This window comes from Vibrio antiquarius (assembly GCF_000024825.1).
Lineage (GTDB): Bacteria > Pseudomonadota > Gammaproteobacteria > Enterobacterales > Vibrionaceae > Vibrio > Vibrio diabolicus.
In genome coordinates, this window is sequence record NC_013457.1 from 1,499,459 (window position 1) to 1,614,801 (window position 115,343).

The following is a 115,343-nucleotide window of genomic DNA, read 5'->3' on the forward strand; positions in this document are numbered from 1 at the left end:
ACTTTCTGATTCATCTCGAATCGTAATCGTTTTTTTGCCTGATGTGATCAACGGGGTTAAGAATTCAAAAAAGGTAATCTTGGTTGGGTGGGATGACATGATGTACTCGTTAGTCTGATTATTTGGCGTAATTATATACCCAAATAACCTTGAGGTGCTTATTTCAAGAGAACGAGCGAGTGCGCAGGACGCGAATCAACTTGGCACTAAAGTAACCCGAGATAATGCCTATCCAGTTGGTACTGAGATCATCAAAACTAAATGAGCGACTTGGAATAAAAAGTTGGCTTATTTCTTCCATTGAAACGATAGCCAACAGCAGTAGCAAAAGGCGAATGCCAAAGACGTCGGCTTTACTTGAACTTACTAAAGAGGGGAAGGTGAAGACCGATAAAAAGCCGATCAATAAACTGAAAGTAAAGTGAAGCGTACTCGATCCACCTAAGTAGGTTTCCATTTGCAGGTAAGTGGCATGGTGTAAGTCAGAGCTTTTCCACAAAGAGAGTGAAGCCGTAAGCGTCAGAACGAAAACAAAACTTATCCGTGTCAGTATTGAAACCATAATTAACCTATTGGAAAGAAGCCTAAGTAACGTTTTACAAAGTACAACGCTGCTAGATTCTGAATTGCCATGCCAATTGCCATCGCCCATGCTGCACCAATAACACCGAACGTTTGGCAAAGCGCAATGAGCAAGCAGATAGAGATTGTGCCGGAGGAAATTGTAATGTATTTCATGGTTCTTTCGTGACCGCTCATGAGTAATAAAAATCCTACAGAGCCAGTCGCAACATTGACTAACTGCCCTAAAGACAGGACGACTAACAGTGGCGCAGCAGCAAGAAACTCTTCACCAAAAAACCGCATCACAAACTCTGGGAATAGAGTGCAAATAATCACGGGAACAATCGCTAAACCAACGTTGGCTCGGCAAGCTAAACGGCTCAGGCTTTGCAGTTTGATCATTTGGCGTTCTTTGTAGAGAGAGGCAAACATAGGGGCGACCATAAAGTTAATGGTAATCAGCACAAAGCCAATCAGTAGTGATGTACGTTGAGCTGCAGCTAATAGACCGAGTTCCGCTGTTGAGATAAAAAAGCCCGCAATGACAAGGCTTCCCCATTGAAGAACGTTCGTGAAGATACTGCCAATCCAGACTTGCTTGGCAGAAGCGACCATTTTTTTGTTTGGTACGAAAGCCGATGTCTGATACTGACCTGAACCTAGCCAATTAACACTGGATATTACCGCGACGCTCATACTCGCCAGAAGCAGTGCGGTCATCAGATTGTTGATATTTTGCTGACCGATATAGTCCAAGCCAAAGACAAAAAAGACCATCAACATACTCACGCCAAGCTGTAAAGCAAACAGTGATGACACGACCTTTCTACATGCTTGAAGCACACGACTGTTGGTCTGTGCAAGCACCAAAAACGGTATGCAGAACAAGCCTAAAGTAATCGCATGCATTGGCGATTGGGTCTGGTTTAGCTGTTCAGGAAACAGATTAAATCCTACCAACAAAACGGCAATGGCTAGCAAGCAAAACGCCATACTTCGATAAAGTGCCGTTTTATAGTTGTGGCTTTGTTGAAGTGTCTCTTTGTTATTAAAGGCGATCGCATTGTAGCGAACTAATGAGACATCAAAACCTAGCTGAGAAACGATCGCGAGTAGTGAGACTAGGTTGAATAAAAAGAAAAATTGACCGGACGTCGAAGGGTCACTGGTCTTCGATACAATCAGTGTCAGTAAAAAAGCAAATAGCGCACTCAACACACGCGTGATTGCGGTTTTCAATCCAGTAGATAGCAAGCTTTTTTTACCGCTGGGCATCAACAGTAATTTTTGTTGAACAGTGTGAAACATAGGGGCATTTAACCGTAAATATTATTGAGTGCGAGGCGCTGCTTTTCTTCACTGAAGGCGTCGTTTAACGCTGTTGTATATTGGCAAAAATCGATTTCATCATAATGATTGACACAGTGCGCGATCTGCTTGGCCATTTCTTCAGGTGTTAGCGCTAAAAATGGGTAGTTGAGATCTTTGGTCGCGCCGATAGTTCGAATCACCATAGGAAGATGTAATTTGGCTGCTTCTAGAATAGTTAACGGCATCCCTTCCCATGCTGCAGTATGTAAGTAAAGGTCTGAACCCTTGAGCTTTTTAACCACCTCATCACGAGGTAACATGCCAGTCACATCCACATTTTCTGTACGCAATTTTTGTTCGAGTGTGTTGTCACCGCCTCCTATCCAAGTGATATCTAATGGGCGGTTAAGCGCATGTCGATTAAGATGTTGCAATGTGTCGATGAGAAATTGCGGATCCTTTTGGGGCGCGACACGACCAAGCACAACAAGTCGCAGCGCTTCTTGTCTGTTTCGTAATAAACGCTCTTCACTTTGATAGGACACGTAGTTGTTGAGCAGTTCAGCACGTTTCGCGCCAATGCTAATCGCCAAGTCACATTCTCGTTGGCTACAGCCTGCCACCACATCAATTTTGTTTAGTTTTACTTTCTCTAGCGCTCTATAGAGCTGGCGTGCGAATTCGGAGATATCTTCACGTTCGAAAGCATAACAGTGCGGAGTGTAAACCAAGAGCGCCTTGCCAAGTTTTAGAAATCGCCCGAGAAATCCCGCTTTACTCGAGTGCAAATGCACAACGTCAGGCGCAAGTGATGCAATCATGTGGTTTGCATCACGAACAAATTGAAGTAAGCCGCCTTCCACCCATTTGGTCTGTGTGAAAATATGATGGTTGCTTTCATTGGTTAAGTCGTTTTCTCGAGCTCTGGCTAGCAAGAAATGTTGATAGGGCTCATCTCGAGAGGAGTGAGCATAACTATAGAGGGCGGTTTGAACGCCACCTCCGAAGGCTTCTGTAATATGGAGCACTTTTTTCATGATGATTTTGTTCCTGCTGTCTGCATCCATTTATGCTTGAAAGCATCACGTTCTTGTTCTGAATAAACGTGGCGATATAAGGGAAGATCGTACATATAGAACAGCTTTGAAAAGTCGTAGTGATGCTTAAAGTGCTGGTGGATATTGGAGTACCACTTGTTTTTCGCTTCATTGCTGTTTTTCAGCACGAAGTCTTGCAGCCCGAGAAACTCGCCAATTTCTTTATCGAGAGAGCTGAGCTTTTCGCATTTGATTAGCATGACGTTGGCTTGCTCGTTCTTGAATGTGAAGAAAGGTTGAGTGTTGTCCAATTCTTGACGCATCACATCGATATTGAAGTTACGTTTTAACTCGTTGTCGAACCAGTCCGCAAAATAGTTGAGATTGATATAGTTATCGAAACAATGTTCGAGGTGCTGATACGTGACTGCCATATCTCGGTGAATTGCATCATTCTTTTTGCCTTCGATAAATTGCAAATGGAGGTCTTGAAAGAAACGAGAAAAGACTGTTGCGATTGGATCGCGGACCAGTGTGACGATTTTGATCTGTTCGCGTTTTTGTAAGATACGTTTTCGTTGCTTGAGTACTAAGCGGTAGAGCGCACGGTTTTTGAAATCGAAAAATTTACTCACGTCTTTTTTATTGTGATACATGTGAAATTCTTCGTGATCATCAAAGGTGTGGATGTGATAGCTCGGGATATTTCTTTCTCCCAGCGTGTGCTCAATTGACGATGAGCCAACTTTGCCCATTTGGTAAACTAAAACAAAATTGTCAGCTTGGAGTTCTCGGTTCTTTTCAAATTGTCGAGAGATTGAATACTTCATCTATCCTATCCTTGATTATTCAAATTCATGGTGATGGTTTACCGGAAAAGTATGAGTAATGGTGTTGACCTTTGACTCGCGGCTCATGCTTATCATGACGGGTAATAAGAGTATTAAAATGATGGTGGTATTTACCGCAACGAAGAACACCATGATGAGGGCGTATATCGCGAGTAAGAGGCTTTTTCTGTTGTCATTGAGACTACGGAAGCAAAAGCGAATAAACAGAAAATAACCACCAAACAATAGGGCGATACCGAGCAACCCGTATTCAATTGCGGTATCTAACACAAAGTTGTGGGTGTAGATCGCCAGTTCATCATAGTTAAAGTAACTGATCATAAAGTTGGGCAGCATCTTCGCGCCGACACCTAAAACAGGGTGCTGAAGTAAAATGTCTAACCCATTGGCAAGTAAGAGTTTTCTATGAAGATTCGATACCCAGCGGGCTTCACTTTGGTTAGCAAATAAGACGTCTTCTTGGGTTATTTCCAATGTGTCCGCTAGCGTTTCAAACCCAACGTAGAGTGTGGTTGTGACGGCAGTAAACACAATGAAGCTTAAGGCTAATAAAATCGTCCACGTGTACGTTTCATTAAGCGATTTTCTCATCAGTTTTTTTACGAGCAGCTGGTCAAAGACGAAAAGCAGACAAAAACCAAGTAGTGCTTTTCTTTCTTGCGACAACACCAGTAATACCAAAGCGACGAGCATCAAAAGGTGGAAAGCGCGAATTTTATCCCGATAAAGGTACAGTAGTGAGCAAAGTACACCGAACCCGTATTTACTTACCCCGAGTAACTTAAACCCGCTTTGATAGCCTTGAGCAAAGTGCCATAAGGCAACGAGCGTACAGATGAAAAACAGCAGATAAGTGAAATAAACCATTACCCATTCATCATCAAACACGCCATAGGCGTACATTAGGCTAAGCAAGCAGAGAATCGCCAGCCATTGCACGGTTTCTATAACTAGCGGCATTAGGGGGACGCGATTTAGCAGGCCATTTAAGAACACATACCCAGTGAACAATACGAGGAACCCCATGCAGGGATGCATGAGTTTTTCAGCTTTTCCTTCCAATACCACTAACGCTGTAAAACCAATGGACAAAAGACTTACGATGTCTGATGGTGCTAGTGCTATTCCTCCAGCACGAAACTTCATAGGAATAAAGAACAATGCTAATAGGCATGCTGCAAACCATGAGGCTCGGTGGCTCGATGGCGCGGAGCTATTTGTTGGTGCAAAGCTGCTGGTAGATTCCATAGTAACCTTCACGAAATTTATCGATGGTGTAGAGAGAGGCCCTATTGACTGAGTATTGACTTGCAGCGTCATACCGCTCAACACTTTCACACAGCTGGAGCACTTTCTGGCTCAGCTCATTTGAGTTACCAACCTGAAATAAATATTCGGCACGTCCGGTGACGTCATCCAAACCGGGTACGTCCGATGATAATACGGGTAAGCCTGCTGCCATGGCCTCAACCGCCGCCAAGCCAAAGCCTTCGACATGCGATGATTGCACGTAAATGTCCATGTCGTTCAAAAACGCTGGAACATCAGAAACTACCCCATGAAAGTGAACACGTTGCGTGACGTTGAGCTTTGTTGCCAATGCTTGCAGTGGCGATTTTTTTTCGCCATCTCCAGCAAGATGGAGCTCGTATCGTCTTGGTAAATGGACAAGTGCTTGGATAAGCGTTTCATGATCTTTATGTTGGTGAAGTCGGCCCACCATGCCAATCTTGATGACTGGTTTGTCGATCAGGTGGCTGGCGCACTTCGGCATCATAGGAAACCTTTTTAAATCAACGCCATTGTGCACCACGTGATATTTATGTTGGTAGCGAGGCATGAACTTCACCAGTTCATCTTGTACTTTTTCACTAATACTGACCGTCAAGTCGTGGCCCCAATACAAGACATATTCCATGAACTTAAACAACGGATAGTCACGTCGACGGTTGTAAGAGCAGTGCTCAGTCTGGATTCGTTTTTTACCTACCGCCAATAGCGCTAGATAAATGGAAGGGTAGAGGTGCCCGTGAACGACATGCGGCCAACGCAGCAAACAGTATTTCTCACTCAATGACAAAGTGCGCCAGTTAAAACACTCTATCCCTTGGGCGGATAGCGTTGGTAAGTAATCATTTTCATCACACAAGACCAAAATTTTGATTTCGTATTCAGGCTTATGTTCTAAAACAAGGTCGACTAAGAACTTCTGAGCACCGCCGTTCTGAGAAAGATCATTAATAATATGTAGAATCTTGGTTTTCATGATTAATTGGTCAGATATTGCTGTTTAAGGTCGGTGATTTCTGCATTTGAGAAAAAGTGCTTCGTCAATTTAGAATTCAGCATTTCTTCAACGTACTCGGGTGTAGGTTGAAATTGCGTTTTGAATTCTTTCATTAGTGGCGAGTACCATTTGTTGTCTGACTGATTTTCATAAACAACATCCACGGGGTAACCTAAAAAGCCTTCAACTGCGGAGTTAGCCTGCTTTAGCTTGTCACTTCGAATGACCAACAGTGAAAAGTTATTGTTATGGTATGTCTGATAGCCTACTTCGTGATTAAAAGGTTCGTTAAACACATCAATCCCTGTTAGTTGTTTGATCTCGTTGTCAAACCACTGCAGCGCATATTGATGATTCATGTGCTTATCAAATGCCTCTTGGAGTAATTGCGGTCGTTCGGTACGTATTGCGCTGTCATCTTTTAGATATTTGTCCGCCATCCAAAACGGAAGTGCTTGAAAGAACATTGAAACATTTCGTCCGATCGGTTCACGCACCAGCGAGATAATTCGAACTTTTTTCTTGCGCTTTAACATACGGCTCATCGCTATGCGCTTGAGTCGTCGCTTTAACGCATTGATCTGAGGTTTATGCAATTGCGCTCTCACAGGGGATATCTGTTTTTGCGCATCGACAGTCATAAGATCGTGCAAGTGAATCGAGTTAGGAATGGAATGTTCTAATGCACTCGAACCTACTTTGCCCATTTGATAGATCAATACCGGTTGTTCTTGGCTTTTCAACGTTTGGTACCAAGATGCGTTTGAGTTAGTAGGCGTATTTCTGGACATAAAGCGTTTCTCCTTCCTTAGTCTTGGCTTGTGTGATTAAGACGCCAAGAGATGGAACTGAGTGTTGTATTTGTTTAGATAACGCAAGGTTAACCAGTGATGATTTTGTCGATTCTGAGCGAATGACGGTAATCAGACCATTGGCATACTGACCAAGAATAAGTGCATCACTCACTGACAGTAGGGGCGGTGTATCGATAATGATCCGGTCATACTTATTTTGAAAATGTTCGAGCAACTTTTTAAAGCGTTCAGAAGCTAGCAGTTCCTGTGGGTTTGGCGGAATTAGGCCTGCCGGTAATACATCTAAGTTGGCTTCTTCTATATGTGTAACACAATCTTTGATTGGCGTATCCATAGTCAGGATATGCGTTAAGCCTGGGCTTGATTCAGCAATACCAAACCGTTTTGCGATGGAAGGTCGGCGTAAATCGCAGTCGATGATCAATACCTTTTCCATTTTTGAAAACGACACCGCCATATTGATACTGGTCGATGTTTTTCCTTCTTCTGGAATGGCAGAAGTAAAGGGCAATATCTTTTGCTTCGTGTTGGTTAGTCTGAGCAGAAGCGAGGTTCTGACGGAGCGGCAAGCTTCACTAAATAGCTTTTCTTCATCATCTAAATACGCGGTATAACTGACGCCGTTTTTACGCAAATTGCGTTTTTTGACCATCGGAATCACGCCTAAACACGTAACACCAAGTTTTTCCTGCACATCGGCTGTGCTTCGGATAACTTCTCGCATCGTTTCTAAGATGATGACCAGCGCACAAGCAATGGCAAAGCCAAAAAAGGTGGCAATCAGTACCAGTTTGATTCGTTGTGGTGCCACCGGGAATAGAGGAATGATGGCTTTGTCAGTAAAACGTGCAGTGACATTTTTGTAGTCGCTGGTGGCGTTGGTCTCTTTCTCACGATTTAAGAACGCTTCATAGAGTGCCTTATTGGATTCAACCTCCCGTTTTAACTGTTCGTAACGCGCTTTTTGTGACCCTAACGATTGGAAGTCGGACTTTTTGTTATCGAGTTCTGCTCGAAGCATGTCCTCTTGCGCCTTTGCAGCAAGAAGGTCTTGTTGCTTGCTGAAGGAAATGTCACGAATGAGTTGCTGGGTTCTTGATTGAATTTCAGCGAGCTGCGCTTTCGCCTGAATCATTCGGTCATGCTTGGGGCCGTAGCGCTGTGCCAGCTCAGAGAGATTTTTGGCTGCCTGAGCTTCCGATAATTTTAGGTCGCGGATCTGCGCTTGATTAGCGAATTCATCAATTGACAGCAAGCTGTCTAAACTTTGTGAGGATTTACGTTTTAACAGTTGGATTAACGTCTGCGCTTCAATGCGCTTATTGACAGCGACATTTAGCTTGCGAGTGAGTTCTTCTAGCTCATTTGCGTAAATTTCATCAATACCGTTTATATCGATCAATCCTTCTTTTAACAAGAATTCTTGCAGCGCTTGCTCAGAGTTACGTAATCGCTCCTCCAATTTTTGTGAGTTATTTGTCAACCAAGTGGCCGCATTTTGTGTAACGACCAATTTGGCTTCAAAATTTGCGTCAATGTAGGCTTGGCCGACCGCGTTGGCGATTGTTGTAGCAAGCTTAGGATCGGTAGAACGAAAGCGAATTCTGACTAATTGGGTGTTACGTACCGGCTCAATATCGAGTTTACTTCTGAAAGCTTGAAGCGCTTGATAATAGGACTCTGAAAACTGGGCGGTTTCTTTTGGGCTTGGAGCCACATTCAGTAGGTCTTGGACAAAAGGGATCGACTTTATTTGGTCGATCTTTTGATTTAATCCACCTGAGCGTGTGAACTCCGGTTGTTGAGTTAGGTTCAGCTCTCTAATGACCTTATCTGCAATATGATTCGATTTTAAAATAGCGATTTGCGTTTGAAAGTACTCTTTTTTTGTTGTGTCGACACCATATACTTCCTCGATTGAAAGGGCACTTTTTTGCTCTTCTTGGATGAGTAGCGTTGCTGTAGCTTGGTATATCGATGCTTTGGAGTAGATATACCAAGTACAAGTTAATGAAAACAGAAGCGTGAAAGCTGCGATGCTTAGCCAATTCTTTTTAATCGCTTTAAAGTGATGACCAAAACGAATCAGTTCTACTTTGTTCATCTGGAGATTATTTGGATGAGTCCCGTTCATTTGATTCCCTGTCACTTAAAAGAAGCTCTGGTCAATAAATACAATGTCACCAGGTTCAACGTTACGGTGCATACTGACACCCTCTATCGTTTGACCCGTTTTATGTTTGGTGAGGTTAATGCCTTTGCGTGAGGCTCGGTCGGTCAAGCCACCCGCTAAAGCGATGGCCTTCTCTATGGTTAACCCTGGACGGTACTCAAATCCACCTGGTTTCCTGACTTCGCCATTAACGTAAAACAGACGAAAGTTATTGATAGTGACCATCACTTTTGGGTTGATGAGATAATCGCCTTTTAAGCCCGTTTCTATTTCGTACTTGAGTTGTTTCGGTGTTTTTTTGATTGCTTTGATTCGGCCAAGGTAGGGGTAATCAAAATAGCCATCTGACGTTATTAGAATATTTTTAATCGTAAGATCTTCTTCACCATAGACCTGCACGGAAATGGTATCGCCAGTATCGAGTAAGTAATCTTCCTCGTTTGAGTCAGCGTTGACCAAAGTGCTAAATAGCAACAACGCTACACTCATGAATGTGATGAATGCCTTCATTAATAATCCTTTTTACAGAGAAAACTGTGCGCTTAAAGTCCAAATGTTCTGTTCGAAGCTATAACCTGGTCGGTTAGAGGTTTTATCTTGGTATTGCCAGTCGGCTTGCAGCTGTATCCAGCGTTTAATTTGATAATCGATACCAAAAGATAGGGTGTAGCGATCGTCGTTTCTGGTGATCCCCGTATAGTCATCTTGTTGATAAATAGCACCTAAGCGAGTTGCAAGGTAACTATTCCAATCGTGCTTGAGGTTCAGTCGATAACGAGTTTGTAGGTTGTAATCGCCATCTTGATCTGGGTTAACTGCCGCTTGAGTGGTTTTCACGCTGACTAGAGTTTGTTCTTGAGGCAGCCATTCAAAGCCGATATCCCAACTAAAGCCTTTAAATGTCTCTCGTTGAGCGCTGTCAAAATCTTTGATTTGATAACCGAGTCGAGCGATGCCTTTGGTTTTTCCTGTGACTTCCCATTCGGCACCTGTGTAATAGAAACTGGTGACGTTATCTTTGGAAGGAAGAGCAGAATTTCGGTGCTGATAGTCGGTTACTATTTGTTTTGTCCCAACCAACCAATAGGTTCTTGGCGTCGCCCTTAAATAGAATTCCAAGTGTGCATTGGGAGCTCGAAAATCGTTGTATTTCGTTTTGGCGTTTGGGCGCCCAGGTAATCCGTCACGGTAGTTTTGATAGGTTTTATCACTGTAGCCTAAACCGAATTCGAGTCTGCCTTTTGCACCGTTAGAGCCAAAGACATAATTGGTTTTGATATCGTTACGGTTGAACTCAATTGGTGAGTCGATTGCGCTACCATTACCTTCGGTAATGTCTTCCCCTCTAATTTCATGCTGGGCGCGAAAACGATAATCAACCACTAAACGATGACGATGATTGAACTCAAAAAAGTTGGAAAACTGAAAGGTATGATCGTCGAAGTCGTTGCGGTCATCGGATGAAAAACCTGCTTTCAACTTGTACAAAATATCTGCGCGATAGCGATTCCTTTCTATACGTGCTAATAAGCTTGGCTCTATACCCCAAATATTGACCGATTCTACATTGCCGGATTCCTCCGCTTTGTTGATGTTGTCATCGCCCTCGTAGAAAGTTCTTACGAGGGGAATAAACTCAATGCCAGACTCGGTTTGGTAAGCCATCGGTTCTGCGAGTAAGCCAGTTGAAAACAGACTCAATGCTATTGCCATTGTCAGTTTCTTCATAATCTCAACCTTAGTAAGCGTTAGCACCAGTGAACCCTTTGAAAACGGTCATGAAGATGATTTTGATGTCCATCCAAACCGACCAGTGGTGGATGTAATCCAAATCAAACTCGACTCTCTTTTCCATTTTTTCTAAGGTGTCTGTTTCGCCGCGATAGCCATTAATTTGCGCCCAGCCAGTAATGCCTGGTTTTACTTTGTGACGTAGCATGTAGCGGTCAACAATCTGGCGATACTCTTCATTGTGCGCCACGGCGTGAGGGCGTGGACCAACAATAGACATGGTCCCTTGCAGTACATTGATAAATTGAGGCAGTTCGTCCAAAGAGGTGCGACGCAGAAAACCACCAAAAGGCGTAATGCGTGGGTCGTTCTTTGTCGCCTGTTTCACGTGAGGGCCTTGATCCATAGTGGTCATTGAACGGAATTTCCATACTTCAATCTTGCGTCCATCGAGGCCGTAACGATGCTGTTTAAAAATGACCGGACCTTTAGAGGTCAGCTTAATGCCAATCGCAATGGTGAGCAGGACTGGAGATATCAAGGCTAAAATAATGCTCGAAAACAAGATGTCTTCAAACCGTTTTACCCAGGAAGAAATTCCAGCAAATGGCGTATCAAATACGCTGAGCGTTTGAACTTGGCCGATTTGCGCCCAACGAGAATGCAAAAGGTTATAGGTAAAGAAGTCAGGAATCAGATACGTATTTGCGGTGGTGTCTGAGAATTGGTTAAGAAGCGATGCAATACGTTCTTTTGCGTGCATTGGCATTGCGATATAGACGTAATCCACTTCCCCTTTCTTGGCTCGCTCAAGAGCGTGGTCAACTGCCCCTTTAATAGAGTAAGCAGAATTTGGCAATCTGTCGGAAGAACGCTCATCGTAAAAGCCATCAAAAAGTACACCGTGTTCAGTGTGGTTTTGAATTTCGTTAGCAAGGGTAATGCCGTGAGGAGTTTGGCCGATGATTATTGCAGTACGAGTGTTGAATCCTTTTTTTCTTAAATAGGCTAATCCGGTACGGAATGTCACTCGCCATGCCAAAAGTAGAGCGGGCGTAATCGCAAACCACAATGCCAGAATAGTGTTATCAAATAAGTCATAGACTTCCGAAAAATACAGAACAATAAAGATAAGCGCGGAAGTTACTGCCCAGGCCACACAGACAATAATCATCTGCTCTTTAAACGAACTGGTTCGCCAAGAGCGGTACAGATTGCCGCTTTCTGCCATAAATAGAAAGGAGATGCCTCCAACAAAAGCCAGTATGACGTAATCTTTCCCCATCGCAGTATTCATGTCTTTGAACACTAAAAGCAGCATAAAAGAGACGATGACAGCAAGATCTGAGATGCGATATAAAAAAGCGAACTCCATCTCGTGAGAGCGGATAAGTCCTTTTTGTTTCATGACTCAGTTTCCCTTCTTACACGCTACCGCCCTTGGGTGTCTCCCCCAATTGCCGTGTCGTGAGCGTTATTAGTAGTTGGTGAACAGAGCATTCTGTTGAATGCTTCTGAGTTTTTTGTCACGTGTAATTTCGTTGATAAGTGTAAAAATTTGCGTTGTTGAGGTAAGTGGAAATAAGAATGAAATTTAGACCTTTGGCTAAGTTTGGCGGGTTAGGAAAAAGCTGGTACTTACTCATGAGGGATGAGGAAAAGTATTAAAAATGAAGTATCAGTACAAAGACAATGGTTTATGTAAAGGTAGAAGAAACGGGTGATCTTATGGTTAACGATTAATGATTTAGTATCGAATTACTTATATTTATTAGGATAAAAAAATCCCTCTAAAGTGAGAGGGATTTATTGTGAATCAGGACGAAAGAATTATTCGACTTCTACGCCGTTTTCTTTGTATAGGCGGCGGCATGCACGACCATCACTGTGGAACAGGTGACAACGGTGTGCTGGAATACCAATCTCGATTTTATCGCCGGTATCGACTGCGAGCGTGTCAGGCTGACGGAAAATAACGTCCGCGTCCGCACCTTCTAGGTTTAGGTATACTTGAGTTTCGTTACCTAGCTTCTCAACAATCATCACTTCACCGTGAATGCTTGCATCAGCTTCAGAAGCGGATAATAGGTGCTCAGGGCGAATGCCTAAAGACATGCGGTCGCCACGGTTAACCGTCGTGCCATCCACTGGAATCCAGAAAGATACGCCATTAGATAGTTGAACTTTGACGCGCTCTGCTTCTACTTCATCAATGAATACGCTCATGAAGTTCATTTTCGGAGAACCGATAAAGCCTGCTACAAAGCGGTTTTGTGGGTAATGGTAAAGCTCAAGCGGCTTACCAACTTGCGATACATAACCGCCGTCTAGTACAACGATTTTATCTGCCATTGTCATTGCTTCTACCTGATCGTGCGTTACGTAGATCATGGTACAACCAAGTTGACGTTGTAGCTTAGTGATTTGCGCACGCATGTTTACACGCAGTGCCGCATCCAAGTTTGATAGAGGCTCATCTAGAAGGAATACATTTGGCTGCGATACCAGTGTTCGGCCAATCGCCACACGTTGACGCTGTCCACCAGAAAGTGCTTTTGGTTGGCGCTCAAGCAAGTGGCCTAGTTGTAGGATTTCTGCAGCCTGTTCAACACGTTTGTCGATTTCTGCTTTGTCTGCTTTTGCTAATTTTAAGCCAAATGACATGTTGTCATATAAGTTAAGGTGTGGGTAAAGAGCGTAAGACTGGAATACCATACCAACACCACGTTTGGATGGTTCGACGTCATTCATGCGCTGGTCACCAATATACAAATCACCTGAAGTAATGTCTTCAAGACCGGCAATACAACGTAAAAGGGTAGATTTACCACAACCTGATGGACCTACGAAAACAACAAATTCACCTTCGTTGATTGTTAGGTCTACGTTCTTAGAAATCAGTACGTCGCCATACGCTTTACAAACATTTTTTAACGTGACACTCGCCATGTAGCTCGTCCTCGATCAATTTTTTATTATTCACCGCTCATCATTATATGAATTATCTAGCGAGCAGTAACAGTAGGAATCGGTAAGTTATTGCGGTTGGTAAGAAAAGTAGGGTAGCACTTCAATAAAATGTCCTGAATAGAAGTGCTACCCATCATAGCCAAGTACGAGTTTCTCTCCCCCACATTATTCGTGTTGTCTCCCCCGTGAAATAATTACCACAAACAACACCAATAATGACATTCCACTCGTCTGGCAATGCAAAACCAGCAAATCTTTTTCCTAATACGTAGGCACTGCTGGGAAAGGGTTCTTACCATCCACTCTTGGATGACTGAAGTTTGTAAGATTGTGCGAGGTGCGACATCCTCCTAATAGAAATAATTGTAGGGGGAGTAGGTAGGGAGGAGTAAAAAAGGAGGAGGAATAAAGCAGTTGGTCGGAAATCACATTATTGCACCACCTAAAGTTGAAACCGATCACAGGAAGTATCCGTTTTGTGATTTGAGTCTCTTACCCTTGGCGATTTAGATCACGAAAATACGTCATAATTGTAAGGGCGTAGGGATTAGGAGGATGAGACATATTGGATTATTTCAGATGATATATGTCGAAATACGGCTGAACCTCAATGGACTAGCCCTACATCAAAAATATAAAAAGGATACGAACATGAAAAAGTTAAGCGCTGTAGCACTAGGTACTCTTGTTGCTTTGGGTTCTTTTGGTGCTAATGCTGCCATCGAAGAAGGACAACTTACTATCTGGATCAACGGCGACAAAGGTTACAACGGCCTTGCTGAAGTTGGTAAAAAATTCGAAGAAGACACTGGCATTAAAGTGACAGTGGCTCACCCAGATGGCCTTCAAGACAAATTCCCTCAAACTGCAGCGACTGGTGACGGTCCTGACATCGTATTCTGGGCTCACGACCGTTTCGGTGGTTACGCAGAAGCTGGCCTGCTAGCAGAAATTAAACCTTCTAAGAACATTCAAGAAGGTATTGTTGATTTCGCTTGGGATGCAGTACGTTACGACGGCAAATTGATCGGCTACCCAGTTGCGGTTGAGTCTCTATCTCTAATCTACAACAAAGACCTAGTTCCAAACCCACCGAAGTCTTGGGAAGAAGTTGCAGCGCTAGATGCAAAACTTAAAAAAGACGGCAAGTCTGCAATCATGTGGAACCTAAAAGAACCGTACTTCACTTGGCCACTAATGGCTGCTGATGGCGGCTACGCGTTCAAATACACTTCTGAAGGTTACGATGTTAAAGACGCTGGTATCGCGAAAGAAGGCGTTAAAGACGCAATGAGCTTCGTAAAAGGCTTGGTAGACAAAGGCGTGATCTCTGCAGATATGGACTACTCAGTATCTGAGTCTGCATTCAACCAAGGCAAGACAGCGATGACGATCAACGGTCCATGGTCTTGGGGCAACATCGAGAAGTCTGGCGTTAACTACGGCGTGACTACGCTACCTAAGTTCCAAGGTCAATCTTCTAAGCCATTCGTTGGTGTTCTAACGGCTGGTATCAGCACTGCGTCTCCAAACAAAGACCTAGCGGTTGAGTTCATTGAGAACTACCTACTAACAAACGACGGCCTACGTATGGTTAACAACGATAAGCCTCTAGGTGCGGTAGCGCTTAACTCGTTCCAACGTGAACTAGATTCAGATACTCGTATCGCTGCGACTATGGATAACGCGATGAACGGCGAAATTATGCCAAACATTCCTCAAATGAACGCATTCTGGGGCGCGGCTAAGAACGCAATCATCAACGTAGTTGATGGTCGTCAAACTGTCGATGCAGCATTGGCAGACGCAGAAAAACAAATGACTAAATAATTAAGTAAGACCTTTTTAAGGAGGGGGCAACTCCTCCTTACTTTTCTATATTTATTCTATATTCGCTAGCAGGTTCCCTATGCAGTCAGTTCAAGGTACAAATGCTATGACAGCACCAGAAGCCAGCCTTCCGAGCAGCAAAAAAGTGTTCATGAAATGGTCACTTTTAGGCACAGTCGGCATTATCAATGGCTACGCAACAATCCTTATGTATTCACGCGGTGAGATTGCGTTTGCACTACTTACGATCATTCTTACCGCTTTAGCGTTGTTCATCTTTGGTAGTAAAAAGACGTACGCACACCGTTACATCTACCCTGGTATCGCAGGGATGATCCTTTTCATTCTTTTCCCTCTGGCGTACACCATAGGTTTGGCGTTTACCAACTACAGCGCGAAAAACCAACTCTCTTTTGATCGTGCGCAGAGCGTACTTTTGGACAGAACTTATCAAAGTGGTGATAGCTACCCGTTCACTTTATATAAAACGGATCAAGGACATCAGCTTGTGGTTGAAAAAGATGGGGAGCTACTTGCTACGCCCACTTTTCAACTAGATAGCCTTTCAGCATCGGATCTTGACCTGTCGCCAATTGAAGAAGCTACGGGCGAGAAAGAATCAATCAAGACGATTGTTAAGAGCCGTAATACGTTGAGCAGTGTTGATTTGCATCTGCCGAGCGGTGAAGACATCCGCATGAGCGGGTTACGTAAGTTTGCGGCAGTTGTGCCTTTGTACACGCTGCAAGAAGACGGCGAAACGCTTTACAACAATCGTACTGAAGAGACGTTACGTCCAAATATGGAAGTAGGTTACTACCAACCTGTCGATGAAAACGGTCAGTTTGTTGGTAGCACAGTGTCTCCTGGCTTTGTTGTGAACATTGGCACGCACAACTTTGAGCGTGTGTGGAAAGATGATGGCATCAAAGAGCCGTTTATCAGTATCTTTATCTGGACGATTGTGTTCTCGGCACTCACCGTACTATTTACGCTTGTAATTGGTCTTGTTCTAGCAAGTGTTGTTCAGTGGGAAGCATTAAAAGGCCGCTCGGTTTACCGACTCTTACTGATTCTGCCTTATGCGGTACCGGCGTTTATTTCTATCTTGATCTTTAAAGGTTTGTTTAACCAAAGCTTTGGTGAGATCAACATGCTTCTGGAAGGTTTGTTCGGTATTAGCCCAGCTTGGTTCTCAGACCCGTTCATGGCGAAAACCATGATCCTGATTGTGAACACGTGGCTTGGTTTCCCTTACATGATGATTCTATGTATGGGTCTACTAAAAGCGATTCCTGATGATTTATATGAAGCGTCAGCAATTGATGGTGCGAACTTTATTACTAACTTTACTCGTATCACGCTACCAATGATGTTGAAGCCGTTAACACCACTGTTGATTGCGAGCTTTGCCTTCAACTTCAACAACTTCGTGCTTATCCAGTTGTTGACAGGCGGTGGTCCAAATATGATTGGTACGTCAGAACCTGCGGGTTACACAGACCTGTTGGTAAGTTACACCTACCGAATCGCATTCGAAGGTGCGGGCGGTCAAGACTTCGGTCTAGCAAGTGCAGTAGCAACACTTATCTTCCTATTGGTTGGCGCATTGGCACTTATCAACCTACGCGTAACTAAAGTAGCTCAGGACTAAGGAGAGATTACAATGGCAATGGTACAAGGTAAGTCATTAAAGTATCGTGTTTGGGCTACTCATATTGCGATGTGGGCATTCTTGGCACTGATTATTTTCCCTTTACTGATGATCATCGCGATTTCATTCCGTGAAGGTAACTTTGCAACGGGTAGCCTGATCCCAGACAACCCAACGCTTGATCACTGGAAATTGGCATTAGGTTTCTCGGTGACTAACCCAGACGGTACAGTTACACCGCCACCATTCCCAGTCATGACATGGCTGTGGAACTCAGTAAAAGTGGGTGGTATTTCTGCAATCCTAATCGTGGCGCTATCAACCACATCAGCTTATGCGTTTGCTCGTATGAAGTTCAAAGGTAAGAACACTATCCTAAAAGCGATGATGATCTTCCAAATGTTCCCTGCGGTATTGGCATTGGTTGCTCTATACGCGTTGTTCGACAAATTGGGTCAGTACATTCCTTTCCTTGGTTTGAACACGCACGGCGGCCTGATCTTCGCTTATTTAGGTGGTATCGCCCTGCACGTTTGGACGATTAAAGGCTACTTCGAAAGTATTGACTCTTCGTTAGAAGAAGCGGCGGCACTGGATGGTGCGACACCATGGCAAGCATTCCGTTTGGTATTGCTTCCATTGTCTGTGCCAATCCTAGCGGTAGTATTCATCTTGTCGTTCATCATGGTAATTGGTGAAGTTCCTGTAGCATCACTACTACTTTCTGATGTAGACTCGTACACACTTGCAGTGGGTATGCAGCAATACCTATATCCACAAAACTACTTGTGGGGTGACTTTGCTGCAGCTGCTGTACTTTCAGCAGTGCCAATCACTGCCGTATTCTTACTTGCTCAACGCTGGTTGGTTGGTGGTCTAACCGCTGGTGGTGTGAAAGGATAATCTCTTGTGGTCTGAGATTGATAAGAATAACTAGAAAAGGGCGACCACATGGTCGCCCTTATACGTAGCACGGATATTACAATTTTGGTTTGGCCGCCGATCAGTAATATCTTGGCTTTTATTGGCGTTACGCATAGCTGGCTGTTAGCTTAGTTCCTTACGATTCAATCACTAACAGTTTTTGTAACCATAACCTGAGTTTAGACTCAGGTTTTTTTATACCTGTTAAATACAGTTGTTCAATAAGCGGATAAAGATTAGCGGCTTTGCAATGGATTACACAGGGCTTGAATAATGCCCTGCGTAGCACTTCACATAAATAACCTGAGTTCAGGTATCAGTAAAATTGAGGTTGGTAAGGATTAAAACTCTCGACTGGAGGGGGCACATCCAACGTATTGAAGCAGCGTGTATAAGCTTTCTTGCTGTAGTGCGACGCGACGAAATAAATTTGCAAAGGTGACATCACCGCCAAAGCAGGTTTGAATGTAATGGTTAATTTCTGTTTCGTTATACCCCTCGACGTACATGGTTCTTACCCACTGGTACTCGACCGCTTTTAAATTGGTCAACGTCTCTTCACTTAAGGTCGTTTCTTTTAGTCTCAAGATCCAAACTCTATCCAACTCCAAAATAGTGGAAGGATTTAAGCAAAGCTAGGTGAAGGATTTATGACAGAGGAGGCCGAGTGTGAAGCAAATGGCAAAACCATGATGTTGCTCCACACTCTGGTTCTAAGTAACGTTGAGGTAGTCAATAGCGTTCTTAACGGATGTAGGTTACTTGAGATACTTTACGTGCGCTTCCATCTCTTCCCCGATTTCTTTGCGCATGTTCATAAGGCGGATCGCGGATTGCTCCAAGGCTTTATCTTCATCAGATTCTGGAACCCATTTCGGCACGTCGGTTGGTTTTCCGTTCTCATCTACAGCAACCATAATAACGATACAGTGGGTGGTGAGTCTGTTTTTCATTTGCTTTGGGTCACTGGCTTGCACGTCAATCGCGATGTGCATTGAGCTTCGTCCGGTATAAATGACTTTCGCGCTAACTTCGACTAAGTTGCCGACATGAATCGGCGCAACAAAACGAATACCACCTGCGTATGCGGTAATGCAATATTTGCCACTCCACGCTGCAGAACAGGCGTAGGCTGCTAAGTCGATCCATTTCATTACGGCACCGCCGTGCACTTTTCCGCCGAAATTGACGTCACTGGGTTCTGCTAAAAAGCGAAGGGTAATGTCTCTTTGACCACTGCTCATCTGTCTTTCCTTGGTGAGTTATTGTTTTCCCAATTTAGCAGCAAGATGAATTTTCGGGAATAGCGAATGAAACAAAGTATTAACTTTTATTCGAACGATGAAAACAAAAAGCCACAGCGTAGTTCTGTGGCTTGGGGAACTGGGATTAATTGGCGGTGGAGGCAATCTCGGAATTGGGCAATTGCTTTCTGTGTCGTATTTTTATTTGCGACAGGATAACGCCAGAGATGACTAACAGCCCACCAATAATGTGGTAAGCGTAAATTTTCTCACCAATCAACGTTGAAGCAAGTACGACAGAAACCACGGGCATTAAGTTCATGAACATGGCACTTGAATCAGCGCCAATTGAATCAATCGCTTTCACCCACATTAACGGCGCAAAAATGGAAGCCGCAATGCCAGCATAGGCGATTAATGGTAGCGCGTCTTGGCTTGGTAACAGTTGCTCACTAGAGAGCCAAAGTGGTGTAAGCATCACAACCGAGAAGAAGCCTTGCATGTAAACCAGAGTCAAACTACTGAAAGGCATCTTCCAGCGTTTTAGCAGCACGCAGTAAGCCGCGTATACCAAGGCTGCAATCAGCATAAGGCTATCACCTTGGGTCATGTCTTGATGTAAAAAGTAGGTGATATCACCATGACCAAGCATAAACGCCAAGCCGCCGAGCGAAATCACACCACCGACGATACTTAACATTGATACAGACTTGCCTAACAGAGGAACACTTAAAAACACACTGATCAAAGGAACCAAAGAGGTAATCAGTGCCATGTTGGAAGCCGTTGTCGTTAAACCAGCGTAGTAGCCAAGTGATTGGTTGAGCACCATACCAAGTAACGCAAGAAACGCCAACTTAGCTAAGTAAGGTCGAATAATGTGTCGTTGTTTGATGATCGCAGGCAGACAAAATGGAGTTAGAAGTACCATTGCGACAAACCAACGATAGAAACTCATCGCACTTGGTTCAATGGCGCTTGCTGCCATCTTATTCACAATTGAGTTACCACCCCAAATCATAACGGTGAAAAACGGAAGTAAATAAATCATGAGAACCCTATAGCACAATTATTGATGACGCTAGTCTGGCAGGTCTTTATAATAAAAAGTATCTCTTAAAAGACATCGTAAGCGATAGGAAGACAATTTTGAAAAAGAGCGCCAGAAATCTTCACCCCTCCTTATCAATCGATCGCGCACCATCGGATGTATTTATGAATTTTGAAGCGTTTCTCTCTAATACAGAAACACGAATTCATAGCCACCCTTGGGGGCAAGTGCAACTGATCAGCGGTGGGATCCTAGAGATGGATGCAGAAGATACAAGATTTCTAGCGCCTCCGCATCTTGCAATTTGGGTTCCTGCTGGTATCCGTCACACGAGCTACAACCGTAAGCCAATCGAATATTGTTCTTTGAATATTGCCCCTGAATTGACGGCGCATTTCCCAACTAAAACGAGCTTGATCAAAGTGACTCCAATCGTGTCATCGATTATTGAGGACTTTCGTCAGCGAGACATTAACGTGGCGCAAACTGATGAAGACAAGCGATTGGTACAAGTGTTATTGGACCAGCTTGCAAAGCAAGAAGTCGAACATCACTTTTTACCGACAACCGACAATAAGTATCTTGAACCGATTTTAAAAGCAGTAGAAGAATCGCCGACGGATGAGATCAGTTTGGCGGAGTGGGCGGCAAAAGTGCATACCACAGAACGCACGTTAGCGAGACATTGCCAGAGTGAGTTGGGCATGAGCTTTACTGAGTGGCGTTTACGTGTGCGATATTTACATTCTATGGAGTTGCTGCGTAAAGGGCAGACCGTAAAGGAAGTCGCGTTGACGTTAGGTTATAACCAAGCTAGCCCTTTTATCGCAATGTTCAAGAAATACTCCGGCATGACACCGGAGCAATATAAGAACCGCTTATTATAACTGAGCCAGAACGTAATTCAGACCACCGACCACGGCTGCAACTTGCGCATCGTTGCACTCTTCGTCGGTCACCGTTGGGCTGTCTGGGTACACTTCCGTTGTCGTGCCGTAAACGCAATTTGTTACGCCGCCACACAGACCCAGCTTCACCATTGGGTAGTTGATAACGCCAAACTGTACGACTGGTGAACCAATGATTTCGCCACTTTCATCTGCGGGTGCAATGTGAGTCACTTTCGCAACCGATTCAATCACCGCTTTTTGAAACTCGGGTTGAGGGTTTTCACTATCTCCAACTGTGTAAAAACCGTCTGGGATCATGCCCTCGATGTACTCAATGCCATCACGAGCGGCAAGCGCAGGACGGAACTCTGTTTCATCGGAGTCTGTCGTCTCGTGCAAATCAATGTGCATTAATACATCGCCTAATGTCGCAACGAGCTTCATGAGGTTGGCGGATTCTTCGGCGGGGCTATCCTTATAGAAAGAGCGGTTTGGATCAATCGCGTTTGGATTCCAGCGGTTGATCACCTCGTAACCCCAAGGGCTCACGCAAGGTGCAACGACAATATTGAAATGCTCTGCGTAGCGCTCTGCTTCTGTTTCTACAAACTTTAAAGCGCCATGTACACCGCTGGTTTCATAACCGTGTACGCCGCCTGTGACCAAAACAACAGGCTTCGTTGAATCCCAGTTGCGAGTTTTGATACAAAACAGAGGGAAACGTGCCTCGTTGTATGAGAGCGCACCGTATTGTTCAACATCAAAACGCTCGCGTAGGGCATCGATTTTACTGACGACTTCATCTTGGTAGCTACGTTTTACTTCTTGCGTTGCTAACCAAGCTTTACGTTCCTCTTCGCTCCAAGGTTGGCCAGGGGTACCGATTGGGTAAATGTATCCACTTTTCATCTATACTTTTTCTTTTGACTGCTGAAAGGTACCACAAGACTAGACCTGTCTTATCTTAACGGCAATATAAAACACCATTTGGGATAGTATTCTTTGCAAAATCATCACTTTGATGAGTGATTTATTGGTGTTACATTTTGTTACTTACTCAATTTCATATAAGAGACAAAAAATGGCTGGAGCAAGTTTACTCACACTGTTGGATGATATTGCCACGGTACTCGACGATGTCGCCTTAATGTCGAAAATGGCGGCAAAGAAAACCGCAGGTGTGTTGGGTGATGACCTAGCGTTAAACGCTCAACAAGTGTCTGGTGTTGCATCTGAGCGAGAAATTCCAGTGGTTTGGGCGGTTGCGAAAGGCTCGTTCAAAAACAAATTGATTTTAGTTCCTTCAGCATTGCTAATTAGCGCGATTATTCCATGGCTTATCATGCCACTATTGCTAATTGGCGGCTTGTTTCTCTGCTTTGAAGGGGCAGAAAAGGTGCTTGAGAAAGTGTTCCCTCACTCGCATCCGCACGAAGAAAAAGAAGAGTTAGTTAATACTGGCGAGTCGATAGAAGAGTATGAAAAACGCAAAGTTGCTGGTGCGATTCGAACGGACTTTATTCTTTCAGCGGAAATCATTGTGATTGCGTTGGGTACCGTGACTGGGGCGAGCCTTGTGACGCAAATCTTAGTGGTGAGCTTAATTGCAGTCATCATGACCATTGGTGTTTATGGCTTAGTAGCAGGCATCGTGAAATTGGATGACTTGGGCTTCTACCTTGAAATTCGCTCAAAAGGTAAGGGCTGGATGGCAAAAGTCGGCAGTGCTTTAGTTGCTTTTGCACCAAAGCTGATGAAGTTGTTAACGATTGTGGGTACTGCCGCGATGTTTTTAGTCGGTGGGGGGATTGTAGTGCACAACGTGCCTGCCATTCATCACTTTGTAGAGCCGATTATTATGAACTTTAGTGGTCATTCGGTTGCTACAGCGATTCTGCCTATTTTGCTTAACGGTATTATCGGTTTTGTGGCGGGTTTGATTGTGGTTGCTGTGTGGACAGGTGTAGAAAAAATTCGCGGCCACTAATAATCACAGCTCAAAACAAGAAAAGAACAACAAGGGTCATGACTTCTTTTCACAGAAAGGCATGACCCTCTTTTATGGGTGGAACGTCAGTAAAGTACTTACTTCACTTTCCACTCAATTTGTTCATTTGCTCGAATAGGCACAACGATATCATTGCCAAATGGCATCGTTTCCGGCACATCCCAAGCGGATTTTTCTAACGTTACCGTATCTGTGTTGCGCGCAATGCCGTAAAAATCAGGACCATTGAAGCTTGCAAACGCTTCCAAGTTTTCCAGCTTACCTTCATTCTCGAATACTTCTGCATAAAGCTCTAGTGCTGCGTGTGCGGTGTAAGAACCAGCACAACCGCAAGCTGACTCTTTTGCCCCTTTCGCATGTGGCGCAGAGTCGGTACCTAGGAAGAACTTCTTGCTACCACTGGTTGCAGCTTCGATCAGCGCTTGCTGGTGGGTTCCGCGCTTAAGAATTGGCAAACAGTAGAAATGAGGTTTAATACCACCCATAAGCATATGGTTACGGTTGAAAAGAAGATGGTGAGCAGTGATGGTAGCAGCTACGTTATCTGAGGCGTTATTAACGAAGTTTGCTGCGTCGGCGGTAGTGATGTGTTCTAGAACGATTTTAAGATTAGGGAAGTCATTGACGATAGGAGCGAGGACAGTATCAAGGAATTCTTTCTCTCGGTCGAAGATATCAACATCGTGATGTGTTACTTCGCCATGAACCAAAAGTAACATTCCGACTTCTTCCATCGCTTCGAGAACGTGGTAAATGTTCTTCGCATTGGTCACACCGGAATCTGAGTTTGTGGTAGCTCCAGCAGGATAAAGCTTGGCAGCAACAATGTTTCCGGTGGCTTTAGCCTTACGTATTTCATCTGGTGTGGTGTTGTCTGTGAGGTAAAGCGCCATCAAAGGTTCAAACTGTTCGCCATGTTGCTCTTTTAGAATTCGGTCACGGTAGGCTAGGGCGAGCTCAGTTGTAGTAACTGGTGGGACGGTATTTGGCATGATCAGCGCACGGCCATTGTAGCGGCTGATGTCGCGAACGGTGTCTTTAAGAACTTCCCCATCGCGTAAGTGAACGTGCCAGTCGTCAGGACGAGTGATTGTCAGTGTTGTCATTAATTGCTCCCACCATTGAAAAGTTGTCTGATTGGAGCCCAAGCGCCGTATTTGCTTTTGAGCAAACGCTTGCGCTTAGGCGACAGGATGATAGAGGAATTGCCCTCACATTTCATCCCATTTTTCACTTTTCTACAGAGTGAGAGTGTAAGTGATTACTTCATTGTTAACCAAAGCGCGTGGATCGTACCCGGCAGAAAGAAGAAACACGTCAATATTAGGTTAATCAAAAAGTCTTTATTTAGACCTTTCTCCATAAACACCGCGACAGGCGGAAGAAAGATACATAACAAAATCAGAACCAGTTTTCTTGTATCCATAATTAAGCTCCAAATCAATAAATGGGGGCAGTGATAACTCAGATGAATTATGTGTGCCGTATCACACTTTATCAAACGGTATTTGGTCAGAACGATGTTAAAAAACGCGAATGTTGAGTGTAGTAAATACTTGTCGCTCAAACCAAATTTATAAGAATAGCATTCAGAAAAAATTGAGTTGGATGAAGCGGCAATAGACTCTGCACCTTAATGTGATTTGGGTATACAATACTGCAACAAATAAAAAACACCCTGTAGGAAGAAGGCTATGTCGCAACCCATTTTGTCCCAAATTAATGTTTTTCCGGTTAAGTCAGTTGGCGGATTATCGCTGTCGTCAGTATGGGTTGAGAAGCAAGGATTGAGCTTCGATCGTCGTTTTATGATTGCGAAAGCTGATGGCGCTATGATTACCGCGAGAAAGTATCCGCAAATGGTAACCATTAAGTCCGCCTTATTATCCGATGGGGTTGTGTTTAGCAGTTTGGGGATGGAGCCGCTTAAAATCCGTTATCAAGACTTTAAAATGCAGGAAACGCCAGCAACAGTTTGGAAAGACACCTTTACTGCATATACCACTACAGATGATGCAGATGATTGGTTTAGTCGTGTATTGGGTCAACGTGTTGAGTTGTTGTTTAGTGGTGAGCAATCGAATCGTGTTCGCGAAAAGCTAGGACAAAACGTTAGCTTTGCCGATGGTTATCCGGTGTTAGTGATTAGCCAGGCTTCCCTTGATGAACTGAACCGAAGAAGCTCTGAGCAACACTCTATGGATCAGTTCCGTACTAACTTAGTGGTCTCTGATACCAAGCCGTTTGAAGAAGATTCATGGAAGCGCATACGAATCGGTGAGGTAGAGTTTGAGTCTCTCAAACCTTGCGAGCGCTGTATCCTGACTACGGTGAATACCCAAAGAGGCACATTCCGTGAGAGCAAAGAGCCGCTCAAGACCTTGCAACAGTTCCGTGCAAACGATGTCGGTGGTGTGTTCTTTGGCCAGAATCTTGTCGCGCGAAATGAAGGCATTATTCGTCAAGGCGATAAAGTTGAAGTATTGGAGTACAAAGAGCCGGAGTTTTACGCAGATAACTCGCCAGTGCGCATGACGTTAACATGTGTTGAGCGTGAAGAAATCGCCCAAGACTTCGTGACCTTATGGTTAGAACCAAACAAAGGTTCTTTACCTAATTACTTGCCAGGACAACACCTGCCAATAGAAGTGAATATTGATGGTAAGAAAGTAGGTCGACGCTATACGCTATCATCCAGTCCGTCTCGTCCGGGTCGCTATGCTATTTCTGTTAAGCGTATTGCAGGTGGAAGAGTCTCTAATTCGCTCTTAGACAATTTACAAGTCGGTGATGTTTTAGAGGCGGAACAACCTGATGGCCAGTTCCACCTAAAAACTCATGAAGCGCAGCCTCTATTGTTACTTTCTGCAGGCAGTGGAGTAACACCAATGCTATCGATGGTACGTTACTTAGCGGATCACAATCAGTTGGAGAACGTGGTTTTCTACCATCAATGTCGTGCCGAAAATGATATTCCTTGTCGCTCTGAGTTGGAGCAGTTAAAGCGTAAGCACCCGGGGTTAGAAGTGAAAATCTGCTTGACGCAGCCTGCCGTTGATTGGTTTGGGTTAAAAGGGCGTTTAAGTTTGTCACACATTAAGCAAATCAAAGATATTGAACAGCGCCAAGTGTTTGTGTGTGGTCCTGATGGTTTTATGGAGAAAGCGAAAAATCTCCTACTAAGAAAAGGGCTGCCAGAAGAAAACTACCATCAAGAAGCGTTTGGCGTATCTTCAGTCACTTCAAGACCAGAGAAGAGCATAGCGATCGATTTTAATGGGACGAAAGTTGTAGGGAATAATCAGAAAACGTTGTTAGAACAGCTTGAAGACGCAGGGAAGGTTGTTAGCAATAGCTGTCGTGCTGGCTTATGCGGCGCGTGTAAGGTTCAGCTTACGTCGGGTCAAGTACATCATCCGGACGTGCCTGCGTTGACAGATGAGGAACGTGCGATGGGAACCGTATTGGCGTGTTGTGCTGTTCCAGAGACGGACGTGACGGTAACAAACTAAGCGAGAAGGCTCCCCGGTTCTCAATAAAAACGCTGCTAACTTTAGCAGCGTTTTGAGTTTAAAAGTGAACGGAAAATATCGCTTAGTCGTAAATCGTCGGGATTGGCTGACGTTTGTGCTGCGTTGCTTTGTAAATCGCTACCAGACGATCACTCACTTGCTGTGGAACGGGTTTGCCTTCTAAGAAGTCATCGATCTGTTCATAAGTTAAGTTCAGAGCATCTTCATCTGCTTTTTGCGGCTCTAGTTCTTCTAGATCTGCCGTTGGTACTTTCTTAACAAGTAGTTCTGGTGCGCCTAATGTTGCAGCCAACTCGCGGACTTGACGTTTGCTTAAACCAAATAGAGGGGCAAGGTCGCACGCGCCGTCACCAAACTTAGTGTAAAAACCGGTGATGTTCTCTGCTGAGTGGTCTGTTCCCAATACTAAGCCGCCAACGTAACCAGCGATTTCATATTGTGCAATCATACGAGCTCGCGCTTTTACGTTACCTTTTACGAAATCAATTTTGTCGGCTTCAGTCGGAAGCAGGCCCGTCCCTTGCAATGCGGTATCAGTCGCCGCATGCAAACCGTCAACACCATCTTTAATGTTCACAGACACAGAGTGTGTTGGCTTGATGAAAGAGAGTGCCAGTTGCGCTTCATCTTCATCTTTTTGCTCACCGTAAGGCAGACGTACTGCGATAAACTGATATTTGTCAGTACCAGATTCCGCATTCAATTGTTCTACTGCAAGCTGGGCAAGGCGACCTAACGTGGTTGAGTCAACACCGCCACTAATGCCAAGCACCAGTGACTTACAACCTGCTTCTTGTAGCTTACGCTTAATAAAAGCAATACGGCGTTCAATTTCAAAATGCGGATCAATTGAAGGGAGTACACGCATTTCATCACGGATGGATTGTTCCATTTAGGGTTCCTTTTCCTGCAAATATTTCAGACACCAAAGCCCGCTTGCTCAAATGGTGATAAACCATGCAATTGAGACCGATAAACACGACTTTAGGGTCAAAAGCTGTAAAGATTAGTAGTATCATACCGAAATCATCAGATTAGAAAACTCTCTTCAACCAGGTAATCGCCGGATATGAAAAAAATCGCCATTTTTGGTAGTGCATTTAACCCACCTAGTTTAGGGCACAAAAGTGTTATTGAGTCATTGAGCCACTTTGACCTTGTGCTACTTGAACCTAGCATTGCACACGCTTGGGGCAAGAATATGCTCGATTACCCAACTCGGTGCAAAATGGTTGATGCATTCATCAAAGATATGGGACTTTCTAATGTTCGGCGTTCTGATGCAGAGCAAGCTTTGTACCAACCCGGACAAAGTGTGACAACCTATGCGTTGTTAGAAAAAATTCAAGAAATCTACCCAACAGCCGATATAACTTTTGTCATAGGTCCTGATAATTTCTTCAAATTTGCTAAATTTAGTAGAGCAGAAGAGATTACGGCACGTTGGACTGTTATGGCGTGCCCTGAAAAAGTAAAAGTCAGAAGCACGGATATACGTAACGCATTGGTTACGGGTGAAGACATAAACGCCTACACAACCCCGTCCGTCTGTGAATTGTTGCTTAACGAAGGCTTATACAAAGAAACATTATCTGGGAACTGAGAGGTCAGATTTTCATGGTCAGATTAGCCGTATTTAGTGCATGTGCGCTGCTTGTGGTCACACAAGCTCATTCTGCGTGTAACTATTTTTCTGATCGTTCTGTTGTGTTTGAAGATAACACCCTTCCTATCTGTGAAGAAATTTTAGATTCCATTGGCGTATTAAGTACGGATGCGTTGATTTGGTATGCTGCGGAAGCGAAATTCGAAGGGCCAACAGAAAACTATTGGGAAGAGTGGGCGATTAAGCCGGAAGACACACCACTCCTAACCCAAAATCTAGAAAAGAATTATTTTGGGCTTGGTTTTTGGATGCCGGAAGAGCTCCGAGACGAAGAGAGCAAAATGGACACAGAAGAGTGGCTCCGTAGTCATGGCCTGATGTTTAGCGTGGGTTTTGGTGATAAATCCGACGGACAGCCAAGAATGCGATTTGATTATCGTTGGCACGAATATTACGACGCTGACTGGATGATGCAGATTGAAGTTCCCTTCTAGTCATCTTGAGCGAACATAAAAAGGGCGTACATCATCCATGTACGCCCTTTTTATTTTTATCTGAGTCTCTATTTTTTGCGCGCGTCACTCTGCGTAATACTGAAAAGATGGCTCGTTAGAATGCGAGTTATAGCGCTTCTCCAAAGACCAAAAAGCAAAGTTGCTCATATTCTTCTGTGTTACCCGCAAAAAGCGTATCGACAATCTGCTCTTTTTTCTTTCCCGACAGCTTCATTTTTCTTGCTTCACGGAGTGTGAGTACCAAGCACAGCTCTTTAGAAATGTCCATGTCACAACCAGGCGTCCACTGATTGATGGTTTTTGTTAACGTTGAGTGCGCTAGTTTAGGAGAGAGAGTCAATACTTCATGTCTTACTACCGTCAGCAGATCGGTTTGCAGATCCGAGCGCTCGGCTGTTGTTGCTAGTTTCTCGACGAGGGCTTTTAGCAGCGGTGAAGGTTTCACAAAACCTGCTTGTTGTGAGAAGTCATCATTTAAACGCACAGAAAAATCACAACGATATACACGAGAATTAGGTAAAAAGGTGAGGGAGCTCAAACATCCTTGAGGAATCCAAAAATATTGGCCTGGTTCAATGGCATACTCCTGCTTACCCAATTTAATGACGGCTAACCCTTCGACGACAGACAGCAGACTGTGCTTCAGTGCTTTTTTGCGCGCAGCTACTTCAAGAAAGGGGTATTTAGCGTCGTGAAATTCAATTGCGTAGTTCATTATGAGTACCAGTGTTTTTTGGCGCTAAGGGTAACGTTAAACCTATACGATTCCAACCAGCTGAGAGAATTTTTTAGTATGAGAAATTGTAGCCTAACTGGTATGACCATGTTAAAAGTATGGGTTGAAATGCTGCTTGTCAGCAAAACTATGCGTAAAATGTGCCAGCTTTTTTTGATATGTAATGAACAATGACTGCCAATACCGATCCTTATATTGAAATTCGTCCTTACAATGACGAAGAAATTCCAGCAGCGCTGGATCGTCTAATCCAAGATGATGAATTTATCACTGCTATTCTCGATCATCGCTTTGCTAATAAAGCAGCGTGGTTTAAAACGCTAATGAGCCCGATCCTGCGCATCTATCTGAAAGCTAAATGGAGCAAGCTTGATTCAGTAGAAGCGATTCAGATTGAAGTGAAGAAGTATCTGAAAGATACATTGAATAAGACAACGGATGGCGTCACTTTTTCTGGTTTGGATAAGCTGGATAAAAACACGTCGTACTTATTCGTTTCTAACCACCGTGATATTGCGATGGACCCTGCGCTAGTAAACTATGGCTTGTACCAAAGTGGGCACCGTACGGTTCGTATTGCGATTGGTGACAACCTGCTGAAGAAGCCATGTGCGACAGAATTGATGCGACTCAATAAAAGCTTCATCGTTAAGCGCTCTGCTAAGGCGCCTAGAGAAATGATGAAAGCATTAGGACAACTGTCGAGCTACATTAAACACTCGCTTGATACCGGTAATTCAATTTGGATTGCCCAAAAGGAAGGTCGTGCCAAAGATGGAAACGACTTTACTGATCCTGCGATTTTAAAAATGTTCCATGTTGAAGGCCGCAAGCAGAAGATCAGCTTTGGTGAATACACGCGTTCTTTGAAAATCGTTCCTGTCTCGATTGCCTATGAAAATGATCCATGTGACATTGCCAAAGCAAAAGAGCTGTACGAAAAAGCAGAAAATGGCCGTTATGAAAAAGGTGAATTTGAAGATATCGAAAGCATTATTCAGGGCATCATTGGTTATAAAGGCCGTGTGCATGTCGCGTTTGGTGATGTGATTGATCAAGAGTTTGAAACGCCAGAATCTCTTGCCGGCGAAATCGACCGCCAAATTCACAACAACTACAAGTTGTACCCAATCAACTTGCTAGCGGCTGGACGCGAAGATTCGAGCATCATCACAGAGGCGGTGAAGCGTCACCTCGCGGATAAATTGGAGCAGTTACCTGAAGGTGCAAGACCTTATTTGGTGGCGAGCTATGCCAACCCAGTGAACAATCAAGAGTAATATTCATCACTGAACTTGATGGATTATGAACGCCTTAAAGCCTCGGTTTTCCGGGGCTTTTTTTCGTCTACTTTTTAAGGAGCAACAGCCCCGCCAAGGGTTAAATTGCTAGGCCACTTGGTAATCTTGTTGCCACCTAAAAAGATATTCCCTTTCACCGTCATCGTGTCTGGAAATACTTGTAGCGCTGATCCTCCTATATAAAGGTTACCATCAACCACCAATCCTTCAGGAAGAGCAGAGATAGGAGTGCGAATAAGACTTAAATCGCCTTTGACTCGAAGTTTAGCTGGGAGCGTTTTTAATGGTGTATCCGTCAAGTTCAGATAACCGCCGAGTTTGATGCCCCTAGGCCAGTTTTCGATCTTACTACCCAGTAGATTCGCATAACCTTTTATCTTTGTACCTGAGCGAATGGTTTTGAGTGCGCTGTTGGTTGCTTCCAAACTGCCTCCAACATCAAGCCCCTTAGGCAGCTTTTTGATCGGGGTTTGCGAGATATTTAAGTTGCCTTTGACCACTAACCCAGAAGGTAATTGGGTGTAAGGTTTGTTTCGTAGATCAAGATTACCGTAATTATCTGTGTGACCAAACTTAGAGTAGTAATCTAGCTCATATGCGAAAGATGGGAAGCAGAGCAGCATCAAGGTAAGGAAAAGGGAAACAAAACGCATAGCCAGAGACTTAGTTAAACATAGAGATCTTAAGTGCTCATCTTATACTTAAATAGACTCATTATGCATACTTTGTTAACAGTTTTTGATTTTTAGCCCAAGAACTTCAAATTAGGGCTTTATCTGAAAGCATACACGCTCTCACGATGCCGGGTTGCTTCAGTGTGCAAGTTAGGGAATGATTAAGTGATTGATTATATAGTTTATTTAAAAGTAAATGTAAGAAAAATATCAGTAGAGATATGAAGAATATGAGGTTCTGCCAAGAACTGAACAAGCGTCCTTGTTAGTATCATGAGCGTCTGAGGGAGATTTTCATGAAGTTAAAAAGAGTGTCTATTTTTGCCGCTGGTGTTGTAGCAGTACTACTATCTGGGGCCGCTTTTGCTAAATCATACAGTACGCCAGAAAGCAAAGCGCTGGTGGTCGCTGACGGCAAGGTAGGTCAGCGTATCTGTTACTACGATGATAAAGCCTATACCACCGGAGCCGTGATTAATGTTGAGGGTGTATTACTGATGTGTACAGCTGAGAACGATTTTGAAACGAATGGTTCGTTAAAGTGGGTGGTATTCAAAAAAGATAAATAAACGCCAAAAACGGTCTGTTTAATATTAGGATAACGGAAAAATAAAAAAGCGAGCACAGAGCTCGCTTTTTCCATTAACGCGCGAGTGAGCGAGTTTTTAATTCAAAGATAAGCTTTTCAGCACTTACTTCAAATTTGAATCGAGCCGTCGCTTGGTTTGACTCTTCTGTTATTTCAGAAACATTGTATTCAACATCAGCACATACTGATTTAGCGAGCTCAATGTATTTTTGTAGTTCAGACTCTAGCTCTGTTTTTGTCTGTGCGAAAACCGTTACGTCGGCAACTTCGTCACCTTCTTTGATGATGAAGCCAATCTCGCCTGCGCAGCCGCAAGCTTCACATACTTGGTTTTTTTCTAATTCGACACTCATAACGAATCCTCTTGTAAATACTAAGGGTATTCTATCAGGTATTTGATCTGTATCTACAAAAATGACGAGTTTTGAATGAAAAAAGAACAGAATAGGCGCTTGTTAAGTAAGGGTTAAAGATTGGATTACTAAATCATCAAGAACGTTAATGTGATATATATCAACATTTAAAATCAATTAACGAACATAGTGACGAGATTTCGCTCAGCCCAGTTGAACTAATGGACAATTTATAAGACTATTTCTTGATTGATTATTTTTAATAATTATCATTCTTGGTCTTTGAATAGTTTCGATGAATAAATGGCGCAAGGTTTTGATGAAACTAACTTTTCGCCTTATTTTGAGTAGCATGTATTGACAAAAACATAACTGCAAATTGCACATTACGCACTGTAAAGACGTTATGATTTGGAACTTAACTTTATATTAAGTAGTCGCAGTACATATATCCAAATGGCCTTAATGCGCAGGTGTTAGCGGTTCAAGTTTTAGGTTTCGCTTAACGAAGTGCCTTGGGCAACTTGGGTATAATGCTAAGAATGATTTCATTCTGGCCTCATTTAATAGTGAGTTAGATGGATTTACAAAGAGAAGAGCTTAAAATATGCCAAAGCGTAGTAAAGAAGATACCGAAATCACTATCCAAAAGATCATGGATGCCGTTGTTGATCAGCTACTAAGACTAGGTTACGACAAAATGTCGTACACGACTCTAAGTCAGCAGACAGGTATATCTCGTACCGGTATTAGCCATCACTTCCCTAAGAAAACGGACTTCACCGCCGCACTGGATGGCCGTATCTTTAAAATGTTTATTGAACACCTAGAGTTTGATAAAGGGCTAAGTGCATTTTCACAAAGTTGGATTAAAGCACTGGAAGATGCTGAGTTCCTCGCGATTTTACGACTGCTATTCCATCACATTGTTACGGCCGAAAATGCGCAAGAATTTGCTGCTAACGGTATTGACCGTTTATACAAAATGGTTGAAAGCCAGTTTGGCGCAGGTGGTGACAAAGAGCTCGAATGGTTGATTGGTCGTTCATTGATCCAAATGAGCAAGTAATAACAATTGAGAGCGCTAGATGAACACTTGTTTGCTGCTTTGGTTATAAAGCCAAGGCAGAACACAGTAATTTTCTCGCCGCTCTTTTGAGCCCAAGATTCGATTAAATATCAAAGCAAAGGCCCGCAATATGATTATTGCGGGCCTTTGTCGTTTGGAAAGCAGAATAGACGGCTCAGAAGAGAGACACGCTAAGCGGCGGCGTGAACTTGAGGAAAGTCTAAAGTTGGATGTTTTGTCACGATGGAGCGGTAGCCATAAACGAGCTCAATGCGTTCTGGCGTCAGTGCATTCCATGGTGTGTCATCACAAACCAGTTTGCCGTTATGTAAAAGTACAAGTCGGTCTGCGTACTGGGAGGCTAAATTCAAGTCATGCAACACGACTACGACCGCGGCGTTCTGTGTTTTCGCGGCCTCACGAGCAATCTTTAACGTGTTGTGTTGGTGGGCGAGATCTAACGCAGAGGTTGGCTCATCAAGCATCAAGATTCGTTTCTCGCCAGATTGGTGTAGCTGTGTCATCACGCGTGCTAGATGTAATCGTTGCTTTTCGCCACCAGATAAAGATGGGTAGAGGCTTTCTGCCAAATGTATTACACCGGTTTGTTCCATGTAATGTAAAGCTAACTTAGTGGTTTCTTTATTGGACAGCGATAGCGGAATCGCGCCTAATTCGACCACTTCTCTGGCTAGAAATGGGAAGGTCAACGTACTGTGCTGTGGAAGCATCGCAATGTGTTTTGCGCTTTTTTCAGGCTCCCAATCATGCTTTTGTTTACCGAAGTAGGCGATGTCATGATTTGAAGAGATTTCACCACACAGAAGCTTGAGCAAAGTACTTTTGCCCGCACCGTTGGGGCCGAGTAGGGCGGTCACTTCACCAGCTCGGATATCAATATTGATGTCATCGAGAACAACGCGCTTGCCAAATTTCATCGAAATGTTTTTACCCGATAAAACGATCTGGTTCATTACAAAATCTTCCCTTTCTGCTGGAACAATAAGTAGATGAAGAAGGGCGCACCGATCAAGGCGGTCACGATACCGACGGGTAATTCTGCTGGTGCCACGGCAATACGAGCAAACATATCAGCAGCGGTAAGAAGCAGCGCTCCCATGAGTGCAGAGATTGGCAGTAGCGTTCTATGGTCGGGGCCTGCTAGCATGCGTCCTAAGTGAGGAATCACGAGCCCAATAAAACCAATTGCACCACTAATACTCACCGTAATACCAACCCCCAATGCAGAGAGCAAAATAAGCTGTCTTTTGAGTTTTTGGACTGGAACTCCCAAGTGTCTTGCTTCTGATTCCCCTAGCAGCAGAGCATTTAGCGCCATCGATTTTTTCTGGAACCAGAATAATAGGACGACCAGCGTGACAGCGGATAGGCCTATCCCCGACCAATTTGCGCCAGCTAATGAGCCCATCGACCAAAGTGTTAGATCTCGTAGCATCTGATCATCAGCGATAAAGTTCATGTAACCGATCGCCGCTCCTGAAAGCGCGCTGATGGCGACACCAGCTAACAACATAATCGTAACTGAGGTACCAAATTTACTTGTGCCGAGTTTATAAACGAGAATAGTCGTCAACGCACCACCTAGGAAAGCAAAAAGAGGCAGCGCAGCTAAGTTCATTAGCTGCGGATAGTTTTGGCTAAACTCAGCAAATACAACAATAGCGAATGCACCACCAAGAGCAGCGCCAGCAGACACGCCAATGATGCCGGGCTCGGCCAACGGGTTACGGAATAAGCCCTGCATAACCACACCACAAATTGCCAAAATGGCGCCGATGAACATACACAAAATGGTGCGAGGTAATCGGATCTCGTTAATCACCAACTGAATGTGAGGAGCGAGATCAGAACTGCTTCCTGTTAGGCTACGCAAACTGTCAGTGAAACTAATGCTCATTGGACCTACTGTAATAGAGGCGATAGCAACAAATGCTAAAAAGCCGCTAAGTACGGATAACGTCGTTGAAAGGGAGATACGTCTTAACAACATGTCATGTCTCTATGGGTAAAGCAGCGCATTCAAGCGTTCGGCTTCTACAAGGCTTTTAAGACCCAAACCACCAACAAGGGCGTGACCGTCAATCGTGATGATATTTTTATTCATTCCCGCAGGTGTTGCGGCGAGAAGTGGCATTGCTTTTAAAATCGCATCGGCACCGCCCAGCGTTTCATAGCTGCGACCGCTAACGAGAATAACGTCAGGCTGCATCTCTACCATGGCTTCTGTGGATAAAGGCTTGTAAGAAGACAGCTGGTCAGCAGCTGGGTTTAGTCCGCCTGCTAGCTGGATAATTGCATCGGGGGTGGTTTCTGATCCTGCAACGTTCGCAGGTCGACCTTCATGGATGAGTAGAAACAGTACTTTCTTTTTCTGAGCTTGAGCAGGTTGATTTGCATTGAGTGCTTGAACTTGCGCTTTCACATCTTGCTTTAAATCTTCCGCTTTAGCCTGGCGATTCATAAGGTTCGCAATTTGATCGATACGTTGGTAAAGGCCCTCAACGTTGGCATCGGTATTGACGATTTCTACATCTACCCCCGCCGCTTTTAATTGGTTCAATGCCGTTTTCGGTCCCATCTCATCAGAGCCAATGACTTTTGTCGGACGTAAGGCGAGCAACCCTTCTGCTGAAAGGCGGCGATGGTAGCCTACTTTAGGCAGTTCCATGCCTTTTGGTAACTGACTGGTTACGTCGATAGCAACCAAGCTATCTTTGGCGTCGAGTTCAAGCAACAGTTCAGTGACGGCACTGCCTGCACTAACAACACGCTCTGATGATGGTGTTTCATTGGCAAAAAGTTGGCTACTCGCAAGTAGGGAAATGGCTGCCGTAACAACAGCATGAATGGTGGCACGTGTGTTCTTCATTTTGAAAGGATCTCTATCTTACTTATTTTTATGATGGCTCTTCAGTGAGTAACTGAGTTGCCTGAATTCCGTTTTCTTGCAAAAAGCCGAGAAGTTGAACTAGCGACTGAATGTTCGCGGTTTTTTCTGCTCCAATCACAATCGGTTTATCGCTTGATTTACTCTCTTCTAGCAGCGCGAGGGTAAAGTTGTCCCAATCGATGTATGTCTTGCCGTTAATGGCCCAGTAAGGCTCGTCTTTGAGAATATTTACCGTGATGGATTGCTTATCGACATTTGCAACGGCCCGAGATTCTGTACTCGGTAAATTGACATCTAACGAATCGAGCTTGACCGCTGCAGTTAACATCAGGAAAACCATTACGATAAAAATGATGTCCAACAGCGGTGTTAAATCAGGAGTTAAGTCGTTACGAGTGTTGTCTTGTGGCGTTTTAATCATTGTGCTTCTGCCTCGACCTTTGCAGAAGAGCGCACTGCTAATGTTGAATTGTCTGGCGACACGTGTTGCAGAGAGATACCTTCAAGCCATAAGTTGACATAGTTTAATGTGTGTTCGAGTTTGGCGATCACACGATCCGCCCACAAACCAATGATTTGTGCTCCTGAAATCGCAGGAAGGGCGATAATAAGACCTGCTGCAGTAGTGCGCATGGCCAAACCTAGACCGTCTGCCAAATCATTCGGGGTGATATTCCCCGTTGAGACAGCGATGCCTTTGAACATCTCAATTAAGCCAAGTACCGTACCAAGCAAACCAATCAAAGGGCTAATGACGCCAATCAACGTCAGTAAGCGAAGGCCAGAATGCAGCTGATGACGTTTTTCTTGTAGCCAAATGCCTGCGGCATCTTCTCTTAGAGACTTTGAGAAAGAGTGATGGGCAAGCAACATGGCAACGCCACGATAAAGGAGCGGTCGCTTATGCGACAATTCTTCTGCAAGCGTCTCAAGATCGTTTCCATTCGTTGGGTCTAACCCAATGAGTTTTTGGCGAATGGCTCGTTTCCCTACGCCAAGGCTAATCAAAACGTGGAATAACCGCTCGGTAATGATCATGACGGTGAGGGCTGAGCAAATGATCAAAGGCCATGTCATTAGGCCAAGTTGAGTTTGTAATTCTTGTAGTTGTTCCATTATCCATCCAACTTAAAACGAACAGGTACTTGTACTCGGTGAGCCACTTTTAGCCCGCCCGAAATATGTGGTGTAAATTGCCACTGTTTGATGGCACGAAGCGCTGAGGCGTCCAGCGATTCTGTGCCGGAAGACTCAATCAAAACCTGTTTAATTTGATTGCCATTTTCATCGAGCCATATTTCATATAAGGCTACGCCTTCGATGCCGCGACGTTGTGCAGATCTTGGGTAGCGAGGCTGAGTTGGTTGATTCACAAACGTTGGTTTGTCGACCAAAATAGGTTGAGACGTTGCCCCTTTGGATTGGCTCGCTGGCGCGGTTTGCTGAGCGACCATCTCTTTCTTCGCCGGTTCCGTTTTTTTCTTCGGTTTGGCTTCGGGCTGATTCTCTTGTTTTGTTACGGCTTTGGCTGGTTCCACCGTCTTAGGCTTAGATTGTTTAATCGGCTCTGTTTTTTTCTTCACTACCTTTTTCTTAACAGCGTCTTTCTTAACGACCTGTTTCTTTACGATCTTCTTTTCTGGCTCAGGCTGCTCCTGAGGCTGCGGCTCTTTTGGTGGCGCCACATTTTCTGGCGTGGATTTTTCGACGGTAGGTGGTGGTGCCGATACAAGGTTTAAACTTACCGAACTTGCTGGATTTCCAGCAGGCATCGCGAACACTTTCGTTTCTTGAGAAACAAAAAGAAGTGCGGCATGGATGGCAAGGGAAGCACCTCCTGCAATGACATATCTTTGTACGTTCACGGAATATCTCGGGAAACTATGAAAACTTGAGCAGATTATTACTCACAACCGAAATAAGATCAATTATCAATTGCATTATCATTACGCTCAAATTATGATTCTTGCAGATTTTTAAAGACGAGCCTCTACCCCTTATATGGTGGGAGCTAAGCGAGTATATATGAGCGTCGATATCGATAAATTTGACGAATCAGTGTTGGGAAGCGATAGCCCTGACCCATTGCGATTTGCCTTTGTTAAGAAACATTCGGCGCACGCTGGCGGAGCGAGCGTGCCTGTACCTCCACCTCAGCAACCGGCGATTTTTTCAAGCGTTACCGCTAACTCGGTTAAAGCGACCAATAAACGTTGTCTTTATATTCACGTTCCATTTTGTCGCGTACGTTGCACCTTTTGTAACTTCTTTCAAAATGCTGCGAGCCGCGCACTGGTTGATGAGTACTTTGACGCACTGATGCAGGAGCTCAAGGAGAAAGCTGCATTGCCTTGGACACAAAACGGTATTTTTCATGCTGTGTATATTGGTGGTGGAACGCCAACGGATCTGTCTCCAGCACAGGTTCGCGTGTTAGGTCAGGCGATTCATGATCACTTTCCTTTGGCTGCGGATTGTGAAATCACCTTAGAAGGTCGCATCAACCGTTTTTCTGATGAGCTATACCAAGGCGCTCTCGACGGTGGATTTAATCGTTTCTCTTTTGGTGTACAAAGTTTTAATACACAAGTGCGTCGCAGCGCGAAACGATTAGATGATAGAGAAGATGTGCTAAGGCGAGTTAGCGAGATTGCCAACGAAGACAAAATTCCTGTCATTATCGATTTACTCTACGGCTTGCCTTATCAAACCAAAGAAGTGTTAGAGCAAGATTTAAATGATTTTCTCTCGACTGGCGCACACGGGTTGGACTTATATCAGTTGGTAGTCGGTGGTTCAGCACCCATGCTTAACCTTGTAGAAAAAGGAAAAATCCCCCCACCAGCTACCACGCCAGAAAAAGCAGGCATGTATGAGCTCGGTGTGAACTTTATGGCCAAACACCATATGAAGCAACTGAGTGTGAACCATTGGGCAATCGATAACCGTGAACGTAGTTTATACAACAGTTTAGCCAAGACATATGCAGAGGTACTGCCAATTGGCTGTGGCGCTGGAGGTAATATCGGTGGTTACGGGATGATGCAACATCGCACATTGGCGACCTATATTAAAGCCATCAAAGAAGGGCAAAGTACCATTGCTATGATGATGAAGCAAAGCCCTCTAGAGCCACTATTTGCTGCACTCAAATCTGGGTTTGATCGCGGTATCGTTCAGGCAAACCAACTGCCATCGTTTATGGGGGAGGACACGTTCGGGTTTTTAATGCCTCTATTTAAAGTGTGGCAGCAAAAAGGTTTAGTGGAACTGCATGAACGTAGCCTACTTCTTACTCTTGCAGGCAGTTTCTGGGCCGTTTCATTGGCTCAAGGTTGTATTCAGATACTTACGTCAGAGATGAACGAAACCGTACCGAAAGTATCCAATAATTAATGAAAAAATTGAAAAAAGACGGAAAACATATGGAATCAATCAAACAACAAGTTGAAGCATTACTAGAGCAAGAACCGCAATTATTGCCAGCAGCGATGGCAGAACGTCTCGGCATTTCTGAATTTGAGGTTGTTGCGGCTTTGCCGCAGGAAATGGTGGCCATCGCTCCAGGAGCGCAAGCACAAAGCATTCTAGAAGGTTTGGTTGGTTTCGGCCCGGTGACGACTATTGTTCACTCTTTTGGCTCTATTTTTGAAGTCAAAGCGCCATTCCCAAAGGGAAAAGTAGCGCGTGGCTATTACAATTTAATGGGCAGAGAAGGTGAGCTACACGGTCACTTGAAGCTAGATAATGTTAAAAATGTCGCGTTGGTCAGCAAACCGTTTATGGGTAGAGAGAGTCACTATTTTGGCTTTTTCTCTGAGTGCGGAAGCAATATTTTCAAAGTTTATTTAGGCCGTAACGAAAAGCGCGAGCTACTTGAGGATCAAGTCACCACATTCCGCGCCTTACAAGCCGAATTGAAAAAGTAATCACAAACATAATCGAGGATCAACTCGAATACTAATTAGTAAAGTCAGGTATCAATATGGATCAACAAGTTAAACAAGAGCGTTTGCAAGGTCGTTTAGGGCCAGAGATCAAAGAGTTTCGTCAGGAGCGTCGTACGCTTCAGCTTGCAACTGTCGATGCAGAAGGTCGCCCTAATGTAAGTTACGCGCCTTATGTCCAAAATCAGGAAGGCTACTTCGTACTCATTTCTAAAATCGCTCGTCATGCTCGTAACCTTTTAGAAAATCCTAACGTTTCTTTGATGATGATCGAAGATGAAGAATCTTCAAAGCAGTTGTTTGCTCGTAAGCGCTTAACTTTTGATGCGGTGGCAAATGTGGTTGAGCGAGACACGGAGATGTGGCACCAAGTTGTTGGACAAATGAAAGAACGTTTTGGTGAGATTATTGATGGTCTCAGCCAACTAGAGGATTTCGTGTTGTTTAACTTAAAGCCAGAATCGGGGCTATTTGTCAAAGGCTTTGGTCAGGCGTATCAAGTGTCTGGTGATGATTTAGTAGATTTTGTTCACCTTCAAGAAGGTCACAAGAAAATCGAAAGTGCTTGATTGTAAATCGGTCATGTAAATATCGAGCATTCGGAATAATGAACGCATAAGGGGAGTTAGGTTATACTGGCTCCCTTTTTTATATTGGAACAAAAGCATGAAGCCTGTGAGCAAGGAATTGAGCGAGATTTGCTATCCCTTTATTTACGAGGACAGTCCGGTTTGTGACTTTGAAATCACGGCAGATGAACTTTGTAGTCGTATTGGTTTAGTTCTTGCGATGGATCTGGACGAGTTTAGCCGCGATATACTGACAAGAATGCAGCCTAATGTTTATCACCTAAATGGTTCGGTTCGCGGAAAGCTAGCGATTACAGAAGCGGAAGTTGAAGAGCTAAAGACAGATTATGAATTACTTAAGCAACGCATTGATGGTGGATTCAAAGGTTTCGTTCTACCTGGAGGGCACCCAGCATCCAGTCAATTGCATTTGTGCCGTTGCCAAGCTAAAAAAACGGTACGAGCATTAGTTGCGATCGAACATGCAGGTAAGAAACAACCTGCCCCTATTCTATTTCGTTACGCGAACTTATTGGCGAATGTACTTTATAGCTTGGCTTCTTATATTAATCACATCAATCAAGTCGAAGAGACAGAGTTTGTATCTCGTAGTTACTCGATGCCAAAGAAGTGACCTGAGAAACTAGCAGCTGCGAACATCAAAGCTTCTGCGCGAAAAAATGGCCGCAAAACACCCATATTCGACAATTTGCTTCTTGGCTGTTTAGTTAAGAGTTAAGAAGCCATAGCTTTGGCTTCTAGTTCTTTTGCACCGCGCAGCATGGCTTCAATCAGCTCACCAGCATTGAACTTCTCAAGCGCCTCGTGTGCGCCAACTTGGTGAGCTCTGTCTACACAGATTTCGCTCGATAACGACGTATGTAAAATGCGATATGAGTGATTAAGAGCGGAGTCATTTTGTACTTCGAATGCTAGCTCGTAGCCGTCAAGCCCTGGCATCTCAATATCACTGACCAAAATATCGATTGGTCGATGAGCCTCAGCCTCGCTTTTCATCAGCTCTAATGCGTCTAAACCATTTTTACAAATTTGGTATCCGATATTGATACTATCAAGAGCATCACACAGCTGTTTACGAGCGATGGAAGAGTCATCCACCAAAAGAATGCTTAATGCTTTTAGGCGCTCACGTTCAACATCTGTCAGCATCGGGATCTTTGAGTTTTCGTATTGCGGATAAATTTTGGAAAGCAGCAGTTCTACATCCAGCATCTGAACCGTTTTGTCTTCGTAGCGAGTAATACCCGTTACGAAAATATTTTTCCCAGCACTCGCTGGTGGGGTTTCAATGGCTTTCCAATCGCATTCAATGATCTTCTCGATACTACGAACCATAAAGGCGACCACGGTTCGCAAACAGTCTGTCACGATCAAGTAGCAATTTTTGTATTCTTCTTCACTGATAGGACGAAAGCCGACAGCCGCTGACATGTCGATCACAGGCACTGTTAAGTTACGTATTGTGACGGTGCCAATAACGTGATGATGCGAGTAAGGGATCTTCGTGGTTGGCATATACGGAACGATTTCACGGACTTTTAGCGTGCCTATCGCGAAACTCTGTTGCAGGGTGAGTTTGAACATCAACATGCCCTGAGATTGATTCGCTTTACTAACGACTTTTGCCATGAAATAACCTTATAAATACCACCGAATTGTGTCTAATCTAATCTTATCAGACGAAGGCTTCAACCATCGGAGAGACAAATGTGAGCTTTTTAGACAATCTCTTAAAGAATAGTGATTAACTGAGCAAAACTTGGTTGTATTTTAATCTTGTTATGCCGAAAGTTTGATAGTCCCATGTCTTTGAACCTTGAAGCCGCCTAGGTATAAACAAGAAATGTTTGGCGTGTTAAAAGGGATTGGGTACACTTGCGCGACCAGAATAGTGAGAGATAGATCAATGGCAAATACAGCAGCCGCATTACATATTCTTGTGAAGCACAAAGAGCAAGCAGAAGACATTATCAAGCAACTGAAAAAAGGCGCAAAGTTTCAGACACTAGCGAAGAAGTATTCCACTTGCCCGTCAGGCAAGCGCGGTGGTGATCTTGGTGAGTTCCGCCGTGGTCAAATGGTACCTCAGTTCGACAAAGTGTGCTTTTCTGGCGAGGTTCTGACGCCACATCTAGTCAAAACCAAGTTCGGCTGGCATGTTGTAAAAGTGCTTTACAGAACGTAGTGATTTCTTACAGGTAAGCTTGAGCTTTTTAAATATTACCTGTTTCTGCATATTGTGAGTAATACATGACAGGCATAAGTTAAAGCCATGTATTACTCATAAATTTCCTCTATTTTCCCTACTGTTAATCAGTACAAATAGCCGCCGCATCAAGTTTGATTTGGCATGAGTAAGGTTTTGGGGAGTCCCAATAGATCTTATCAAATTCTGAGTTGCAACCTGCATCTTCCATTAATGCTATATCTCCGTCACATATCAACATAACTGCATTATTATCTTGAAACTCTGAAAGAATTCGATAATTAGAAATGTTTCCATCGATAGCTAACTGTGAGAGTTTGGTGATTTGAGCTGGATTAGCTGACATCGCATTTTCGAATATTTCTTTCTCTGTTAGTCCTGCTGTGTCTCCAAACTTGAGCTCACCGTCAACAGCTTGGGCTACATCTTTTAAAATCGAGGCCATATCAAACATGACTTCTTCAGAATATTGAGATTTGGTGGCGCAAGAAGTCAATGAGAGAAGAAGGGTGATAGAGATGATTAGCTTCATAGATTTCCCCAAGCACTAAGCTGTCCGTTTTCATTTCGGCCAGTGTCTAAATTCCAATTTTCAAAAAAGCCAGTATCTTGGTTTTCATAAATGGTAGCTGCCAGCTTTTCCCAAAATATTTGGATTGTCTTAATCGCCTTATCAAAAATTTCATCGTAGTGCTTAATACCATCTGGCGTTTCTAAATCTTGAATATAAGTAGAGTCAACTTCGTTTGGAAGCGGGTAAGTTAACCCTAGCTTGGAAGCCACATGCCTCGCCCAAGGAAATAAGCGATGCGACTCCTCAGCATTATCCACAATGGATTGAAATCCTTCGTGCCAGACGTTTACGTCAGGTTCGCATTCTTTAGCATATTCAGGGTAAGTAGCTGAAAGGGCACTAGACCAAATAGTACGAATAACTGGATCTATTAGGTTGTTGTCACTCTGGTCCACACAACTGCCGATGTTTTCTCTGACTCTATCTGCAAGGCCAATACTTCCGAGTTGCATCCTGGACGGCCAAATATAAGCGTCTTGGTGCATTTCACAAATTCTGTGTTGCTGGGCGTTTTCTGCGTAAGGGCCCACTTTTAATTCAACAACAGGATGAAGAGTAATATCGGTTGCTACATGTGCTACAAAGCCACATAACCATGAGAAGGTTTTTTCAAAGTGTTCGTTATCTGCGGCTTTTACCTGCTGAATAAGAGCATCAATTAGCTTACCAACGTGGTTGTAATGCATTTTATCTGCCCATTTATTTTGCGCAGAATTCATTAGAGCAAGGTAAGGATAGTCGGGGCTCACACAACCGAGCTCTAAATACCGTTTATTTTGAGCTAAAGCCTTTTTTGCTTCTTGAGGTATGTTTAACTTCATCAATGCATTATTAGCAGAAGCTTCATTTACCGCTGTGATATGTGCGAAAGCACCAGGCATAGTAACCTCCATGTACAGTTTAAATGCATGGAGTTTACTATGCAGGCAATATGTTCGTTGCGACTCGAGTCTTATAAAAAATAAATGTTTATGTGTTGGATATCGAGCGAGGCATTTGCAAATTATCGCCTTAGGACGTGCGTTATCTATTTTAATGAAATTCGATAATGGCACTTCAAAAAATTCATGAAATCGTGTTATTTGATATAGGAGTCCAACACTTTTAGTACAACTTCCATATCAGCTTCACGCTTTTCTAATTCTTCCTCCAATACGACGTGTTCGATGAGATGGCCTTTAATTACTTCTTTCATTAAGCCATTTACAGCCCCTCGAATTGCAGCGATTTGTTGCAACACATCTTGGCACTCATGTTCTTCTTCCAGCATTTTTTTAAGACCATTCACCTGACCCTGTATTTTGCTGACACGGGTACTGAGCTTCTTTTGATCTCTGGTTGTATGGGACATGACTTATCTTCTTTAAGTTACTGACTGCGAGATTCTAACTGATAATGTAGCACTCATCTTATACTGGGGGGTAGTATTAAATACTGGGGGGGAGTATAGTTTAAGGCAACTTTAGAAGAGCATATTGAGAATAACAATGGATTTTGTCGCATTATTACAACAAGGTAATGGATGGTTTTTTATACCCAGCGCCATTTTATTAGGAGCGTTACATGGATTAGAGCCAGGACATTCAAAAACGATGATGGCGGCGTTTATTGTGGCCGTAAAAGGAACAGTGAAGCAGGCGGTTATGTTGGGGCTGGCTGCAACGCTTTCCCATACGGCGATCGTATGGATAATTGCTGCGGGTGGGATGTATATAAGCCAAAGATTTACTGCAGAAGCTGCGGAGCCATGGATGCAGCTTATCTCTGGGGTAATTATCGTCTCGACGGGTTTATGGATGTTCTGGAGAACGTGGAGCGATGAGCGAGCTTGGCACAAAGCTCATAAGCAAGCTCGAGACTGGAGAACGCAAGTTGTCGATACTGGTCATGGGCATCTATCGCTTTCTATCGTAGAAGAAGGGCATCACTGCCGTTTTCAGTTACGCACACTTAACGGTAAGCCTTTAACGGCTGAAAGCGTTAAACTAGTGCTACCCAACGCAATCAGACAGCCTTCTGATATTTATCACTTTATTGAGCGCGATGGCTATTTGGAATCTGCCTCCTGTATTGAAGCCTCTGATGATTTTTTCGTCACATTGATGGTCGGGCACCATGATCACACCCACGATTTCGAGGTGCATTTTCATGCGGATTCCCATTCGGAAAGTGAGAATAAAGAGTACCAAGATGCTCATGAGCGTGCTCACGCTCTAGATATTCAAAAGCGCTTTGGCGATCGAGATGTTACCAATGGACAAATACTTCTGTTTGGTTTGACGGGTGGGTTAATACCATGCCCGGCGGCGGTCACTGTTTTACTCATTTGTTTGCAACTTAAGGCCATGACACTTGGTGCAACCTTGGTGGTGTCGTTCAGTATTGGTCTAGCGTTAACTTTAGTTGCGGTTGGTGTTGTCGCGGCAGTGGGCGTTCAAAAAGCAACATCGAAGTGGAGTGGTTTGAACGATGTGGCTCGTCGTGCACCTTATCTATCGGGGATCTTGATTAGTGCCGTTGGTGTATATATGGGCATGCACGGGTTTACGACGTTAATGAGCTAAGCTCTGTTGTAATTATTACGTCGCTTTTTGTTTATTAAAGGTAGCTCTTTCATGTTGTGGATGATTACTAAGTACGCGTTAACCGCAGGAATAGTGGTGCTTATATCTGAAGTTGCCAAGAGAAGTGATAAAGCGGGAGCGCTGATTGCCGCGCTCCCGACGGTCACTATTTTAGCTTTGATTTGGATGTATATTGAAGGGCAAGGACAGGAAAAGCTCGCGAACCACGCGTTTTATACTTTTTGGTATGTACTGCCTACATTGCCGATGTTTCTAGTTTTTCCTTTCTTACTGAGCCGATACTCATTTTGGTTCTCTTTGGGAATTTGCGCCATTATTTCAATCGTTTGTTTCTTCATTGTGACCATCGTTATCAAAGAATTTGGAATAGAATTAACTTAATTGAGCAAAGGAGAATTGTAAGAATATAGGTCGAAGCGTTCGCTTATTTATATTTTCAAGGCTCTAACTAGAACTCTTTCTTTAACTCTCGATGCTAGTGTGGCCGCTTACTTGAAGTTAGCGATTGCTCTCTTGTCTTTCAGCCAAACCTCGTAGAAATGTGACGTTTTGAAGACTTTTCTTCCTTCATTCTAAAGTTATCGGTAATCAGGCAGATACAGTGGCTACAAAGTTACGTCTAGCTTTGCCAGACAGGCTAAAAATACAGTTTGTGTTGGTTATAAGAGGCGAAAGGCTTAACGCTCTGTCGTGAGCATCACATTGAATTGTACCGAGACAATTAAAATGAAAAGAATCATCTTATTAGCCGTTTGCGCCATGTTTGGTATTGCTGTCGTGGCAAGTATGGCATCAACGTACCTAATTTCGAGTCAGAAAATCGATGACATCATCTTAAACAAATCCCAAGTTCAAGCTGAGTTTTTAGCAGGAAATGCAAGTTATATTTTGGAGAACTCAGCCAACCCAATGCAAGACTTACAATCGCTCGTTGAGGGTTTGAAGCAACGTTCAGACGTAAGCTATGCAGTCGTAATTGATCGCAATGTGACGGCGGTTGCTCACAGTGATAAGCAAAAGCTAAATAAAACCTACAATGATAACTACACCGTTGAAGGTGCAACCAAGGGGGTACAACAGTATTCAAAGTGGTATGCCGATGTCCAGAAAGTGTGGGTGTTTGATATCATGGCGCCGATCTACGTGAATGGTCAGTTGTACGGCACGTTTGATATTGGTATTCCTATTACAGAAGTAAGCCAAGCGACGAATGGAATTATTACTTCCCAACTGATTTCCATGGTGGTGATCTTCGTTCTGTGTGTGTTGGCTCTATCGCTGCTACTCAACAAGCTGATGCGACCGCTCTCTGCGCTTAAGGAGGCGTTGCAAGACATTTCGAAAGGTGACGGAGACTTAACGGTTCGTTTACCAGCAAAAGGTAATGACGAAGTTGCACAAATTTCTTCGGCGTTCAACGTGTTTGTTGGCAAGGTACATGAAATCATTACACAAGTTGTAAATACTGGTGTGGATCTGAATGGTTCTGCTGTTGCGCTGCGTGGACAATCTCAACAAGCGCTTGCAAGAGGGCAGGAGCAGAATGAGCAAACCATGCTGGTTGTCACGTCTATGAACGAAATGATCGCGACCGTCCACGAAATTGCGTCAAATGCTGCTGGTGCAGCGAGTGCTGCGAGTACGGCAAGTAATGAAACTCAAGATGGCTACAAGACGCTAGAACGCACCAAGACGGCGATGACGAATCTTGAAAACGAGATGAACAGTACTTCCAATATTATCGTAAGCCTTGCGGACAACACTCAGTCGATTGGTAGTATTCTCGAAGTCATTAGAGGGATCTCTGAGCAAACGAACCTACTAGCGTTAAATGCCGCTATTGAAGCAGCGCGCGCCGGTGATGCCGGACGAGGTTTCGCCGTAGTGGCAGACGAGGTTCGTAATCTTGCAACTAAAACGGCTCAGTCCACTGATGAAATTGACAACATGATCCATCAGTTGCAAACCGAAGCCCAAAGTGCGGTTAATTCAATGAGTAATAGTAGAACCCTAATTGAAGAAGGCACTGCAGAAACGGAGCTCGCTCGACAAGCACTAGAGGCAATTGCAGATCAAGTGACCACTATTTTGGATATCAATACTCAGGTGGCAACGGCAACAGAACAGCAATCGACGGTAGCAAATGAAATTAACATGAATATGGATACCGTCAGTCACTCCGTGAAAAACGCGCTAACGGCGAGTGAGCAATTGGAAGAATCAAGTCAACAACTTGCGGAATTATCGAGAACTCTCGATCGTCACGTAGGAGCGTTTAGAATTTAAACGCCAACGGAAATCCTTTTGCAAAAGCCAGTAAATCTCGATTGCTGGCTTTTTTATTTGAGAAAATCGCATGTCGAATTGCTCTACTATGTCAGTTTTTATAATTATTGGGATAAATGATTAGTGATTAACTAGGCGTTAAGTTTCGCGTGTTGTTTTAAGTGCTCAACAAACATAGAGATTTTCTTGGCTAAGTGCTTTCTAGAAGAGTAAAACGCATAAAGCACTAAATCTTCAGGTTCGTACTCTAGAGGGATGACTTCAAGCTTGCCGCTCTCGATCTCGTCTTTGCATGACTCTATTGGAAGTATTGCGTATCCAAGCCCTGATAACGCGCCAGATTTAGCGAGATGACCACTGTTTACTTTGAACGAGGATTGTACTGTTTGCGTAATATGACCTCCGTCGGGATTTTTAAACACCCAGGGAGCGCCATTTACTGCAGTAAGTGTCGTGATACAGGGAACATGATTTAAATCCGTAATTTTGTAAGGGCTGGCGTACTTATTAAGCAGTTGAGGCGCAGCCAAAATAGCACTGGGCCAGCGTTTGATTTCCCTTGCCACCCAATTGCTGTCAGACAAAGTCCCTCTATGAAAACTCAAAATGACATCAAAGCTATCAATAACCTCATCTTTAGGGTTTAGCGTTGTATCGCAAGACAAAGAGATTGACGGGTATTGCGTGCAAAAGGTGACAACCGCTTTGGCCAGTACAGGTGTGTCTGGCATAAGAATACGTAGCTCTCCCGTTACTGTGTGCGAGTGGCGAGTCACGGTTTCTAGCGCGTTGTTGAGTTGTTCCAATAATGGACGAGTGCTGCTATAGAGCTCTTCTCCAGCCTCGGTAGGCGTCATTCGCCTTGTCGTTCTATTGAACAACCTGATGTTTAACTTTTCTTCAAGCAGGGCAATATGTCGGCTGACATTCGATGTTGGTATATTCAAACACTCAGCGGCTCGCTTAAAGCTGTTGTTTTCATAGACACAGTGAAAACTTTTTAACCAGATTTGGTCGACGTTATCAAACATTCTATTGTCCCACTTTATTGGATTATCAAGCCAGCATATCGCACTTTATCCTCAGACTGAGTTGCATACAATTTTATTTAAAAGTCAGAGCGGGCAACCGATGCAGATGTCCTGCTACGAGGTGATAAATAATGAGGTACTCATGAGTTGGCTAGAAAGGTTATTTGAGAATAAAAATATAATAGGTTCGCGCAAAGCGTCTATTCCTGAGGGCGTTTGGACAAAATGCCCTGAATGTGAACAAATACTCTATCGTGCGGCATTAAAAGAGAATTTGGAAGTATGTCCTAGGTGCTCTCATCACATGAGAATGACTGCACGTCAAAGGTTAAACACTTTTCTGGATCATGGAACACAGCAAGAGTTGGCAAGTGAGTTGGAACCGCAGGATATTTTGGGTTTTAAAGATTTAAAACGATATAAAGAGCGAATTGCCATCGCGCAGAAAACGACTGGAGAAAAAGATGCCTTGGTTGTGATGCAGGGGAAGTTACTAGGCTTGCCTGTTGTAGCCTGTGCGTTTGAATTCTCTTTCATGGCTGGCTCGATGGGGGCGGTGGTTGGAGAGAAATTTGTCCGCGCCGTTGAAACTGCGATTAATACAAAATCTGGGCTAGTGTGTTTTTCTGCTTGCGGAGGGGCGCGCATGCAAGAGTCTTTGGTAGCACTAATGCAAATGTCAAAAACCAGCGCCGCGTTAAACCACTTATCTGAGCACAGATTACCCTATATCTCAGTATTGACGGACCAAACTTATGGTGGTGTCTCGGCGAGTTTAGCCATGTTGGGAGACATCAATATTGGTGAACCTAAAGCAAGCATCGGCTTTGCGGGAAGGCGTGTTATTGAACAAACGGTACGTGAAAAGCTACCAGACGAGTTTCAAAGAAGTGAGTTTTTATTGGCACATGGTGCATTAGATATGATTGTAGACAGACGTGAAATGCGTGATCGCGTTGGCGGCTTATTGGCTAAGTTAACCAACGCGAGGGTGGTTTCAGAATAGGTGATATTAAAGTTAGGCTTAGTACTTGCGTTTATTGAGCCGTAATCATTACAAACCGTTCATTTTGCCCCCATCTTGGTTCCGCATTCATTAGGCTGAGATCCAACGCCGTTTGGTATGGGTCAACAGCAAAATGGTCGCTTACTAACCCCCAGAGCATCCAGTTGATTGCGGTTTCATTCTCGGTAAGCTCTTCGAGTGGCGCTTGGAGGAAAAAGTACTCATCTTCGCCATCGTAACCGAGCCGATCATAGATAATGTTGCGTAGCTCTCGATCCAAATCATGTTGGAGGTTGATTGAGTCGTACAGTTGCTCTTCTGTTGGGCTATTCTCATGGTGATAAACATTGCGTTTTGACTCTTTGCGTAAAGTACCTGCGCCAGTTTCAATGCTTACTTTCTTTTGCGAGTGTTGCTCAAGAACTTGAATGATTTCATCCTCTAGTTGATCGAGTTTACTCAGCAAAACTTGATTGTTTATGTCACCAGCGTGGGAGGCCATCGTTTGGAAGGCTTTCACTCTCTCGTAGACTGCTTTCCCGTGAGGAAGGGCTGCAAAACACTGTTCTCGGAGCGCTTCATTGGCTTGCCAAATGCCCGAGTAGAGCTCGTAATCATGTGTATATGGTGGAAGATCTTCAGTATCTTCCCCTAATAATTCTCGCCAGCGCTTTTGCCACTGTTCTTCTTTTGCGTGTTTTACACGCGCGTATTGCTTAACCCAGCGGTTACGAAGTTTTACCCCAAAAATGGCAAGTCCCCATGGAGCGAGCAAATAAAAATAATAGTGAGAAGAGTTATCCCAAAAGTAACCGTAAACGTAAACACCAAAAGCAAGCACCCAAGTTCCAATAGTACAAGCAATAACCCCGGACATTATTGATGATTGGCGCTTTGTTTCTCTTAATGTATTACCTTCAGCACATAACCAAAAAATGCCGCCAAAAACAAAGGCAAACGTTGTCATGAAGTAGACAAGACCCGCTCCCAAAAATCCCCAAAGTGACATGTATTATCCCTAGCCAAATATCTGCTTATTCACTCATCAATGACTCGAGGAGTAAATGTGTTTGATTTGGCAGAGAATTTACCATTAACGCCAGCCTTTTTATATGCACTCGATAACTTATTGGGAATGAGTCACAAATAAAAATAGATGGTATCAAGCATCAAAGTTTAATTCAGAACCTTTGATTGTTGTGAACTCTATCTGGAAGAGTTAAGGGGGCGTTTAAGGGTAATTTTCCTCATAAAGTCGTTATTTAGAAAAAGGTAAATTAATGTTTTTATTGATAATTGTGAGAAATCTTGGGTTGGGATTGATCCCATAAATTTAGAGTAAAAAGCCTATTTTTGGGAGCGATTTCATAAATTTTATGATACTGATTTCACTGTTTGAGCTGTAAAGAATATAAACCCCCACTCAATGTATGTTAATAATCAATGAGTGTTGTTATGTCTCATATCCGTTTTTTCCCGCGCCATCGTTTGGCGCTTGCTTGTATGCTAGCGAGTGTGTCTAGCTTCTCTTTTGCACAAAACCAGTGCGCTGTTGCTGATCTACAACAATCGAGAGACTTGGCTGCTGCCGTTTCTGGTGCTGAGTATGATTGCTACCACGCTTGGTTTTCAGCTCCTTCCGCAACGCTGAACGATATTTACAGCGAAGCGAGCTTAAGCCGTATCCAAGTCGCGTTGGATCAAGAAATTGCCCGCTATCGTGGAGAAGCAGAGCAAGCTCGTGTTCTAGAAAATCTGGGCGAGTTTATTCGAGCGGCCTACTACGTTCGTTACAATGCTGGCACAGCTACACCTGAGTTTTCGCAAGCGTTGAGTCAGCGTTTTGCTCAGTCGACGAACCTATTCCTAAACAACCCTCATGCTTTGGATCAAGGCCGTGAACAAGTTGGCGCAATGAAGAGCTTGACTTTGATGGTTGATAACGTGAAGCAGTTGCCGCTGACCATGGATAGCATGATGGCCGCGTTGATGCACTTTAACCGTGAAACCGCGCAGGACACGCAATGGGTCGATGGTTTAAACAACCTGTTCCGTTCTATGGCAGGTCATGTAGCAAACGATGAGTTCTACCGCTACATGGCAAACAATACTCACCATATTGATACATTAGCGAGATTCGCATCTGATAACGCTTGGGCATTGGATACGGATGCGAGCTTTATTGTTTTCAATGCATTACGTGAAACTGGTCGTTTGCTTGCGAGCCCAGATCAGGAGACCAAACGCAAAGCCTTGGCTGTGATGCAACAAGTGATGCAGCGTTACCCACTGGGTAGTGAGCATGACAAACTGTGGCTTGCTGCCGTAGAGATGATGAGCTACTACGCACCTGAAGGTTTAAACGGTCTGGACCTAGATCAAGCGAAGCAAGATCTAGCAGCGCGCGTGATGCCAAATCGTTTTGAGTGTCAGGGACCTGCCATCATTCGCTCTGAAGATCTGACCGATGCTCAAGCTGCGAAAGCGTGTGAAGTACTGGCTGCGAAAGAAGCCGACTTCCATCAAGTGGCGAATACGGGCAATCAACCTGTCGCTGATGACTTGAATGACCGTGTTGAGGTGGCGGTGTTTGCTAGTAACGACAGCTACGTTGATTATTCTTCGTTCCTGTTTGGTAATACAACGGACAACGGTGGTCAGTACCTTGAAGGGAATCCATCAAAAGCGGACAATACCGCCCGTTTCGTGGCTTATCGCTATGCGAATGGCGAAGATTTATCGATTTTGAATCTAGAGCATGAGTACACGCACTATTTGGACGCGCGATTTAACCAGTACGGCTCATTCAGTGATAACTTAGCCCACGGTCATATCGTGTGGTGGCTGGAAGGTTTTGCTGAATACATGCATTACAAACAAGGCTACCAAGCTGCGATCGAACTGATTGCAGGCGGTAAATTGAGCCTTTCAACTGTGTTTGATACCACATATTCTCACGATACTAATCGTATCTATCGTTGGGGTTACTTGGCCGTTCGATTCATGTTAGAAAATCATCCGCAAGACGTAGAAAGCTTGTTGGCGTTGTCGCGCACTGGTCAGTTTGAACAGTGGGCGCAACAGGTGACGACATTAGGTCAACAATATGACGCAGAGTTTGAACGCTGGTTGGATACGTTAGAAGTGGAGCCAGAGCAACCAGTTACTGACCCAGAAGAGCCAATAGAACCAACAGAACCTGAAGCACAAGTGACCGAATTGACGGCGAACCAAAGCCTTCAACTCAGTGGCGAAGCATACAGTGAAAAACTGTTCTACGTTGACGTACCAGCCAACACCGTTCGCTTTAATGTATCTATTGAAGGTGCGGGGGATGCGGATCTTTACATGAGCTACAACAAAGTTGCGCATTACTACGACTTTGAAATGAGCCAGTATGGCGATGGCAGCAATGAAGAGATTGTATTTGAGCCAGAGCAGGATGGTTACGTGAAAGCAGGTCGTTACTACATCAGTTTAACTGGCCGTGATAACTATGACTCAGTGAATCTTGTGGCTGCTTTAGACTTTGAAGCGCAAACACCGCCAACACAAGTGCAAGACGATTTGGCACCGGTGGTATTAGAGTCTGGTGAAGCAAAAATGCTGACCGTTCACAAGCAGCGTTATGCGGCAGTGTATGTACCTGAAGGTGTTGAAGAGGTTCGTGTATGGCTAACGGCTCACTCTCAAACAGGTAATGTCGACCTATACGCGAGTAGGGAGCATTGGCCTACAGTTGAGCAACACGAGTACGTGTCCAACTATGCAGGCAGCAACGAATACCTTGCGATTCCTGTTACTGAAGCGGGCTATGTGCACTTCTCTCTTCAAGCACCAGAACAAGGTGATGACGTTGAAATGTTAGTGCACTTCAACTAAAACATGTTCGATTAGCTGAAATCGAGATAAAAAACGTCGCTCATAGAGCGGCGTTTTTGTTTGTATCGGACGCTATTGTGATCAAACAGCGGCGAATGCCAGTTAATCGGCTGATTTATCGAGTTATCCTTTGCTCTTTTTCTAAACGGCTTTAGGTTTGTATTACAATTTACCGCGCACATAAACTTTTTTAGCGACGCGTTCTGTGACCTAGCTTCTGATTTGTGCTTTCCAAACGGATACAATATATATGCACCCCGTGCAATAAAGTGAAAAGGGAAAGACATGAAAACGCTTATTTATGAAACGTTGATTAGCCTTGCTAACCAAGAACCAGAACAACATGCAAGAATCCGACAAAATCTATATGAACAGTTGGATCTGCCGTTCGATAAGCAGCTGGCTTTGTATTCTTGTGCCCTTGGTCCTGCAAGTTCAGGCAAGTTGGAGAGTAGTCAAGGCATTAACAACGCGGTAGATTGCGCGGTTAAACTGCTTGAAACCCCTGAGCGCTAATTCACTCGTTGTTTAAATCACGGCCCGATCCCCAAGGGCCGTTTTTAATTTAATTGCCTTTAAATTGATTTCAACGTCGTGATTACTCTGCTCTTTCCGCTAGCACTTCTTTGAAGGCAAACATGCCGTTTAATGCCGCTGGAAACCCTGCGTAGACGGACATCTGTAAGATGACTTCTTTAATTTCAGCCTCGCTGCAGCCTACATTCAGTGCTGCATTGAGATGTACTTTCAGTTGTGGTGTACAATTCCCCATTGCCGTTAGCGCGGCGACGGTTGAGACTTCTCTCGATTTTAGGTCTAAGCCTGGGCGAGCATAAATATCGCCAAACGGATACTCAATGGTGTACTGAGCTAAATCTGGGCAAATATCTTGTAAGCTTTCGATGACGTTATGACCAGCGTCGCCATCAATGTGAGAGAGCAGTTCTAATCCTTTGTTAAAGCGTGATTGTTCCATCGATATGTTCCTAGTGAATAAATGCAAACATACCTTAATCCTTAGAGTTAACTCTAAGTCAACGAACTTTTCCGCTTTTATACAAGGCAATTTTTTCTTCTAGAGCCGTTAAGTGCTTTTGCTGCTGTTCAATGTGGAGCTTGAGGTTTTCTTGGTGTTGCTCTAGCAAGGCTTGGCGTTGTCGTACAGACTCTGAGCCGACTTCCCTTAATTTTGCATATTCCAGAATCTCTTCAAGCGGCATTGCAGTTTCTTTTAATCGCTTTACGAAGCTAATCCAGCTTAGATCTTTCGCACTATACACTCGATGCCCACTCGCGTTTCTATGGACATGTTTAAGTAAGCCAATTTTTTCATAGTATCGAAGTGTATGAGCAGACAAGCCGACGAGGCTAGAAAACTCTTTGATATTCATGATTACCCTCCAAGGTAATTCATACCAATAGGCATAAGCTAAGTTCCGCATTTTGAAGTCATTTCGGGATAGATACAAACGGTAATCTTCCATGTTTTAAGGTGGGATACGCAGAAGGGGGCTGTTTTGAATACGCGCCAAACGTGATCCACCTGCCAGTTTCACTTTATTAAAAATTAGTTACTCAATAGAGTGGTTTGGCTGTTTTTAGTCTTTGGCCTCCTTTAGGGCGTACCCGGATATTTTCTTTCATATATTTTGAATGCAATTTTTTCAATATAAAACAATGGGTTAGTGTGTTTTATGTGCGGTGTACTTGAATGTCATCTACTCGTTTACGTCCAGAATCGTTTCTACTTATGCAATGGAGGAGTCACTACGCCTTCATTTTCAGCCTTGAGTTAGGGCGAAAAGGGTGAGGGCGTCTGATTAATAGCTCTTATAATTTCGACTATTGAATTCACTCACAAAAAAATGCAAACAAGTAATCGTGAGTGAAAACGAGTAGGAGAACAACATGAGTGGCTCACAGGAAATACAATCATTCGGTGCGAATGTTATCTTACATGCGTTTGATTGGAAGTATGCTGACATTGCCCAACGAGCAAAAGAAATCCACGAGCTAGGTTACGGCTCCGTGTTGGTTTCGCCACCAATGAAAAGCGCCCACGATGATCGCTGGTGGCAGCGCTATCAACCTCAAGATTACCGTGTCATCGACAATGCGTTGGGTGATACCAAAGACTTTATCCGTATGGTTCGTGAACTGGAGCAAGTTGGCGTGTGGGTTTACGCTGACGTGGTGTTTAACCATATGGCAAATGAGGCCCACCTTCGCCGAGACCTCCAATACCCAAGGCAAGAGGTCCTGGAGGAATACCAACAAAACAAACAGAAATATCAGTCGCTAACGTTATTTGGCGACTTATCTCAACCGCTTTTTGATGAAGAGGACTTTGTTGAAGCGTTCGGTATTAAAGACTGGAAAGATAAATGGCAGGTACAAAATGGACGCATCACTGGTGGACCAACTGATCCTGGCTTGCCAACCCTCCGTGTTTGTGACCATGTCGTTGAGCAGCAACGCGCTTACCTAAAAGCACTGAAAGCCATTGGTGTGAAAGGTTTTCGTATTGATGCCGCGAAACACATGACGTTAGAGCATCTTAAACGTGTTTGGACAGATGACATCACGCGCGATGTGCATATATTTGGCGAAATTATTACCGATGGCGGTGCGACAGAAGAAGAGTATCAGTTGTTTCTTGAGCCGTATTTACAGGAAACTCGCTTAGGCGCTTACGATTTCCCGTTGTTCTCGACCATTTTTAAGGCGTTTGCTAAAAAAGGCAGTTTCAAGTCGTTGATTGACCCATACTGTTTCGGTCAGGCCCTTTCGCCTGGTCGCGCCATTACATTTGTTGTCACGCATGACATTCCTAACAATGACGTTTTCCTTGATCTGATCATGGATGAGGAAAACGAATGGTTAGCTTATGCCTACATTCTAGGCCGCGATGGTGGTGTGCCATTGGTTTATACCGACTTAAACACTAGCGGTATTACAGATAAAAATGGCAAACCAAGATGGCAAGGCGCATGGAACGATCCGCGAATGGCGAAAATGATCCAGTTCCACAATATGACGCATGGCGAGTCGATGAGTGTTCTTGAAGGTAACGATGATATGCTGGTACTTAAGCGAGGGAGCAAAGGCATTGTCGTGCTTAATAAATCGCAGCGTCAGCAGTCTTTGGCATTGAAAATGGATGGCGACTGGGTGGATTTGATGACGGATCAGGACGTTCCATCTGACGGTAAGTTAATTGTGCCACCTAAAGCCTCAATGTTGCTCGTCGAAAACTAAAAAATAAAACACCGAGCTTAGCGAGCTCGGTGTTTATGTTTATCGGCGGTCATTCAAGAACGGGTAAAGTCTAATGTAAAACCGAAGTCTTTCGCGTCTGCTATGAGGTTATGAGCACTCATTAACGCAACATTCAGCCTTTAAAAAACCGATCACATCATCTAAACATTGGTACTCTGCAACGCAAAAAAGGGTTCGCCCCTCACGACGTTGGGTGAGAAGCCCGGCTGAGGCTAGACTAGAAATATGATGAGAGAGAGTGGATGCAGGAATGCCAAGCTTTTCTTGTACGCCGCCTACCGCGATACCTTTGTATCCCGCTTTGACAACTTCTTTGTAAATACTTAAACGAGTAGGATGCCCTAACTCTTTTAGTGCTTTAGCGACGGCTTCAAGCTCCATACTGACCTCTAAAGAATGACTACAGTAAATTTGTTTCGATAATAGGGAAAGTCTCGGTAAATGCCAACTCTTGTGATCTAGGAACGATTTAAATCAGATGAGATTCATACCGGCTCATACCAGCACAACAATAATTGTCTACTCCAATGAGACAGATCAATCTTCATTATTATTTCACCCCACGTTCAAACTCCCTCGTCTACACTCATGGGTGAGTTGTCAGTTGGCAGACCAAGGAGGCGGCCATGATTGCGGTTCATAGAGATTATTGTTTGTCTAACAGTTCAGATTTACATGCTCACGTTAAAGTTAACCCTGTCGGTAAATTAGAAGTTGAGATTGTAGAACTTCAAGAGCGCCATACCACAGAGTTTGATGATTTGTCTTTTGAGAGCCGTGGGTGTGAAACTCGAATCTGTGGTAAAGAAGACACAACTCAGTGGCAGTTCAATCTTGCAGTTACTGATGCGTTAGAGCTTTCTCACTTAGTGGAAGAAGCAAACGAAGAGTATGAGATTTTAATGAATGATCTTATGTAATCTCGTGAGAAGATCATTTTATCCTGCACGGCATGTGACTCGGTACTGAAAAAGAAAAACCTCCCAAACGGGAGGTTTTTAATATTGAGCAAGTTACCGTCAGAGCGGCTCTTCTCTCGGCGGTGTTAGTTCTTGAACGTTATCTTCATTGAAGTCATCGGCGTAACCTTTCGGCGGTGGCGTCCAACCACGTTCTGAGCGCGAGAGTTTGTCATGGCGATCTTTTTGCATCTCTTCCGCCATTTTTTCCTCTAACTGAATAAACAGTTGTCGGAAATTGTTGTCATAACGTTCGCCTTCAGAATCATCTTCCCAAGCTTTGTAGAGTATCTCGGACTTGCGCGCTTCAACACGCTTGTATGTCGCTTTTTGCTGCTCAACAAAGAAGGGATGAATACCAAGTGCTTTCATCGTGTGACCGCCCATCTCCAATGCGGAATGGTAGGTTTCCGATTCAATAATATCAGCCCCAGCTTGACGCAAAAGATAGCCGTGACCACGGTCAAAGGCGCGTGCGATCACCGTTACTTTGGGGTACGTGTGTTTGACGTACTTCACCAGTTCCACACTCGATTCTTGGTTATCAATTGCGACGACCAACGCAGCCGCATGCTCGATGCCTGCAGTGTGCAGCATATCTGGTCGAGTCGCATCGCCAAAATAAGCGCGAGTGCCAATCTGGCGCATGTTATCGACTTGGTTGGCTTGGTGATCGAGCACCACGGTTGTTACACCATTAGAAACAAGCAAGCGGTTAACAATCTGACCAAAACGGCCGATACCAGCGATGATTACTGTGCCTTTTTCTTCAATCGTATCGCTTTCCCTTTCGTTTGATTGAGTTTCAAAACGCGGCAGTATTAATTTGTCAAATAGAATGAACAAACCTGGCGTTAAGAACATTGAGATAGCAACAACCAGCGCAAGAGTTTGCGAGAGTTCAAACGGAATGACGTGGTTTTGCACAGAGAAGCTTAGCAACACAAAACCAAATTCACCCGCTTGAGCCAAGCTTAAGGTAAACAGCCAGCGGTTGCTGCCTTTCACTCTAAATATCAGCGCGAGAATAAACAGCACCAAGGCTTTCAATACCATCACGCTAATGGTCAGTGCCATGATCAACCATAAGTCACCAAATAGAACCGAGAAATTGATCCCTGCGCCGACGGTGATGAAGAACAGACCCAGCAACAACCCTTTAAATGGTTCGATATTGGATTCTAACTCGTGACGGAATTCGCTGTTCGCCAATACAACGCCAGCCAAGAAGGTTCCCAAAGCTGGAGACAAGCCAACTAAACTCATCAGTGCTGCGATGCCGATCACCAGCATCAATGCGGTGGCGGTAAAAATCTCACGCAGCCCAGAGCTAGCAACATAGCTCAGCAGAGGTCGACTTAAAAAGTGACCACCAACGACAACAATCGCAATCGATGCTGTGATGACTATTCCGTACGCCCAGCCCGGTAAATCTGCCACGAGGTTTAAATCGTCATGATGCTGAGCAGCAGTTTGAACAGCATTTTGTGCTTGTTCGACTAACTCCGGCAGTGCCAACAATGGAATAAAGGCCAACATCGGGATAACAGCGATATCTTGGAAAAGCAAAACAGAGAACGCGTTTTGTCCGCCTTCTGTCTTCGTTAACCCTTTTTCGCTAAAAGTTTGCAAAACAATCGCGGTAGAAGAGAGGGCGAAAATCAAACCGATGGCTAAGGCAATGGTCCAAGGCTGCTCAAAGTACAGGGCAATACCCATAATCGCCGCGATGGTACCGCCAACTTGAAGACCGCCTAAGCCCATTAAACGATTTCGCATTGACCAGAGCATTTTAGGCTCTAGCTCTAACCCCACTAGGAATAGCATCATCACCACGCCAAATTCGGCAAAGTGCTGAATTGTCGTTGTTTCTTCACCGACTAAACCGATAATTGGACCAATTACCACACCAGCGATGAGGTAACCTAAAACGGAACCGAGCCCTAAACGCTTGGCAAGTGGTACCGCAATTACAGCGGCAATCAAATACACGAAGGCTTGTAAGAATATCCCTGTCATGAAGCCTCCTTGATGAGCTTCGGAAGTGCGCTGTTGAGTTTGATTAATGACGCAGCTGCTTCAACATCCAGTCTATCTTCGACTAATGCTGTTAGCAGGCTTTTGTACCGTTCGACATGACGGGGTATTCGTCCTTCTTCTTCGGCAGTACGTGCGCCGAACAAAGCAAGAGGCGCAATGTAGTGCATACCCGTGAGCGCTGACATTTGCTCAATAGGAGCGAGCAGTTCCCGAATCGTAAAATGGTTGTAGCCTTCGGCTTTATAAGCTTCTTCCTTGCCGCCGGCCGAAAGCACGCACAGCATGGTTTTACCTTGTAGTTCGGTTCCTTCAGTGCCGTAAGCAAAGCCATACTCCAAAACCAGATCTTGCCACTCTTTTAAAATTGCTGGGGTTGAATACCAATATAGTGGGAATTGAAAAACCACTACATCATGCTCACGCAAGCGTTGTTGTTCACGGTCGATATTGATATCGAAACGAGGGTATTCACCATAGAGATCAACACATGTCACGCCTTCAATTTTTTGAGCTTCTTTGAAAAGTGGAGTATTCACTTCTGAACGATGCTGGGAAGGATGAGCAAAGAGAATTAATACTTTTTTATTCGCCATAAGGATCCTTGCTATCTAAATAACCATGCCCGGTAGGAGCGCAGGTTGGTTAGAAAATGTAACTCATAAATGGCCGTCAAGCTAGCTTGGAAAAGTGCTTAAGCTGTTTCAATATCAATAAAAAACCACCAAATAAGTTGGTGGTTTTGGCAAGCGTCAAATTCTAATTAATCATGAATAGGAACGACTAAAATATCGACTGGTGACTTGTTGATAAGATGTCTTGAGTAGGAAATGATTTTGCTCCAGAAATCTTGATGATGTCCACAAATCAACAAGTCCACTTCTTGCTCTTTGATGGTAATTTCGAGCTTATCGGCTAAATCACCAGTACCCACGAAGAAGTGTTTGAGTGGATAATCCATGTACTCACTGAATGTTCTCAAACATTCCATAGAGTGCTCATTCAGCGGCCTTTGGTCTGGGTTCTCTTTAATGTCTACGAGCTCACGATAAATTTCCCCGTGAGTTCCATCAATATGGATGAATGAAATATCGGAGTCGAGATAGTTAGCCATCGCTACGGCTCTGTCGATCAGAACAGTGCTCTCATCGGACAGTTCGAGTGCAACAAGGATATGTTTGTATTTCATTACCACGCCCTTATGTGGATTAGCTTTACTGTAAGCATAGTATGGCTTGGGCAAAATTTGTGTAGATAAGATCTCGAAATCGTTCAAAGTTTTGATAAATAATGCTGCTTGCTTTTTAGTCAGAAAACCCGCTAAACTTCGCAAATCATTTCTCTAGGAGATTACGCCAACATGAAGAACTAAACCTGTTATCCATATTTTTACTTATTTTTTGGATCTGCAGGGTTAGTAGGCGTAGCTCACTTTCCGATATTTCTTTGCAACAAGACGACTTTTTGATTTGACGTTTATCGTCGAGCTGTACATAAAGCTTAATGCGTTTGTGCACGCGTTTTGTTGCAATCTCAAATCATAGCTACGGCTGTTGTCCCTGTCATACAGGAGGCAAATTATGCCAGTTTTACAAGCTTTTAATGTTAGCCATCAGTTTGATAATGGCGATACGCTATTCCAGTCTATTTCTTGTTCCATGACTAAACGACGTGTTGGTTTGGTTGGGCGCAATGGCATCGGTAAGTCACTTTTGGCTTCAATTTTGGCGGGAGAAACTCAGCCTTCCAGCGGTGTTGTGACTTTTCCCTCTTCTTTCATGATGTATCGCCAGCAGCCGTCTGATTTGCTTTCAGGTCAGCAATCGATCGCCCAGTTTCTGGGAACAGACTCGGTCTTGCATGCTTTGAAGCAGATTGAACAAGGTGATGTTTCTGAGCATTGGTTCGAACTGGTTGGCGAACAGTGGGATATTGAACCGAAACTCAAACAGCAGCTTGCTGCGATGGGCTTGCCGCAAGACCCTGATTTCTCATGTGCTCGGCTCAGTGGTGGTCAGTTGGCGCGTTTGCAGTTATGGCAATTGTTTGAAAACGAAGCGGAGCTTTTGATTCTCGATGAGCCATCCAATCACCTCGATACCGAGGCGAAACAATGGCTGATAGAGTCTATGACGCATTTCGGCGGCGCGATTTTACTCATCAGTCACGATCGTGAGCTGCTGCGATCAATGGAGGAAATTTGGGAACTATCGGGCCTAGGTTTACAGGTTTTTGGTGGAAATTACGATGTGTATGCCGAGCAAAAACGCACTGAGCTACAAGCGATCGAAAGGCAGTTAGCGCAGGTCGATAAACAGAATAAACGGTTAGCTGAGCAAGCCCAGAAAAATCGCGAAAAAGCAGACCAACGCGCCGCGCAAGGGAACAAACTGCGCAAAGACGGCAGTCAGCCCAAAATTTTGCTTGATGGCAAAAAGGATAGCGCGACCGCCAACGCCTCAAATCGCAATAAGAATGAGCAACTCAGACAAGCGCATTTACAAGCCAAAGAGCGGGCGTTGCTATCGCGACATGAGCAGCTCAAAGCGCAAAAGCTTTATCTTGCAGATAATCCGAACCGTTCGCGAAAAGTGTTGTCGATACAAGAAGGTATATTGCCTTTTGGGGATTCTACTCCTATCACTTTGCAGATTTTTGCGAACGATAAAGTCCATCTCAAAGGGAAAAATGGCTGCGGAAAGTCAACCTTGTTAAAGACGTTGCTTGGCGAGTTGTCGTTGCTCAGTGGTGAGCTGCAAGTGAATACTCCCTTGTATTATCTCGACCAACACTTTGGCGCAGTGAATCCAAATCTTTCGTTACTTGAGAACGTAATGGAGACCTGCCAAGAGATGACGGAAAGTGAAGCGAGAACCTTATTGGCGGGGATCGGTTTTCGTCGAGACGCTGTGTTTCGGTTGGGATGCGTACTCAGTGGTGGCGAGAAGATGAAGCTCGCGATGCTGATCGTCAGCCACCAACACTCTCTGCCTTTGCTGCTGCTTGATGAGCCAGATAACCATCTCGATCTCGATTCAAAAATAATGCTTAGTCAGGCGTTAAATGCATACAAAGGTGGATTTGTTCTGATTAGTCACGACCAAGATTTCGCTTCTGAGTCTGGGGTTTTGCGTCAAATCGAACTGAATTAAACGAAAGAGAGTAAACGCCATCGTAGCTCTTCAGCGTTGTTCCTAAGCTCTACACCGCCACTTACCGATATGTAGAATTGGCGGGAAATGAGGGAGTTAGGATGGCTTTCACAACTCGTTTAATGAAATTAGATTCATTTTGTCGATATATAGTAGAGTTCTGATGTATTGCACAAAAAGACAACAGAAAAATAAAAAGGAATTTCATGAAAAAGAACACCCTAGCGTTCGCAACGGCTCTCGCACTCGGAAGTGTATTGTCTGTGGCGCATGCAAATGAAGCGGCGCAATCGTCGGTTGAACAGGTAACCCCGAAAGCCATCACGTATCCAACCACACAAAAAGTGGATGTTGTCGATGACTACTTTGGTACAAAAGTGAGTGATCCTTATCGCTGGTTGGAAGACGATCTCAGCCTAGAAACCGCAGAATGGGTGAAGGCACAAAATGCACTGACGTTTGATTATCTGTCGAAAATCCCTTACCGCGAGCAGATTGAAGAGCGCATCACTAAGCTCATGGACTACGAAAAGCAAAGCCAACCGTTCAAAGAGGGTAAGTTCACTTATTTCTACAAAAATGACGGGTTACAAAACCAAGATGTGCTTTATCGGCAGTTAGGTGATGGTGAAGCAGAAATTTTCCTCGATCCAAATACTTTTAGTGAGGATGGCACCACATCATTAGCGGGAGTGAGCTTTTCACGAGACGGTTCGTTGGTTGCATACAGCATTTCGGAAGGCGGTAGCGATTGGCGCAAAGTCATTGTGTTAGACACAGAAACCAAAAAGCCAGTCGGTGAAACGCTGGTGGATATTAAGTTCAGCGGCATCAGTTGGCTCGGCAATCAAGGTTTCTATTACTCGAGTTATGACAAGCCACAGGGGAGTGAACTCTCCGCGAAGACAGATCAACACAAGCTCTACTTTCATAAGCTTGGGACGAAACAAAGTGAAGACAAGCTGATTTTCGGAGGTTTTGAGGAAGAGAAATACCGTTATGTTGGCGGCTATACGTCGGATGATGAACGCTACTTGTTTATCTCAGCCAGCGTATCGACATCGGGTAACAAACTGTTCTTTAAAGATTTGAGTAAGCCAAACAGCCCGCTTAAAACCATTTTAGACAACACCAGTTCTGATACTTGGGTGATAGACAACCAAGGCACGAAGCTGTACTTGGTTACGAACCTTAACGCGCCGAACAAACGCGTCGTGACGGTGGATGCGAGTCAGCCGCAGCCCAAAAACTGGAAAGATTTGATCCCTGAAACAAAGAACGTGTTACGTGTTTCTACCGCGGGTGGCAACTTGTTTGCCAGCTATATTGTTGATGCGATCTCGATGGTGAAGCAATACGACATGAACGGCAAACTCATCCGAGAAATCAAATTGCCTGATATTGGCAGCGCATACGGTTTCTCGGGTAAAAAAGAAGAAACCGAAGTCTACTATTCTTTCACCAACTACAAGATGCCAAGCACTACGTATCGTCTGAACATCAAAGGTGGTGATAGCGAGGTGTACTACAAATCTAAAGCGCCATTTGATCCAGCTTTGTATGACTCTCGCCAGGTGTTTTACACCTCAAAAGACGGAACAAAAGTGCCGATGATCATCACCTATAAAAAAGGGACACCGATGGACGGCAGTGCACCAACCATCCTATATGGTTATGGTGGTTTCAACATCAGCCTCACACCATCTTTTAGCCCGACACGTGCGGCTTGGTTGGAGCTTGGTGGTGTTTACGCGGTAGCGAACATTCGTGGCGGTGGGGAGTATGGTAAAGAGTGGCACAACGCTGGCATTCAAATGCAAAAGCAAAATGTGTTTGATGACTTTATTGCGGCGGCTGAATACCTAATTGATGAAAAGGTAACGTCATCAAACAAGTTAGCCATTAACGGTGGATCGAATGGTGGCTTGTTAGTGGGGGCAGTTATGACGCAACGTCCAGAGCTGTTTAAAGTGGCGCTGCCAGCAGTCGGCGTACTGGACATGCTGCGTTATCATACTTTTACCGCAGGTGCTGGTTGGGCGTATGACTACGGTACGGCAGAGCAAAGTAAAGAGATGTTCCAATATCTGAAAGGTTATTCGCCAGTGCACAATGTAAAAGCGGGGGTGGAATACCCAGCAACATTGATTACAACGGGTGATCATGATGATCGTGTTGTTCCTGCTCACTCTTACAAATTTGCTGCTGAGTTGCAGTCAAAACAGGCGGGTTCAAATCCGACCTTGATTCGCATCGAAACCAATGCAGGACATGGTGCTGGCACACCAACGCGTAAAATAATTGAGACAAATGCAGATATTTATAGCTTTGCACTATTCAATATGGGGATAGAGAAACTGCAATAGTGCGAATCGTTTGCGTTTTTAGTTAACGAAATGCATTGGTGCTTTTGCACTCGAAAATAAAAGGAGATCACAGAGTGTGATTTCCTTTCAATTTATTGTGGAGTAACTATTCTAAATTGACCGCAAGGCTAATTAAATTAAGGTATTTGCAATTTATTACAACTCTCTTCTTTACCTGAAGAGTAATATACGATACAAATAAAACTTGATCGCGATCACCTAACACCATTGCACTCCTTATTTATATGGTAAATTTAATTAATCATTTGTTCTAATGATAATTGAATTTTCATAAGTTTTAATATTCCCTTCTTAGTAAAGTTTACCAAATTTCAAGTTATATAAGATATAAGTAGCAGTGATTGAACTTTTACGACGCTTTATTTTATTTTAATTAAAACGTCTTATGTTTCGTCATTATTAAATTTGCTTTGATAATTTATATTATCCAAAGCGAGTTGTGTTGCTTGCTATTTATGATGACCTCATGACGTGAATAATTTTATAATCATTAAAATGGATACAGTTTTATGAATTTAGTGAAACCGTCTGTTGTTATCATGGCAGCAGCCCTTCAACTCGCGTCTTCTGCTTATGCTCAGACAAATAATGACGAAGAACTACAAGATATGTCTGACCCACTTGCGGTTTACACCCAAGCAGGCTTTGGTATTACTGACAAAGGCGCGAACATCAAAATCGGTCAAACTTACCAATCTAGCCAGCCTGGCACCATGGCGATGAACATCATCGAAATGAAAGGCATTGGTGGTGAGCTATTTGGCATTCGCGACAATGACGATCCAATGTATGCCAATGTTGATGACAGCATTGACTCTTTCCGACTACGTAATTTCCAAGTAGAAGTCGCAAAAGGTCTAGGGCGTCAATTAGATGTAAACTACGATGTTGATAACGATAAATTAGATGCATCTTATAGCTTTATTCAAGGCCTACCTAAGTTTGGCATGTTGCAGTTATTTCCTTTAGCTGGTGCGGGTGTCACTATTGCTAATGATTTTAGTGGTGATGACAAAGGTTATGAAATTCCAGGTACTTTCACCGTTGTCGGTATGTACTCAAAAATTGAATTAACCGATAAAATCTGGATTAACTACAACCCAATGTATATGCATACATTGTCAGGGTCTAGTCAATATAAAGATACTTATTACGCGGGTGAAGATAATATCTTAACTCATGAGTTTGCGTTGTCTTATCAAATTAATCCTCGCGCAAATATTCGTTACTTTGCAAACTGGAATGAGCACGTTAATTTCGGTGATGGTGATCACCGTATCGAATTTAACTACCAATTCTAACTCCCAATTCTAACTCCCTCGTTTATTTCCAGAATAGAAAGTGTGTTTATCCATATATTTAAATATTTAGGCTAGGGCACTTTCTACATAAAGTAGGTTTATCATGAAAGCCAAATATAAATTTGCGTTGGTATCTATTGCTATATCTTCTGCATTACTATCAGGATGCAAAACTGGCGATATCGCAACGAAAACTGCCCAAGCACCCTCTGTTGAAACCGTTACTCTAACCGAAACAAAAATCACTCCTTATCATACTTTTATCGGTCGAACTGAAGCGGTAAATGACGTTGATATTATGCCTCGAGTCGGTGGCGAATTAACCGCGATTCATTTTAAAGATGGCGATATGGTCGAAAAAGGCCAATTGCTGTTTGAAATCGACGACCGTCCTTACAAAGCGGCACTGGCGTATGCAAAAGCGTCGTTGCAAAAAGCCAAAGCACAACTCGTTCAAACTACGCGTGATGCAGAACGTGTGAAGAAACTCATCAAAGATAAAAGCATCAGTGAGCAGCAATACGATGATGCCATTGCTGCGCACGCCGCAGCGATTGCTTCGGTAGAAGAGGCGAAAGCGACGCTGGTTTCAGCAAGGCTCGATCTTGAATTTAGCTCTGTGCGTGCTCCTTTCTCTGGCCGCGTGGGTTTCAGCAACTTCCGAGTGGGTGACCGTATTTCGAAAATTCAACTCGTTCCTCTTGTTTCGATCACTCAAATCGACCCAATTCGCTTTGGCTTTGATGTGGATGAGAAGCTCTACCGCCGCGTAAGAAGCGCGATTGATGTGGCTCATCGTAACGATGACAAACTGGATGTTGATTTAACACTGACGCTTTCAGACGGTTCATTGTATCCGCTTGATGGCAAGATCTACGCCGTTGGCAACAAGATCGATTTAGAAACAGGCTCAATTCGAGCAGAAGCACAATTCGATAACCCAACTTACGCGCTTATGCCGGGTGAATATGGCAACTTGACCATCAAGCTGCGCAACAAAACCATTGATGGTTTGCTTATCCCATCGGCGGCTGTTCAGCAAGACCAAGCGGGTGACTACGTCATGGTGGTTGGTGATGATCACGTGGTGTCTCGTCGTAACGTTGAACTCGGTCAGACCTACGGTGTGAAACGTGCTGTGCTGACTGGTTTGGCGGCTAACGAAAAAGTCATCGTCAATGGTCTACAAAAAGTGCGTCCGGGTGCAACGGTGAAAGACGTTGAACTACAGAGTGAACAAGGCTGAGTGAGTACTGATGTTAAGTAAATTTTTCATTCACCGGCCGAAGTTTGCTTTGGTGATCTCACTGGCGATGACATTGATGGGTATGATCGCCCTGAAAGTCTTGCCAATTTCTGAGTATCCTCAAATCTCTCCGACGGTAATTACGGTGAGCACCATGTATCCGGGTGCAAACGCGAACGTGGTTAAAAAGACGGTTGCACAGCCGATAGAAGCCAAAGTCAACGGCGTTGAAGACATGATTTACATGTCTTCTGTGATTGGTAACGATGGTTCATACACACTACGTATCTATTTCCGAGTGGGTGCAGATGGCGATATGGCGCAAGTTCGTGTGAACAACTTGGTGGCGCAAGCGACGTCTTCTCTCCCACAAGAAGTAAACCAAATCGGTGTGACGGTTAAGAAGAAATCTTCTGACATGTTGGGCGTTATTACACTGCGTTCCCCGAAACAGTCTCACGATAGTATCTACCTCTCTAACTATGCGGATCTCAATATTGTTGAGCGTTTAAAACGTATCGAAGGTATGAGTGACATTACGCTGTTGGGTAAGAAAGACTACTCAATGCGTATTTGGTTGAACCCAAATAAACTGGCCACCTTGAAGCTTTCCGCTAGTGATGTTATTGGCGCAATTAAAACGCAAAACATCCAAGTGGCGGCGGGTAAGATCGGTGGTATGCCAGCTCCGGGTGACCAGCAATATCAATATGTTTTGCAAACCAAAGGTCGACTTACTTCTGCGGAAGAGTTCGAGAACATCATCATCCGCGCGAGCAAGAAAGGTTCTTTGATTCGCTTGAAAGATGTGGCTCGTGTGGAAGTTGGCGCACAAGGTTACGAAGCTGATGGTCGTATGAATAACGAACCAGCCGCCGTTCTGGCCTTGTACCAGTTGCCGACAGCGAACGCGCTAGACGTGATGGAACGCGTGAAAGAGGCCATGAAAGAGTACGAGAAATCGTTCCCAGATGATTTGGTCTACGACATCGCGTATGACTCTACCGAATACGTAGAGACGTCTATTGATGAAGTGTACGAGACACTGGTGATTGCGGTACTTCTTGTCACCTTCGTTGTGTACGTTTTCTTGCAGAACTGGCGAGCGACCATCATTCCAACCTTAGCGATTCCGGTTTCCATCATTGCGACGTTCGCAATCATGGGCGTGATGGGCATGACCATTAACACCATCTCGTTGTTTGGCTTGATCCTCGCCATCGGTATCGTGGTGGACGATGCGATCATCGTGGTGGAGAACGTGGAGCGGGTTATCCATGAAGAGCATTTAGACCCGATTCCGGCCACGATCCAAGCCATGAAAGAAGTGACGGGTCCTGTATTGGCAACAACGCTTATTTTGTTGGCGGTATTCGTACCGGTTGCGCTATTGCCGGGTATTTCTGGTCGAATGTTCAACCAGTTCGCGGTCACCATCTGTGTGTCGGTGCTGATCTCTGCGATCAACGCATTAACGTTAACGCCAGCGCTTTGTGCGTTGATGTTGAAATCTACTCACTCGCAACCTATTGCGCCTTTGCGTGCGTTTAACCGAGGTTTTGAAGCAATAACGCGCAAATACCAAGGTTTAGTTGGCTTCTTGAGCCGCCGCATTGTGCTGAGTATCGGTGTGTATGGCGCGCTTATTGCGGTGCTGGCGTTTGCGTTCATGACCGTACCTTCTTCTTTCGTACCGAACGAAGATAAAGGCGTGTTCATGGTCGAAATGCGTTTGCCAGACGCATCAGCATTGCAGCGTACTGCACCATTAATGAAGAAGTACGTTGATGAGCTAAAACAGATGGAAGGTGTGGAGAACGTGGTTTCGGTTGCGGGCTTCTCGGTAATTAACATGGCGTCGATTCCAAACTCGGGCATGTTGATCATCAAACTGGATAACTGGAGCAAACGTAAAGCCCCTGAGCTACACCAACGCGCATTGATGAATAAAGTTAACCAAATGCTGAACTCAACGCCAGATGCCGCTTCGTTCGTTTTCGCGACGCCGGCAATCAAAGGCATGGGTGCGGTGGATGGTTTCAACCTTGTGCTGCAAGACAACTTGGGCCGTTCTCCACAAGAGTTGGCAAAAACAACCGCTGATTTTGTTGCCCAAATCAATCAACTGCCAGAAGTGGCGCGTGCGTTCTCGATTTTCCGTGCGAACATTCCGCAACGTTACATCGATATTGACCGCGATAAAGCGATTTCGATGGGCGTACCGTTGAATGAAATCTTCAGCACACTGCAAGCACAGTTGGGCGGTGCCTACATTTCTGACTTCAACTTGTTTGGTCGTTCGTACCAAGTGAAAGTGCAAGCAGAAGAGCAATACCGTGACAACATCGACGACATCGACCATCTGTTTGTTCGTTCTAGCTCTGGAAAAATGGTGTCACTGGCAACGCTAGTGAAAGTGAAGCCGATCTTCGGCCCTGATACCTTGTCGAACTACAACATGTTCAGTTCTGCAACCGTGAACGGTGCGCCAGCGCCAGGTTACAGCTCGGGTGATGTTGTAAAAGCCATTGAAAAACTGGCTGCAGAGTCTTTGCCAAGTGGTTACTCGTACGAGTGGTCAGGCATGACTTACCAAGAGATGAAAGCAGGCAACATGGCACCAATCGCGTTCGCATTGTCTTTGCTGTTCACCTACTTGTTCTTGGTGGCTCAGTACGAAAGTTGGACTATTCCTGCTGCGGTAATGATGGCGGTTCCAGTCGCGATTCTCGGCGCAATGGGCACGCTACTGCTGGTGGGACAACCGTTCGATTTGTACGTGCAGATTGGTGTGGTCATCTTGATCGGTATGTCCGCCAAAGTGGCGATTCTTATCGTGGAATTTGCCAAAGTTCTGCGAGAAGAAAAGGGCTTATCCATCATTGATGCTGCCAAAGAAGCTGCTCGAATCCGTTTCCGAGCAGTACAGATGACCGCATTCGCCTTCATCTGGGGGGTATTCCCGTTGGTGATTGCATCGGGTGCTGGTGCGGCATCTCGTCACTCACTGGGCTTTGCGGTATTCGGCGGCATGATTCTCTCTACGTTTGTAGGCACGTTGCTGACGCCAGTGTTCTTCGTGATGATGCAATCTCTGCGCGAGAAGTTTAAGCGAAAGAAACCCACTCAACTTGAGGTGAGCGAGCAATAACGCTGATTTCAACCGACTGACTCCACAACACCCCCACGCTGTGTGCGATTGGCCAATGCCTTTCATTGATATACAACCACCGTCGCAGCGTGGGTTCCCCTAACAATAATAGGTTTTAGCATGAAAAATCTTTCAAAAATCGTCGTAGCGAGCTCTCTACTGACGTGTGCTGCTGCGCAAGCGGGTGGGTTATACCTTTACGAAACAACAGCATCGGATATTGGTTTGGCATCCGCTGGTATGGCGGCTCGTGCGCAAGATGCCTCAGTAATGGCTGCAAACCCGGCTGGTCTGGCGAATGTTTCTGGTAAATCTTTCTCTGGTAACCTGATTGGCCTTTACGGTGACGCGCAACTAGACACGATGACTGGCGATGCTGGCAACGTGATTGGTTTTGTTCCTATGGCGTCGGCATTTTACAGCCAACAAGTGAACGACAAATGGACGCTGGGTATTGGTTTATATGGCAACTACGGCCTTGGTCTCGAGTACGAAGGTCTTTTGGGTAATCATTTAGATATTCCTACAGCAACGACACAAGCCTTGACCATTCAACCTTCCGCTTCTTACCGCATCAATGATCACTGGTCTGTGGGTGCGGCGCTTGGCATTCAGTACGGTATGTATGAAGTAGAAGCTGAAGGGACGTTGGCTAGCTCTGGCGTGCATAAAAAATACTTAGACGAAGACCAAGATACTCAAGTCAACGGCCGAGTAGGTGTGCTTTATGAGGCAACACCAGGCACGCGTCTTGGTCTGTCTTATTCTTCTGAAACCGAATTTGAATTCGACAATAGTAACTCCATTGCTCCACAACAACTGATCTTCAGTGCTTACCATGAAGTGAATGATGACCTAGCGGTGATGTGGAACGTGAACTGGCAAGACTGGAGCGAATACACAACCACGCTGAACGTAGAGACACAAGACACTTACCAAATCGCATTGGGTACTCAGTACAAACTGAATGAAAAAATGATGTGGAATGCAGGTTTTGCATTCGATACCAGCATGTATGAAAGCCAATCAAACGGTGACATAACCGTTCCTACTGGCAAGGCGTACCGCATTGGCACAGGCATTGATTACACATTGGATTCAGAAAACTCAATCGGTTTCGCGTTTGAAGCGATCTTGATGGAATCGTCAGAAACGCCAAGCTTACAAGCTGGCTTTGATGAGCCTGCTCTGTACTTCATGAGCATGAGCTACAACTGGAAAAACTAATCATTCCTAATCGCTAAAACGCCTTTCTTACAGGCCATTCTACCCTAACTACCTGCACTGGATGCCGTCACGCCATCTAAGGTAGTTAGGGCGCTTTTGTCACATCCAGTGAGTGATGATTCAAAAAGTATCTGCGCAGCTAAGTGCGGGTATTCAACATCTCAAAGGACTAAAAAATGAAAAATAAACTAGCGTTAGTGTGTACGACTTTGTTGGTCAGTACGCTGGCTCATGGTGCCGATCACCGAGTAAAAGACAATAAAAACAAGTTGGCGGATGACCCAACAAAAGTCATTACGAAATTTGGCGCGTCGTACGCAAACAACTACGATTTTGATGATCAAAACATCTCATTCTCGGGCTCACTTGCGCTTGACCAAGCGCGCAAAATTAACCTGCGTATCAATGATGATGCGAGCGAGTGGCGTATTGGTGGCTCGTGGTTGTTTCCGGTCGGTATCGTGAACTTCAACTTCGGTAAAAATGAATACGTAAACGGCGCGGATCAAACCAACTACAGCGTTGGTACCTTTATGCCGCTAAGTTATTTCGGGATTGAGCCAGCAGGCTTCCAAATTTTCCCAATGGCTGGCTATACGTACAACACTGGTGATGTTCCTGTTTGTGACGGTGCAGCAGGCAGCAACTGTAGCGAGCCTAACTTTACGGGCACTCCAAGTGCAGAGAATGGCTTCAATATGATGAGCTCTTCAGGCAGCAGCGGTTACGTTGGTGCATTTGCGCTGAAATCGTTTACCAAAGAGCTGACGTTAATCAGCTTCGCAGCAGGCACTTACGGCTCAGAAAACAGTGAAGGAGAGAACTACAAAGGCTTCTTTGGTGGTATCGGCCTTGGTTATCTCGTGAATAAACGTCACTCGTTTAACGTAATGACGTTTGTCATGGACAACAACACGTATTTAGATGAGGCAGATAGGCGCGTCGCATTATCTTACCAATATCAATTTGAGTAAATTGAAAACGCAGCAACGATGGCTGCGTTTTTACTTTGATGGAATAAATTAGTGAATCGCGTTCTTTTCTTCGATCTTTTTCTGATATTGGTGTTTTAATATATACATGCGCTTAACATCGCTATAGGCTCCGTTAATAAAGTATTCTTCTACTAAATGGCCTTCTTCAATAAAACCACATTTCTTATATAAATGAATAGCGACTTCATTATCCACTGCGACCAATAAGTATATTTTACGTAGATTAAGAATCGAGAAGGAGTAATCCAATGCACGATTAATCATCTCTGTCGCATAACCTCGTCCTTGATGCTCTGGGGCGATGATTATCTGAAACTCAGCGCTTCGGTGAATGTAGTTGATCTCAATAAGTTCGACCAATCCAATCACTATGCCGTCTTCATCTTCAACCACAAAGCGTCTTTCTGCGTCATCATGTATATGTTTTCGGTACAGTTCTTCGAGCTCATCATAAGATTCATAAGGCTCTTCGAACCAGTAGGCCATGATATTTCGGTTGTTATTTAGTTCGTGAATAAAGCGCAAATCAGAGCGTTCTAGTGCACGCATTTTTAGGCCTTTCTTCATCATTTATCTCCAATGAGGCGGAGTAAACCTCCGCAATTGATGCTAGAAAATCTTAACGTATTTAACAAGAATAGCGCATCTGTTTTTGGGAAATATTGTGGTTTTTTCAATATGGAAACTTAGAGTTCACGCCAAATAAAAATTAATCTTTACGATAAAAAATTCGATTAGGTGGTTTGCCTAATATCATATTAAATACCGCGCAACGACTTAGTGTCTTAATCTAAATAAACAAGGTATTCAATATGTTTTCAATCGGTGACGTAGTAGTAGCGACTAAAGGTATCGATCTTGGCGAAATGGTTGTTACAGGTTTAAGCAGTGGCGGTTTTTACACACACGTAAAAGCAGGCGAGAAAACGCTAACTTACCCAGCTAAAGATCTTAAGAAAGCATAATTAAATTTGCTCACTCTTATTTCTAAACTGGCTTAAAGTTCGTATTACTTATTTTAGGCGGGTTAGAATTTATAAAAGGTAGCGCAACAAGTCGCTACCTTTTTTATCACTCTCTTTTCTAGTTTTCTTCTGTTTTATGAACCTCAACACGGTTTCTACCGGTTTCTTTAGCTTTGTAAAGGGCTAAGTCGGCGCGTTTTACGAGTGGTTCAAACGAGTCATCCAAGCTACAGACTTGAGTTACACCAATACTAGCGGTAAAGCTCATATCACGACCTGAGTGTTGAATCGTCGTAGTTTCTAGCGCATTGCGAATCGTTTCTAATGTGTTTAGGGCTTCTTGCGATGACCGGCTTCTTAGTACGATGGCAAACTCTTCACCGCCAACTCTGGCAAGTAAGTCACAGTCAAGTAGATGACTTTGAATGGTGTTGACTGCATGGATCAGCGATTTATCGCCAGCATCATGACCAAACCGATCATTAAGGCTCTTAAAGTTGTCTAAATCTAGAATAGCAACATGGAAGTCAATGCCTTGGGTGCGGTATTCAGTCAAGCGGCTTTCGATTTGTCGCATGAATTCTCTGCGGTTTGGAATGCCAGTCAGATCATCCGTTGTGGCGAGATGCTCCATTTTCATAATTTGTATATGAAGAGCAATGTTTAAAGCAATCCAGTTAGCGATGCACTGAAGCTGTGCCGCTTGTTCGTTTGTATAAGTGTGCGTTTGATGATGTGCAACATTAAGCGTGCCCAAACAGACTTTACCGTGCATTAAAGGCGCATCCATACACGTCCCCATGCCATTGGATGCCAGCATCACACAATCGACCTCATCAGATTGAGTGACATCGTCACAGATCATCAGTTGTTGTTTTTTGAACACTCGGCCAACAAAAGCTCGGTGAATAGGTACCAAGAATTCAGCCGGAATCGCTTTATTACCAGAGAAAGAGTAGACCTTTAGATGATCATCATTTTCATAAAGCGTGATACTCGCGCGGTCGGAATTGAATATACGATTTATCCATTCTGCGACCGTATCAAGCACCTGCTGCAATGTTTCCGATTGAGCTAAAAAGTGAACAAACCCTATCGGCATACAGATCGGACTTTCCATATTCTGCATCGATAAGTCATCAGGGTTAAAAGTTCTTTCAAGTCTCAATAGACATCTCCTTGCGATGTTGCAAATACCAACAATAAGTTACACGAAGCTATTTTCAAGAAAAATGCGTTTCTACGTAAGATTATGGTTTATTTATCGCCATCCATGTGTGTTCAATTGCTTAATGTGGGCGTTAACTCACGCCTAAATGAATAAATGTTATACCTATTTATAAGTAAGTCATTACTCAATAAGGGGTGTTTTTGAGGTAGAACCAAAGAATAGGAAAGCCCTTCAGGGAAGAGAAGGGCAAAGAGGGTGAACTTAGGAAAGTAAATACGTAAGCAGTGAATTAATTATCTTTGTATTTCTGTAAAATCAACTGACTGATTTGCGCGATGAGCTGGTCTCTGGCTTGCAGTGATAGCTCGGTTTCTGTGACATAGATACTAATGTAAACAGGACGATGGTTTTCCTTCCATATGATTGCGTTAATACCACGCGAACCGTGACCACCCGCACCAGAGCGGTCGGCGATAGACCAACCTGTTGGTAATACTGAACGCATTAACGAGTCTGAAACCTTGTTGTCCTGCATCCAGATTTTTAATTGCACGCGAGACTCGTAAGACAACGTTTCTCCTTCAATCAAGGTTCGCAGAGTGTTTACCATGGCGTTAGGTGTGGTTGTGTCGCGGTTGTCTCCCGGTGTCGCTTCGTTCAAACGTGGTTCTAATCTATCTAGGCGCGTCGCTTTATCACCAATTGATCGCAGAAACATTGTCACGGCCTTAGGGCCGCCGATTTCATTCAATACTAAGTTGGCAGCAGTATTATCACTCATCAACATCGCGGCTTCACAAGCGTGCTCTACGCGTGTGCTTTGGCCTGCGAGTTTGTCCATCACTGGAGACCACACAACGATGCTGCGCTCATCGATTTTCGCGGTCGCATTTTTACTTAGCTTACCGCTGTCCATATCACTTAGCATTGTGGCGCAAGCCAAGGTTTTGAATGTGCTCATGAGTGGGAAGCGTTCATCGCCACGGTAATCCCAGCGCTCATCGGTTTGCGTATCCCAAACCGAGACTCCAATTCTGCTTGAGGTTTGTTGTTCGATGAGAGAAATGTCTTCATTCAGTTGGGAAGAGTAACTTAGGGTTGAGCAAACCATTAGCCCAGCCAACAAAAATAACTTTTTCATGCGTCGTGTTCTTCATTTTGGTTTTGGTTCGCACTGTGGCGATGTTACGCAAACTATAACGAGCGAATACTCTAACCACTGTTAAATCCATGTCGATTTTTTGTAGGATTCTGCGCAATACCTCCAAGTTTGTTATTGACCTTAGGTATATTGTGGGTTTACTCAACTTTACGAATATTGACGTTGCATTACGCTAGAAAAACTAAACTAGAGTTGTCGTCAATTTGAGAGTGATGTTCATGAAAACTGTACGAAATTTTGTATGGATGATAATTGCCGCCGTGTCTGTGTTGTGGTGGATGAGTGAACCGCAACTGCTTTCCTCGACCCAATTCTTCCAATGGCGCTCCGCGCTTATTCAATATTCTGGTGTTTTGTCGTTAGCTTTGATGTCTATTGCGATGGTGCTGGCGCTGCGCTTACCTGTGATAGAGCAATGGGTTCATGGCATGGACAAGGCATATCGAGTACACAAGTGGTTAAGTATAGCAGGCGTCAGTTTGGGTGTGATCCATTGGCTTATGTATAAAGTGCCGAAGTGGCTCGTTGCTGCTGGTTGGTTGGAAAAACCAGTAAAACACACTGGAGCTGGGCCATCAGGCAATAACTTCGTTGGTTTTGAGTTATGGGTTAAAGAACTGCGTGATATAGGCTTGGATTTAGGTGAGTGGGGCTTTTATTTTCTATTGGTATTGCTGGCAGTGTCACTCTGGACTGTTGTTAAATACAAACCGTTTAAGTTATCCCATCGTTTAATGGCTGTGGTGTATTTGATGGTTGCTGTTCACTCCGTTTTGCTGATCAAGCACGCGTACTGGGGCGATCCCATTCATTTTATCGCTTTTGGTTTTGCATTGACGGGCTCTGCGGCTGCCGTTTATAGTTTGTTTGGCTTTGTCGGACGAGCGAATCGCTATCCCGCCAAAGTGGTGTCGACTCGCTACTTCCCTCAAGCGCGCGTGATGGAGCTGGTTTTGGCGCCAAGCAATAACGGTCAAGGAAAACCTTGGCAAGGACACAAAGCCGGGCAGTTTGCTTATGTTCGTTTTGGTAATGAAGATCCGCATCCGTTTACGATTGTTTCAGGTGAGCACGATCCAGAGATTCGCTTTTTGATCAAAGAGCTAGGCGATTTCACGACCAATTTGTACCAGCGCGTGAAAGCGAGCGATGAGGTTGTTGTTGAAGGACCGTATGGGCGTTTAGAGTTTGATGTCAACAAGCCGCAAGTTTGGGTTGCTGGTGGTGTCGGGATAGCGTCGTTCTTTGCTATCTTATCTTCATTGAAAGCGTTAAAAAGACATCCGCCAGTGCATTTGTTTTATTGCACACGTGGCTTAGATAGTCATTTAGTGGATGAACTATGGAATGCTGCGCGTCAGGCACAAGTGAAACTGAACGTGATAGATACTGCGATTTCACCTCGACTTAATGTTGAACAAATTGCGAAGGAATGCGGCGATTTATCGCGTTATGAGTTTTATTTCTGTGGACCGGAGGTATTTTCTCGAACCCTGAAAAAAGAGTTAGAGGCATATCGTTTTGATACAGAACATCACTATCATGAAGAGCTGTTTGTGATGCGATAATCTAGCATTTGGGGCGAAATAAAAAGGAGCTGATATTAGCTCCTTTTGTATTTACGTTTAACGTCTATGAACCGTGTTAATACGTTAATCCGGTCTCACTACAGTTCCACTTTTTTGACCATGCCGGCTTCTGCATGTCCGGGGATATTACACGCGAACTCTACATTTTTATCGCCATGGAAGTGCCACAAGAGTTGTTTCGCTTTGCCTGGTTCAACAGTGACAGCATTGCCGGAGTCATGCATGTGATCGCCAGACATGGTTTTCATCATTTCACGATGTTTAAGCTGTTCTTCTGCTGAGCCAATGGTAAATTCGTGATTGATTTTGCCTGTATTCATTACCACAAATTGAACCACATCATCCGGTTCTATTGTCACATCTTTTTTGAATGTAATTTTCATATCATCCGTTAAGAGTACATGAACGACTTTGTCTGGTTTTGCGCCATTTGCAGGCATACCAACCGCTGACATGCCCGGCATGCCGCTCATACCAGAATGATCCATTTTTCCATGATCCATCGGCATTTTATCCATGTTCATGGAACCGTGATCCATTTGACCATGCTCCATATTTTCGTGGTTCATGTTTGAGTTATCTATTTGAGCAAATACGCCACCCGATACCATGGTTAGAGCAAAAGTGATAAGAGTCTTTTTCATGTTGATTTCCTTTACTATCAATGAGCTATCGCGCCATTACTCTCTGAATAATGGCGCTCGTTGTTATTTATCTTGGTGTTGAGTTGATTTCACTTCACGCTGTTTCCACAGCTTGAAGATGGCAGGTAGCACAAGCAGCGTTAACAGCAGGGCAGAGGCCATGCCACCAATCATCGGTGCAGCGATGCGTTGCATCACTTCAGAGCCGGTTCCCTCACCGTACATGATTGGAATAAGACCAATGATTACCGTTAATACGGTCATCATGACAGGCCGCACACGTAAGCCAGCACCTTCGCGAATTGCGTCTGTAAGATCCCGCGCTTGAAGCGGTCGTTGTTTCTCTTCTGCATCCAGTTTTCGGTGGTGCCATGCTTGGTTGAGATACACCAGCATGATGACGCCTATCTCCACCGCAACGCCGGCGAGTGCGATAAACCCAACCCCCACGGCAATAGAGAAGTTGTAGTTCAGATAATGCATCAGCCATAAGCCACCAACCATTGCTAAAGGCAGCGTCAGCATGATGATCAGCACCTCACCTACACGGCGGAAGCTGAAGTAAAGTAGCATCATGATGATCGCAATAGTGATTGGTACTACGACACTTAAGCGGTCTTTGGCGCGTTCCATGTATTCGTACTGACCTGACCAAGCCAGCGAATAACCCGCAGGTAATTCAAGTTGATCTGCTACTACTTGTTGTGCTTCCACGACGTATGAGCCTAGGTCACGACCTTCGATATCCACGAAAACCCAACCGTTTGGACGCGCGTTTTCGGTTTTGATCATCGGTGGACCATCTTCATAACGAATATCTGCCACGTCTGCGAGTGCGATGCGTGCGCCGTTGGGGGTTACCAGTGGTAGGTTTTGCAGTTTAACAACCGAGTCACGGTAGTCTTGCGGGTAGCGAACGTTAATCGGGTAGCGTTCCAAGCCTTCAATGGTTTCTCCAACATTCATACCCCCAACAGCGGTTGAGATGACTTGCTGAACGTCTTTGATGCTTAAGCCATATCTCGCAGCAGCGCGGCGTTTAATGTCGATTGTTACGTAACGGCCACCGGCTACACGCTCGGCATATACAGATGAGGTGCCGTGAACGCTATTAAGAATAGGTTCCAGCTGAGCACCAATTTTTTCGATCTCTTTCAGGTCTGGGCCTGCAATCTTGATCCCAATTGGCGTTTTAATACCGGTCGCTAGCATGTCGATACGCGTTTTGATTGGCATTACCCAAGCGTTGGTGAGTCCCGGAAACTGAATCAGTTCATCGAACTCTTTGCGTAACGACTCTGTCGTCACGCCTTCACGCCATTGATCGTGAGGTTTTAGCTGAATAACTGTTTCAATCATGGTAAGTGGTGCAGGATCGGTGGCCGTTTCCGCACGGCCAATCTTGCCCCAAACCGTTTTGACTTCCGGTACGGTTTTGATCAGCTTGTTGGTTTGCTGAACTAGTTCACGTGCTTTACCAATCGAGATTCCCGGATACGTAGTCGGCATGTACATCAAGTCGCCTTCATCCAATGGTGGGATGAACTCGCTACCCAGTTGACTGGTTGGATAGTAAGCTGACGCCATTAGGCCTAAAGCGATAACGATCATACTCTTAGGATACTTGAGGCTGGTATTCAGCAACGGGCGATACAGCGCAATTAAGCCTCTATTTACTGGATTCTTATGTTCTGGTAATACGTTGCCACGGATGAAATAACCCATGAGCACAGGTACGAGGGTAATTGCCAAACCTGCCGCTGCGGCCATTGCATAAGTTTTAGTAAAGGCGAGAGGGGAGAACATCTTGCCCTCTTGACCTTCCAGTGCAAATACTGGCACAAAGCTTAACGTGATGATAAGTAGTGAGAAGAACAGGGGCGCGCCCACTTCTTCAGCGGCTTTGCCAATCACTTGCCAGCGGTTCTTATCCGTGAGAGGCGTTCGTTCAATATGCTTGTGGACGTTTTCTATCATTACGATGGCACCATCCACCATAGCACCGATGGCGATGGCAATCCCCCCGAGCGACATGATGTTGGCATTAATGCCTTGAGAATGCATGACGATAAACGCGGATAAAATACCGACGGGCAAGCTCAGCGCGATAACCAAAGACGAACGGATGTGAAATAGGAAGAGGGCACAAACAATCGCCACGACAATGAATTCTTCCGCCAATTTCTTCCACAAGTTTTCTACGGCAGCGTTAATCAGCGTGGAGCGATCGTAAGTAGGCACGATTTCTACACCATCCGGTAAGCTGCGCTGTAAATCTTCCAGTTTGTCTTTAACTTTGCTGATGACTTCACTCGCGTTTTCGCCGAATCGCATGACAATAACGCCACCAACCGCTTCACCTTCGCCGTTAAGCTCAGAGATGCCGCGACGCATTTGCGGACCTAAGTTGATGTCGGCAATGTCGCCCAGTAAGAGCGGTGTACCTTTCTCTGTCACTTTGAGCGGGAGTGATTCAATATCCTCAATACTCGTTAGGTAACCTGTAGTGCGAACCATGTGTTCCGCTTCTGCTACTTCAACAACAGAGGCGCCCGTTTCCTGATTGCCGTTTTGGATCGCCATGTTCACTTGTTGCAGTGTCAGGTTGTAAGCACGTAGCTTAGCTGGGTCAATCTGAACTTGATATTGCTTCACCATACCGCCAACGGTTGCGACTTCAGAGACGCCATCGACGGTTTGCAACTCATATTTCAAGAACCAGTCTTGCATACTGCGTAGATCAGCAAGATCATGGTTGCCAGTTTTATCTTGCAGTACATAGCTGTAGACCCAGCCCACACCCGTTGCATCTGGTCCTAATGTCGGTTTTGCACTCGGTGGTAATTTAGGTGCTACTTGGCTTAGGTACTCTAAAACGCGCGAACGTGCCCAATACATGTCGGTATCATCGTTAAAAATGATATAAACATATGAGTCACCAAAGAATGAATAACCACGAACGGTTTCCGCTCCTGGTACGGCGAGCATGGCGGTGGTTAGCGGATAAGTAACTTGATCTTCCACCACTTGAGGTGCTTGGCCTGGGTAGCTTGTTTTGATGATCACTTGAACATCAGAAAGATCCGGAATGGCGTCTACAGGTGTATTCTTTACACTGTAAAGTCCGGTTAAAACAAGCGCTAAGGTAGCGATCAAAACCATGAAACGGTTTTTGATCGACCAGCGGATTATTGCTCCAATCATAGTTAGCCCTCAACCGCTTCAAGTTGCTTCAAGACGTAGTCAGCTCCTTGTTTTTCAACTAAAAACCGTACTTTCTGACCTTCTTTGAATCCGGATAGATCCACTTCATCACCCACAGAGAAGTTCATCTCTCCTGCCTCCCAGTTCCATTCTGCAACTGGGAGGTGGTTGAGAGTTATCATCCCAAAATCCGCCATCAACATGCTGATATCTCCGGTAATCCATACGTCAGTCACGACAACGCTGTCATCGGTTTTGTAGTCAACGACTTCATATTGACCGGACTCTGTTTTCTGAATTTCAAACTCGATAGCTTGGCCTTTTTGCAGAGTGCCCACATCAACGTCATCTGCGAGGGTAAAGTTCATGACCATACCCGGCCAATTCCACTCTGCTACGGGCTGATGATTAATGGTCAACATACGGTGATCTTTCATCACATCGGTGATTTCACCCTTAGCCCAAACTGTTTCTACTTTGGCTTCAGTAGGTGATGAAATACGGGATAGATCAGCCGTTTGGCTCGATTCCGAATCCAACATAAAGTGTGCAGAGGTTACGATGCGATCATCTTGAGACAGACCTTGTAGCACCTCGATTTTGTCGTCGGCTTCACGCCCAACTTTGATGCGCGTTGAGCGGTATTTACCATCGCCTTCAGACAACACGACTCGGGTCATACCGCCGGATCGAATAACGGAAGACTTAGGAATCGTCATAACTGCGTTATCAGTGACTGGTTGAAGGGCAATGTTGGCAAACATATTAGGTTTAAGATCGCCATTCGGGTTAGGGAACTTGAGGCGTACACGCAAGGTACGAGTTTTAGGATCCAGAATAGGGTATACGTAGTCGACAACCCCTTTCCATTCATTGCCTGGAATAGCATCAAGCGTCATAGTGGCGCTACTTCCTGCTTTCATCCAGTGAGCTTGGCGCTCAAATACTTCGGCATCCACCCATACATTTTCAAGTGGGCCCGCGCTGATCACCGCTTGAGCAGGGGATAGGTAACCACCTTCACGAACGTTCAAACTCGCGATGACGCCATCTTCCGGAGCTTTAATTTCAATAGTTTGCGATGCTTTCCCGCGTTGAGTGATGGCTCTGATTTGAGAACGATCAACACCCAGTGTCACTAAACGTTCTGTCGCGCCTTTCACCAGACCATTACGCCCAGTTCGGTAGGCGTTCAGTAGCTCTTCTTGTGCTTTGACTAGCTCAGGCGAATACAGCGTGAACAGCACATCGCCTTTGTTGACCTTTTCACCCACGGCATTGATGTAAAGCTTTTCAACCCAGCCCGCCACGCGAACGTTGGTTTGCCACAAATGGCTTTCGTCAAATGCGATATATCCGACAGTTTCAATTCGAGGTGAAAGTTGCTCTAAAGAGACTTGAGCGGTTTTTACACCTAAGTTGTTTTCAACCGATGGGTCAATTTTTACCGTGCCGGGTTTGTCTTGTTCACCTGCGAGATCTTCGGCGTACACTGGGATCAAGTCCATGCCCATTGGCGATTTGCCCGGTTTGTCGCGCTTATAATTTGGATCCATTGGAGCAACCCAATAGAGTGGCTCGTTTGAGCTGCTTGCAGCGTTAGCTCCTGAGCCACTCATGTCGTGGTTTGCACCAGATAGGTACTGATTAACGCCAAACCCTAGTGCCCCGCCAACAAGCAGAGCGATGGTTGCTATCTTGATTGAATTTGAACTCATTCCTAATTCCTTATTTTCCCCATGAGGCATGACAGCGATGTTGATTGTTTATTGGTGTGCATTCGCCATCGTCCCCAAACTTGGGTTCTCTCATGTTTTGTTTTAGTTCGCGCTTGCTTCAGTCGTGATGTTGGGTGCGGATACTTGATATTCGAAACCACCCAATAAAGCCGCTAAGTTGCTGTTTACGATGTTTAAATCGGTAATAAGACGTTGCTGTTCGAGCTTTAGCGCCAGCTCGTCTGTGCTTGCCATGATCACGTCGTTAAACTGTGCGGTGTTGTTTTGATAACCCCTTTCTACCGCGTGAATACGAGCTTGAACTTGGGGAAGTAAGGTGGATTGATAACGCTCTAAACGCTGACTCAAGTTGGCGCGATCAACCAGCAATGTGTTGACCTTCGCGTTCATCTGAGTCAGTAACGTATCTTTTTGTGAGCGAGCAGCACCCACTTGATACTGAGCGGCGGCTAAGTTGCGGTCTTGGCGATTGCCAGTGAACAGGGGAATGTCCATTGTGAGATACGCGCTCACCAAATCCGATGCAGGTTCGCCTTTCATATTGTTGGCTTGACGATAGGCGTACATCACTTCCACACCGAATTGAGGCGTGTAAGCTTGCTCTGCAATGTCCACTTGAGTTTCATTGGCAGAAATACTTACGTCTGCCATTTTCACCATCGGGTGCTCACTCAACTGTTGGTAGTGCTTGGTCGTTTCGTTATTTGCAGACAACTTTTGGTTTAATGACGCCCAAGTCAGTGTGTTGCTGGCTTGAAGTGTTGAGCGTCCGTTTTGGGTATAGGTATTGAGCCAGTCCGAGCCCAACCATTCTGAGAGTTGCGAGACCAAACGGCGCTGCATTTGTGCGTTGGCTTGCAGCTTTTCATCCAACTTACTCACTTGAAGCTGTGCATTCAGTAAATCTTGCGCTTCGCTTTTGCCGATTGAGTAATTGGTTTGAATGAAGTTTTCCATTTCCGTCATGAGCCGACGGTTTTCTAGCAAAATTTGCTCTGCTTTCTGCTGATAGCCCAGCTCCAACCAAAGCTGAGTCATGCTGTTTGCCACTTCAAGCTCCCGTGCGTGAACTTGCAACGACAAACCATCGGCTTGTTGATTGGCTTTCTTTTGTTGAAGATTGAGCGTCGAGCCACGTTCGAACTGTTGCATCAAACCGACGGAGATATTGGTCATCGGATCCTCGTCAAATTTGAAGCTATCGACAGGCAAACCACCAAAACCGACTTTCAGTTTCGGGTCCATCAAGGTTGCGCTGGCTACGCCTGTTTCACGCATTGCTTCCGATTGAGCATAGAACTGCTTACGGTTTCCATCGTTACTCAACGCAACGCTAATGAGGTTTGCTAGCTCATTGGTTGACTGAGCTTGGATTGATTGAGCTTGCGCTTCTTGTTGTGCTTTCGTATTGGCTGGCGATTGTGCCACCACATTGAAAGCAGGTAGGGCAACCAGAGCCAGTGAGCATACTGGTGCCACTAAGCGATTTGGGTTGAATTCCATAATTTACATCCAAATTGATACCAAGCTCTTTTGCGTTTCGGATCGATTGAACCGAGCGGGAGAGCGTTGGTATTTGCCAAACGGATGACGCACTTTTTTATCGCTAAATAGCAGGTAACAAATGGAGTTACGAGCGAATAGCTGAGGTAAGTACGCTATCAGTTGGGCGCAAAGAAACTGCCTGCAAAGCGATGCAGGGTCGAATGCTTTGTATGGATTAAACTATCGGAGGCCGATACAAATCATGGGTGACTTGTACCACTGGTGCGGTAATTTCTGAGGCAATGGATGCGCGACAAGCCAATGGGAAGAGCTGGCTGTCGGTGACGGGTAATGGGACAAAAACGAATGAGCAAGATGCTGTACAGCAATTGTGGATCATACCGGAGCCATCAACACAGCTCATGGTCATCTCTGCAGAGTCGGAGCTCAACGATGAGGCCATCTCCATGCTCATACTCGGGGAGCCGCAGTGATCGTTCTCGCTTGCCATTTCCGTCATGTGAGCTGACATCATGACATCACTCGACATCATTTTGATACTCATTAAAGGCGCGCTGTTAACCACGCTAGATACCAGTAGTATCAGCGTTGTACATAACGTTAGCCAAATTGTATGCAATGATTTCAGACGCATACGGTTTCCAGTCAAAATGAGCTTATATATCGAGTAACCCTTAAATAATAAAGGTTACCCTAGGGGTAAAGTCAAGGATTATACCGAACCCACTTCGAGATAATGAGTTCTACATCTTAAAGTCAATTGGACATATTAATCGCTAAGAAATATCTCGCTAGTGAGTTTTTTGTCACACGAACTTTCCATGGTAGGGTTTATCCTTATAGAATGTAAGGTTTAGTGTGCCTGCTTCGGGGGTTGTATGATAGAAATTGTCATCGATGGAAAATATAGAATTGTAGAAGAGGGGCTAACCCTTCTGGAAGCAGCCAAAGTGTGCGGGGTCGAAATCCCTTCACTGTGCGGAATGAACAAAAGTAACGAGAAAATTCCGTGTGATTTGTGTGTGGTCGAAGTGGAAAGTGGCGGAACTAAGCGCGCCTGTGATCTCAAAGTGTACCGCGGTCTCAATGTCGTCACACAATCAGAACAACTGAGTGAGCACCGCAGAAAAGCGCTCAACCGAATCATGACGGACCACTACGCCGACTGTGAAGCTCCATGCAAAACGGCGTGTCCTGCTGGGGTAGACATCCAATCTTATCTCTACCATATCTCGCAAAACGATCATCAAAAAGCGATTGAAGTTATTAAACGCACACTACCAATGCCGTTGTCGATTGGGCGTGTGTGTCCGGCATTCTGCGAAAGTGAGTGTCGCCGTTCTTTGGTGGATGAGCCGATTGCCATTCGCCAACTCAAACGCCATGCCGCAGACGCAGATTTAGCGGCGCATGAAGCGTATGTCCCAGAGAAAAAACCAGCGAAGCATCGCAAGATCGCCGTTGTTGGTAGTGGCCCCGGTGGCTTAACGGCAGGTTATTACTTGTCGAATGAAGGTTATGACGTCACCGTATTTGAGTCCATGCCCAAAGCAGGCGGTTGGCTACGCTACGGCATTCCTGAATATCGCCTACCCAAAGACATTCTAGACAAAGAAATCGAACTGATGTGCCGCAACGGTATGCAAGTTGAAACCAACAAAAAGCTTAGTGTTGATTTCACGCTGTCGCAATTGAGTGAAGACTACGATGCTGTCTGTTTGGCAGTGGGGGCGTCTCAAGCGGTAGAAATGAAGTATCCTGGTAGCGAGTTGGACGGTTGCTACCTCGGTGTTGATTACCTGAAAGATTACGTTACAGAGCAAAACTACGTTACGGGCAAAAAAGTTGCCGTGATTGGTGGTGGTAACACTGCGATCGACTGTGCGCGTACGGCGCGTCGTGCGGGTGCCGATACCACTTTGATCTATCGTCGAACTCGCGACGAAATGCCGGCCGAAGACTACGAAATCGTCGAAGCTGAACATGAGGGCGTGAAGTTCCATTTCTTGACGAATCCGGCGGAAAACATCGCGGATGAAAACGGCCGCGTGAAGGCAATTCGATTAGAGCGAATGGCGTTAGGTGAGCCAGATGCGTCTGGTCGTCGTAGCCCGAAACCAACGGGTGAGTTCTTTACTGAAGCATTTGATACCGTGATTGCAGCTGTATCGCAAAAGCCGGATCTCAGCTTCTTAGAAAACGATGAGCTGTCCATTCCTCTAACGCGTTGGAACACATCTGAGTCCGACTCGCAAACCATGCACACGGGTACGGGCAATATCTTCAGTATCGGTGATTTTCGTCGTGGTCCTGCGACTGCGGTTGAAGCGGTGGGGGATGGGCGAGTTGCGGCAAAAGCGATTGATCTGTTCCTCAATGGCGATATGGCGGATATGCCGAAACCTGCGTTCAACTCTCGTAAAGAGAAAAAACTGGCGCAGGTTGACCCACTTCATTTTGAAAACATCCAAAAAGTTGCTCGTTCAATCATGCCGGAGTTGACTCCAGCGCAGCGTGAGCAGAGTTTTGCTGAAGTGGAACTGGGCTTTGATAACGAAGAGGCCATGAAAGAAGCGGCGCGCTGCTTAGAGTGTGGTTGCCAAGCGAATACCGACTGTGCCTTGCGAGATTACTCAACGGAATATCATGCCGAGCAACATTTCGATGTTTCCGTGGACGTTTCCTCTGCTAGCGTGATTGGTCATCAAGATTGGCTCGATTTGCGAGCGAAAGATCTTCGTCATAAATACGAAGTAGACCGCAGTTCTGAGTTCATTGAATTTGATGCTAACCGCTGCATCAGTTGTGGTCAGTGTATTCAAGCATGCCGCGAGCAAGCGGTACATGGTGTGTTGAGTTTTGTGTCGGATAAAAATGGCCGACCAGCTTTACGACCAGATGATCGTCCACGATTCCGCTCCGATGAAAAAGGCGCAAGTTGCAGTGGTTTGACGCTCATGGGCAATTCAAATTGCGTGCAATGTGGGGCGTGTGTTCAGGCATGTCCAACGGGCGCGATGGTGGACAGCCGTGACCGCTCTCAAGGCAGAACCGAACAGCTAAAAGCCGTCGATACCATTTGTACCTATTGTGGTGTGGGTTGTAAGTTGACCATGTTTGTCGATGAGCGACAAAACAAAATCCGCTATGTAAAAGGTGCGGATTCGCCAGTTAACCAAGGAATGCTGTGCGTGAAAGGCCGTTTTGGTTTTGATTTCATTAGCAGCGAAGAGCGTTTAACGACACCACTGATTCGTAAAGATGGTTGGTTGCAGCCAGCAAGTTGGGACGAAGCGATTCAGCTAGTGGCTTCGAAGCTTTCGACCATCAAGCAAGATTTTGGTAACAACGCACTGGCCGGATTCTCTTCAGCGAAAACCACTAACGAAGATAACTACGCGTTTCAAAAATTCATCCGTCGTGAACTTGGTACGAACAACGTTGATCACTGCGCACGTTTGTGTCACGCATCAAGTGTGACAGGGCTTGAAGCATCGTTGGGGAGTGGTGCGATGACCAACGACATTCCGAGCATTAAGCATTCCGATGTGATCTTTATTATCGGTTCTGACACCACATCTGCGCACCCGATCATCGCTTCGCACATCAAACAGGCGATTCGTCATCACGGGGCACGCTTGATTGTGGCAGACCCGAAACGAGTGGACATGGCCGAACATGCAGATCTGTACTTAGCGCATCGACCGGGTACGGATGTTATGTTGCTCAACGGCGTGATGCAGCAAATCATCAAAAATGGTTGGTACGATCAAGAATACATCGAAGAGCGCGTCGACGGCTTTGATACCTTGCTTCAAGAGGTGATGTCACCAGCGTACAACCTCGACAAAGTTGAGTTAGTGACGGGCATAAAAGCGGACGATATTTTCGCGATGGCGCGAATGATTGGTACGGCAAAACGCACCGCGGTGTATTACTCAATGGGTATTACCCAGCATACGACAGGGCACGACAACGTTCGTTCGATTGCAAACCTGCAATTGTTGTGTGGCAACATCGGTATTGAGGGTGGTGGTATTAACCCACTGCGCGGTCAATCAAACGTACAAGGTGCGTGTGATATGGGCGCATTGCCGAACTGTTATCCGGGATACCAAAAAGTGTATAACCCGATTGTTCGTCAGAAATTCGCGATTGAGTGGGATGCCCCGAACTTACCTTCTGAGCAAGGGCTTACCCTAACGGAAATCATCGATGCGGCGTGCAAACGAGAAGTTCGCGGGATGTACATCATGGGCGAAAACCCAGTACTGAGTGATCCAAACCAAGCACACGTGATTGAAGGGTTGGAAGCACTCGACTTCTTGGTCGTGCAAGACATCTTCCTCACCGAGACGGCGCAGTACGCCGATGTGGTATTGCCTTCTTGTTCATTTGCGGAAAAATCCGGTCACTTCACCAATACTGAGCGACGCGTGCAGCGCGTTAATGCGGCAGTGAAAGCGCCGGGTGAGGCGAAAGAAGATTGGTGGATCATTCAAGCGATCGCAAACGCGATGGGCAGCGATTGGCATTACCAGTGTGTTTCTGAAATCACTAGCGAGATCGCGCGTGTAACGCCGCAATATGCAGGGTTGCGTTGGGACGCGATCACGCCGAACGGTGTTCAATGGCCAAGTAACAAGAACAATCCAAATGGTACTCGTATCATGCACCAAACCCAATTTACCCGAGGGAAAGGGCAAATGGTGGGCGTGCCGTTCCGCTATGCAGCTGAGTTGCCTGATGAAGAGTATCCTTTGGTGCTTACAACAGGGCGTGTGCTAGAACAGTTCCACACCGGTACGATGACACGCAAAACGAAAGGGTTGGATAACCTTGCTGGGCCAAGAGCGATGATCAGTGTTGAAGATGCCGAAGCAATTGGTATCCACAATGGTCAGCGCCTAAAAGTGTCGACTCGTCGTGGCAGCATCGAAATTGATGCGTTTGTGACCAAGCGAATGCAAAAAGGGGTGGTGTTTATCCCATTCCATTTCGTTGAGTCGCCAGTCAACCGCTTGACGACCACGGCAACGGACCCGCATGCGAAAATTCCTGAATTCAAAGTCGCGGCGGTGAAGATTGAAATCAGTGAAACGGCCGCTCAACCAGAGCCTGTCGAGGAGGCGGTACACCACCTCTAACATCAACGCTTCACGCACTGGCGAGTTGAGAAATTGCATTTAAGCTTATGATATGTAATAGCGAAACGAGCAGTGAGTGTGCCGAGCGTTTTTAAGTGGATCATATTGCTTCTACCCGCTCTTATTTGGCTGGCGGTCAGGCAAATTGAACATATTTGGTGGGCGGAGAATCTTACCTCGATTCCCGCCCTCATTGTGTTCACTTACGTTGCTTTAGCCTCGGCGTTTTTCATCACTCGTCGATGGTTGCAAAGTGCATTTTCCGCCTTTGTCGCTATTTTGTTTGTCTCGTTACTTGTTCCGTCTCAGCGCAGCCATGTGGTGTCTTGCTCGCACTCGTTGAGCGTCATTCAATTCAATCTTTTTTACGAAAACTCGGACATCAATCAGTTCATCAACTATCTGTTGAGGCATCCTGCTGATTTGGTGGTGATGCAAGAGCTGACGCCGCGTGTTGGCAGCCTTTTGCACATGTTGGATGATGTCTATCCGCATTATTATGGTGGCCAACGTGACGCAGGGTACCCATCAAATTTGATGATTCTTAGCCGACACCCGATCACGGAGGTTTCGGTTTATCGTGCGCCAAATGGACAAGAAGTCATCAGAGCGGTTTGGTTGCCTAAAGGTCAAGCACCGATCACTTTGTTTGCGGCTCATCCACCGTCACCAAGAACCAGCGAGCTTTGGCATCAAAGAAATGCGCTGGTGCGAACTATAGAAATGCTGACCGCGCTTTATCCCGAGCCAGAGGTGTTGGTTGTGGGGGATTTCAATCTCTCCTCGGTTAGCCCTCGTTTTGCTACGCTGTTCCCGAGTTTTCAAACCGCGCCAGTGACGAGCTGGCCAACTAACATCAAAGGCATCAACGTGCCAGAGCCGATGATGATAGGTATTGATCATTTGTGGCTAAAATCTGAGCAAGGACAGCGAATCATCTGCTCTCGTGAATCCTCTGCTTTACCACAAGGCTCAGATCACCGCATGGTGACAACCCAGATCGGTGTGCATATTCCATAGTTAAAGCCCTTAGAATTTGTTGTGTTGCATAAGTTAAACCTGTGCTGAGCTTGTCATAGAATTGACTCTCTCTGACTGTTCTCTGTTATTTGAGCAAGTTCCATGACCTAAACTTTGCTCGCTTCCTATACTGAACTAACGAAGCAGGATTTTTATAACAACAAGAGGCAGCTTGCATGACAAGAACAACCTCATTTGCACTCGTTTTATTACTGATGTGCGCATACTTTGGTTACAACCGTTATTACGTGTATCCGCAGCAGTTGGAAACACAGGCCAAATCCATGTTGATACAAATGGCAAATCGCGAAGAGTGGATGGATGTGTTTGAGATGATGAATCGCGTAGAGGCGCACAAAGGGCATTTAGAACTCGTGGCCGATGTTACGTCTTCTGATGGCAAACGTGCTTACAGTGAAGGCTTTATTACCTATACCGATCGTGAAGGTGTCGTCTGTAAACAGGTGGTGTTTAACTTTAAAATCAACTCTTTGAAAAACTACAGTATTTCAGACTTACGAGACTGCTCGTACGGCGAATATTATTAAGGTGAGTTGCTTAGTTAAGTCCGGTAAAACTAAATTTGAATATCCAAACAAAAATAGCCTCATTGTCGAGGCTATTTTTGTTTCTGCGGAAGAGAAAAATTGGCAAGTTTAATCGAGCGATTTCTTAAACCTCAGTGACGCAACGACCAATCCAAATACGGTAAACCCGAGCAACCAAAGGGTATCTCGCCATAAGTCCATCAGATCCGCTCCTCGCAACACTATGCCTCGAATCATGCGCATAAAGTGAGTGGCGGGCAGGGCTTCTGAAATCCACTGTGCTGCGACTGGCATGCCCTCGTAAGGAAACATAAATCCAGACAGCAGAATTGAAGGCAGAAGAATGAACACCGTCATTTGCATGGCTTGAAGCTGTGTTGTGGCGATGGTGGATATGACCAATCCTAAAGTTAAGCTGGCGGCGATAAACAACAAGGTTCCAAACAGAATTTGGCTGATTGCACCGTTAATCGGCACGCCGAAAATCCAATGTCCCAACCCTAGAATGATGAAAACCTGAATTAAGCCGACAAAGATATACGGCACGATTTTCGCCACCATTAGCTCTATCGAGTGGATGGGCGTGGTGATCAATAGCTCCAAATTTCCTCGTTCACGTTCTCGTACAATCGCGGCACTGGTGAACAAAATCATCGTCATGGTGAGAATCACACCGAGTAAGCCGGGTACGATGTTGACCGCAGAACGCCGACTTGGGTTGTAGTAGAGTGCGACTTCGAATGTTTTGCTTGGCGCTGGGCGAATCTCGAAATCAAAATCGGTCAATGGCATGGTTTGCAACGACAATATTGCCGAGCTGATCATGGTATCTGACCCATCCACAATCCATTGCCCAAGCTCTCGACCTTGCATCATGCGTTGTGTGAGATCGCTTGGCAAAATCAGCACTGCGCGCACAATACCATCTTGAATCGCTTGTTCAGCCTCTTGCGCGGTGGCATAGGTTTCTTTGATATCCACCACTTGAGTGACTTTGACGGACTGAGTAATGATCCGCCCGGCGGTACTGCCACTTTGGTCAACAACACCTACCGGAATGTTGCGAATGTCCGTATTGATTGCGAAGCCGAACAGCAAAAGCTGGATAAGCGGGATCATCACCACCATGCCAAATGTGATTCGGTCACGGGAAAGTTGGCGAATCTCTTTGATCATGACGGCTTTCATGCGAGCGATAGGTTTCATCATTGGCGGCCTTTCCCTGTCACGCTGACAAAAACATCTTCTAAGCTTGGGCGAGCGTGATTCATTTCAGCGTTTTGAAGTTCAGGAAACGTCTGCTTTAACCATTCAATCGGCTGCTCGACATGCTGGTGGATAAGGATGCGTAAACGAATCCCCAACTGCGCCGCAGAGCGAACTTCGTCACGTTGAATCAGCTTTTCTTTAAGTTCACGAAGTTTGTCGGCTTTCACCTCAATGATATTAACGCCCATTTGTTCCATTAACCGTTCGGGTTCACCATCGGCACGAATTTCGCCTGATTCCATGATTGCCAGACGGTGGCAGCGTTCCGCTTCGTCCATGTAATGGGTGGTGACCAAAATCGTCGTACCTTGATCGCACAAGTCGAACAACTGCTCCCAAAAATCGCGTCGATTTTCGGGGTCAACGGCGGATGTCGGCTCATCCAAAAATAGCAGTTCGGGTTTGTGCATGGTCGCCGCGGCGAGTGAAAGGCGCTGCTTTTGTCCGCCACTCATGCCGCTTACGCGCTGTTTGCGCAATTGATCCAACCCGTAAGTGGTGAGCTGCTCTTCTATCCGCTCTTTCAGCGACTTGCTGTTTAAACCAAAAATTTGCCCAATAAATTCAAGGTTCTCTTGAACGGATAGGTCGTCGTACAACGAGAACTTTTGTGTCATGTAGCCAATTTTGAGCCGCAGTTGTTCGGATTGTTTTGGGATTTCTAATCCAAGCACATCCACACTGCCTTCGCTTGGGCTGAGAAGGCCGGTGAGCACACGAATGGTGGTCGACTTACCACAACCATTTGGCCCCAAAAATCCGTAAATGCTGCCTTTGGGCACGTTGAGTGTGATGTTATTGATAGCAGTAAAGTCGCCGAACTTTTTGACCACATTTTGAGCTTGAATTGCATACTCGGTCATTGGCTTACTCCACCAAATCTACTTGGGCAGGCACACCGGACGGCAACGTTTTTGCAGACTCAGGTAAATCAACTTCTGCTAGATACATCAATCGTGAACGTTCTTCTTCGGTTAGTGCGAAGTAGGGCGTGAATGAAGGCTCACTAGCCACCCAACGAACGGTGCCTTGTAATGGATTCTCAAGGCCATCGACATTTACCGTCACGGTTTTCCCAGGAATAAACCCGATTCGATAATCGGCAGGAATATACACTCGCGCATACGGCACGCGGTTGGCTTGAATCACGGCAACCACACCGTTCACTGGTACGCGTTCGCCAAGATTGTAAGGCAAATTATCGAGCGTACCGTCACGCGTAGCCGTGATGGTGAGTTCTGCCAGTTTTTGCTCTTGCAACGCTACTTCGGCTTTTGCCGCCATTAAAGCGGCTTTAGCTTGTTCGATGTCTTCGAGGCGAGAACCTGCGGTGAGCTTACTGAACTCTTCTTTTGCTGAGTCTAATTCGGCTCTCGCCGAGTCCCTCGCCGCAAGAGCTGAATCTTTTTCGGATTGGCTGATGAGCTTTTTACGCACCAGTTCTGCTTTGCGTTGATAGTTTTTCTGCGCTTCGGTGAGCTGCGCTTCCGCTCGGGCTACGCGTGCCGATGCAGCAGCAATGTCTTCTGGGCGTTCACCATTGGTCAATTTAAGCAAATACGCTCCCGCTTTGGCTTGCTCGGCAACGGCGTGCGCAAGAACTGCTTGTTGATTCTTGGTATCGAGCTGAACCAACACTTCCCCTTCACTGACCAAGCTGCCTTCTTTGACAGGAAGGGCTCTAATTATCTCATTAGATGTGGCGGTAAACGTTACGCGGTCACGTTCTAAGGTGCCAAGCGCTTGGTGCGTTTTATCTTTCGAACAGGCGCTTAAAAGGGCAATAATCAATGTGCCAAAAATGATTCGCTTCATAGTGCGGTGCTTCCTTTGAAGAAGTAATGCATGAATAGATAACTTGCGAACGGGAGCGTGTTGATTGAGCCCGCCAACCCGTCGCTAACTGCCATCCATAACGATTTCTTTTTAGAGCTTAGCATTTTATCTACAAGCGATTCTTTTTAAATAGAGAGGCTTAGCGTTGGAACAAGCTTGTCGCGAGGTGGAATGAAAAAACCTTGAACGAGGTCAGGTTTTTCCTGATAAGTAAAATTAAATGCCCAGCGATAAATACTAGGCTAGTTGAGGCTGCAAGTTGTCAATTGATTCTGAATTAGAAATCACTTCACATTTTAAGTGGTTGATTCGTAAAATGGATTGCGGTCGGCCATGACAATAGGCAAGGTGTTGAATAATACGAATCACTCATATAAGGCCATCCATGACAACAACTGGTCACGTGCATTTTTATATTGGCACTTACACCAACCCACCGAGTACGAGCACGGGCATTGCGCGTGTATCGCTGAACACTGAAACGGGTGAACTGACTCGGCTTGACGATGTTGCTGTTCAACGTAATCCGTCCTATCTCACGATCACCGAACACGGGCTGTATACGTTTAGCGAAATGGATAGAAATGAAGGTGCAGAGCTCGCGTTTTTTCGCGGTAGTGAATCCGTCTCTTTGCCGATTAATGGCGATTATCCGTGTCATTTGGATATCAAAGAACCGTTGTTGGCGGTTGCTAATTATGGCTCTGGAAATGTTAGCGTATTTCAATTGGATCGCGATGGTAAACCGCTTGGTTTGTTGACGGATTTATACGTTGATGGATGCGGGCCGAATTTAGAGCGCCAAACTTCTCCTCACGCTCATCAAGTCACGTTTTTAAAGCACAGTGATCAATTGGTTGCCGTAGACTTAGGCAGCGATAGCGTCCTTATTTATGATTACGAGGCTCAACAGTCGGATTTTTCACTGTCGCAAGTGATTCATTTACCCGCAGGTTCGGGACCGCGCCATGTGGTGTTTAACCAACAAGAGTCGACAGCGTATGTGGCTTGCGAACTGTCAGAAACCTTGATTGTTCTGGTTAAGCACCAAGATAAATGGCTTATCTCGAATCAAACAGAATTATTAGAAAGGGAAGATAATCAGCAAGCGGCGGCGGCGATTCGTCTTTCGTTAGATGAAACGTTTTTGTATGTCTCTTGCCGAGCTCAGAACAAAATCAGTGTGTTTGATGTGTCTGGTGATACGCCCAAAAGGCGAGCAGCCATTCACTGTGAAGGGGCTTTTCCACGAGATTTTGTGTTGTCTCATGATCAAAAGTGGTTGCTGGTTGCCAATCAACATTCCAACAATGTGGTGAGCTTTCGTCGCAATCCTCAAACAGGGGAAATTACTGCAACGGGTTATGACTGTGAGATAGGCTCTCCAGTGTGTATTGTCGAACACCTTTGTAACGATTAACGCAGAAGCAGCAGGAAATAGAAAAGCCTAGCGGGCGGCTAGGCTCTCAAGGATAAAAACAGTTAACGCCAATCTTCGAGGCACACTTAGACGTAAATTTTGCCTTTCATATACAACACACCATCACCAGATACATTGACGCAATCCTCTTTGACTTCGCAGTACAGAACGCCACCACGCGCTGATGCTTGATACGCCACTAAAGATGCTTTGCCGAGCTCTTGCGCCCAATATGGTGCTAAGCCTGCGTGGACTGATCCTGTGACAGGGTCTTCATCTCCGCCGTTTGCTGGCCAAAAGTAGCGAGATACAAAGTCGTATTGACTGCTTTTTGATGTGACGACGACATCGTAAGGGGCGAGTTGTTTCAGTTGGTCGGATCGATATTGAACATCGAAAACGGTTTGCTCATCTTCCACGATGACGAAGTAAGCTTGCGGGCTAAGCAGTACGTGTGTTACTTCGCAGTTTAATCCCTCAATTAATTGCGTAGGAATGGCGTTGACGGGGTGTGGCGCTCTTGTCGGAAATGTCATTTCAATCTTGCCAAGTGCGTTCTTAATTACGGTTAAGGTGCCCACTTTTAATGTGTGAAACTCAATACTTCCTGTAACGCCTAGTTGGTCGAACAACACCATAGAAGCGGCGAGCGTTGCATGTCCACAAAAGTCGATTTCTGTGAGTGGCGAAAACCAGCGTACTTCATATTGATTCGTACCAATCGCTTTAACAAACGCGGTTTCAGAGAGGTTGTTTTCCGCTGCAATGTTTTGCATTAGATCTGGTTCTAACCACTCTTGCAAGGGTACGACTGCGGCTGAGTTGCCTTTAAATTGCGTGTCTGTAAATGCGTCAACGACGAAGATATCCAGTTCCATTTTGTCTTCCTTGTTCTATAAGTGGTTAGTTAGCATAAACCAGATGCAACTCAGAGAATAAGAAATTTATGTTTGAATCTTAAAGTATCAAAATAGACGATGGTTTTATATTTTGTGATACTTACTGGTGTGCACTGGCTTGGGTTGATGAATAGACTTGAATTGAACTCATTGAAAGGAAGAAACACATGAAAGCGATTCACAAGTCTGTTTTGGCCCTTAGCGTTTTGGTTATCGGCTCTGCCCATGCTTTTGAACTAACGAGCAAAGATATTCAAGAAGGTCATCCAATGGCGAAGACATTTGAATATTCAGGTTGGGGATGTGATGGTGCGAACCAGTCTCCACAACTGATGTGGAAAGACGTTCCAAAGGGTACAAAAAGTTTTGCGATTACCGCGTACGATCCTGATGCACCAACAGGCAGTGGTTTTTGGCATTGGATAGCGTTTGATATTCCAGCCTCAGTTAACGAGCTGCCTCGTGGCGTTGATATCAGTAAGCTCGGCGGTAAGGAGTCTCGTATCGATTACGGTACTACTGGTTTTGGCGGCGCATGTCCGCCAGAAAAAGATGGTATGCACCGCTACCAGTTTACCGTTTGGGCGCTGCCGAGTGATAAGTTGAACTTGGATGAGAACACGCCAGCGGCGGTTGTAGGATTTACGTTGAATAGTGTTGCATTGGACTACGCGAAGTTAACCGCGACTTACACGCGATAATTAAATACTTAAGGGGAGAAGATGGGGCATCAATATCAAGTGACGCTGTTTCGTGCGGAGCAGCAGCAAAAGCTACGTAACGTCAGGATTCACTCCCCGAGTATTATCCAGATCATTAAAGGGAGTAAGCGTCTGTTTTGGAAAGACGAAGCGTTTGATATTCTTCATCCTAACATCATGCTTTGTGAAGCAAACGCTTCGCTGAATTTTGAAAACCTTCCTCAACAAGGGCGTTTTCTTTCACGAATGTTCAGTTTTCACTGCGTACCTAGCGATGAAATGTTAGAGCTGAGTATGAGTAATGCATTGGGAAATTACGTCCCAGCGGTGGAGACAGACAAAGCACTGCAAGCGACATTAAATGCCTTGTTTTCTTTTGAACGGGAAAGTTTAAGTGAAGCGACGCAACGTTATTGGATGATGGGGTTGTATCAGCAGTTAGCAGAGCGAGGACTATTGCATCGACTTTTCACGAGTTCCAATACCTCGTTCAGTCAGAAACTCAGCCGCTATCTGTCACGCTCTCCGGGCGATGACCACCCTTTGGAATTTGTTGCTGAGCGCTTTGCTATGAGCCGAGCAACGTTGATACGCAAACTCAAACAAGAGGGCACTCAGTATCGCGAAGTGCTGGCAGAAGTGCGCTTAAATCACGCACTCTACCTGATGCAAAATGGTTCATACAACGTTGCGTTACTCGCGCAGTTGTGTGGCTATCAATCGGAAGGCCGTTTTAGCCAACGATTTAAAGGGAAGTTTGGTTTAACGCCCAGTGAGTACATAAAAACTGTCGTCAGTTAGTACTTAATATTGCTGTTTGGCTCGATCTTTATGTTTCCAATTTTAGCTCTGGTATTTGGTTTTCATCCTCAGTGCGACGTTAACCAAAGCAATCAGAACAGGAACCTCGATTAGCGGACCAATCACGCCAGCGAATGCTTGATCGGAGTTCAGGCCAAATACAGCAATGGAAACCGCGATCGCCAGCTCGAAGTTGTTGCCCGTCGCCGTAAAAGCGATGGAGGCATTTTTATCGTAGGGGATGCCCATTCTCTTCCCGATAAAGAAGCTGGTAAAAAACATCAATACGAAGTAGATCGCTAGTGGGACTGCCACGCGGAACACATCCATTGGTAGCTGTAAAATCATCTCTCCTTTGAGGCTGAACATCAGCACGATGGTGGCGAGCAAAGCGATCAAAGTAATGGGTGAAATTCGAGGAATAAACACATCGTTGTACCACTTCTCACCCTTTGCAGCGACTAACCATTTACGACTGAGAAAACCAGCGAGGAACGGAATACCTAAGTAAATCAATACGCTTTCTGCAATGTCTCCCATGGAAATATCAACCACAAAACCTTCATAGCCAAAGAACGGTGGAAGTACGGTGATGAATAGCCAAGCCATAACGCTGTAAGTCAGAATTTGAAATGCGCTATTTAATGCCACCAAGGCCGCGCCATATTCTTTGTTGCCGCCGCCAATATCATTCCACACTAAAACCATAGCGATGCAGCGTGCAAGGCCAATCAAAATAATACCGACCATGTAACCTGGATGATCACCAAGAAAGGTTAAAGCAAGAACGAACATCAGGATTGGGCCGATGATCCAGTTCATAACCAGAGACAGCGTGATGGCTTTTTTATCTCTCGTTACCGTTCCTAATAGACCGTAGTTCACCTTGGCGAGTGGTGGGTACATCATCAAAATCAAACCAATGGCGAGTGGTACGTTCGTACTACCAACGGACATTGCTTCGTTCCATTCTGCTACTTGCGGGCAGGCTGCGCCTATCCCCACGCCGATGGCCATTGCGACAAAGATCCAAACCGTTAAGTAGCGGTCAAGAAAGCTCATTTTTTCGCTGGCACTATTTAAAACTTCAGTCGTCATAGTGATCTCTATTCGTTTATCGTCGAAAGGCGATATATAAGGTTATAGTTTATCTTTGCGCGCATGGAAAGCGCGCAATGTGTCTTAGCTAAATAAACCGGAAAATTGAGCGTTAAACGCGTTCAGTTTTTCACGTTGAATGCGGTAACAAACCTTTGGCGGGTTAGGTTCTGCACTGATAAACCCGGCCTGTTTTAGAATACGTAAGTGTTCTGATACGGTCGATTGCGCTAAACCTAACTCAGAGACTAAATCGCTATTTAAGCAGCCGCCCATAGTGTCTAAAGTGTGAAGAATATGCAGAATGCGTAAGCGAGCAGGATGAGACAGCGCTTTCGCTTGAGCGGCGAGTGCTTGCTCTTTATCGAGTTGTTTTTGCGTGGCTTCAAAAGCAATTTGGCACGTTTCGCTGCATTTGTTGCTCATGAGCAAACCTTTATAGTTAATCGTCGAATTGCGATTAAGTGTACGTGTGCTTTTTCTAAGGCGCAACTGTTGGCAGTAAAAAAGCAGAACTTAAAGATACGACGAATTGGGGGTGTGGTATCAGGAGCTAAGTTCTGCTTGGGGGTTAGGTCATGAGCAATTCTCTATATTTCCTGCTCGCTAAATTAGTATGGTGAAAAAAGGGGAGGCGAAAAAGAGAGTAGATTTCTTCGCTTTATTCCTGATAAAACCGAATTGGTGGGGTTTTCCTACAATATAGGCACGAAATGTTAGTAAAAGGGGAACAAAGTGTTTGGAAGTTTTCTTATTTTATTGCCGCCAAGTTCAGTAAAATACGCCTATTGAATGGCCTCCTAGAGTTAAGGTGCGTGCGGTGTCTGATCTCAACTTATTTCGTTATTACCAACGCTTGCTCTCTTTTGGTGTTGGTAATGAAGCAAAAACCACGCTGCAAGAAATCGCCGATTTGTTGTTTACTTCGCCTCGTCATGCGCGCAGTTTGCTGGCGCAGATGCAAGAGATAGCGTGGTTAAGTTGGCGACCAAAACCGGGACGGAACCAGCGTTCAACATTGTTGTTAAACGTTGAACTCAGCGCGCTAAAAGAAAGCCTTGCACTAGAGCGAATCAAGCTTGGTAAGTACGAGAAAGCGCTGTCGATTCTGGATGAAGATGAAGCTGCATTTGGGCGACTCCTCAAAACAACGTCGGGCGCATCGGTAAAAGAGGGGCGGCTCAATATTCAGCTGACCTACAAACGCATGTTCGAGCGTGTGGTTCCGCATCAACTGCAGCGAAGTAGTGAACGTTTTTTGCTTCGCCAAATTTATTGTTGTTTGGTTTCGAGCGATTACAACGGACAGGTGCAGCCAGAGTTGGCTCATCATTGGCGTTATGATGACAGCTTGTACGAATGGACATTTTATCTTCGTCCGGGTCTGACTTTTCATAATGGCAACCCAATTGATGCTGAAACGGTTGTCAGTTTGTTCGCCAAATTAAGCTCTTTGGAATACTACGAAAAAGAGCTGGCGCATGTTGCCAACATAACGGCACTTAATCCATTGAAGGTTGTTTTTAAGCTTAACCGACCTGACTTGGGTTTTGCTGGACTTATTTCTGGCGTGAAATATGGCATTCAGCCCGTGAGTCAGGTGAACGTTGCGAACAACAAGTTGGTGGTGGGGAGTGGTCCATTTTCCGTCGTTGAGCACAGTGAAAACCGTTTGAAACTGCAAGCGTTTGATGGCTATTACGCGTGTCGAGTATTAACGGATTTTGTGACGATATGGATCGTCAACGATGAACAGATGGAAAATCCATCGCTTGCCGCAAACACATTGCAACCAGAACCTGATTCTGCTGATGACATGTGCAGCCACTATATGTCGACGCCAAACAGTGAAGTATCACCAGCGAGTAAACGCAGTCGAACGGAGGACGGTTGTTTGTTCGCACTGTTTAACCATCATGCGAAGCACGCTTTGTCTCAGGCCCAGCGCCGATACATCAGTGAATTGATTAAACCTGAACAGCTAGCTGAAGTGATGCGCAGTGAAAACATTATATTTGGAAGCATACCTGCTTATAACTTATTGCCTAACTGGAAACCGGTGTTGCGTCCATTTGGAGAAGCGGTCAAGTTGCCAAAGCTGATCACCATCGCAGGGTACAATTACACGGCACTACGCCGGTGCGCGCGAGCGATTTCTTCGCGTTTAGAGCGTGCGGGCAGCCGAGTGGAGATCGTTATGTACTCCTACCGAGAACTGAGCGAGAAAGCCAAAAACGGCACGCTTGATGAGACTCTGGTTGTCACCAATATCAACTTGGACGATAACCGTCATGCGTCTGCGTTTAGCAACTTCTTTAGCAATGCTGTGCTTTACCACACTTTAGGGGCGCAAAATGCGGCGTGGTTGGATGCTCAAATGGAGAATGTCCGTGCATTCTCACCGCTTGAAGATTACCTGAGCGCGTTAGAGCCGATTGCGTCCACTTTGATTAGCGAATATTGGATTGCACCGATGTTTCACCATACTCAGACGCTACGTTTTCAAGGGGTCTTGGAAGATGTCGCACTCACAAACTGGGGATGGCCAGACATACGATCCGTTTGGTCTGCGGACTGATCAAAACCGCCTGAATGGCGGTTTTTTTGTGTTTGCAAGTTGGTGAAAGCCAGTGACGTTTTTATTTTTTCTAGCCAACAAGTGTGAGGTTTGTCTACGTTTTAGCGTGAGCTATCAATAAATGGCCCGAAATGAACTTTGAAACTAATCACGAATTATATCGAGTCAATAGGTCTAATGTGATCTGATTTGAATAATGTAATTTTAAGAATGTTTTCAAGAAAGTGATTGTATTCAAAATTCGTCTATTGACTTGTTGCTCAAATAAAATTTGTAGATTTTTTACGTGTGAGATTTTTGAGCTCTGTCCATTTAAACAAATTGACAGGCTTTAAAGTGTGACTCGAAGCGCAAAAGTAGCTCGGTTGCGCGGTTGGGACTCTGTTATTGATAATTAACCCATCAGATGACGAACTGTTGATAGGGTTAAATATGTTGTACGAGTTAATCGACCACGAACTAGTAGATGTAATTAATGATCGCGCTTACCAATGGCAAGATGCGGTTAAAAAGACAACGCAATACCTAGAAAATAAAGGTTACGTCTCCCAGAATTATGCTGATGCAATCATCCGTTCAACGGAAGAAAACGGTCCTTACTATGTGTTATGCCCTGGATTGGCAATGCCTCATGCCCGACCTGAAACTGGTGTTTTAAAAACAGGCTTAGGCATTCATATTTTCCCATCACCTGTTGATTTTGGATCGGATCTCGGTCCGGCCAATATTCTTATTACCTTAGCTGCAAAAGACTCTGATACCCACATTGAGGTGATTCAAGCGTTGAGCGAGATGTTTGTGGATGAAGAGAACATTGCAAAACTGGCACAAGCTTCTTCCAAAGAACAAGTGCTGGACATAATAAAAGCATACTAAAAGGAACATAACGTGAAAGCAAACATGCGAGCCAATGTGCAAGCCTTCGGAGGTCATTTGACCGCCATGGTGCTGCCAAATATCGGAGCCTTTATCGCTTGGGGCTTTATTACTGCACTCTTTATTCCTACGGGCTGGATGCCAAACGAAGCCTTTGGCGAACTCGTGGGGCCAATGATCACTTACTTGCTGCCACTTTTGATTGGTTACACCGGTGGTCAGATTGTTGGTGAAAAACGCGGCGCGGTAGCGGGGGCTATCGGTACGATGGGCGTGATTGTCGGGGCTGACATACCGATGTTTGTTGGCGCAATGATCATGGGCCCACTGAGCGCTTGGGTTGTGGTGCAAGTGGATAAACGTATTCAACACCGCATCCCTTCTGGTTTTGAGATGGTGGTCAACAACTTTTCGTTGGGTATCGTCGGCATGTTGTTGTGTTTGTTCGCTTACGAGATTGTTGGCCCTTCAGTCACCGCAGCAAACTTGTTTGTGAAATCAGGCATCGAAGCGTTGGTTGCGACGGGTTTCCTGCCTCTGTTAGCGATCATTAACGAACCAGCAAAAGTGTTGTTCCTGAACAACGCCATTGACCAAGGTATTTATTACCCACTAGGCCTGCAAGCGGCCGCAGAAACGGGCAAGTCCATCTTCTTTATGGTGGCGTCTAACCCAGGCCCAGGTCTTGGTATGCTGCTGGCTTACGCAAAGTTTGGTCAGGGTTTGTCTAAACGTTCTGCGCCAAGTGCCATCATCATTCACTTCTTTGGTGGCATTCATGAGCTGTACTTCCCATATGTACTCATGAAACCAATCATGATTGTGGCAATGATTGCTGGTGCGGCGACAGGCATCGCAACCTTCAACCTATTTGATGCCGGTTTGGTCGCGGGTCCAAGTCCAGGCTCTATCTTCTCTTACCTTGCTCTTACTCCGAAAGGTAGCTTCATCGCGACCATCGCAGGTGTGACAAGTGCAACGATTGTCTCTTTCTTGGTAGCAAGTGCGATTCTGAAGGTGAGCAAATCAGAAGAAAAAGAAAGCGAGTTTGAGAAGTCAGTTTCTGACATGAAAGAGATGAAAGCGGAAGGCGCAGTTAAGCCAGTTGCAGCTGCTACGACGCAAGAACTAAGCAAACCAATTTCATTCGTCGCATTCGCTTGTGATGCAGGTATGGGCTCTAGTGCAATGGGCGCTTCGACCTTCAAACGCAAGCTAGTACAAGCTGGGATAGAGATTGAAGTGAAGAACTTTGCCATCGAGAAAGTCCCGAGTGAAGCCGACATCGTCGTGACGCACGAGAGCTTAGAAAGCCGCGCAGTCAACGCGACAGGTTTACCAGTCGTAACGATCAAGAACTTCCTCAACGACCCAGCGCTTGACGAGCTGATGGACAAGATTAAGCAACAAGCGGTCGCGACTGAGCAACCAGCCTAACAATGCAGTTTGGGGCGGCAGGTATCGCCCCATTTAGGAGATAAATCATGGTACAAACAACGGCAGCGGTTATCTGTGGTGAGAAAAACGTTCAATTAAGAACCTTTGATTTACCAAACATTTCAGCCGACGAACTTCTGGTTAAAAACATTTCAAACAGCATTTGTCTATCCACTTACAAAGCAGCATTGTTAGGTAGCAAACACAAACGCGTTCCTGAAAACATTGACGAAGTGCCAGTAATGACAGGTCATGAATACGCAGGTGTGATTGTTGAAGTCGGTGAGAATCTAAAAGATCAATTCAAAGCTGGTGACTACTTTGTTTTGCAACCTGCCATGGGCTTGCCAACAGGCTACTCGGCGGGCTACAGCTATGAGACATTTGGCGGTAACGCGACGTATTCCATTATTCCTAAAATCGCTATCGACCTAGGCTGCGTGCTGCCTTACCACGGCGATTACTTTGCTGATGCGTCGCTGGCTGAGCCAATGTCTTGCATTATCGGTGCGTACCATGCGAGCTACCACACCACGCAATACGTGTACGAGCACGATATGGGCATTAAAGAAGGTGGTGCGTTAGCGCTTTTGGCGTGTGCTGGACCAATGGGGATTGGCGCGATTGATTACGCGATTAACGGACCTGTGAAGCCAAAACTGATTGTGGTGACAGACATCGACGCTGCACGTTTAGACCGAGCAGAGTGCTTAATTCCGGTTGAGAAAGCAAAAGAGCAGGGCGTTGAACTGCATTACGTGAACACCGCTCAAGTCGATGACCCTGTGACTTATCTGAAAGCGCTGAACGATGGCAAAGGTTACGACGATGTGATGGTGTATGCAGCGGTATCGCAAGTGCTAGAACAAGCCGATGAGCTGTTGGGTAACGATGGCTGTCTAAACTTCTTCGCAGGCCCTACCGATAAGAAATTCAAAGTACCGTTTAACTTCTACAACGTGCATTACGAATCAACGCACATTGTGGGCACGTCTGGCGGCTCGACCGGTGACATGGTGGAATCTATCGAGTTGTCTTCACAAGGTAAGATCAATCCATCGTTCATGATCACGCACGTTGGTGGTCTGCAAGCTGCGCCACATACGATTCTGAATCAGCTGGATATTCCGGGTGGGAAGAAGTTGATTTACCCACATATCGACCTGCCATTGACCGCGATTGATGATTTCCTATCGTTGGCAGACCAAGACCCGTTCTTCGCCGAATTAGACGCAATTTTGAACGCGAATAACTATGTGTGGAACGCACAGGCAGAAAAAGCGTTACTTGAGTTTTATGACGTGAGCTTAACGGTTTAGTTGCAACGAATTTGTGTGGTAGCCTTTGCGCTGCCACATAATGGAGAGGTCATAATACGTTGTCACGTGAAGACGAATTACTGGAGAAACTGGACGAGTGCGAAAATGCGACTGCGTTTCTTCAGGTTTCTAACAAAATAATTAACCTCAAGTTAAAAGCATTACTTCCGAGCGTGTTCGTCCAAGACGACCTAGTGAAGGAGTATGCTGTGGATCCTTTATTGAAAGAAGATGGTCCGTTGGTGACGACCGATGTGGTATCGAAGCTAATGTTTGCGATGGGCAAAATCTCTTTGGAAACTTACGCCGATATCGGATTGTACGATCAGGTCTTGGAGTACGTGGTTAGTCAACCAGAGAAAGTCGAATTCGCGGATGACGTGATTTACGACTTCATCAAAAACCAAGCGGTACTCTCTTCTCAGCAAGACAGCTTTTATCTTGAGTCGATCAATCAGCTTAAGTTCTCTTCGTTTGAGTCCTTTTCGCAAATGAGATACGAATCTCTCATCAAAACAGTGTTGAAGCTGTCGTGTGAAATGTTGATAGAAAGAATCGAAGGGGAGATCAATCAATAAGGGTTCACCATGAAAGTGAATTTAAACGTCAGTGGTTTTGAAACCGAAGCTACTTTTCCCGATGCCGACGTAAAGCGAATCCATCAACCTCTTATCGAAAAGTTTACCCGTCTTTATCATGAGAAGCAGGAACGTATTGTCGTGTTCTTGTGTGCCCCTCCAGGCAGCGGTAAGTCAACCCTTGCTGCATTCTGGGAATATCTCTCTGAACAAGATGAAAACCAAGAGCCACTTCAGGTTCTGCCTTTTGATGGTTTTCACTACCCGAATGAAATCCTCGACAGCAACACCATTGAACGTAATGGTGACATTGTTCCTCTGCGCAGCATTAAAGGCTCTTACGAGACGTTCAATCTCACCGAGCTTATCGACAAGCTGAAACAGCTTAAAGTGAAAGACAGCAAATGGCCTTACTATGACCGTAACCTGCATGATCCGGTTGATGATGCCATTCAGGTTAACCGTAATATTGTCGTCGTCGAGGGCAACTGGCTGCTGCTTGATGAACCGGTATGGAAAGAGCTGCATCGCTTGGCCGATTTTACGGTGTTTATTGATACTCAAGCGGAGTTTCTACAAGAGCGTTTAGTCAATCGTAAGATTCGTGGTGGTACTGAGCCAGAAGCTGCATTGGAGTTTTATTTGAACTCAGATGCCGTAAATGTAGATAAGGTTTTAAATCACTCAATTCCAGCGGATCTCACGCTGTTTCTCAATCAAAACGGTTCGTTCGAAATTCGATAATTCGTCCACAATTTAGGAGGTCACCATGGATATCGTCGTTGATAGCCACACCCATACTATTGCCAGTGGACATGCCTACAGCACCATTTTAGAGAACGCATTGGCAGCCAAGAATAAGGGGCTAAAACTTCTTTGTACCACCGATCATGCTCCCGAAATGCCAGGAGCCCCTCACTACTGGCATTTCAATAATCAAAGAATTTTGCCCCGCTTTTTACACGATGTAGGTATTCTCCGTGGTGTCGAAGCCAACACGCTGAATGTGAAAGGGGAGATAGACTTACCATCGTCTTCTGACCAACATCTTGACTGGGTGATTGCGAGTTTCCATGAACCCGTATTCAAGCCCGCAACCGAAGCTGAGCATACTGCCGCTCTGATAAATGCGATTAAAAGCGGCAGGGTGGATGTTCTCGGTCACTTAGGCAACCCAAATTACCCATTCGATATGGAACAGGTGCTGCGCTGTGCTAAAGAGCACAATGTTGCGGTTGAAGTTAACAATACATCTTTGACAGGCAAAAGCCGTAAGGGTAGTGATTCCCGTTGTGATCGCATTGTCGAGCTGGGCAAAGAGATTGGCGTTTACTTCAGTACCGGATCTGATGCGCACTTCTGTGAAGAGATCTCTAAGTTAGATTTGGCGATTGCTTTGCTGGAAAAACACGGTGTGGAAGAAGAGAAGATACTCACTACGTCGACGAGCCGATTCTTGAACTTCTTATTGCTGAGAGGTAAGGCGAGGATTCCAGAGTTTAAGGATTTTTACTAAGTAAAATCCCAAACACATTAAACGAAGTATTTTCTTATACAGCCCTAAAACCCGCTAAGCTGCGGGTTTTATTCGTTTTGGGGAGGCGTAGAACACACAACGCGACTGTCATATAAAGCGTGAAAAGAAGAATCAATGAAAAAGGGAATGAAGGCCATAATTCGAGAATATTATAGGCCGAGCGGGAATTTTATTGCTCTTAATCAGTCATAAGGTTATGAGCCGCTTTTTGTGTTCCGCTGTTCAATAACGAGCGATAACAGGCGAACAAGTAGGGACTGAGCTTCAGGAGAAAGCAAGCGTGCAACGGCCATTAGATCATCCGCTGTTACATGTTGAACGTCTCTTATATCCAATGCGATGTCGAGATCGGTCAAATGCAGAGAGCGCAGTATGGAGCGATATTGGGAAAGTTTCAGGTCGGATTCTCCACGCTCTATCCGTTGATACGTTTTCACGCTCATCCCTGCGATGTTTGCCATTTGTTCACGGGAGAGGCCACTCGCTTTTCTTCTCGCAATCAGTGCTTCAATAATAGGATCGACCTGCATGTGCTCTCCTGAAAGGACAGTTTTGACCTAAATAAAGCAAGAAGTGGACCAGTTTAACCATCTCATATTTACCTGTTTTGCAATCAGTATAAGAATAGCTATCTAATAAAAATGTACATATTTTAGTCAGTTATAAACTCAATGGAAAAGTATCAATCATACAAATCAATCGAGACAAAATCTTCAATTCGCAAAATGCAACGCATTTTAGATCAATTATTTAGCGAGCTTAATGAGCAGCATCGTGTCACTAAAGAAAATGTTGTCGCTCTGACTCGACAGTCTCAACAGAGGTTGATGAACTACAAAGAGCTTTATCTTCATAAAGAATCGATAGGTGAGGTAGAGTTGCAGATTGCGTATGAAAATATGAGTGTGACTGAGAAGCAGGTCGCGGATATGGGCGTTTCAGCATTAACTTATATCATTGGAGCGTTAGATAAAGCGTATTAATAGAATGGGCAAGCTAGCTTAGATTTAGACAGTTTGGATAACATCTAAAAGAAAGGATGCAAATGCTGGGGAACCACACCCAGCATTCGGACACTCATTTACCTATAGTTTCGAACCGTAAATCAGTGTTTAGAGGTATGTGAACCGAACAGTGTCGGTACGCAGCGAATAATAGCGATATTGTCCGATCTAGGCTACGCCCCTGGAATCTAACACCTGCACTTGAACTGTAAACTAATTTGTACACCCATCCAAAATTGAGCGGTTGAGCACATTCTTACTCTCATTAGGCGATAAAAGACTGATTAGTGATGAAAATAACGACACATCTTAGGTGAATGAGGAGAGTTGTTAAAATATATAGCTATAAGATTGACCTTTTGCTTTTCAATCGTCCTGCTTATGCCTTACAATCTTTTCGAACCAAATCCATTCATAACGAATGGCGTTGATGAATTAAGATGAACAATTTTGCTTCGAACCCAAAGTTGTGCGCATTTCATCAACGATGACATCGCCCAAAACGACTCTCAAGTGTTCATGTGCAATTGAATTAACCACCTTTTGCTGCATGTTTTCTTAGCCATACAAGGCTCTTGTAACATAGTGCTCTTGTAACCAAATTTTGGTTGAGTAGAGCGTTTTGTTGGGTGTGCTTTGGATGTAGCACAACTGGCGAGAAATAAACGGATTGAATTTAGAGGTATTAACCGTGAACCTAAAACTTGTCGGCAGCTCCCTGATCGTTGCAGGTACTGCTCTTGGCGCTGGTATGCTTGCTATACCAATGGTGCTTGCTCAATTTGGCCTCCTCTGGGGCACTCTTCTTATGTTATTCATCTGGGCTGGGACGACTTACGCTGCGCTGCTCCTTCTTGAGGCTAGTTGCAAAGTAGGCGGCGGCGCGAGCATGAATGCAATTGCTCGCGAAACGCTAGGTAAAGGTGGCCAGTTGGTAACCAACAGCTTGCTTTACGCCCTGTTAGTTTGTCTATTGATGGCTTATATCATTGGTGCGGGTGATCTCGTACAAAAAGTAACAGCCTCAATTGGGCTGCCAACATCTACGATCGCAAGCCAAGTCGGTTTTACTCTTTTAGTCGGTATCATTGTTTCGGCAGGTACAGGGGTTGTAGATAAGCTTAATCGCGGTTTGTTCCTAGGCATGATCGTGGCGCTGATTCTGACACTTTTTGCGCTTGCACCAAGCGTCTCGTTTGAGGGACTTGATGAAGTCGTGAGTGACGATAAGATGGCGCTAATTAAGACAAGCTCGGTGCTTTTCACCAGTTTCGGTTTTATGGTCGTGATCCCATCGCTTGTAACTTACAACAAAGAAGCGAGCAAAACTCAACTGCGTAATATGATTATCGTGGGTTCAACTATTCCGCTTGTTTGTTACTTATTATGGTTGTTAGCAGTTGTCGGTAACCTACCACCTCATGAGCTTGTTCAATACTCCAATGTAACAGAGTTAATCTCGGTATTAGGTCAGCAATACGAAGGTTTGGAGTTTATCCTATCCATGTTCACTGGGTTAGCACTGCTAACGTCGTTCTTAGGTGTGGCAATGGCGCTATACGATCAAAATGCAGACCTACTGAAAGCAAGCAAGCCGGTGATTTTTGTTACCACGTTTGTGCTACCACTACTAGGTGCTGTATTTGCGCCAGAACACTTCTTGGCTATTCTTAGCTACGCGGGGATTATTCTTGTGTTTCTCGCGGTCTTTGTCCCATTATCAATGACAATGAAAGTGCGTCGAGTGCCAGTAGAAGATGACAATATTTATGAAGCTGGTGGTGGCGTAATGGGAATGAGCATGATCTTCCTGTTCGGCTGTTTCTTGCTGTTTGCCCAAGCAGTATAAAATCACGCTAGCTGATTTAAAAACTGAGCCGCTCGTTGTATAACGGGCGGCTTTTTTGTATTCATAGCCGAATCCAGGCCACTCAAAGTCATCAGCATTTGTGATGTTTGACGTTTCTCTGATAATCACGATAAGCTTTGACCTTGTAGTAAAACTCCTTAGCGAAAGGCTGACATGTACAGTGATTCACCCTTCTATTATATCGATGTTGATATGAATAAGAGGCTCTGTTGTGTCAAAGCAATTATCTTTTGCCATGGTTGGCGTTATATTGTCTTTAGGTGTGTTCAGTACAGAAGTGATGGCTGACCCGAAACATAGGCATGGTCATCGATATGATCACCATCATGAGCATCACCATCATCATAAACGCAAGCACAAGCATAAACATAAGTATAAACATCGTGACGTTATTTATGTGGAGTCTCGACGACCAAGACGCAGTTACTACTACCACGACCGAATTCCTCGTAATAGTACCTACATAAAGATTGGAGATTTCACCTATTTAAAAGTGGATGATCGTTATTATCGTCGCTCCAATGACCGCTATATCCATGTTGAATTCAACTAGAGTGGGAAAGGCAGCATAGCAAGCGTGATAACAGTTTTGAGCCGAGTGGCAACAACACTAAAAACTAGGCGTTCTAAGTCTAGATACCACTGCGATAGAGGTCTAAAAACAAAAACAGCGAGCATTGGCTCGCTGTTTTTGTTTAGGTGAAGACTAGACTGTAAATCGGTTTAATATTTGATCTTGTTTATGTACATCTTCTTGCTGTGCCTGCATAGCATCGTTAGTTCGATTTGCAGATTCGGCGACTTGAGTCGATAGGTCTTTAATATTCACCGTATTGTTGTTGATCTCTTCCGCAACTAAGCTTTGTTCTTCCGCCGCTGAGGCGATTTGTAAGTTCATATCAGAAATACGCTGAATCGCATCACGAATACGTTGTAGCGCGTTGTTTGCCAAGTCTGCTTTTTCTACGGCTTCTACAGCGCTACCCTTGCTTTGATGCATAGCATTTGCCACAGATGATGCGCCAGATTGCAGCTGCTCAATCATAGTACGAATTTCTGTTGTTGATTCTTGGGTTCGTTGCGCCAGTGTACGAACTTCATCAGCAACGACGGCGAAGCCTCGGCCAGATTCTCCCGCACGTGCAGCCTCAATTGCGGCATTCAACGCGAGTAAGTTCGTTTGGTCCGCAATATCGTTGATGACTTTTAGAATCGTTTCGATGTTGGCGGTTGCAGATTCAAGCACTTGCACTTCTTCGACAGCAAGGTCAATGCTATCGGAAAGCATATTGATCGTTTGTGTCGATTCACCGACCACAGAAGAGCCCTCAACCGTTGCTTGATCAGCTTCTTTGGCTGCACTCGCTGCGCCTTGCGCATTATTGGCAACTTCAGTCGCGGTAACAGACATCTCGTGCATCGCGGTGGCTAATTGTTCTAGCTCTTGTAGCTGAGTTTGAATAGCATCTGCCGAATCTTTTGCACCCTCAGCGGTGATTTGAGTGCCATTCAAAATTTGATCAGAAATACTCTTCGACTCAATAATTTGCTGTTGCAAGTTTTCCATGAACGTATTGAAGTTTGTAGCAAGCTCTGAGAATTCTTGGTCAGTATCAGTTTCAAGGCGCTGTGTAAGATCGCCTTTCCCAGACGCAACACCTTTAATCGCGTTGTTTAAAGTGTCCAGCGGACGCATGAGCGTGCGAATGAGTAGAGTCAGTGCAATAACAGAAGCAATCACGGCAATGATTGAATAAATAATAGCGCTGTTGCGAAGCTCTCCTACGGCAGAGTAGGCGATAGCTTCATCAATAACTGAACCCACGTACCAGTTCTCGCCAGGGATGTGAGTCAAGTTAATCATATAACGATCGCCATCGATCTCAATGTGTTGCGTTGATTGTGTAAGATCAACCTGTGGCAGGTAGCTACCAACTTTTTCACCGTTGTACTTACTTTGAGGGTGGGCAATGGTTGTCCCATCAGCGGTGACCAAAAATAAGTAACCAGCGTCAAACAGATTAACTTGGTTGACGAGGTCAGAAAGGGTAGTGAGCTCAAGGTCATAAAACATACCAGCTAAGAACTGGCCGTTTTCTTTTACAGGTGTACCAACAGAGATGATAACGTTTTTTGAAGACGCATCGACGTATGGGTCTGTTACGACCAAATCGCCTTTGTTTTTAGCTGCGATGAACCAAGGACGTTGACGCGGATCGTAGTCTGGTCCTGCTTCCCAGCCGTCGTCATTTTCAATCACGAAGCCATTGCTTTCATAACCAAAGCCAATCGCAAGAAAGCTTGCTTTTGGTGTTGGTCGCTCAAGAATGTTCTGAACGTAGTTGTGTGAACTTGGATTAAGTTCGATAACTTCAGTAATAGAACGAGCGAGATCCTTTTTAGCATTCATTTCTGATTGCACGGTATTGCCAACACTGGTCAATATCTCGTTCACACTCGAGTCAATGTGCTCCTGCGTTTGGGAGCGGATCGTCATAACTTGTTGCGTCGACAGTAGTGACACGGTAATTAGCAGCAAAAATGACGAGGCTGTGACAACCTTATGTCTAAATTTCATGAGCTTTCCTCTGATTCTCCCGGTTGGCTTCACTATGCTTTCACCTCTTTTTGAACGGGCGAATTCGGCATCAAGAGAAACCTATTGTGTTTGGTTATCTTTTTTATCGACATCTTTGTCAAAAACATGAGTCTATTTGTTGTCTTTTTTAACCAAATTTAAACAAAACGGTAAGTTACGACAAAAACCGTGAGTTTGATCAGATTTGTGCGCTCTGTTAATGAAAGCGTCATAATGAAAAGAATTGCGTAAAGCATAGTGATTCAGGTTGGCGTTATTGGTGAGATGAGAGCGACTTAACTGTCGTAAAAGGGGACGTGATTGGAGCTGTTCGTTTTAAGTTATGAGCGTTTGCTAATTAAGTGATCTGAATAGAGCT

General features: G+C 44.9%; 106 protein-coding genes (1 of these 106 cut by a window edge). 49 read left to right on the plus strand and 57 right to left on the minus strand.

Annotated features, from left to right (window positions below):
* From yqfB to malK, 13 genes are all read right to left on the minus strand, one after another.
* Window positions 1-99, minus strand: partial view of a N(4)-acetylcytidine aminohydrolase gene (yqfB, locus tag VEA_RS21555; RefSeq protein ID WP_005392475.1) — the 5' end (the start) only. The gene continues 222 nt to the left of window position 1, outside the view; the window shows 99 of its 321 coding nt (coding positions 1-99); its start codon is at window positions 97-99; the stop codon falls past the left edge of the window.
* 64 nt (window positions 100-163) lie between these two features.
* Window positions 164-562: a VanZ family protein gene (locus tag VEA_RS21560; RefSeq protein WP_005392476.1), complete on the minus strand. Its 399-nt coding sequence runs from the start codon at window positions 560-562 to the stop codon at window positions 164-166.
* A gap of 2 nt (window positions 563-564) precedes the next feature.
* Window positions 565-1,872 carry an oligosaccharide flippase family protein gene (locus VEA_RS21565; protein ID WP_006742220.1) on the minus strand — a complete coding sequence of 436 codons (1,308 nt, stop codon included), beginning with the start codon at window positions 1,870-1,872 and terminating at the stop codon, window positions 565-567.
* 8 nt (window positions 1,873-1,880) lie between these two features.
* Window positions 1,881-2,912, minus strand: coding sequence for a glycosyltransferase family 4 protein (locus VEA_RS21570; protein WP_006742219.1), 1,032 nt, complete (start codon window positions 2,910-2,912; stop codon window positions 1,881-1,883).
* Window positions 2,909-3,742, minus strand: a complete 834-nt coding sequence (locus VEA_RS21575; protein WP_006742218.1) for a putative capsular polysaccharide synthesis family protein — start codon at window positions 3,740-3,742, stop codon at window positions 2,909-2,911. The genes VEA_RS21570 and VEA_RS21575 overlap by 4 nt, the downstream gene beginning before the upstream one ends.
* Window positions 3,743-3,757: 15 nt before the next feature.
* Window positions 3,758-5,011 (minus strand): O-antigen ligase family protein, encoded by a 1,254-nt coding sequence (locus tag VEA_RS21580; protein WP_006742217.1) that lies wholly within the window; start codon window positions 5,009-5,011, stop codon window positions 3,758-3,760.
* A complete protein-coding gene (locus VEA_RS21585) occupies window positions 4,977-6,029 on the minus strand; it encodes a glycosyltransferase (RefSeq protein WP_006742216.1) in 1,053 nt (350 codons plus the stop codon). Before VEA_RS21585 ends, VEA_RS21580 begins: the two co-directional genes overlap by 35 nt.
* Window positions 6,030-6,031: 2 nt before the next feature.
* Entirely contained in the window at window positions 6,032-6,841 is an 810-nt protein-coding gene (locus VEA_RS21590; RefSeq protein ID WP_006742215.1) for a putative capsular polysaccharide synthesis family protein, read from the minus strand.
* A complete protein-coding gene (locus VEA_RS21595; RefSeq protein ID WP_006742214.1) occupies window positions 6,819-8,999 on the minus strand; it encodes a GumC family protein in 2,181 nt (726 codons plus the stop codon). The genes VEA_RS21590 and VEA_RS21595 overlap by 23 nt, the downstream gene beginning before the upstream one ends.
* A gap of 15 nt (window positions 9,000-9,014) precedes the next feature.
* On the minus strand, window positions 9,015-9,548 hold the full coding sequence (locus VEA_RS21600) for a polysaccharide biosynthesis/export family protein (protein WP_005392485.1): 534 nt from the start codon (window positions 9,546-9,548) through the stop codon (window positions 9,015-9,017).
* 12 nt (window positions 9,549-9,560) lie between these two features.
* Window positions 9,561-10,766 carry an outer membrane beta-barrel protein gene (locus VEA_RS21605; protein WP_006742213.1) on the minus strand — a complete coding sequence of 402 codons (1,206 nt, stop codon included), beginning with the start codon at window positions 10,764-10,766 and terminating at the stop codon, window positions 9,561-9,563.
* A gap of 10 nt (window positions 10,767-10,776) precedes the next feature.
* Window positions 10,777-12,177: an undecaprenyl-phosphate glucose phosphotransferase gene (locus VEA_RS21610; RefSeq protein ID WP_006742212.1), complete on the minus strand. Its 1,401-nt coding sequence runs from the start codon at window positions 12,175-12,177 to the stop codon at window positions 10,777-10,779.
* Between the two features lie 422 nt (window positions 12,178-12,599).
* Window positions 12,600-13,718: a maltose/maltodextrin ABC transporter ATP-binding protein MalK gene (gene malK, locus VEA_RS21615; protein WP_005375271.1), complete on the minus strand. Its 1,119-nt coding sequence runs from the start codon at window positions 13,716-13,718 to the stop codon at window positions 12,600-12,602.
* Between the two features lie 672 nt (window positions 13,719-14,390).
* On the opposite strand from malK, the gene malE reads away from it, so the two are divergent.
* The 3 genes from malE to malG all read left to right on the plus strand — a co-directional run bounded on the left by malE (window position 14,391) and on the right by malG (window position 18,126).
* Window positions 14,391-15,569, plus strand: coding sequence for a maltose/maltodextrin ABC transporter substrate-binding protein MalE (malE, locus tag VEA_RS21620; protein ID WP_005375272.1), 1,179 nt, complete (start codon window positions 14,391-14,393; stop codon window positions 15,567-15,569).
* Window positions 15,570-15,648: 79 nt separating this feature from the next.
* Window positions 15,649-17,223 carry a maltose ABC transporter permease MalF gene (gene malF / locus VEA_RS21625; protein ID WP_031780258.1) on the plus strand — a complete coding sequence of 525 codons (1,575 nt, stop codon included), beginning with the start codon at window positions 15,649-15,651 and terminating at the stop codon, window positions 17,221-17,223.
* Between the two features lie 12 nt (window positions 17,224-17,235).
* Window positions 17,236-18,126 (plus strand): maltose ABC transporter permease MalG, encoded by an 891-nt coding sequence (malG, locus tag VEA_RS21630; protein ID WP_005375275.1) that lies wholly within the window; start codon window positions 17,236-17,238, stop codon window positions 18,124-18,126.
* A gap of 362 nt (window positions 18,127-18,488) precedes the next feature.
* Here malG and VEA_RS21635 read toward each other — a convergent pair whose 3' ends face one another.
* The 3 genes from VEA_RS21635 to VEA_RS21645 form a co-directional block, all read right to left on the minus strand.
* Window positions 18,489-18,734: a hypothetical protein gene (locus VEA_RS21635; RefSeq protein WP_005375277.1), complete on the minus strand. Its 246-nt coding sequence runs from the start codon at window positions 18,732-18,734 to the stop codon at window positions 18,489-18,491.
* A gap of 171 nt (window positions 18,735-18,905) precedes the next feature.
* The gene (locus tag VEA_RS21640) at window positions 18,906-19,391 is read right to left on the minus strand and encodes an acyl-CoA thioesterase (RefSeq protein ID WP_005392490.1); all 486 of its coding nucleotides are present in this window, start codon (window positions 19,389-19,391) and stop codon (window positions 18,906-18,908) included.
* A 145-nt stretch (window positions 19,392-19,536) separates the two neighbouring features.
* A complete protein-coding gene (locus VEA_RS21645) occupies window positions 19,537-20,442 on the minus strand; it encodes a DMT family transporter (RefSeq protein WP_006742210.1) in 906 nt (301 codons plus the stop codon).
* Window positions 20,443-20,540: 98 nt separating this feature from the next.
* Here VEA_RS21645 and VEA_RS21650 point away from each other — a divergent pair, with 98 nt between their 5' ends.
* Entirely contained in the window at window positions 20,541-21,329 is a 789-nt protein-coding gene (locus VEA_RS21650) for an AraC family transcriptional regulator (RefSeq protein ID WP_005385013.1), read from the plus strand.
* Here VEA_RS21650 and VEA_RS21655 read toward each other — a convergent pair.
* Window positions 21,324-22,241 (minus strand): M14 family metallopeptidase, encoded by a 918-nt coding sequence (locus VEA_RS21655; protein ID WP_006742209.1) that lies wholly within the window; start codon window positions 22,239-22,241, stop codon window positions 21,324-21,326. The two genes, VEA_RS21650 and VEA_RS21655, sit on opposite strands and share 6 nt — an antisense overlap.
* A gap of 172 nt (window positions 22,242-22,413) precedes the next feature.
* Here VEA_RS21655 and VEA_RS21660 point away from each other — a divergent pair, with 172 nt between their 5' ends.
* A complete protein-coding gene (locus VEA_RS21660) occupies window positions 22,414-23,319 on the plus strand; it encodes a DUF808 domain-containing protein (protein WP_006742208.1) in 906 nt (301 codons plus the stop codon).
* Window positions 23,320-23,417: 98 nt separating this feature from the next.
* Here the strand turns inward: VEA_RS21660 and pyrC are convergent, their stop codons facing one another.
* Together pyrC and VEA_RS23660 are read right to left on the minus strand one after the other, a co-directional pair.
* On the minus strand, window positions 23,418-24,446 hold the full coding sequence (gene pyrC / locus VEA_RS21665) for a dihydroorotase (RefSeq protein ID WP_012842433.1): 1,029 nt from the start codon (window positions 24,444-24,446) through the stop codon (window positions 23,418-23,420).
* Window positions 24,447-24,601: 155 nt separating this feature from the next.
* The gene (locus VEA_RS23660) at window positions 24,602-24,766 is read right to left on the minus strand and encodes a YqaE/Pmp3 family membrane protein (protein WP_005375297.1); all 165 of its coding nucleotides are present in this window, start codon (window positions 24,764-24,766) and stop codon (window positions 24,602-24,604) included.
* Between the two features lie 268 nt (window positions 24,767-25,034).
* Between VEA_RS23660 and VEA_RS21675 the strand changes: the two genes are divergently transcribed.
* Entirely contained in the window at window positions 25,035-26,852 is a 1,818-nt protein-coding gene (locus VEA_RS21675; RefSeq protein ID WP_006742206.1) for a hybrid-cluster NAD(P)-dependent oxidoreductase, read from the plus strand.
* Window positions 26,853-26,934: 82 nt separating this feature from the next.
* Here the strand turns inward: VEA_RS21675 and nadE are convergent, their stop codons facing one another.
* Window positions 26,935-27,765, minus strand: a complete 831-nt coding sequence (nadE, locus tag VEA_RS21680; RefSeq protein WP_006742205.1) for an ammonia-dependent NAD(+) synthetase — start codon at window positions 27,763-27,765, stop codon at window positions 26,935-26,937.
* A 177-nt stretch (window positions 27,766-27,942) separates the two neighbouring features.
* On the opposite strand from nadE, the gene VEA_RS21685 reads away from it, so the two are divergent.
* Window positions 27,943-28,476, plus strand: a complete 534-nt coding sequence (locus VEA_RS21685; protein ID WP_006742204.1) for a nicotinate-nicotinamide nucleotide adenylyltransferase — start codon at window positions 27,943-27,945, stop codon at window positions 28,474-28,476.
* 14 nt (window positions 28,477-28,490) lie between these two features.
* A complete protein-coding gene (locus tag VEA_RS21690) occupies window positions 28,491-28,973 on the plus strand; it encodes a hypothetical protein (protein ID WP_006742203.1) in 483 nt (160 codons plus the stop codon).
* Between the two features lie 127 nt (window positions 28,974-29,100).
* Here the strand turns inward: VEA_RS21690 and VEA_RS21695 are convergent, their stop codons facing one another.
* On the minus strand, window positions 29,101-29,709 hold the full coding sequence (locus VEA_RS21695) for a cupin domain-containing protein (protein WP_006742202.1): 609 nt from the start codon (window positions 29,707-29,709) through the stop codon (window positions 29,101-29,103).
* 191 nt (window positions 29,710-29,900) lie between these two features.
* Between VEA_RS21695 and VEA_RS21700 the strand changes: the two genes are divergently transcribed.
* Window positions 29,901-31,010 carry a 1-acyl-sn-glycerol-3-phosphate acyltransferase gene (locus tag VEA_RS21700; RefSeq protein WP_006742201.1) on the plus strand — a complete coding sequence of 370 codons (1,110 nt, stop codon included), beginning with the start codon at window positions 29,901-29,903 and terminating at the stop codon, window positions 31,008-31,010.
* A 74-nt stretch (window positions 31,011-31,084) separates the two neighbouring features.
* Here VEA_RS21700 and VEA_RS21705 read toward each other — a convergent pair whose 3' ends face one another.
* The gene (locus VEA_RS21705) at window positions 31,085-31,684 is read right to left on the minus strand and encodes a hypothetical protein (RefSeq protein WP_006742200.1); all 600 of its coding nucleotides are present in this window, start codon (window positions 31,682-31,684) and stop codon (window positions 31,085-31,087) included.
* 317 nt (window positions 31,685-32,001) lie between these two features.
* Between VEA_RS21705 and VEA_RS21710 the strand changes: the two genes are divergently transcribed.
* The gene (locus VEA_RS21710) at window positions 32,002-32,274 is read left to right on the plus strand and encodes a YnjH family protein (protein ID WP_006742199.1); all 273 of its coding nucleotides are present in this window, start codon (window positions 32,002-32,004) and stop codon (window positions 32,272-32,274) included.
* Window positions 32,275-32,347: 73 nt separating this feature from the next.
* On the opposite strand, the gene VEA_RS21715 is transcribed toward VEA_RS21710, so the two are convergent.
* Window positions 32,348-32,647, minus strand: coding sequence for a YfcZ/YiiS family protein (locus VEA_RS21715; protein ID WP_005375307.1), 300 nt, complete (start codon window positions 32,645-32,647; stop codon window positions 32,348-32,350).
* A 607-nt stretch (window positions 32,648-33,254) separates the two neighbouring features.
* Between VEA_RS21715 and VEA_RS21720 the strand changes: the two genes are divergently transcribed.
* A complete protein-coding gene (locus VEA_RS21720) occupies window positions 33,255-33,716 on the plus strand; it encodes a TetR/AcrR family transcriptional regulator (RefSeq protein ID WP_005392508.1) in 462 nt (153 codons plus the stop codon).
* A gap of 191 nt (window positions 33,717-33,907) precedes the next feature.
* On the opposite strand, the gene VEA_RS21725 is transcribed toward VEA_RS21720, so the two are convergent.
* From VEA_RS21725 to VEA_RS21750, 6 genes are read right to left on the minus strand one after another with little or no spacing between them, the layout of a single operon-like run.
* Window positions 33,908-34,690, minus strand: coding sequence for a heme ABC transporter ATP-binding protein (locus VEA_RS21725; RefSeq protein WP_006742198.1), 783 nt, complete (start codon window positions 34,688-34,690; stop codon window positions 33,908-33,910).
* A complete protein-coding gene (locus VEA_RS21730; RefSeq protein WP_012842435.1) occupies window positions 34,690-35,727 on the minus strand; it encodes a FecCD family ABC transporter permease in 1,038 nt (345 codons plus the stop codon). Before VEA_RS21730 ends, VEA_RS21725 begins: the two co-directional genes overlap by 1 nt.
* 9 nt (window positions 35,728-35,736) lie before the next feature.
* Window positions 35,737-36,606, minus strand: a complete 870-nt coding sequence (locus VEA_RS21735) for a heme/hemin ABC transporter substrate-binding protein (RefSeq protein ID WP_012842436.1) — start codon at window positions 36,604-36,606, stop codon at window positions 35,737-35,739.
* A 28-nt stretch (window positions 36,607-36,634) separates the two neighbouring features.
* Window positions 36,635-37,048, minus strand: a complete 414-nt coding sequence (locus VEA_RS21740) for an ExbD/TolR family protein (protein WP_012842437.1) — start codon at window positions 37,046-37,048, stop codon at window positions 36,635-36,637.
* Window positions 37,045-37,743, minus strand: a complete 699-nt coding sequence (locus VEA_RS21745; RefSeq protein WP_005392513.1) for a MotA/TolQ/ExbB proton channel family protein — start codon at window positions 37,741-37,743, stop codon at window positions 37,045-37,047. The genes VEA_RS21740 and VEA_RS21745 overlap by 4 nt, the downstream gene beginning before the upstream one ends.
* A complete protein-coding gene (locus VEA_RS21750; RefSeq protein WP_041853118.1) occupies window positions 37,743-38,492 on the minus strand; it encodes an energy transducer TonB in 750 nt (249 codons plus the stop codon). Before VEA_RS21750 ends, VEA_RS21745 begins: the two co-directional genes overlap by 1 nt.
* Window positions 38,493-38,652: 160 nt before the next feature.
* On the opposite strand from VEA_RS21750, the gene hutW reads away from it, so the two are divergent.
* The 4 genes from hutW to VEA_RS21770 all read left to right on the plus strand — a co-directional run bounded on the left by hutW (window position 38,653) and on the right by VEA_RS21770 (window position 41,777).
* Entirely contained in the window at window positions 38,653-40,023 is a 1,371-nt protein-coding gene (gene hutW / locus VEA_RS21755) for a heme anaerobic degradation radical SAM methyltransferase ChuW/HutW (RefSeq protein ID WP_006742194.1), read from the plus strand.
* Between the two features lie 29 nt (window positions 40,024-40,052).
* A complete protein-coding gene (gene hutX / locus VEA_RS21760) occupies window positions 40,053-40,556 on the plus strand; it encodes a heme utilization cystosolic carrier protein HutX (RefSeq protein WP_041853164.1) in 504 nt (167 codons plus the stop codon).
* Window positions 40,557-40,612: 56 nt separating this feature from the next.
* Window positions 40,613-41,143, plus strand: a complete 531-nt coding sequence (gene hutZ, locus VEA_RS21765) for a heme utilization protein HutZ (protein ID WP_006742192.1) — start codon at window positions 40,613-40,615, stop codon at window positions 41,141-41,143.
* Between the two features lie 97 nt (window positions 41,144-41,240).
* On the plus strand, window positions 41,241-41,777 hold the full coding sequence (locus VEA_RS21770) for an ATP:cob(I)alamin adenosyltransferase (protein ID WP_006742191.1): 537 nt from the start codon (window positions 41,241-41,243) through the stop codon (window positions 41,775-41,777).
* Between the two features lie 101 nt (window positions 41,778-41,878).
* On the opposite strand, the gene VEA_RS21775 is transcribed toward VEA_RS21770, so the two are convergent.
* Window positions 41,879-42,793, minus strand: coding sequence for a chemotaxis protein (locus VEA_RS21775; protein ID WP_005392519.1), 915 nt, complete (start codon window positions 42,791-42,793; stop codon window positions 41,879-41,881).
* A 214-nt stretch (window positions 42,794-43,007) separates the two neighbouring features.
* On the opposite strand from VEA_RS21775, the gene ppiC reads away from it, so the two are divergent.
* Window positions 43,008-43,349 (plus strand): peptidylprolyl isomerase PpiC, encoded by a 342-nt coding sequence (ppiC, locus tag VEA_RS21780; RefSeq protein WP_074189873.1) that lies wholly within the window; start codon window positions 43,008-43,010, stop codon window positions 43,347-43,349.
* Between the two features lie 124 nt (window positions 43,350-43,473).
* On the opposite strand, the gene VEA_RS21785 is transcribed toward ppiC, so the two are convergent.
* The 3 genes from VEA_RS21785 to rcnR form a co-directional block, all read right to left on the minus strand.
* Complete coding sequence (locus VEA_RS21785) at window positions 43,474-43,902, minus strand: hypothetical protein (RefSeq protein ID WP_006742190.1); 429 nt, start codon at window positions 43,900-43,902, stop codon at window positions 43,474-43,476.
* On the minus strand, window positions 43,899-44,825 hold the full coding sequence (locus VEA_RS21790; RefSeq protein WP_006742189.1) for a zinc dependent phospholipase C family protein: 927 nt from the start codon (window positions 44,823-44,825) through the stop codon (window positions 43,899-43,901). Before VEA_RS21790 ends, VEA_RS21785 begins: the two co-directional genes overlap by 4 nt.
* A 197-nt stretch (window positions 44,826-45,022) precedes the next feature.
* Window positions 45,023-45,295 (minus strand): Ni(II)/Co(II)-binding transcriptional repressor RcnR, encoded by a 273-nt coding sequence (gene rcnR / locus VEA_RS21795; RefSeq protein ID WP_041853119.1) that lies wholly within the window; start codon window positions 45,293-45,295, stop codon window positions 45,023-45,025.
* A 136-nt stretch (window positions 45,296-45,431) separates the two neighbouring features.
* On the opposite strand from rcnR, the gene VEA_RS21800 reads away from it, so the two are divergent.
* From VEA_RS21800 to VEA_RS21810, 3 genes are all read left to right on the plus strand, one after another.
* On the plus strand, window positions 45,432-46,508 hold the full coding sequence (locus tag VEA_RS21800; RefSeq protein ID WP_006742187.1) for a nickel/cobalt efflux protein RcnA: 1,077 nt from the start codon (window positions 45,432-45,434) through the stop codon (window positions 46,506-46,508).
* 51 nt (window positions 46,509-46,559) lie between these two features.
* Window positions 46,560-46,910 (plus strand): DUF3147 family protein, encoded by a 351-nt coding sequence (locus VEA_RS21805; RefSeq protein WP_005392525.1) that lies wholly within the window; start codon window positions 46,560-46,562, stop codon window positions 46,908-46,910.
* Between the two features lie 345 nt (window positions 46,911-47,255).
* The gene (locus VEA_RS21810; RefSeq protein WP_006742186.1) at window positions 47,256-48,815 is read left to right on the plus strand and encodes a methyl-accepting chemotaxis protein; all 1,560 of its coding nucleotides are present in this window, start codon (window positions 47,256-47,258) and stop codon (window positions 48,813-48,815) included.
* Window positions 48,816-48,946: 131 nt separating this feature from the next.
* On the opposite strand, the gene VEA_RS21815 is transcribed toward VEA_RS21810, so the two are convergent.
* Window positions 48,947-49,846 (minus strand): LysR family transcriptional regulator, encoded by a 900-nt coding sequence (locus VEA_RS21815; RefSeq protein ID WP_006742185.1) that lies wholly within the window; start codon window positions 49,844-49,846, stop codon window positions 48,947-48,949.
* Window positions 49,847-49,988: 142 nt separating this feature from the next.
* Here VEA_RS21815 and accD point away from each other — a divergent pair, with 142 nt between their 5' ends.
* A complete protein-coding gene (gene accD / locus VEA_RS21820) occupies window positions 49,989-50,852 on the plus strand; it encodes an acetyl-CoA carboxylase, carboxyltransferase subunit beta (RefSeq protein ID WP_012842441.1) in 864 nt (287 codons plus the stop codon).
* Window positions 50,853-50,883: 31 nt separating this feature from the next.
* Here accD and VEA_RS21825 read toward each other — a convergent pair whose 3' ends face one another.
* Complete coding sequence (locus tag VEA_RS21825; protein WP_006742183.1) at window positions 50,884-51,861, minus strand: hypothetical protein; 978 nt, start codon at window positions 51,859-51,861, stop codon at window positions 50,884-50,886.
* A 446-nt stretch (window positions 51,862-52,307) separates the two neighbouring features.
* On the opposite strand from VEA_RS21825, the gene VEA_RS21830 reads away from it, so the two are divergent.
* Window positions 52,308-54,734, plus strand: a complete 2,427-nt coding sequence (locus VEA_RS21830; protein WP_006742182.1) for a M9 family metallopeptidase — start codon at window positions 52,308-52,310, stop codon at window positions 54,732-54,734.
* Between the two features lie 285 nt (window positions 54,735-55,019).
* Window positions 55,020-55,250, plus strand: coding sequence for a PAS factor family protein (locus VEA_RS21835; RefSeq protein WP_005375384.1), 231 nt, complete (start codon window positions 55,020-55,022; stop codon window positions 55,248-55,250).
* A gap of 82 nt (window positions 55,251-55,332) precedes the next feature.
* On the opposite strand, the gene VEA_RS21840 is transcribed toward VEA_RS21835, so the two are convergent.
* Together VEA_RS21840 and VEA_RS21845 are read right to left on the minus strand one after the other, a co-directional pair.
* On the minus strand, window positions 55,333-55,710 hold the full coding sequence (locus tag VEA_RS21840; protein ID WP_006742181.1) for a carboxymuconolactone decarboxylase family protein: 378 nt from the start codon (window positions 55,708-55,710) through the stop codon (window positions 55,333-55,335).
* 58 nt (window positions 55,711-55,768) lie between these two features.
* Window positions 55,769-56,125, minus strand: a complete 357-nt coding sequence (locus VEA_RS21845; protein ID WP_005392533.1) for a MerR family transcriptional regulator — start codon at window positions 56,123-56,125, stop codon at window positions 55,769-55,771.
* 517 nt (window positions 56,126-56,642) lie between these two features.
* On the opposite strand from VEA_RS21845, the gene VEA_RS21850 reads away from it, so the two are divergent.
* Window positions 56,643-57,992 (plus strand): alpha-amylase family protein, encoded by a 1,350-nt coding sequence (locus VEA_RS21850; RefSeq protein ID WP_012842443.1) that lies wholly within the window; start codon window positions 56,643-56,645, stop codon window positions 57,990-57,992.
* A 108-nt stretch (window positions 57,993-58,100) separates the two neighbouring features.
* Here the strand turns inward: VEA_RS21850 and VEA_RS21855 are convergent, their stop codons facing one another.
* Complete coding sequence (locus VEA_RS21855; RefSeq protein WP_005375388.1) at window positions 58,101-58,394, minus strand: ArsR/SmtB family transcription factor; 294 nt, start codon at window positions 58,392-58,394, stop codon at window positions 58,101-58,103.
* Between the two features lie 245 nt (window positions 58,395-58,639).
* Between VEA_RS21855 and VEA_RS21860 the strand changes: the two genes are divergently transcribed.
* Complete coding sequence (locus tag VEA_RS21860) at window positions 58,640-58,933, plus strand: hypothetical protein (RefSeq protein ID WP_012842444.1); 294 nt, start codon at window positions 58,640-58,642, stop codon at window positions 58,931-58,933.
* Between the two features lie 99 nt (window positions 58,934-59,032).
* On the opposite strand, the gene VEA_RS21865 is transcribed toward VEA_RS21860, so the two are convergent.
* From VEA_RS21865 to VEA_RS21875, 3 genes are all read right to left on the minus strand, one after another.
* On the minus strand, window positions 59,033-60,991 hold the full coding sequence (locus tag VEA_RS21865) for a monovalent cation:proton antiporter-2 (CPA2) family protein (RefSeq protein ID WP_012842445.1): 1,959 nt from the start codon (window positions 60,989-60,991) through the stop codon (window positions 59,033-59,035).
* A complete protein-coding gene (locus VEA_RS21870; protein ID WP_005392538.1) occupies window positions 60,988-61,605 on the minus strand; it encodes an NAD(P)H-dependent oxidoreductase in 618 nt (205 codons plus the stop codon). The genes VEA_RS21865 and VEA_RS21870 overlap by 4 nt, the downstream gene beginning before the upstream one ends.
* A 167-nt stretch (window positions 61,606-61,772) precedes the next feature.
* Window positions 61,773-62,198 (minus strand): universal stress protein, encoded by a 426-nt coding sequence (locus VEA_RS21875; RefSeq protein WP_005392539.1) that lies wholly within the window; start codon window positions 62,196-62,198, stop codon window positions 61,773-61,775.
* Between the two features lie 391 nt (window positions 62,199-62,589).
* Between VEA_RS21875 and VEA_RS21880 the strand changes: the two genes are divergently transcribed.
* The 7 genes from VEA_RS21880 (at window position 62,590) to VEA_RS21910 (ending at window position 74,447) form a co-directional block, all read left to right on the plus strand.
* Entirely contained in the window at window positions 62,590-64,161 is a 1,572-nt protein-coding gene (locus VEA_RS21880) for an ATP-binding cassette domain-containing protein (protein WP_006742178.1), read from the plus strand.
* 206 nt (window positions 64,162-64,367) lie between these two features.
* Complete coding sequence (locus tag VEA_RS21885) at window positions 64,368-66,527, plus strand: prolyl oligopeptidase family serine peptidase (protein WP_006742177.1); 2,160 nt, start codon at window positions 64,368-64,370, stop codon at window positions 66,525-66,527.
* A 530-nt stretch (window positions 66,528-67,057) separates the two neighbouring features.
* Complete coding sequence (locus VEA_RS21890) at window positions 67,058-67,849, plus strand: hypothetical protein (RefSeq protein ID WP_005479226.1); 792 nt, start codon at window positions 67,058-67,060, stop codon at window positions 67,847-67,849.
* 103 nt (window positions 67,850-67,952) lie between these two features.
* Window positions 67,953-69,095 carry an efflux RND transporter periplasmic adaptor subunit VmeP gene (vmeP, locus tag VEA_RS21895; RefSeq protein ID WP_005391278.1) on the plus strand — a complete coding sequence of 381 codons (1,143 nt, stop codon included), beginning with the start codon at window positions 67,953-67,955 and terminating at the stop codon, window positions 69,093-69,095.
* 10 nt (window positions 69,096-69,105) lie between these two features.
* Window positions 69,106-72,246, plus strand: coding sequence for an efflux RND transporter permease subunit VmeQ (gene vmeQ, locus VEA_RS21900; RefSeq protein ID WP_006742176.1), 3,141 nt, complete (start codon window positions 69,106-69,108; stop codon window positions 72,244-72,246).
* Between the two features lie 120 nt (window positions 72,247-72,366).
* Window positions 72,367-73,473, plus strand: a complete 1,107-nt coding sequence (locus tag VEA_RS21905) for an OmpP1/FadL family transporter (protein ID WP_006742175.1) — start codon at window positions 72,367-72,369, stop codon at window positions 73,471-73,473.
* Window positions 73,474-73,649: 176 nt separating this feature from the next.
* Window positions 73,650-74,447 carry a hypothetical protein gene (locus tag VEA_RS21910; protein WP_006742174.1) on the plus strand — a complete coding sequence of 266 codons (798 nt, stop codon included), beginning with the start codon at window positions 73,650-73,652 and terminating at the stop codon, window positions 74,445-74,447.
* Window positions 74,448-74,495: 48 nt separating this feature from the next.
* Here the strand turns inward: VEA_RS21910 and speG are convergent, their stop codons facing one another.
* Entirely contained in the window at window positions 74,496-75,035 is a 540-nt protein-coding gene (gene speG, locus VEA_RS21915) for a spermidine N1-acetyltransferase (RefSeq protein ID WP_041853120.1), read from the minus strand.
* A 245-nt stretch (window positions 75,036-75,280) separates the two neighbouring features.
* Between speG and VEA_RS24100 the strand changes: the two genes are divergently transcribed.
* The gene (locus VEA_RS24100) at window positions 75,281-75,433 is read left to right on the plus strand and encodes a hypothetical protein (RefSeq protein WP_005375418.1); all 153 of its coding nucleotides are present in this window, start codon (window positions 75,281-75,283) and stop codon (window positions 75,431-75,433) included.
* Between the two features lie 118 nt (window positions 75,434-75,551).
* Here VEA_RS24100 and VEA_RS21920 read toward each other — a convergent pair whose 3' ends face one another.
* Complete coding sequence (locus VEA_RS21920; RefSeq protein WP_006742172.1) at window positions 75,552-76,601, minus strand: sensor domain-containing diguanylate cyclase; 1,050 nt, start codon at window positions 76,599-76,601, stop codon at window positions 75,552-75,554.
* Window positions 76,602-76,893: 292 nt separating this feature from the next.
* Complete coding sequence (gene blaCARB / locus VEA_RS21925) at window positions 76,894-77,745, minus strand: CARB family carbenicillin-hydrolyzing class A beta-lactamase (RefSeq protein ID WP_012842449.1); 852 nt, start codon at window positions 77,743-77,745, stop codon at window positions 76,894-76,896.
* A 239-nt stretch (window positions 77,746-77,984) separates the two neighbouring features.
* On the opposite strand from blaCARB, the gene VEA_RS21930 reads away from it, so the two are divergent.
* A complete protein-coding gene (locus VEA_RS21930; protein WP_041853165.1) occupies window positions 77,985-79,334 on the plus strand; it encodes a ferredoxin reductase family protein in 1,350 nt (449 codons plus the stop codon).
* 98 nt (window positions 79,335-79,432) lie between these two features.
* Here the strand turns inward: VEA_RS21930 and copI are convergent, their stop codons facing one another.
* The 5 genes from copI to VEA_RS23665 form a co-directional block, all read right to left on the minus strand.
* Entirely contained in the window at window positions 79,433-79,999 is a 567-nt protein-coding gene (gene copI / locus VEA_RS21935) for a copper-resistant cuproprotein CopI (protein WP_006742109.1), read from the minus strand.
* 63 nt (window positions 80,000-80,062) lie between these two features.
* Window positions 80,063-83,203 (minus strand): efflux RND transporter permease subunit, encoded by a 3,141-nt coding sequence (locus VEA_RS21940; protein ID WP_006742108.1) that lies wholly within the window; start codon window positions 83,201-83,203, stop codon window positions 80,063-80,065.
* A 2-nt stretch (window positions 83,204-83,205) separates the two neighbouring features.
* Window positions 83,206-84,921: an efflux RND transporter periplasmic adaptor subunit gene (locus VEA_RS21945; protein ID WP_012842451.1), complete on the minus strand. Its 1,716-nt coding sequence runs from the start codon at window positions 84,919-84,921 to the stop codon at window positions 83,206-83,208.
* A gap of 102 nt (window positions 84,922-85,023) precedes the next feature.
* On the minus strand, window positions 85,024-86,445 hold the full coding sequence (locus VEA_RS21950; protein ID WP_006742106.1) for a TolC family protein: 1,422 nt from the start codon (window positions 86,443-86,445) through the stop codon (window positions 85,024-85,026).
* Window positions 86,446-86,662: 217 nt separating this feature from the next.
* Entirely contained in the window at window positions 86,663-87,082 is a 420-nt protein-coding gene (locus VEA_RS23665; protein WP_081441256.1) for a hypothetical protein, read from the minus strand.
* A 244-nt stretch (window positions 87,083-87,326) separates the two neighbouring features.
* On the opposite strand from VEA_RS23665, the gene fdhF reads away from it, so the two are divergent.
* The 3 genes from fdhF (at window position 87,327) to VEA_RS21970 (ending at window position 93,163) form a co-directional block, all read left to right on the plus strand.
* A complete protein-coding gene (fdhF, locus tag VEA_RS21960) occupies window positions 87,327-91,595 on the plus strand; it encodes a formate dehydrogenase subunit alpha (protein ID WP_006742104.1) in 4,269 nt (1,422 codons plus the stop codon).
* A gap of 72 nt (window positions 91,596-91,667) precedes the next feature.
* Window positions 91,668-92,615 (plus strand): endonuclease/exonuclease/phosphatase family protein, encoded by a 948-nt coding sequence (locus VEA_RS21965; protein WP_006742103.1) that lies wholly within the window; start codon window positions 91,668-91,670, stop codon window positions 92,613-92,615.
* A 176-nt stretch (window positions 92,616-92,791) separates the two neighbouring features.
* The gene (locus VEA_RS21970) at window positions 92,792-93,163 is read left to right on the plus strand and encodes a hypothetical protein (RefSeq protein ID WP_005391248.1); all 372 of its coding nucleotides are present in this window, start codon (window positions 92,792-92,794) and stop codon (window positions 93,161-93,163) included.
* 108 nt (window positions 93,164-93,271) lie between these two features.
* Here VEA_RS21970 and VEA_RS21975 read toward each other — a convergent pair whose 3' ends face one another.
* Genes VEA_RS21975 through VEA_RS21985 form a run of 3 tightly spaced genes read right to left on the minus strand, consistent with a single transcriptional unit; the run spans window position 93,272 to window position 96,247 of the window.
* Window positions 93,272-94,369 carry an ABC transporter permease gene (locus VEA_RS21975; RefSeq protein WP_005498311.1) on the minus strand — a complete coding sequence of 366 codons (1,098 nt, stop codon included), beginning with the start codon at window positions 94,367-94,369 and terminating at the stop codon, window positions 93,272-93,274.
* Window positions 94,369-95,295, minus strand: a complete 927-nt coding sequence (locus tag VEA_RS21980) for an ABC transporter ATP-binding protein (protein ID WP_006742102.1) — start codon at window positions 95,293-95,295, stop codon at window positions 94,369-94,371. The genes VEA_RS21975 and VEA_RS21980 overlap by 1 nt, the downstream gene beginning before the upstream one ends.
* Window positions 95,296-95,299: 4 nt before the next feature.
* Complete coding sequence (locus VEA_RS21985; RefSeq protein WP_006742101.1) at window positions 95,300-96,247, minus strand: HlyD family secretion protein; 948 nt, start codon at window positions 96,245-96,247, stop codon at window positions 95,300-95,302.
* A 406-nt stretch (window positions 96,248-96,653) separates the two neighbouring features.
* Here VEA_RS21985 and VEA_RS21990 point away from each other — a divergent pair, with 406 nt between their 5' ends.
* Window positions 96,654-97,688 carry a lactonase family protein gene (locus VEA_RS21990; protein WP_006742099.1) on the plus strand — a complete coding sequence of 345 codons (1,035 nt, stop codon included), beginning with the start codon at window positions 96,654-96,656 and terminating at the stop codon, window positions 97,686-97,688.
* A gap of 86 nt (window positions 97,689-97,774) precedes the next feature.
* Here the strand turns inward: VEA_RS21990 and VEA_RS21995 are convergent, their stop codons facing one another.
* Window positions 97,775-98,566, minus strand: a complete 792-nt coding sequence (locus VEA_RS21995; protein ID WP_006742098.1) for a PhzF family phenazine biosynthesis protein — start codon at window positions 98,564-98,566, stop codon at window positions 97,775-97,777.
* A gap of 188 nt (window positions 98,567-98,754) precedes the next feature.
* On the opposite strand from VEA_RS21995, the gene VEA_RS22000 reads away from it, so the two are divergent.
* Both VEA_RS22000 and VEA_RS22005 read left to right on the plus strand, forming a co-directional pair.
* Window positions 98,755-99,288: a YbhB/YbcL family Raf kinase inhibitor-like protein gene (locus VEA_RS22000; protein ID WP_006742097.1), complete on the plus strand. Its 534-nt coding sequence runs from the start codon at window positions 98,755-98,757 to the stop codon at window positions 99,286-99,288.
* A gap of 21 nt (window positions 99,289-99,309) precedes the next feature.
* On the plus strand, window positions 99,310-100,089 hold the full coding sequence (locus tag VEA_RS22005; protein ID WP_006742096.1) for a helix-turn-helix transcriptional regulator: 780 nt from the start codon (window positions 99,310-99,312) through the stop codon (window positions 100,087-100,089).
* Between the two features lie 42 nt (window positions 100,090-100,131).
* Here the strand turns inward: VEA_RS22005 and arsB are convergent, their stop codons facing one another.
* Window positions 100,132-101,187: an ACR3 family arsenite efflux transporter gene (gene arsB, locus VEA_RS22010; RefSeq protein WP_006742095.1), complete on the minus strand. Its 1,056-nt coding sequence runs from the start codon at window positions 101,185-101,187 to the stop codon at window positions 100,132-100,134.
* Window positions 101,188-101,271: 84 nt separating this feature from the next.
* The gene (locus VEA_RS22015; protein ID WP_006742094.1) at window positions 101,272-101,613 is read right to left on the minus strand and encodes an ArsR/SmtB family transcription factor; all 342 of its coding nucleotides are present in this window, start codon (window positions 101,611-101,613) and stop codon (window positions 101,272-101,274) included.
* A gap of 394 nt (window positions 101,614-102,007) precedes the next feature.
* Here VEA_RS22015 and VEA_RS22020 point away from each other — a divergent pair, with 394 nt between their 5' ends.
* The 7 genes from VEA_RS22020 (at window position 102,008) to VEA_RS22050 (ending at window position 109,491) form a co-directional block, all read left to right on the plus strand.
* The gene (locus VEA_RS22020) at window positions 102,008-103,765 is read left to right on the plus strand and encodes an SgrR family transcriptional regulator (protein ID WP_012842455.1); all 1,758 of its coding nucleotides are present in this window, start codon (window positions 102,008-102,010) and stop codon (window positions 103,763-103,765) included.
* Window positions 103,766-104,197: 432 nt separating this feature from the next.
* Window positions 104,198-104,641 carry a PTS sugar transporter subunit IIA gene (locus tag VEA_RS22025; RefSeq protein WP_006742092.1) on the plus strand — a complete coding sequence of 148 codons (444 nt, stop codon included), beginning with the start codon at window positions 104,198-104,200 and terminating at the stop codon, window positions 104,639-104,641.
* A gap of 12 nt (window positions 104,642-104,653) precedes the next feature.
* Window positions 104,654-106,078: a PTS mannitol transporter subunit IIBC gene (locus tag VEA_RS22030; RefSeq protein ID WP_081442488.1), complete on the plus strand. Its 1,425-nt coding sequence runs from the start codon at window positions 104,654-104,656 to the stop codon at window positions 106,076-106,078.
* 47 nt (window positions 106,079-106,125) lie between these two features.
* Window positions 106,126-107,397, plus strand: coding sequence for a zinc-binding dehydrogenase (locus VEA_RS22035; protein ID WP_006742090.1), 1,272 nt, complete (start codon window positions 106,126-106,128; stop codon window positions 107,395-107,397).
* Window positions 107,398-107,456: 59 nt separating this feature from the next.
* Window positions 107,457-107,975 carry an MltR family transcriptional regulator gene (locus VEA_RS22040; protein ID WP_005435522.1) on the plus strand — a complete coding sequence of 173 codons (519 nt, stop codon included), beginning with the start codon at window positions 107,457-107,459 and terminating at the stop codon, window positions 107,973-107,975.
* 9 nt (window positions 107,976-107,984) lie between these two features.
* Window positions 107,985-108,719, plus strand: a complete 735-nt coding sequence (locus VEA_RS22045) for a nucleoside/nucleotide kinase family protein (RefSeq protein WP_006742089.1) — start codon at window positions 107,985-107,987, stop codon at window positions 108,717-108,719.
* A 25-nt stretch (window positions 108,720-108,744) separates the two neighbouring features.
* The gene (locus VEA_RS22050) at window positions 108,745-109,491 is read left to right on the plus strand and encodes a phosphatase (protein WP_006742088.1); all 747 of its coding nucleotides are present in this window, start codon (window positions 108,745-108,747) and stop codon (window positions 109,489-109,491) included.
* Window positions 109,492-109,706: 215 nt separating this feature from the next.
* Here the strand turns inward: VEA_RS22050 and VEA_RS22055 are convergent, their stop codons facing one another.
* Window positions 109,707-110,042 carry a helix-turn-helix domain-containing protein gene (locus VEA_RS22055; RefSeq protein WP_005391220.1) on the minus strand — a complete coding sequence of 112 codons (336 nt, stop codon included), beginning with the start codon at window positions 110,040-110,042 and terminating at the stop codon, window positions 109,707-109,709.
* Between the two features lie 141 nt (window positions 110,043-110,183).
* Here VEA_RS22055 and VEA_RS22060 point away from each other — a divergent pair, with 141 nt between their 5' ends.
* From VEA_RS22060 to VEA_RS23675, 3 genes are all read left to right on the plus strand, one after another.
* A complete protein-coding gene (locus VEA_RS22060) occupies window positions 110,184-110,495 on the plus strand; it encodes a hypothetical protein (protein WP_006742087.1) in 312 nt (103 codons plus the stop codon).
* Between the two features lie 712 nt (window positions 110,496-111,207).
* Complete coding sequence (locus VEA_RS22065; RefSeq protein ID WP_006742085.1) at window positions 111,208-112,365, plus strand: amino acid permease; 1,158 nt, start codon at window positions 111,208-111,210, stop codon at window positions 112,363-112,365.
* A 232-nt stretch (window positions 112,366-112,597) separates the two neighbouring features.
* A complete protein-coding gene (locus tag VEA_RS23675) occupies window positions 112,598-112,939 on the plus strand; it encodes a VPA0510 family protein (protein ID WP_081441257.1) in 342 nt (113 codons plus the stop codon).
* 153 nt (window positions 112,940-113,092) lie between these two features.
* On the opposite strand, the gene VEA_RS22070 is transcribed toward VEA_RS23675, so the two are convergent.
* Window positions 113,093-114,964, minus strand: a complete 1,872-nt coding sequence (locus tag VEA_RS22070; protein ID WP_012842458.1) for a methyl-accepting chemotaxis protein — start codon at window positions 114,962-114,964, stop codon at window positions 113,093-113,095.
* Window positions 114,965-115,343: the final 379 nt, after the last annotated feature.

Coding starts and splice junctions, on each gene's coding strand:
- VEA_RS21975 (WP_005498311.1), bottom strand. CDS start 94,369: ATGAAACCTATCGCTCGCATGAAAGCCGTCATGATCAAAGAGATTCGC.
- VEA_RS21890 (WP_005479226.1), top strand. CDS start 67,058: ATGAATTTAGTGAAACCGTCTGTTGTTATCATGGCAGCAGCCCTTCAA.
- VEA_RS21580 (WP_006742217.1), bottom strand. CDS start 5,011: ATGGAATCTACCAGCAGCTTTGCACCAACAAATAGCTCCGCGCCATCG.
- VEA_RS21655 (WP_006742209.1), bottom strand. CDS start 22,241: ATGAAAAGTGGATACATTTACCCAATCGGTACCCCTGGCCAACCTTGG.
- VEA_RS22005 (WP_006742096.1), top strand. CDS start 99,310: ATGGGGCATCAATATCAAGTGACGCTGTTTCGTGCGGAGCAGCAGCAA.
- VEA_RS24100 (WP_005375418.1), top strand. CDS start 75,281: ATGTTTTCAATCGGTGACGTAGTAGTAGCGACTAAAGGTATCGATCTT.
- VEA_RS21885 (WP_006742177.1), top strand. CDS start 64,368: ATGAAAAAGAACACCCTAGCGTTCGCAACGGCTCTCGCACTCGGAAGT.
- VEA_RS22025 (WP_006742092.1), top strand. CDS start 104,198: ATGTTGTACGAGTTAATCGACCACGAACTAGTAGATGTAATTAATGAT.
- VEA_RS21725 (WP_006742198.1), bottom strand. CDS start 34,690: ATGAACCAGATCGTTTTATCGGGTAAAAACATTTCGATGAAATTTGGC.
- blaCARB (WP_012842449.1), bottom strand. CDS start 77,745: ATGAAAAAGTTATTTTTGTTGGCTGGGCTAATGGTTTGCTCAACCCTA.
- VEA_RS23660 (WP_005375297.1), bottom strand. CDS start 24,766: ATGGATACAAGAAAACTGGTTCTGATTTTGTTATGTATCTTTCTTCCG.
- fdhF (WP_006742104.1), top strand. CDS start 87,327: ATGATAGAAATTGTCATCGATGGAAAATATAGAATTGTAGAAGAGGGG.
- VEA_RS21695 (WP_006742202.1), bottom strand. CDS start 29,709: ATGAACTACGCAATTGAATTTCACGACGCTAAATACCCCTTTCTTGAA.
- VEA_RS21560 (WP_005392476.1), bottom strand. CDS start 562: ATGGTTTCAATACTGACACGGATAAGTTTTGTTTTCGTTCTGACGCTT.
- VEA_RS22070 (WP_012842458.1), bottom strand. CDS start 114,964: ATGAAATTTAGACATAAGGTTGTCACAGCCTCGTCATTTTTGCTGCTA.
- speG (WP_041853120.1), bottom strand. CDS start 75,035: ATGAAGAAAGGCCTAAAAATGCGTGCACTAGAACGCTCTGATTTGCGC.
- VEA_RS22015 (WP_006742094.1), bottom strand. CDS start 101,613: ATGAGCAACAAATGCAGCGAAACGTGCCAAATTGCTTTTGAAGCCACG.
- VEA_RS21640 (WP_005392490.1), bottom strand. CDS start 19,391: ATGAGCAGTGGTCAAAGAGACATTACCCTTCGCTTTTTAGCAGAACCC.
- VEA_RS21980 (WP_006742102.1), bottom strand. CDS start 95,295: ATGACCGAGTATGCAATTCAAGCTCAAAATGTGGTCAAAAAGTTCGGC.
- VEA_RS21610 (WP_006742212.1), bottom strand. CDS start 12,177: ATGAAACAAAAAGGACTTATCCGCTCTCACGAGATGGAGTTCGCTTTT.
- VEA_RS21700 (WP_006742201.1), top strand. CDS start 29,901: ATGACTGCCAATACCGATCCTTATATTGAAATTCGTCCTTACAATGAC.
- VEA_RS21730 (WP_012842435.1), bottom strand. CDS start 35,727: ATGTTGTTAAGACGTATCTCCCTTTCAACGACGTTATCCGTACTTAGC.
- VEA_RS22055 (WP_005391220.1), bottom strand. CDS start 110,042: ATGCAGGTCGATCCTATTATTGAAGCACTGATTGCGAGAAGAAAAGCG.
- VEA_RS22050 (WP_006742088.1), top strand. CDS start 108,745: ATGGATATCGTCGTTGATAGCCACACCCATACTATTGCCAGTGGACAT.
- VEA_RS21705 (WP_006742200.1), bottom strand. CDS start 31,684: ATGCGTTTTGTTTCCCTTTTCCTTACCTTGATGCTGCTCTGCTTCCCA.
- VEA_RS21845 (WP_005392533.1), bottom strand. CDS start 56,125: ATGAATATCAAAGAGTTTTCTAGCCTCGTCGGCTTGTCTGCTCATACA.
- malK (WP_005375271.1), bottom strand. CDS start 13,718: ATGGCGAGTGTCACGTTAAAAAATGTTTGTAAAGCGTATGGCGACGTA.
- malF (WP_031780258.1), top strand. CDS start 15,649: ATGCAGTCAGTTCAAGGTACAAATGCTATGACAGCACCAGAAGCCAGC.
- VEA_RS21715 (WP_005375307.1), bottom strand. CDS start 32,647: ATGAGTGTCGAATTAGAAAAAAACCAAGTATGTGAAGCTTGCGGCTGC.
- VEA_RS21735 (WP_012842436.1), bottom strand. CDS start 36,606: ATGAAGAACACACGTGCCACCATTCATGCTGTTGTTACGGCAGCCATT.
- pyrC (WP_012842433.1), bottom strand. CDS start 24,446: ATGACAACACTGACAATCACTCGTCCTGACGACTGGCACGTTCACTTA.
- VEA_RS21605 (WP_006742213.1), bottom strand. CDS start 10,766: ATGAAGAAACTGACAATGGCAATAGCATTGAGTCTGTTTTCAACTGGC.
- VEA_RS21805 (WP_005392525.1), top strand. CDS start 46,560: ATGTTGTGGATGATTACTAAGTACGCGTTAACCGCAGGAATAGTGGTG.
- VEA_RS21850 (WP_012842443.1), top strand. CDS start 56,643: ATGAGTGGCTCACAGGAAATACAATCATTCGGTGCGAATGTTATCTTA.
- VEA_RS22045 (WP_006742089.1), top strand. CDS start 107,985: ATGAAAGTGAATTTAAACGTCAGTGGTTTTGAAACCGAAGCTACTTTT.
- VEA_RS21790 (WP_006742189.1), bottom strand. CDS start 44,825: ATGCCTGGTGCTTTCGCACATATCACAGCGGTAAATGAAGCTTCTGCT.
- nadE (WP_006742205.1), bottom strand. CDS start 27,765: ATGGAACAATCCATCCGTGATGAAATGCGTGTACTCCCTTCAATTGAT.
- VEA_RS21995 (WP_006742098.1), bottom strand. CDS start 98,566: ATGGAACTGGATATCTTCGTCGTTGACGCATTTACAGACACGCAATTT.
- VEA_RS21570 (WP_006742219.1), bottom strand. CDS start 2,912: ATGAAAAAAGTGCTCCATATTACAGAAGCCTTCGGAGGTGGCGTTCAA.
- VEA_RS21800 (WP_006742187.1), top strand. CDS start 45,432: ATGGATTTTGTCGCATTATTACAACAAGGTAATGGATGGTTTTTTATA.
- VEA_RS21990 (WP_006742099.1), top strand. CDS start 96,654: ATGACAACAACTGGTCACGTGCATTTTTATATTGGCACTTACACCAAC.
- VEA_RS21690 (WP_006742203.1), top strand. CDS start 28,491: ATGGTCAGATTAGCCGTATTTAGTGCATGTGCGCTGCTTGTGGTCACA.
- VEA_RS21785 (WP_006742190.1), bottom strand. CDS start 43,902: ATGAAGCTAATCATCTCTATCACCCTTCTTCTCTCATTGACTTCTTGC.
- hutX (WP_041853164.1), top strand. CDS start 40,053: ATGGAATCAATCAAACAACAAGTTGAAGCATTACTAGAGCAAGAACCG.
- copI (WP_006742109.1), bottom strand. CDS start 79,999: ATGAAAAAGACTCTTATCACTTTTGCTCTAACCATGGTATCGGGTGGC.
- malG (WP_005375275.1), top strand. CDS start 17,236: ATGGCAATGGTACAAGGTAAGTCATTAAAGTATCGTGTTTGGGCTACT.
- VEA_RS21810 (WP_006742186.1), top strand. CDS start 47,256: ATGAAAAGAATCATCTTATTAGCCGTTTGCGCCATGTTTGGTATTGCT.
- VEA_RS21595 (WP_006742214.1), bottom strand. CDS start 8,999: ATGAACGGGACTCATCCAAATAATCTCCAGATGAACAAAGTAGAACTG.
- VEA_RS21775 (WP_005392519.1), bottom strand. CDS start 42,793: ATGGCAAAAGTCGTTAGTAAAGCGAATCAATCTCAGGGCATGTTGATG.
- VEA_RS21770 (WP_006742191.1), top strand. CDS start 41,241: ATGAAGCCTGTGAGCAAGGAATTGAGCGAGATTTGCTATCCCTTTATT.
- VEA_RS21985 (WP_006742101.1), bottom strand. CDS start 96,247: ATGAAGCGAATCATTTTTGGCACATTGATTATTGCCCTTTTAAGCGCC.
- VEA_RS21745 (WP_005392513.1), bottom strand. CDS start 37,743: ATGGAACAACTACAAGAATTACAAACTCAACTTGGCCTAATGACATGG.
- vmeQ (WP_006742176.1), top strand. CDS start 69,106: ATGTTAAGTAAATTTTTCATTCACCGGCCGAAGTTTGCTTTGGTGATC.
- VEA_RS21585 (WP_006742216.1), bottom strand. CDS start 6,029: ATGAAAACCAAGATTCTACATATTATTAATGATCTTTCTCAGAACGGC.
- VEA_RS22000 (WP_006742097.1), top strand. CDS start 98,755: ATGAAAGCGATTCACAAGTCTGTTTTGGCCCTTAGCGTTTTGGTTATC.
- VEA_RS21830 (WP_006742182.1), top strand. CDS start 52,308: ATGTCTCATATCCGTTTTTTCCCGCGCCATCGTTTGGCGCTTGCTTGT.
- VEA_RS21645 (WP_006742210.1), bottom strand. CDS start 20,442: ATGATTTATTTACTTCCGTTTTTCACCGTTATGATTTGGGGTGGTAAC.
- VEA_RS21685 (WP_006742204.1), top strand. CDS start 27,943: ATGAAAAAAATCGCCATTTTTGGTAGTGCATTTAACCCACCTAGTTTA.
- VEA_RS21940 (WP_006742108.1), bottom strand. CDS start 83,203: ATGATTGGAGCAATAATCCGCTGGTCGATCAAAAACCGTTTCATGGTT.
- VEA_RS21970 (WP_005391248.1), top strand. CDS start 92,792: ATGACAAGAACAACCTCATTTGCACTCGTTTTATTACTGATGTGCGCA.
- arsB (WP_006742095.1), bottom strand. CDS start 101,187: ATGACGACTGAAGTTTTAAATAGTGCCAGCGAAAAAATGAGCTTTCTT.
- VEA_RS21590 (WP_006742215.1), bottom strand. CDS start 6,841: ATGTCCAGAAATACGCCTACTAACTCAAACGCATCTTGGTACCAAACG.
- rcnR (WP_041853119.1), bottom strand. CDS start 45,295: ATGTCCCATACAACCAGAGATCAAAAGAAGCTCAGTACCCGTGTCAGC.
- VEA_RS21855 (WP_005375388.1), bottom strand. CDS start 58,394: ATGGAGCTTGAAGCCGTCGCTAAAGCACTAAAAGAGTTAGGGCATCCT.
- VEA_RS21905 (WP_006742175.1), top strand. CDS start 72,367: ATGAAAAATCTTTCAAAAATCGTCGTAGCGAGCTCTCTACTGACGTGT.
- VEA_RS21825 (WP_006742183.1), bottom strand. CDS start 51,861: ATGTCACTTTGGGGATTTTTGGGAGCGGGTCTTGTCTACTTCATGACA.
- accD (WP_012842441.1), top strand. CDS start 49,989: ATGAGTTGGCTAGAAAGGTTATTTGAGAATAAAAATATAATAGGTTCG.
- hutW (WP_006742194.1), top strand. CDS start 38,653: ATGAGCGTCGATATCGATAAATTTGACGAATCAGTGTTGGGAAGCGAT.
- VEA_RS21860 (WP_012842444.1), top strand. CDS start 58,640: ATGATTGCGGTTCATAGAGATTATTGTTTGTCTAACAGTTCAGATTTA.
- VEA_RS21910 (WP_006742174.1), top strand. CDS start 73,650: ATGAAAAATAAACTAGCGTTAGTGTGTACGACTTTGTTGGTCAGTACG.
- VEA_RS21710 (WP_006742199.1), top strand. CDS start 32,002: ATGAAGTTAAAAAGAGTGTCTATTTTTGCCGCTGGTGTTGTAGCAGTA.
- ppiC (WP_074189873.1), top strand. CDS start 43,008: ATGTTTGGCGTGTTAAAAGGGATTGGGTACACTTGCGCGACCAGAATA.
- VEA_RS21870 (WP_005392538.1), bottom strand. CDS start 61,605: ATGGCGAATAAAAAAGTATTAATTCTCTTTGCTCATCCTTCCCAGCAT.
- VEA_RS21835 (WP_005375384.1), top strand. CDS start 55,020: ATGAAAACGCTTATTTATGAAACGTTGATTAGCCTTGCTAACCAAGAA.
- VEA_RS21660 (WP_006742208.1), top strand. CDS start 22,414: ATGGCTGGAGCAAGTTTACTCACACTGTTGGATGATATTGCCACGGTA.
- VEA_RS21740 (WP_012842437.1), bottom strand. CDS start 37,048: ATGATTAAAACGCCACAAGACAACACTCGTAACGACTTAACTCCTGAT.
- VEA_RS21875 (WP_005392539.1), bottom strand. CDS start 62,198: ATGAAATACAAACATATCCTTGTTGCACTCGAACTGTCCGATGAGAGC.
- VEA_RS21575 (WP_006742218.1), bottom strand. CDS start 3,742: ATGAAGTATTCAATCTCTCGACAATTTGAAAAGAACCGAGAACTCCAA.
- VEA_RS21880 (WP_006742178.1), top strand. CDS start 62,590: ATGCCAGTTTTACAAGCTTTTAATGTTAGCCATCAGTTTGATAATGGC.
- VEA_RS21950 (WP_006742106.1), bottom strand. CDS start 86,445: ATGGAATTCAACCCAAATCGCTTAGTGGCACCAGTATGCTCACTGGCT.
- VEA_RS21675 (WP_006742206.1), top strand. CDS start 25,035: ATGTCGCAACCCATTTTGTCCCAAATTAATGTTTTTCCGGTTAAGTCA.
- vmeP (WP_005391278.1), top strand. CDS start 67,953: ATGAAAGCCAAATATAAATTTGCGTTGGTATCTATTGCTATATCTTCT.
- VEA_RS22060 (WP_006742087.1), top strand. CDS start 110,184: ATGGAAAAGTATCAATCATACAAATCAATCGAGACAAAATCTTCAATT.
- VEA_RS21600 (WP_005392485.1), bottom strand. CDS start 9,548: ATGAAGGCATTCATCACATTCATGAGTGTAGCGTTGTTGCTATTTAGC.
- VEA_RS21840 (WP_006742181.1), bottom strand. CDS start 55,710: ATGGAACAATCACGCTTTAACAAAGGATTAGAACTGCTCTCTCACATT.
- VEA_RS21720 (WP_005392508.1), top strand. CDS start 33,255: ATGCCAAAGCGTAGTAAAGAAGATACCGAAATCACTATCCAAAAGATC.
- VEA_RS21930 (WP_041853165.1), top strand. CDS start 77,985: ATGAAAACTGTACGAAATTTTGTATGGATGATAATTGCCGCCGTGTCT.
- VEA_RS21815 (WP_006742185.1), bottom strand. CDS start 49,846: ATGTTTGATAACGTCGACCAAATCTGGTTAAAAAGTTTTCACTGTGTC.
- VEA_RS23665 (WP_081441256.1), bottom strand. CDS start 87,082: ATGCGTCTGAAATCATTGCATACAATTTGGCTAACGTTATGTACAACG.
- VEA_RS21945 (WP_012842451.1), bottom strand. CDS start 84,921: ATGAGTTCAAATTCAATCAAGATAGCAACCATCGCTCTGCTTGTTGGC.
- malE (WP_005375272.1), top strand. CDS start 14,391: ATGAAAAAGTTAAGCGCTGTAGCACTAGGTACTCTTGTTGCTTTGGGT.
- hutZ (WP_006742192.1), top strand. CDS start 40,613: ATGGATCAACAAGTTAAACAAGAGCGTTTGCAAGGTCGTTTAGGGCCA.
- VEA_RS21565 (WP_006742220.1), bottom strand. CDS start 1,872: ATGTTTCACACTGTTCAACAAAAATTACTGTTGATGCCCAGCGGTAAA.
- VEA_RS22035 (WP_006742090.1), top strand. CDS start 106,126: ATGGTACAAACAACGGCAGCGGTTATCTGTGGTGAGAAAAACGTTCAA.
- VEA_RS21865 (WP_012842445.1), bottom strand. CDS start 60,991: ATGACAGGGATATTCTTACAAGCCTTCGTGTATTTGATTGCCGCTGTA.